The 115343-nt window shown below is 67.9% G+C and carries 89 protein-coding genes, 1 other RNA gene and 9 pseudogenes (2 of these 99 running past the window's edge); 43 read left to right on the forward strand and 56 right to left on the reverse strand.

Going from position 1 to position 115343, the window contains the following annotated elements; genetic code table 11:
* Window positions 1–450, forward strand: partial view of an ATP-binding protein gene (locus BN4346_RS38380; protein WP_067973896.1) — the end only. The gene continues 807 nt to the left of window position 1, outside the view; the window shows 450 of its 1257 coding nt (coding positions 808–1257); its start codon lies off the left edge, out of view; its stop codon occupies window positions 448–450.
* Window positions 451–782: 332 nt separating this feature from the next.
* On the opposite strand, the gene BN4346_RS38385 is transcribed toward BN4346_RS38380, so the two are convergent.
* Window positions 783–1415: a GntR family transcriptional regulator gene (locus tag BN4346_RS38385; protein WP_167666221.1), complete on the reverse strand. Its 633-nt coding sequence runs from the start codon at window positions 1413–1415 to the stop codon at window positions 783–785.
* Window positions 1416–1636: 221 nt separating this feature from the next.
* Here BN4346_RS38385 and car point away from each other — a divergent pair, with 221 nt between their 5' ends.
* Both car and BN4346_RS38395 read left to right on the forward strand, forming a co-directional pair.
* Window positions 1637–5158 (forward strand): carboxylic acid reductase, encoded by a 3522-nt coding sequence (gene car / locus BN4346_RS38390; protein ID WP_067973901.1) that lies wholly within the window; start codon window positions 1637–1639, stop codon window positions 5156–5158.
* A 42-nt stretch (window positions 5159–5200) separates the two neighbouring features.
* A complete protein-coding gene (locus BN4346_RS38395; protein ID WP_067973903.1) occupies window positions 5201–5890 on the forward strand; it encodes a phosphoribosyltransferase in 690 nt (229 codons plus the stop codon).
* Here the strand turns inward: BN4346_RS38395 and BN4346_RS38400 are convergent.
* A complete protein-coding gene (locus BN4346_RS38400) occupies window positions 5887–6222 on the reverse strand; it encodes a hypothetical protein (protein WP_067973906.1) in 336 nt (111 codons plus the stop codon). The genes BN4346_RS38395 and BN4346_RS38400 overlap by 4 nt on opposite strands.
* Window positions 6223–6266: 44 nt before the next feature.
* The gene (wag31, locus tag BN4346_RS38405) at window positions 6267–7073 is read right to left on the reverse strand and encodes a DivIVA-like cell division protein Wag31 (RefSeq protein ID WP_067973908.1); all 807 of its coding nucleotides are present in this window, start codon (window positions 7071–7073) and stop codon (window positions 6267–6269) included.
* A gap of 518 nt (window positions 7074–7591) precedes the next feature.
* Between wag31 and BN4346_RS38410 the strand changes: the two genes are divergently transcribed.
* Window positions 7592–8371 (forward strand): DUF2249 domain-containing protein, encoded by a 780-nt coding sequence (locus BN4346_RS38410; protein WP_067973911.1) that lies wholly within the window; start codon window positions 7592–7594, stop codon window positions 8369–8371.
* A gap of 19 nt (window positions 8372–8390) precedes the next feature.
* Here the strand turns inward: BN4346_RS38410 and BN4346_RS38415 are convergent, their stop codons facing one another.
* The 17 genes from BN4346_RS38415 to BN4346_RS38495 all read right to left on the reverse strand — a co-directional run bounded on the left by BN4346_RS38415 (window position 8391) and on the right by BN4346_RS38495 (window position 28277).
* Window positions 8391–8681, reverse strand: a complete 291-nt coding sequence (locus BN4346_RS38415) for a YggT family protein (RefSeq protein ID WP_067973913.1) — start codon at window positions 8679–8681, stop codon at window positions 8391–8393.
* A gap of 71 nt (window positions 8682–8752) precedes the next feature.
* Window positions 8753–9421: a cell division protein SepF gene (locus tag BN4346_RS38420; RefSeq protein WP_067973915.1), complete on the reverse strand. Its 669-nt coding sequence runs from the start codon at window positions 9419–9421 to the stop codon at window positions 8753–8755.
* Between the two features lie 155 nt (window positions 9422–9576).
* Window positions 9577–10284, reverse strand: coding sequence for a peptidoglycan editing factor PgeF (gene pgeF / locus BN4346_RS38425; protein ID WP_067973917.1), 708 nt, complete (start codon window positions 10282–10284; stop codon window positions 9577–9579).
* A gap of 65 nt (window positions 10285–10349) precedes the next feature.
* Window positions 10350–11513: a cell division protein FtsZ gene (ftsZ, locus tag BN4346_RS38430; protein WP_067973921.1), complete on the reverse strand. Its 1164-nt coding sequence runs from the start codon at window positions 11511–11513 to the stop codon at window positions 10350–10352.
* 335 nt (window positions 11514–11848) lie between these two features.
* On the reverse strand, window positions 11849–12847 hold the full coding sequence (locus BN4346_RS38435; RefSeq protein WP_067973923.1) for a cell division protein FtsQ/DivIB: 999 nt from the start codon (window positions 12845–12847) through the stop codon (window positions 11849–11851).
* On the reverse strand, window positions 12844–14328 hold the full coding sequence (murC, locus tag BN4346_RS38440) for a UDP-N-acetylmuramate--L-alanine ligase (protein ID WP_067973925.1): 1485 nt from the start codon (window positions 14326–14328) through the stop codon (window positions 12844–12846). Before murC ends, BN4346_RS38435 begins: the two co-directional genes overlap by 4 nt.
* A 52-nt stretch (window positions 14329–14380) precedes the next feature.
* Window positions 14381–15526 carry an undecaprenyldiphospho-muramoylpentapeptide beta-N-acetylglucosaminyltransferase gene (gene murG, locus BN4346_RS38445; protein ID WP_067973927.1) on the reverse strand — a complete coding sequence of 382 codons (1146 nt, stop codon included), beginning with the start codon at window positions 15524–15526 and terminating at the stop codon, window positions 14381–14383.
* A 4-nt stretch (window positions 15527–15530) separates the two neighbouring features.
* Window positions 15531–17069, reverse strand: coding sequence for a putative lipid II flippase FtsW (ftsW, locus tag BN4346_RS38450; RefSeq protein ID WP_067973929.1), 1539 nt, complete (start codon window positions 17067–17069; stop codon window positions 15531–15533).
* On the reverse strand, window positions 17066–18592 hold the full coding sequence (gene murD, locus BN4346_RS38455) for a UDP-N-acetylmuramoyl-L-alanine--D-glutamate ligase (protein ID WP_235653659.1): 1527 nt from the start codon (window positions 18590–18592) through the stop codon (window positions 17066–17068). The genes ftsW and murD overlap by 4 nt, the downstream gene beginning before the upstream one ends.
* A gap of 1 nt (window position 18593) precedes the next feature.
* A complete protein-coding gene (mraY, locus tag BN4346_RS38460) occupies window positions 18594–19673 on the reverse strand; it encodes a phospho-N-acetylmuramoyl-pentapeptide-transferase (RefSeq protein ID WP_067973931.1) in 1080 nt (359 codons plus the stop codon).
* Window positions 19670–21169, reverse strand: coding sequence for a UDP-N-acetylmuramoyl-tripeptide--D-alanyl-D-alanine ligase (locus tag BN4346_RS38465; protein ID WP_067973934.1), 1500 nt, complete (start codon window positions 21167–21169; stop codon window positions 19670–19672). Before BN4346_RS38465 ends, mraY begins: the two co-directional genes overlap by 4 nt.
* The gene (locus BN4346_RS38470) at window positions 21166–22719 is read right to left on the reverse strand and encodes a UDP-N-acetylmuramoyl-L-alanyl-D-glutamate--2,6-diaminopimelate ligase (protein ID WP_067974423.1); all 1554 of its coding nucleotides are present in this window, start codon (window positions 22717–22719) and stop codon (window positions 21166–21168) included. The genes BN4346_RS38465 and BN4346_RS38470 overlap by 4 nt, the downstream gene beginning before the upstream one ends.
* A 173-nt stretch (window positions 22720–22892) precedes the next feature.
* The gene (locus tag BN4346_RS38475) at window positions 22893–24899 is read right to left on the reverse strand and encodes a peptidoglycan D,D-transpeptidase FtsI family protein (protein WP_067973937.1); all 2007 of its coding nucleotides are present in this window, start codon (window positions 24897–24899) and stop codon (window positions 22893–22895) included.
* The gene (locus BN4346_RS38480) at window positions 24896–25954 is read right to left on the reverse strand and encodes a hypothetical protein (RefSeq protein WP_235653660.1); all 1059 of its coding nucleotides are present in this window, start codon (window positions 25952–25954) and stop codon (window positions 24896–24898) included. The genes BN4346_RS38475 and BN4346_RS38480 overlap by 4 nt, the downstream gene beginning before the upstream one ends.
* Complete coding sequence (gene rsmH / locus BN4346_RS38485; RefSeq protein WP_078058704.1) at window positions 25954–27150, reverse strand: 16S rRNA (cytosine(1402)-N(4))-methyltransferase RsmH; 1197 nt, start codon at window positions 27148–27150, stop codon at window positions 25954–25956. The genes BN4346_RS38480 and rsmH overlap by 1 nt, the downstream gene beginning before the upstream one ends.
* Entirely contained in the window at window positions 27125–27556 is a 432-nt protein-coding gene (gene mraZ / locus BN4346_RS38490; RefSeq protein WP_024440488.1) for a division/cell wall cluster transcriptional repressor MraZ, read from the reverse strand. The genes rsmH and mraZ overlap by 26 nt, the downstream gene beginning before the upstream one ends.
* 316 nt (window positions 27557–27872) lie before the next feature.
* A complete protein-coding gene (locus BN4346_RS38495) occupies window positions 27873–28277 on the reverse strand; it encodes a DUF3040 domain-containing protein (RefSeq protein WP_067973940.1) in 405 nt (134 codons plus the stop codon).
* 240 nt (window positions 28278–28517) lie between these two features.
* Between BN4346_RS38495 and BN4346_RS38500 the strand changes: the two genes are divergently transcribed.
* Together BN4346_RS38500 and BN4346_RS38505 are read left to right on the forward strand one after the other, a co-directional pair.
* A complete protein-coding gene (locus BN4346_RS38500) occupies window positions 28518–29135 on the forward strand; it encodes a GNAT family N-acetyltransferase (RefSeq protein WP_067973943.1) in 618 nt (205 codons plus the stop codon).
* Between the two features lie 138 nt (window positions 29136–29273).
* Window positions 29274–29930, forward strand: coding sequence for an LppM family (lipo)protein (locus BN4346_RS38505; protein ID WP_167666250.1), 657 nt, complete (start codon window positions 29274–29276; stop codon window positions 29928–29930).
* Between the two features lie 15 nt (window positions 29931–29945).
* Here the strand turns inward: BN4346_RS38505 and BN4346_RS38510 are convergent, their stop codons facing one another.
* A complete protein-coding gene (locus tag BN4346_RS38510; RefSeq protein ID WP_067973946.1) occupies window positions 29946–30839 on the reverse strand; it encodes a mycobacterial-type methylenetetrahydrofolate reductase in 894 nt (297 codons plus the stop codon).
* Window positions 30840–31003: 164 nt separating this feature from the next.
* On the opposite strand from BN4346_RS38510, the gene idsA2 reads away from it, so the two are divergent.
* Window positions 31004–32098: a bifunctional (2E,6E)-farnesyl/geranyl diphosphate synthase gene (gene idsA2, locus BN4346_RS38515; RefSeq protein ID WP_067974433.1), complete on the forward strand. Its 1095-nt coding sequence runs from the start codon at window positions 31004–31006 to the stop codon at window positions 32096–32098.
* A gap of 15 nt (window positions 32099–32113) precedes the next feature.
* Entirely contained in the window at window positions 32114–33751 is a 1638-nt protein-coding gene (locus BN4346_RS38520; RefSeq protein ID WP_067973948.1) for an alpha-(1->6)-mannopyranosyltransferase A, read from the forward strand.
* A 16-nt stretch (window positions 33752–33767) separates the two neighbouring features.
* On the opposite strand, the gene BN4346_RS38525 is transcribed toward BN4346_RS38520, so the two are convergent.
* Window positions 33768–34172 carry an Rv2175c family DNA-binding protein gene (locus tag BN4346_RS38525; protein ID WP_067973951.1) on the reverse strand — a complete coding sequence of 135 codons (405 nt, stop codon included), beginning with the start codon at window positions 34170–34172 and terminating at the stop codon, window positions 33768–33770.
* A 52-nt stretch (window positions 34173–34224) separates the two neighbouring features.
* Between BN4346_RS38525 and BN4346_RS38530 the strand changes: the two genes are divergently transcribed.
* Complete coding sequence (locus tag BN4346_RS38530; protein ID WP_078058706.1) at window positions 34225–35424, forward strand: protein kinase domain-containing protein; 1200 nt, start codon at window positions 34225–34227, stop codon at window positions 35422–35424.
* 22 nt (window positions 35425–35446) lie between these two features.
* Here BN4346_RS38530 and BN4346_RS38535 read toward each other — a convergent pair whose 3' ends face one another.
* The 3 genes from BN4346_RS38535 to BN4346_RS38545 are packed head-to-tail and all read right to left on the reverse strand — an operon-like array spanning window position 35447 to window position 38365.
* Window positions 35447–36832 carry a class II 3-deoxy-7-phosphoheptulonate synthase gene (locus BN4346_RS38535; RefSeq protein ID WP_067973954.1) on the reverse strand — a complete coding sequence of 462 codons (1386 nt, stop codon included), beginning with the start codon at window positions 36830–36832 and terminating at the stop codon, window positions 35447–35449.
* 34 nt (window positions 36833–36866) lie between these two features.
* The gene (locus BN4346_RS38540; RefSeq protein ID WP_067973957.1) at window positions 36867–37355 is read right to left on the reverse strand and encodes a polyadenylate-specific 3'-exoribonuclease AS; all 489 of its coding nucleotides are present in this window, start codon (window positions 37353–37355) and stop codon (window positions 36867–36869) included.
* Window positions 37352–38365: a hypothetical protein gene (locus BN4346_RS38545; RefSeq protein ID WP_067973961.1), complete on the reverse strand. Its 1014-nt coding sequence runs from the start codon at window positions 38363–38365 to the stop codon at window positions 37352–37354. The genes BN4346_RS38540 and BN4346_RS38545 overlap by 4 nt, the downstream gene beginning before the upstream one ends.
* A 103-nt stretch (window positions 38366–38468) precedes the next feature.
* Here BN4346_RS38545 and BN4346_RS38550 point away from each other — a divergent pair, with 103 nt between their 5' ends.
* Window positions 38469–39764, forward strand: coding sequence for a glycosyltransferase 87 family protein (locus BN4346_RS38550; RefSeq protein ID WP_067973963.1), 1296 nt, complete (start codon window positions 38469–38471; stop codon window positions 39762–39764).
* On the opposite strand, the gene BN4346_RS38555 is transcribed toward BN4346_RS38550, so the two are convergent.
* From BN4346_RS38555 to BN4346_RS38575, 5 genes and pseudogenes are all read right to left on the reverse strand, one after another.
* A complete protein-coding gene (locus BN4346_RS38555) occupies window positions 39725–40459 on the reverse strand; it encodes a lysophospholipid acyltransferase family protein (RefSeq protein ID WP_067973966.1) in 735 nt (244 codons plus the stop codon). The two genes, BN4346_RS38550 and BN4346_RS38555, sit on opposite strands and share 40 nt — an antisense overlap.
* Before the next feature lie 94 nt (window positions 40460–40553).
* Window positions 40554–40802, reverse strand: a pseudogene (locus BN4346_RS38560) (hypothetical protein); the annotation flags it as partial.
* Window positions 40799–42088 (reverse strand): ArsA family ATPase, encoded by a 1290-nt coding sequence (locus BN4346_RS38565; RefSeq protein ID WP_067973969.1) that lies wholly within the window; start codon window positions 42086–42088, stop codon window positions 40799–40801. The gene BN4346_RS38565 and the pseudogene BN4346_RS38560, both read right to left, overlap by 4 nt.
* Window positions 42085–42522 (reverse strand): SRPBCC family protein, encoded by a 438-nt coding sequence (locus BN4346_RS38570; protein ID WP_067973971.1) that lies wholly within the window; start codon window positions 42520–42522, stop codon window positions 42085–42087. The genes BN4346_RS38565 and BN4346_RS38570 overlap by 4 nt, the downstream gene beginning before the upstream one ends.
* A gap of 80 nt (window positions 42523–42602) precedes the next feature.
* On the reverse strand, window positions 42603–42998 hold the full coding sequence (locus tag BN4346_RS38575; protein ID WP_067973974.1) for a polyketide cyclase / dehydrase and lipid transport: 396 nt from the start codon (window positions 42996–42998) through the stop codon (window positions 42603–42605).
* Between the two features lie 154 nt (window positions 42999–43152).
* Here BN4346_RS38575 and BN4346_RS38580 point away from each other — a divergent pair, with 154 nt between their 5' ends.
* The gene (locus BN4346_RS38580; RefSeq protein WP_067973976.1) at window positions 43153–44955 is read left to right on the forward strand and encodes an AMP-dependent synthetase/ligase; all 1803 of its coding nucleotides are present in this window, start codon (window positions 43153–43155) and stop codon (window positions 44953–44955) included.
* Window positions 44956–44987: 32 nt separating this feature from the next.
* On the opposite strand, the gene BN4346_RS38585 is transcribed toward BN4346_RS38580, so the two are convergent.
* Window positions 44988–46130 carry a glycosyltransferase family 4 protein gene (locus tag BN4346_RS38585; protein ID WP_067973978.1) on the reverse strand — a complete coding sequence of 381 codons (1143 nt, stop codon included), beginning with the start codon at window positions 46128–46130 and terminating at the stop codon, window positions 44988–44990.
* Between the two features lie 125 nt (window positions 46131–46255).
* Between BN4346_RS38585 and BN4346_RS38590 the strand changes: the two genes are divergently transcribed.
* Together BN4346_RS38590 and BN4346_RS38595 are read left to right on the forward strand one after the other, a co-directional pair.
* A complete protein-coding gene (locus BN4346_RS38590; RefSeq protein WP_067973981.1) occupies window positions 46256–47563 on the forward strand; it encodes an MFS transporter in 1308 nt (435 codons plus the stop codon).
* 3 nt (window positions 47564–47566) lie between these two features.
* On the forward strand, window positions 47567–48214 hold the full coding sequence (locus tag BN4346_RS38595) for a GAP family protein (protein WP_067973984.1): 648 nt from the start codon (window positions 47567–47569) through the stop codon (window positions 48212–48214).
* Here the strand turns inward: BN4346_RS38595 and BN4346_RS38600 are convergent.
* Window positions 48134–59203, reverse strand: a complete 11070-nt coding sequence (locus BN4346_RS38600; RefSeq protein ID WP_078058707.1) for a type I polyketide synthase — start codon at window positions 59201–59203, stop codon at window positions 48134–48136. The two genes, BN4346_RS38595 and BN4346_RS38600, sit on opposite strands and share 81 nt — an antisense overlap.
* Window positions 59204–59471: 268 nt before the next feature.
* Between BN4346_RS38600 and BN4346_RS38605 the strand changes: the two genes are divergently transcribed.
* From BN4346_RS38605 to BN4346_RS38620, 4 genes are all read left to right on the forward strand, one after another.
* A complete protein-coding gene (locus BN4346_RS38605; protein ID WP_067973988.1) occupies window positions 59472–60893 on the forward strand; it encodes a condensation domain-containing protein in 1422 nt (473 codons plus the stop codon).
* A gap of 17 nt (window positions 60894–60910) precedes the next feature.
* Complete coding sequence (locus tag BN4346_RS38610; RefSeq protein WP_067973992.1) at window positions 60911–63910, forward strand: MMPL/RND family transporter; 3000 nt, start codon at window positions 60911–60913, stop codon at window positions 63908–63910.
* A 69-nt stretch (window positions 63911–63979) separates the two neighbouring features.
* On the forward strand, window positions 63980–65110 hold the full coding sequence (pe, locus tag BN4346_RS38615; protein ID WP_067973996.1) for an acyltransferase PE: 1131 nt from the start codon (window positions 63980–63982) through the stop codon (window positions 65108–65110).
* A gap of 56 nt (window positions 65111–65166) precedes the next feature.
* Window positions 65167–66903, forward strand: coding sequence for an AMP-binding protein (locus tag BN4346_RS38620; protein ID WP_078058708.1), 1737 nt, complete (start codon window positions 65167–65169; stop codon window positions 66901–66903).
* On the opposite strand, the gene BN4346_RS38625 is transcribed toward BN4346_RS38620, so the two are convergent.
* The 3 genes from BN4346_RS38625 to BN4346_RS38635 all read right to left on the reverse strand — a co-directional run bounded on the left by BN4346_RS38625 (window position 66884) and on the right by BN4346_RS38635 (window position 69311).
* Window positions 66884–67657 (reverse strand): eCIS core domain-containing protein, encoded by a 774-nt coding sequence (locus tag BN4346_RS38625; RefSeq protein ID WP_235653661.1) that lies wholly within the window; start codon window positions 67655–67657, stop codon window positions 66884–66886. The two genes, BN4346_RS38620 and BN4346_RS38625, sit on opposite strands and share 20 nt — an antisense overlap.
* A 67-nt stretch (window positions 67658–67724) precedes the next feature.
* Window positions 67725–68861, reverse strand: a complete 1137-nt coding sequence (gene ripC / locus BN4346_RS38630; protein WP_096867549.1) for a peptidoglycan hydrolase RipC — start codon at window positions 68859–68861, stop codon at window positions 67725–67727.
* A gap of 183 nt (window positions 68862–69044) precedes the next feature.
* Window positions 69045–69311 carry a hypothetical protein gene (locus BN4346_RS38635; protein ID WP_235653662.1) on the reverse strand — a complete coding sequence of 89 codons (267 nt, stop codon included), beginning with the start codon at window positions 69309–69311 and terminating at the stop codon, window positions 69045–69047.
* Between the two features lie 101 nt (window positions 69312–69412).
* On the opposite strand from BN4346_RS38635, the pseudogene BN4346_RS38640 reads away from it, so the two are divergent.
* Window positions 69413–70864, forward strand: a pseudogene (locus BN4346_RS38640) (DEDD exonuclease domain-containing protein); the annotation flags it as partial.
* Between the two features lie 274 nt (window positions 70865–71138).
* Here the strand turns inward: BN4346_RS38640 and trpD are convergent.
* Window positions 71139–72221: an anthranilate phosphoribosyltransferase gene (gene trpD, locus BN4346_RS38645; protein ID WP_067974438.1), complete on the reverse strand. Its 1083-nt coding sequence runs from the start codon at window positions 72219–72221 to the stop codon at window positions 71139–71141.
* A 171-nt stretch (window positions 72222–72392) separates the two neighbouring features.
* Between trpD and ctaE the strand changes: the two genes are divergently transcribed.
* From ctaE to BN4346_RS38670, 5 genes are read left to right on the forward strand one after another with little or no spacing between them, the layout of a single operon-like run.
* On the forward strand, window positions 72393–73004 hold the full coding sequence (gene ctaE / locus BN4346_RS38650; protein ID WP_067974006.1) for an aa3-type cytochrome oxidase subunit III: 612 nt from the start codon (window positions 72393–72395) through the stop codon (window positions 73002–73004).
* Entirely contained in the window at window positions 73001–73876 is an 876-nt protein-coding gene (gene qcrC, locus BN4346_RS38655; protein WP_235653663.1) for a cytochrome bc1 complex diheme cytochrome c subunit, read from the forward strand. The genes ctaE and qcrC overlap by 4 nt, the downstream gene beginning before the upstream one ends.
* Entirely contained in the window at window positions 73873–75042 is a 1170-nt protein-coding gene (gene qcrA, locus BN4346_RS38660) for a cytochrome bc1 complex Rieske iron-sulfur subunit (RefSeq protein WP_067974443.1), read from the forward strand. Before qcrC ends, qcrA begins: the two co-directional genes overlap by 4 nt.
* On the forward strand, window positions 75039–76664 hold the full coding sequence (gene qcrB / locus BN4346_RS38665; protein ID WP_067974010.1) for a cytochrome bc1 complex cytochrome b subunit: 1626 nt from the start codon (window positions 75039–75041) through the stop codon (window positions 76662–76664). Before qcrA ends, qcrB begins: the two co-directional genes overlap by 4 nt.
* Before the next feature lie 58 nt (window positions 76665–76722).
* On the forward strand, window positions 76723–77349 hold the full coding sequence (locus BN4346_RS38670) for a pyridoxine/pyridoxamine 5'-phosphate oxidase (RefSeq protein WP_078058709.1): 627 nt from the start codon (window positions 76723–76725) through the stop codon (window positions 77347–77349).
* Window positions 77350–77362: 13 nt separating this feature from the next.
* Here BN4346_RS38670 and BN4346_RS38675 read toward each other — a convergent pair whose 3' ends face one another.
* The 4 genes and pseudogenes from BN4346_RS38675 to ctaC all read right to left on the reverse strand — a co-directional run bounded on the left by BN4346_RS38675 (window position 77363) and on the right by ctaC (window position 80469).
* Window positions 77363–78004, reverse strand: a complete 642-nt coding sequence (locus BN4346_RS38675; RefSeq protein WP_067974014.1) for a DUF2561 family protein — start codon at window positions 78002–78004, stop codon at window positions 77363–77365.
* Window positions 78001–78829, reverse strand: a pseudogene (locus BN4346_RS38680) (MmpS family transport accessory protein). Before BN4346_RS38680 ends, BN4346_RS38675 begins: the two are co-directional and overlap by 4 nt.
* 130 nt (window positions 78830–78959) lie before the next feature.
* Window positions 78960–79379: a cytochrome c oxidase subunit 4 gene (locus BN4346_RS38685; RefSeq protein WP_067974017.1), complete on the reverse strand. Its 420-nt coding sequence runs from the start codon at window positions 79377–79379 to the stop codon at window positions 78960–78962.
* A 10-nt stretch (window positions 79380–79389) separates the two neighbouring features.
* On the reverse strand, window positions 79390–80469 hold the full coding sequence (ctaC, locus tag BN4346_RS38690) for an aa3-type cytochrome oxidase subunit II (protein ID WP_067974020.1): 1080 nt from the start codon (window positions 80467–80469) through the stop codon (window positions 79390–79392).
* Window positions 80470–80653: 184 nt separating this feature from the next.
* Between ctaC and asnB the strand changes: the two genes are divergently transcribed.
* Complete coding sequence (gene asnB, locus BN4346_RS38695) at window positions 80654–82600, forward strand: asparagine synthase (glutamine-hydrolyzing) (RefSeq protein WP_067974022.1); 1947 nt, start codon at window positions 80654–80656, stop codon at window positions 82598–82600.
* Window positions 82601–82684: 84 nt separating this feature from the next.
* Here asnB and BN4346_RS38700 read toward each other — a convergent pair whose 3' ends face one another.
* The 3 genes from BN4346_RS38700 to BN4346_RS38710 all read right to left on the reverse strand — a co-directional run bounded on the left by BN4346_RS38700 (window position 82685) and on the right by BN4346_RS38710 (window position 85434).
* The gene (locus BN4346_RS38700; RefSeq protein ID WP_067974025.1) at window positions 82685–83659 is read right to left on the reverse strand and encodes a carbohydrate kinase family protein; all 975 of its coding nucleotides are present in this window, start codon (window positions 83657–83659) and stop codon (window positions 82685–82687) included.
* 122 nt (window positions 83660–83781) lie between these two features.
* The gene (gene erpA, locus BN4346_RS38705) at window positions 83782–84141 is read right to left on the reverse strand and encodes an iron-sulfur cluster insertion protein ErpA (protein WP_067974028.1); all 360 of its coding nucleotides are present in this window, start codon (window positions 84139–84141) and stop codon (window positions 83782–83784) included.
* Between the two features lie 165 nt (window positions 84142–84306).
* A complete protein-coding gene (locus BN4346_RS38710) occupies window positions 84307–85434 on the reverse strand; it encodes a glycerate kinase family protein (protein ID WP_067974032.1) in 1128 nt (375 codons plus the stop codon).
* Between the two features lie 69 nt (window positions 85435–85503).
* Here BN4346_RS38710 and BN4346_RS38715 point away from each other — a divergent pair, with 69 nt between their 5' ends.
* The 4 genes and pseudogenes from BN4346_RS38715 to BN4346_RS49520 all read left to right on the forward strand — a co-directional run bounded on the left by BN4346_RS38715 (window position 85504) and on the right by BN4346_RS49520 (window position 87401).
* Window positions 85504–86178 (forward strand): DUF3043 domain-containing protein, encoded by a 675-nt coding sequence (locus BN4346_RS38715; protein WP_067974034.1) that lies wholly within the window; start codon window positions 85504–85506, stop codon window positions 86176–86178.
* Between the two features lie 31 nt (window positions 86179–86209).
* Window positions 86210–86554, forward strand: a pseudogene (locus BN4346_RS38720) (nicotinate-nucleotide--dimethylbenzimidazole phosphoribosyltransferase); the annotation flags it as partial.
* Window positions 86555–86574: 20 nt separating this feature from the next.
* A pseudogene (locus BN4346_RS38725) lies at window positions 86575–87090 on the forward strand (adenosylcobinamide-GDP ribazoletransferase); the annotation flags it as partial.
* Window positions 87091–87275: 185 nt separating this feature from the next.
* Complete coding sequence (locus tag BN4346_RS49520; RefSeq protein WP_268811484.1) at window positions 87276–87401, forward strand: hypothetical protein; 126 nt, start codon at window positions 87276–87278, stop codon at window positions 87399–87401.
* 8 nt (window positions 87402–87409) lie between these two features.
* Here BN4346_RS49520 and BN4346_RS38730 read toward each other — a convergent pair whose 3' ends face one another.
* On the reverse strand, window positions 87410–88516 hold the full coding sequence (locus BN4346_RS38730) for a branched-chain amino acid aminotransferase (RefSeq protein WP_067974037.1): 1107 nt from the start codon (window positions 88514–88516) through the stop codon (window positions 87410–87412).
* 23 nt (window positions 88517–88539) lie between these two features.
* Complete coding sequence (gene gcvT / locus BN4346_RS38735; protein ID WP_067974039.1) at window positions 88540–89634, reverse strand: glycine cleavage system aminomethyltransferase GcvT; 1095 nt, start codon at window positions 89632–89634, stop codon at window positions 88540–88542.
* Window positions 89635–89666: 32 nt separating this feature from the next.
* On the opposite strand from gcvT, the gene BN4346_RS38740 reads away from it, so the two are divergent.
* Window positions 89667–90755, forward strand: coding sequence for an adenylate/guanylate cyclase domain-containing protein (locus BN4346_RS38740; RefSeq protein WP_067974041.1), 1089 nt, complete (start codon window positions 89667–89669; stop codon window positions 90753–90755).
* 20 nt (window positions 90756–90775) lie between these two features.
* Window positions 90776–91609 (forward strand): annotated as a pseudogene (locus BN4346_RS38745) (leucyl aminopeptidase); the annotation flags it as partial.
* Window positions 91610–91620: 11 nt separating this feature from the next.
* Here BN4346_RS38745 and BN4346_RS38750 read toward each other — a convergent pair.
* Window positions 91621–92439 carry a hypothetical protein gene (locus BN4346_RS38750; RefSeq protein ID WP_235653665.1) on the reverse strand — a complete coding sequence of 273 codons (819 nt, stop codon included), beginning with the start codon at window positions 92437–92439 and terminating at the stop codon, window positions 91621–91623.
* Window positions 92440–92761: 322 nt separating this feature from the next.
* Between BN4346_RS38750 and BN4346_RS49090 the strand changes: the two are divergent.
* The 6 genes and pseudogenes from BN4346_RS49090 to BN4346_RS38775 form a co-directional block, all read left to right on the forward strand.
* A pseudogene (locus tag BN4346_RS49090) lies at window positions 92762–93016 on the forward strand (biotin/lipoyl-containing protein); the annotation flags it as partial.
* Between the two features lie 15 nt (window positions 93017–93031).
* Complete coding sequence (locus tag BN4346_RS49095) at window positions 93032–93163, forward strand: 2-oxo acid dehydrogenase subunit E2 (protein WP_235653755.1); 132 nt, start codon at window positions 93032–93034, stop codon at window positions 93161–93163.
* 44 nt (window positions 93164–93207) lie between these two features.
* Window positions 93208–94116: a TIGR01777 family oxidoreductase gene (locus BN4346_RS38760; protein WP_067974049.1), complete on the forward strand. Its 909-nt coding sequence runs from the start codon at window positions 93208–93210 to the stop codon at window positions 94114–94116.
* A 27-nt stretch (window positions 94117–94143) separates the two neighbouring features.
* Complete coding sequence (lipB, locus tag BN4346_RS38765; RefSeq protein WP_067974053.1) at window positions 94144–94839, forward strand: lipoyl(octanoyl) transferase LipB; 696 nt, start codon at window positions 94144–94146, stop codon at window positions 94837–94839.
* On the forward strand, window positions 94836–95792 hold the full coding sequence (locus BN4346_RS38770; protein ID WP_067974056.1) for a lipoyl synthase: 957 nt from the start codon (window positions 94836–94838) through the stop codon (window positions 95790–95792). The genes lipB and BN4346_RS38770 overlap by 4 nt, the downstream gene beginning before the upstream one ends.
* Before the next feature lie 47 nt (window positions 95793–95839).
* Window positions 95840–96592: a DUF4191 domain-containing protein gene (locus tag BN4346_RS38775; protein ID WP_067974058.1), complete on the forward strand. Its 753-nt coding sequence runs from the start codon at window positions 95840–95842 to the stop codon at window positions 96590–96592.
* A gap of 88 nt (window positions 96593–96680) precedes the next feature.
* Here BN4346_RS38775 and BN4346_RS38780 read toward each other — a convergent pair whose 3' ends face one another.
* Complete coding sequence (locus BN4346_RS38780; protein ID WP_078058710.1) at window positions 96681–97151, reverse strand: RDD family protein; 471 nt, start codon at window positions 97149–97151, stop codon at window positions 96681–96683.
* Between the two features lie 123 nt (window positions 97152–97274).
* On the opposite strand from BN4346_RS38780, the gene glnA (BN4346_RS38785) reads away from it, so the two are divergent.
* Window positions 97275–98711 (forward strand): type I glutamate--ammonia ligase, encoded by a 1437-nt coding sequence (gene glnA, locus BN4346_RS38785; RefSeq protein WP_067974063.1) that lies wholly within the window; start codon window positions 97275–97277, stop codon window positions 98709–98711.
* A 38-nt stretch (window positions 98712–98749) separates the two neighbouring features.
* On the opposite strand, the gene BN4346_RS49965 is transcribed toward glnA (BN4346_RS38785), so the two are convergent.
* Window positions 98750–99061 (reverse strand): CopG family ribbon-helix-helix protein, encoded by a 312-nt coding sequence (locus BN4346_RS49965; protein ID WP_407695095.1) that lies wholly within the window; start codon window positions 99059–99061, stop codon window positions 98750–98752.
* A gap of 424 nt (window positions 99062–99485) precedes the next feature.
* Between BN4346_RS49965 and BN4346_RS38790 the strand changes: the two genes are divergently transcribed.
* Window positions 99486–100883 carry a PE-PPE domain-containing protein gene (locus tag BN4346_RS38790; RefSeq protein ID WP_067974067.1) on the forward strand — a complete coding sequence of 466 codons (1398 nt, stop codon included), beginning with the start codon at window positions 99486–99488 and terminating at the stop codon, window positions 100881–100883.
* 17 nt (window positions 100884–100900) lie between these two features.
* On the opposite strand, the gene BN4346_RS38795 is transcribed toward BN4346_RS38790, so the two are convergent.
* From BN4346_RS38795 to BN4346_RS38810, 4 genes and pseudogenes are all read right to left on the reverse strand, one after another.
* Window positions 100901–101548 (reverse strand): PaaI family thioesterase, encoded by a 648-nt coding sequence (locus BN4346_RS38795; protein ID WP_067974071.1) that lies wholly within the window; start codon window positions 101546–101548, stop codon window positions 100901–100903.
* A 12-nt stretch (window positions 101549–101560) separates the two neighbouring features.
* Window positions 101561–104546 (reverse strand): annotated as a pseudogene (locus BN4346_RS38800) (bifunctional [glutamine synthetase] adenylyltransferase/[glutamine synthetase]-adenylyl-L-tyrosine phosphorylase).
* Entirely contained in the window at window positions 104537–105877 is a 1341-nt protein-coding gene (glnA, locus tag BN4346_RS38805; RefSeq protein ID WP_067974074.1) for a type I glutamate--ammonia ligase, read from the reverse strand. The pseudogene BN4346_RS38800 and the gene glnA (BN4346_RS38805) overlap by 10 nt, the downstream one beginning before the upstream one ends.
* Window positions 105878–105897: 20 nt before the next feature.
* Complete coding sequence (locus BN4346_RS38810; protein ID WP_067974076.1) at window positions 105898–107439, reverse strand: alpha/beta hydrolase; 1542 nt, start codon at window positions 107437–107439, stop codon at window positions 105898–105900.
* A 192-nt stretch (window positions 107440–107631) separates the two neighbouring features.
* On the opposite strand from BN4346_RS38810, the gene panB reads away from it, so the two are divergent.
* From panB to BN4346_RS49100, 4 genes and pseudogenes are all read left to right on the forward strand, one after another.
* Window positions 107632–108471, forward strand: coding sequence for a 3-methyl-2-oxobutanoate hydroxymethyltransferase (gene panB, locus BN4346_RS38815; protein ID WP_067974079.1), 840 nt, complete (start codon window positions 107632–107634; stop codon window positions 108469–108471).
* A 42-nt stretch (window positions 108472–108513) separates the two neighbouring features.
* Window positions 108514–109920, forward strand: coding sequence for a CYTH and CHAD domain-containing protein (locus BN4346_RS38820; protein ID WP_067974082.1), 1407 nt, complete (start codon window positions 108514–108516; stop codon window positions 109918–109920).
* Window positions 109921–110090: 170 nt separating this feature from the next.
* Window positions 110091–111503: pseudogene (locus BN4346_RS49970) on the forward strand (zinc-ribbon domain-containing protein); the annotation flags it as partial.
* Window positions 111504–111530: 27 nt separating this feature from the next.
* On the forward strand, window positions 111531–112187 hold the full coding sequence (locus tag BN4346_RS49100; protein ID WP_235653666.1) for a zinc-ribbon domain-containing protein: 657 nt from the start codon (window positions 111531–111533) through the stop codon (window positions 112185–112187).
* Window positions 112188–112596: 409 nt separating this feature from the next.
* On the opposite strand, the gene BN4346_RS38830 is transcribed toward BN4346_RS49100, so the two are convergent.
* Together BN4346_RS38830 and rnpB are read right to left on the reverse strand one after the other, a co-directional pair.
* Window positions 112597–113058, reverse strand: coding sequence for a hypothetical protein (locus BN4346_RS38830; protein WP_067974085.1), 462 nt, complete (start codon window positions 113056–113058; stop codon window positions 112597–112599).
* Window positions 113059–113112: 54 nt separating this feature from the next.
* Window positions 113113–113500, reverse strand: an RNA gene (gene rnpB / locus BN4346_RS38835) — RNase P RNA component class A.
* 79 nt (window positions 113501–113579) lie between these two features.
* Between rnpB and BN4346_RS38840 the strand changes: the two genes are divergently transcribed.
* Window positions 113580–114308 (forward strand): 2OG-Fe(II) oxygenase, encoded by a 729-nt coding sequence (locus tag BN4346_RS38840; protein ID WP_096867550.1) that lies wholly within the window; start codon window positions 113580–113582, stop codon window positions 114306–114308.
* Here BN4346_RS38840 and BN4346_RS38845 read toward each other — a convergent pair.
* Both BN4346_RS38845 and BN4346_RS38850 read right to left on the reverse strand, forming a co-directional pair.
* Window positions 114293–114946 (reverse strand): class I SAM-dependent methyltransferase, encoded by a 654-nt coding sequence (locus BN4346_RS38845; protein WP_208863252.1) that lies wholly within the window; start codon window positions 114944–114946, stop codon window positions 114293–114295. The genes BN4346_RS38840 and BN4346_RS38845 overlap by 16 nt on opposite strands.
* Window positions 114943–115343: the final stretch of an NAD(P)/FAD-dependent oxidoreductase gene (locus BN4346_RS38850; protein WP_067974087.1), read on the reverse strand. 559 nt of this gene lie beyond the right edge of the window; only the last 401 of its 960 coding nucleotides appear in the window; the start codon falls outside the window, past its right edge — the gene reads right to left on this strand; its stop codon occupies window positions 114943–114945. The genes BN4346_RS38845 and BN4346_RS38850 overlap by 4 nt, the downstream gene beginning before the upstream one ends.

The raw sequence follows: 115343 nt of genomic DNA on the forward strand, positions 1-115343 counted from the left end.
ACGCACCTGCGATCCAGGGCGACGCTGCGACAAGAACCCAAACGCCACTTCATCGATCCTTCACTTGCCGTCGCCGCACTTGCCAGCACCCCCAAACGGCTGCTCGACGATCTCGGTTTCGTCGGATTCCTGTTCGAGTCCCTCGTCGTACGGGACCTGCGAGTACTGTCGTCGCCCCTTCGCGGAACCGTTGCGCACTATCGGGACAGCAACGGCGTCGAAGCTGATGTCATCCTTCAGATTCCCGACGGGACATGGGGAGCCTTCGAAGTGAAACTCGGCCCCGGCCGCATCGACGACGCCGCCGCGTCCCTGCTGAAGTTCGCTTCCACTATCGATACGGCCAAAGCCGGTGAACCCGCCGTCCTCGGCGTCATCACCACGGCAACCTACGGCTACACCCGCAAAGACGGCATCCAGGTGATCCCCATCGCCGCCTTACGTCCATGAAATATACGAACCACAATTGACGAGACCAACGACCCAACTCAAAGACTGCATCAGGCTGACTCTCCGAGCGAGGTGCTGCGCGGTAGGTATCCGCGGTGGCGGGCTGACCTGCGACGTGCCGGCGGGCAGCATCTGCGTACCCCCGAACCCGCCGACAAACGGAGGCGCTGGTTCAGCCACTACGTTCATTTCGACTACGACTCGATTCAAAACGGCGTGGCAGCCCACCTGCCCAGGGTCTACGGTGGCCACCGACGCGCTCGGGGCTCACACCACACCACAGCGCGCGTCCCGATTGGTCGCTCGGCTACCCATGCCAAGGCGCGTTGACGTCAACCGAACGCGGTGGCGGGCAACGCCAGCGCCCGCTCTTTTGCGCCGCGGAGATGGTCCCGCATAGCGCTTTCGGCCCGTTGCGGGTCGGCATCTCTGATCGCGTCGACCACTGCGAGATGTTCGGCCAGCGAGGTTTCGCCGAGGCCTTCCGAACCGCAGAGCTGGGCGTGGCGCAGCTGGAAGCTGAAGGTCAGGATATGTAAGTTGGCAACCAATTCCGTCAGCCGTGGGTTGTCGGCGATGGCCAGGATCACCTCGTGTAGTCGTACGGCTTCATCGATCCGCTGGTTGTCACTGCCGCCAGAAGCGGCCTCGTGTTCGCGATCGATGGCCGCTGACAGCGATTCGGAATTGCCGGGTCCGGCGATGTTGAGCGCTGCCAGGCGAGCCGCAAGTCCTTCGAGGACCTCGCTGAGGTCATAGAGCTCAGCTATTTCCGCACGGGTTCGGCGGCGGATCGACGCGCCGCGATGCGGCTCAATGTGCAGCAGTCCCTCGCTGGCCAGATGGGCGAATGCCTCCCGTAGCGAGTTGCGGCTGACGCCGATCTCTGCGACCAGGTCGGCCTCCACCAGCCGCTGACCAGGGACATAGCGGCCGACACGAATGCCTTCGCGCAGCACGGCCACGGCCTTTTGCGTGCCGGTAAGCCGAATGCCGGAGTTACCTGCGCGCCGGCCTTCGACCGGACCGGCCTGGCCCGTGGGTCCCATCAGTTGGCCTCCTCCACCTGGTTGGTCCGCGTCGGTGGGCCACCGCAATCACTGTACGAGAGGTTGATTGTCCTACAAAATCGTCCTATGATTTTATCCATCCATTGAACGTCAACTCCCATGAGAGGAGCGCGGCCATGCCGACCGATACCAGAGAAGAGCAGCAGGTGCGCCGGGTAGCCGAGCTCTACGCCACTGATCAGCAGTTCGCCGATGCCCGGCCAGACGCCACGATCAGCGATCTGGTCAAGCGGGCGGGATCACGGCTCCCGGAGATCGTTCGAACGGTGATGGAGGGGTACGCAGAACGCCCCGCGCTGGGGCAACGTGCGGTGCGCTTCGTCGAGAACCCGGCCACCGGACGGACCTCAACGGAACTGCTGCCCCGGTTCGAGACCCTCACCTATCGCCAGATGGCCGACCGCGTCGGCGCGGTGGCTGCCGCCTGGGCCGGTGATCCGATAAAGCCCGGCGACCGGGTGTGCATGGTGGGTTTCGCCAGCGTCGACTACGCGACCGTTGATCTGGCGCTGGTTTTGCTGAACGCGGTACCGGTTCCGCTGCAGGCCAACGCGGCGGTAGCCCAGCTGCGGCCGGTTGTGGCCGAAACTGAGCCGACCGTGATCGCGGCAAGCGTGGATTACCTGTCGGTGGCTGTTGGTCTGGTGTCAACCGAGCACGCGCCGGCGCGGCTGGTCGTTTTCGACTACCACTCCCAGGTCGACGACCACCGCGAAGCGGTGGACGCGGCGCGGGCACGGTTGGCCGAGATGGGCAGCCCCGTGGTCGTCGAGCTGTTGGCTGATCTGGTGGAACGCGGCACGATGCTGCCGTCGCCGGAGATCGAGTGCGGAGACGACGACTCGCTGGCGTTGTTGATCTACACCTCGGGTAGCACCGGGACCCCCAAAGGCGCGATGTATCAACGGGACCTGGTCGCCCTCACCTGGCTCAGTTCCAGCTGGCCGGCCACGCATGAGGAGCACGTCGCGCCCTCCATCACCTTGAACTTCAGGCCGTTGAGCCACGTTGTCGGACGGGCGATGCTCTACGGCACACTCGGCGTCGGCGGCACCGCTTACTTTGCGGCCTCACGCGATCTTTCAACTTTTTTGGAAGACCTCGCGCTGGTGCGGCCCACGCAGTTGGATTTCGTGCCGCGAGTCTGGGAGATGCTGTTCGAAGAGTTCCGCCGCGAGGTGGACGCGCGGTCTGGCCCACACCGCGACCGTGCGACCGTCGAAGCGCAGGTGATGGCCGAGCAACGCCAGAACGTGCTCGGCGGACGGTACGTAGCGGCATCGACAGGCTCGGCGCCGATGTCGGCGGACCTGAGAGCCTGGGCCGAGTCGTTCACCGGCATGCATCTCACCGACATCTTCGGGTTGACCGAGTCGGTTTTGCTGCTGATCGACGGCCGCGTACAACGCCCACCGGTGATCGACTACAAGCTGGTCGACGTCCCCGAACTGGGCTATTTCGGCAGCGACCGGCCCTTTCCGCGCGGTGAGCTGGCCGTCAAGTCGACAACTCAGTTCGCCGGCTACTACAAGCGACCAGAACTGACCGCCGCGGCGTTCGATTCGGACGGCTACTACCTGACTGGCGACATCATGGCCGAAAGAGGCCCCGATCAACTCACCTACGTCGATCGCCGTAACAACGTCCTGAAACTCTCCCAGGGCGAATTCATCACCGTCTCGAAGCTGGAGACACTATTCAGCGGCAGCGCGCTGGTGCGCCAGATCTACATCTATGCCAACAGCGCGCGCTCGTATTCACTCGCCGTCGTCGTCCCCACCGAAGATGCGCTGAAGCAGCATGACGTGCAATCGCTCAAGCCCGCGATAACCGAGGCGCTACGCGATATCGCCAAGGCCGCCGACCTGCAGTCCTACGAACTTCCTCGCGACATCGTCGTCGAGACAACACCATTCACCGCGGCCAACGGGCTTTTGACCGACCTGGGCAAGCCGGCGCGGAAAAAAATCCAGCAGCACTATGGCGAGCGGCTGGAGCGGTTGTACGCCGATCTGGCCGAAGATCAAACCAAGAAGCTGCGCGCGCTGCGTGATGGCGCAGCCGACCGGCCATTGTCGGACACCATCAGCCAAGCCGCGGCCGCTGTGCTGGGCACGGTGGATGTGGCTCTGCAGCCCGACGCGCATTTCACCGATCTGGGTGGAGATTCGTTGTCGGCGTTGACATTCGGAAACTTGCTGCGCGACATCTTCGGCATCGACGTGCCGGTGGGCGTGATCGTCAGCCCGGCCAACGACCTGGCCGCCATCGCCGACTACATCGATGCCGAACGCAACGGCTCCAAGCGGCCCACCTTCGCCGCCGTGCACGGACGCGGCGCCACCGAGGTGCGCGCCCGCGACCTCACCCTGGATAAGTTCCTCGACGAGACAACCCTGCACGCCGCGCCAAGCTTGCCCACGCCGGCGACCGAGGTGCGCACGGTGCTGTTGACCGGCGCGACCGGCTTCCTGGGCCGCTACCTGATGCTGGAGTGGCTACAGCGGATGGAAATGGTCGGCGGCACGGTGATCGCCCTGGTAAGGGCCAAAACTGACGCAGAAGCGCGGGCGCGCCTAGACCGCACCTTCGACAGTGGCGACCCGAAACTGCTGGCGCACTACCGCAAGCTCGCCGCCGACCACCTGGAGGTCATCGCCGGCGACAAGGGCGAGGCCGACCTCGGCCTGGACCCGCAGACCTGGCGGCGGCTGGCCGACACGGTCGATGTGATCGTCGACTCCGCCGCGCTGGTCAACCACATACTGCCCTACAGCGAGCTTTTCGGCCCCAACGCGCTGGGCACCGCGGAGCTGATCCGGATTGCGTTGACGTCCAAGCTGAAGCCCTACACCTACGTGTCGACCATCGGCGTAGGTGACCAGATCGATCCCGGCAGGTTCGTCGAGGACGCCGACATCCGGCAAATCAGCGCCACCCGCGCGATCAACGACAACTACGCCAACGGCTACGGCAACAGCAAGTGGGCCGGCGAGGTGTTACTACGCGAGGCGAACGGCCGGTGCGGTCTTCCGGTCTCGGTATTCCGCTGCGACATGATCCTGGCCGACACCAGCTACGCGGGGCAGCTCAACCTGCCCGACATGTTCACCCGGCTGATGCTGAGCCTGGTGGCCACCGGCATCGCACCCGAATCGTTCTACGAACTCGACGCCGACGGCAACCGTCAACGTGCGCACTACGGCGGCCTGCCAGTCGAGTTCATCGCCGCGGCGATCTCCACGCTGGGAACGCAGATCCTGGACAGCGACAACGGCTTCCAGACCTACCACGTGACGAACCCACACGATGACGGCATCGGGCTCGACGAGTACGTCGACTGGTTGATCGACGCCGGCTACCAGATCGCGCGAGTCGCCGACTACGGCGATTGGGTACAACGCATCGAAACCGCGCTCCGGGCGCTGCCGGAGAAGCAACGCCAGGCTTCGCTGTTGCCGCTGCTGCACTACTACCAGAAGCCACAGCCGCCGATCCCCGGGTCGATGGCACCGGCCGACCGGTTCCGTGACGCGGTGCACGAAGCAAAAGTGGGCCCGGACAATGACATCCCGCACATCGGGCAGTCAACCATCGTCAAGTACGCCACCGACCTGCAACTGCTGGGACTGCTGTGACGATGCCATCGATCGCGTCGCCGTCGTAGGCTGGATGGCGAGATGACCCGACCAGGTGCCTTCCTACGTCATCCGGCGTCGCGCACCTTCCGAGACCGCCGCGACGCCGGCCGGGTGCTGGCGGGCTATCTGTCCACTGTGCGAGGCGCCCCGGGCCTGGTGGTCCTCGGGATGGCCCGGGGCGGGGTTCCGGTCGCCTGGGAGGTAGCGGCCGCCCTAGACGCGCCGCTGGACGTCTTCGTGGTCCGCAAGCTCGGTGCGCCGCGACAGCCCGAACTGGCGATGGGCGCGCTGGCGGGCGGACAGGTGGTGATGAACGACCAGGTGGTCACCAGCCTCGGCATCAGCAGCGAAGCGGTGCAGTCGGTGATCGAACTCGAAGCGGCCGAGCTGCGTCGGCGGGAACGCGCGTATCGCGGGGGCCGGCAACCCACAGATCTGCACGGCCGGGTGGTGATCTTGGTCGACGACGGCATCGCGACCGGGGCGAGTGTGCTGGCGGCCGTGCGGGCCGTTCAATCGGCAGAACCGGCCTCGATCATCGTGGCGGTTCCGGTGGGTCCGCTCTCGGCATGCCGCAAGATCGCCCAAGAGGCCGACGACGTCGTGTGCGCGGCTATGCCGACCGCGTTCGATGCCGTGGGGCAGGCTTATCTCGATTTTCACCAGGTCGACGACGACGAAGTCCGCGACCTGCTGGCCGCACCGACTACCAGCCGAGCAGCGGGCTAATCGGCCGGGTGTGCGGCGGGCTCGTCGGCGGGCTCGTCGGCCGCTTCGGCCGCTTCGGCGTCGAAGTCCGCCACGTCAGCGACGTTGGAGTTCTCGATGTCAACATCGTCGTCATCGTCGTCGATGTCCTCGGACTCCTCGACGGCGTCCACCGCAGCCTCGACCGCAGGAGTGTTCGCGCGCCGCTCCCGCAACGCGTCCACGATCAGCAGCAGCACGCCCAGCGCGCTCGCACCGATGCAGACCCACGCCACCAGCGCATTGCTGGTAACGACGGCGAATACCAATGCAGCAAGGCCGATTACCGCCAATACCAATGCAATGACCAGCATCGAATCACCTCCAGTCCGACCGGCGAGCTACTTGACTCCGACGGTCAGTTGGTGCCGCGGTTGAAATGGTTGAACCCGCCACCGTCGCCGGAGGCGCTGCTGTCGACCGGCGCCGCCGAGCCGCGCTGGCCCAACTCCTCAAGCTGAGATTCCAGATAGGTCTTGAGCCGGGTGCGGTACTCGCGCTCGAAGGTGCGCAGTTGTTCGAGGCGACCTTCCAGCACAGTGCGCTGTTGGTTGATCGTGCCCATGATCTCCGAGTGCTTGCGCTCCGCGTCGGCCTGCAGGGCGTCGGCCTTCTCCTGAGCCTGACGCAGCTGGGTCTCCGAACGGGTCTGCGCGTCGGACAGCATGGCGTCGGCCCGCTGGCGGGCTTCAGTGACCGTGGTCTCGGCGGTCTGCCGTGCCTCGGTGAGGATCTGGTCGGCGTTGGCGCGGGCGTCGGCCATCAGTTTCTCCGACTCGGCCCGGGCGGTACCGGTCAACCGGTCGGCGGTGTCCTGGGCCAGACTCAGCACGCGCGCTGCCTTGAGGTGCTGCTCCTCGGCAGACACTTCCGAGGTCGCCGGCGCCGCGACCACAGGCTGCGGCGGCGCCACGGGCTCCGGGGTGGGCTCGTAGACCGGGATCGAGGGAATGGACTGGGCGGCGCCACCGGCACGGGCGGCGACCAGGTCCTGGTCGAGCTCGCTGACCCGCTGACGCAGGTCGGCGTTCTCCTCGATGAGACGAGTCAGCTCGGTCTCCACCAAGTCAAGGAAGGCGTCGACCTCGTCCTCGTTGTAGCCGCGCTTCCCAATCGGCGGTTTGCTGAACGCGACGTTATGTACGTCGGCCGGTGTTAGTGGCATCGTCTGCCCCCTCGAGTCAGGTAGTTGGTAGCGCCGATCGGGCACGGTTAGGTCGACCGGGAAAACGCTCGCCGTGTGTAACTGCCGTCCATCCTGTCACATCCGCCGCTGTGCTCGGCAATGTGAATGATATTAAGAGTGAATTTCAAATTGCTGCCACAGAAATCACGCTTTGGCAAACGAAAGCCCTGAGAGCGATCGGCGATCCCGGCCGCCGAGCGGCGCCGGCCGACCGCCGCGGTGAGACCAAAAGTCCCGGGAACTGGACCGCGGGCCGCCGCCAGCCGTGGGCGGTTCCGTCCTTCTGGCCGCAGGCAGCAAAGTGCTTAGGCGTCCAGCCAGCGAAATGTGATCTTTTTCGCTGCGCGCCCAAACGTGTCGCTAGCCGATCCCGACGGCCGCGCGCGGTCCACGGGGGTACCGGTCCGGCCGACCCCGCCGTATTATTCACAATCGAGACCCGTAAATATTCATGACGGGGTCGAACCGCGCGGCACCGACCGGAGGGACACTCGGAAATGACAACCAATGACGTGGTGATGGCGACCAGTGCAGCGGACTCGGCGGCCGTCGACGACATTCGATCTCGCTACGCCGAACTCCTCGGCCGCCAGGCCGCCCTGGGTGCCGCGGTGTTCGCCGCGGTCGGCGCGGGCGATCCGGCGTTCGATGGGGCGCACCGCGCGGTCCAGCAGTTCATCGACCAGGCCGTACGACCGCAGTTGCAGGCCGCGGTGGCACTGATCTTCCCTGCCTCGGCCGCCGTCGAGCGCGCCCGGCTGCTGGTCGAAGGCCTGCTCGGCGACACCCAGCTGATCGAACAGGCGGCGGCGCGCATCACCCACGGCGCCGACCGGGTTCAGGTGGTCGCGCACGTGGAGGCGCTGCGCGTGCTCCTGGAGGCACTGCTGGGCAAAGTCGCCGACCTGCTGTTGCCCGCGCTCGCCCAGGCCAACGGGGTCTCGCTGTCCGCACTGGCCGCCCAACTGCCCGACCTGAATGACGCGACATCCGGCCCCGCGGCTCACGCACACGAGGGCCACACCGGGTGCGGCTGCGGCGAGGAAGACGACGAGATACCCGAACTCGATGTGCGAGAGATTCCGCACGCCATCAGGCATGCGACGGTGTTCGGTGCCTTCGACGCGGTTCCGGTGGGCGGATCAATGCTGCTGGTGGCCCCGCACGACCCGCTACCGCTGCTGCGTCAGCTCGCTGAGCGCAGCGGTGGCCGGCTGGCGGTCGGCTACGAGGAGCGTGGACCACAGGCGTGGCGGTTGCGGCTGACCCGGGTCTGAGTTCTGCGGGAAACCGCCGTCACGCGGCGTGCTGCAGGGCCAGTTTCATCCCGACGAACGCGATCAGCAGCAGCACCATGATCGAGAGGTCGATGCGCACCGCCCCGATGGTCAGCTGCGGGATGAGCCGTCGCAGCAGCTTCACCGGCGGATCGGTGATGCTCATGATCAGCTCCAGGATCACCACCGTGGTCCCCCGCGGGTGCCAGTCACGGCTGAACGAGCGGATGAATTCGATGACGATTCGGGCGATCAGCAACAGCCAGAAGACAAATAGCGCGATACCGAGAATCGTGAAGAACAGCGCCAACGGAATGCGACCTTACTGACGAGGGTTGGGCCCGCATCAGCAGTGCTGACCGGCTCGACTGCCGTTCCAGCCTACCGATAGGCGTAGAAGCCGGTCTCGGCGATGCGGCGACGCTCCTCCGGAGACACGTCGACGTCGGCCGGGGACAGCAGAAACACCTTGGTCGCGACCTTGTCGAAGGAGCCACGCAGGGCAAAGGCAAGACCTGCCGCGAAGTCGACCAGCCGCTTGGCGTCGGCGTTGTCCATCGACACCAGATCCATGATGACAGGGGTGCCGTCGCGGAACCGCTCGCCGATGGTGCGGGCTTCGCTGTAGTCCTTGGGCCGCAGTGTGGTGATCTTCGACAGCGGGCTGCTGTCGTCGAACATCTGCGCCATCCGGCGCGGTTCCATCGCCAGGGCGCCGCGGGTCGAGCCCCGCAGCGAGGAGAACCGCCGCTCGAAGTCACGGGGACGCTCGAACTCACGTGCTCGGTAGCGGGGGTCGCGGGCATCGTCGTCGTAGCCGCCCCGGTAGCCGGCGGGCGCGTCGTCATAGTCGCGGTCCTCGAAGCGGTCGTCGTAGCGGCTCTCCGAACGGCCGCCTACGCGGTCGAAAACGTCCTCGCCGAACCGGTCCGCCCGAGGTGCGTAGTCACGCGACCCGGCGCGGTCATCGCCGTCGTCGTAGTAGTCGTCGTCGTAGTCCTCCATTGGAGCCATCCCGAAGTAGGCCTTGACCTTGTGGAGTGTGCTCATCCTTGGACCCTTCTAGGCTGATGACTGTGATGAAGGTGTGACTGAAGTGACTAATAACGGTGACGGTAACGGCAGCGAGCGCGTTGGCGCGGCACCGACACGCGGACAGCTCCCACCGGTTTCACCCACCCCCTCCAGCGACCTCTACCGCGGACTCATTCCAGCCAGACCAGGGACGCCAGCCGGCCGGTGAGTCCGTCGCGACGGTGACTGAACAGTTTCGGGTCCGCTGCCGTACAACGCGGGTCGGCGTCGATGGCCTGCACGCCCAATCCCCTTAGTTGACGGGCGATTCCGGCCCGCAGGTCCAGCCCGACAGTGCCCGCCGACGTAACGGTGCGGCTGCCCGGCAGGGCGGCCTCGACCTCGTCGGCCATCTCGGCGGGCACCTCGTAGTGCAGTCCACTGACCGCGGGGCCCAGCAAAACCGAAACGTCGCCGGGTCGTGCCCCTGCCGCCAGCATGGATTCCAGCGCACGAGCGACCACACCGTGCTGCGCGCCGACCCGACCAGCGTGGACCGCGGCGACCACCCCCGCCCGGGCGTCGGCCATCAGCACCGGAACGCAGTCGGCGGTCACCACCACCATCGCCAGCCGGGGCACGGTGGTGACCAGAGCATCGGTGGCGTCGATCGGGGTGTCGTGCGGCCCGTCGACGACCACCACATGATCGCCGTGGACCTGGTTCATCCACACCAGGCGGTCGGGGCCGAGGCCGGTGGCCTTGGCCAGCCGCGCGCGGTTGGTCGCCACCGCGGCGGGGTCATCGCCGACGTGGTCACCGAGGTTGAAGCTGTCGAAGGGGGCCGCCGACACGCCACCGGAGCGGGTGGTCGTCACCCGCCGGATGCGAAAAGTCATGCCGTCGAGGCTAGTGGTGGTCGCAAGCGCGGCGAAGCCGGGCGAAGCGGGCCAGCACCATCAACTCAGTGCCGCATGAACGGCGGGACGTCGACGTCGTCGTCATCGACGCCGTCATCGCCGTTGCGCCCGCCGACGCTGACCGTCGCTCCGTTGGTGGGAGTCGGCACACTGACCGCATCGACCGGGTCGAACAGCGACGTGGTGACTTTGCCGGCCTGTCCGGACGCCATGGCGTGCCGGGCCTGACCGGGCGTGCCGGTCACCGGCTTGCGGCCGGAGCCCGCCGAGTCGAAGCCAGCCGCGATCACCGTCACCCGCACCTCGTCGCCGAGGGAGTCGTCGATCACGGTGCCGAAGATGATGTTGGCTTCGGGATGCGCGGCGTCCTGAACCAGCGATGCCGCCTCGTTGATCTCGAACAACCCCAGGTCGCTGCCGCCGGCAACCGACATCAGCACGCCCTGGGCGCCTTCCATCGAGGCTTCCAGCAGCGGCGAGTTGATCGCGATCTCGGCGGCCTTGAGCGCCCGGCCGTCGCCGCGGGCCGATCCGATGCCCATCAGCGCAGTCCCGGCGCCGCTCATGATGCCCTTGACGTCGGCGAAGTCGACGTTGATCAGGCCGGGGGTGGTGATCAGGTCGGTGATGCCCTGCACACCGTTGAGCAACACCTCGTCGGCGCTGCGGAACGCGTCCATCAGCGAGACCTGGGCATCGCCCATCTGCAGCAGTCGGTCGTTGGGGATCACGATCAAGGTGTCGCAGCTCTCCCGCAGTGCGCCAATGCCGTTCTCGGCCTGGTTGCTGCGCCGCTTGCCCTCGAAGGAGAACGGCCGGGTGACCACGCCGACGGTCAGTGCGCCGAGCTTGCGCGCGATGGTCGCGACCACCGGGGCACCGCCGGTGCCGGTGCCGCCGCCCTCCCCGGCGGTGACGAACACCATGTCGGCGCCGCGCAGCAGCTCCTCGATCTCGTCCTTGGCGTCTTCGGCGGCCCGACGACCCACTTCGGGGTCGGCACCGGCACCGAGGCCGCGGGTGGAGTCACGGCCGACGTCGAGCTTGACGTCGGCGTCGCTCATCAGCAATGCCTGCGCGTCGGTGTTGATCGCGATGAACTCAACGCCCTTGAGGCCCTGCTCGATCATCCGGTTGACGGCGTTGACGCCGCCACCACCGATACCCACGACTTTGATGACGGCCAGATAGTTGTGCGGTGGGGTCATCGTTCGTCTTCCTCCCTGGTGGGATTGGAGTCCTCTCTCGGGCCGGGCCTGCCGCGGAACTCCCCGATATCTGTCTTCAACAAACCCTCAACCTCAACCAAAGGCTTAGAGTTATGTCAAGTTGTTCCGCGCAACCGCCACAGTAGGGCCGCCCCGGCCGTCATCCGCGCCGACGCGCCGAGACACACCGCGCGAATTTTCCTGTAGGGCGGGACGTTCCCGGCCCACCAATCCCCACCGAGGGGGAATCTCACGACGCGCGTGCCGCGCGTCGCGCAGCGGAATTCCCACTCGCGGCCGCGGATCGGCGCGGCCGCTATCGGATCGCGACGGCGCTAGCGGACGGTGGGCAGGTCCGGACTCGACACGTCGTAGGTATGACCGGGCTGGGTCAGCAAGGCCGCCAGCTTCTGCGCTTTCTCCGCGGTGCGGTCGGTATTGCCCCAGACCACCACCCGGCCGTCGGCCAGCGTCAGGGTGATCGACGCCACCGACGGGGCGGCCACCCGGCTGATCTGCCCGGCCACCTCGGGCGCCAGCGAGGTCATCACCTGCAGGGCGGCCCGGGTGCATGGGTCGGCCGGGCCGGGATTTTCCACATCGAAGAACGGCAACATCCTCGGCGGCGCTCCGGTCGCGAAGTCGACGCCGTCCCGGTCGAACAGGTGCGGGCCGTCCGGAAAGTCCTTGTAGACCACCGGGACCCGCTCGACCACCGCGATCCCCAGCACCGAGGGGTACTGCCGCTGTACCCGAGTGCTGGCCACCCGTCGGATCGCCGCGACCCGATCGGCCACACTGCCGGTGTCGATCTGCAGCAACGGTGTTCCCAGCTGCACCCGCGCCACGTCCAGCACTTCCTCACGGGTCACCGTCGCGATCCCGGTGACCTCGATCTCGCGCACCGACATCAGCGGGGTGAAGTACAAGATGAGCCCGAGCCCGACGACGAGCACCGCCGTCAGGAAGACCGCCAGCGCCATCTTCAGGCCCCGAATCGTTCCGCGGGGAACGCCTTTGGGCGCGTCGGCGGAACCGGCGCGCAGTCGCCGCTTGGCCTCCCGGCGGGCCTGTTCGATCGCCTCGGCGCGTGCCTGCGCGGCGCGCCGCTCCGCGCGTTCGCGGCGAGCCCGGCGTCGCGGTCCCTCCACCTCGGCAGAGTCGTCTGCGGCTTCAGCCTCTGAGCCGTCCGCAGCATCGGGCTCGGGGGCCTCGGGGGCCTCCGCATCCGGTTCGGCGGCGTCGACACCGTCAGGTGCTTCGCTTTCCGGGGCGTCCGCGGCGTTCTCCGGCTCATCCGGTGGAACGGCCGGGTTTTCGGGCGGCACGCTCACAGCGCGCCCGGGTGGCCGGGAGGGGTCCGATCGCTGCGCGCCCGCAACGCGGTGACGATCTCCGGGCCCAGCATGGTGACGTCGCCGGCGCCCATGGTGATGATTACGTCACCGGGACCGGCGGCCGCGGCCACCGCCTCGGGCACCGCCGAGAAGTCCGGCAGGTAATGCACTGGCACACTGACATGTTCGGCAACGCTGGCGCCGCTCACCCCGGGCAGCGGCTGCTCACGAGCACCGTAAACGTCGAGGACGAAAACCTCATCGGCGCCATCCAGCGACCGGCCGAACTCGCCTGCGAATTCCTTTGTCCGCGAATACAGATGCGGTTGGAACACCACCAGGCTGCGCCCGGTTCCCTGCTCGTTCAGCACGGCGCGGACCGCGGTCAACGTCGCAGCGATCTCGGTGGGATGGTGCGCGTAGTCGTCGAAGACCCGTACCGAGCCTGCGGCGCCTGCGGACCCGACCAGCTCGAATCGGCGGCGTACCCCGTCGAACCCGGCCAGGCCGTCGAGCACCGCATCCAGCGGCGCGCCGACCTCGACCGCCGCCAGCACCGCGCCAAGGGCATTGAGCGCCATGTGTCGTCCGGGCACCGACAACCGCATCGCCCTGCGCTCGCCCGTTCCGGCCAGCCTGATCTCGGCGACCGCTCCGGTCCCCTGCTGTTCCCACGTGACCAGCTCGCCGGCCAGCGCCGCCGTCCCGGTGCCTTCGCTGCCGTAGCGCAGTACCCGGATGCCCTGTGCCGCAGTACGATCGGCCAGTTCGGCGCCGCCGGGGTCATCGACGCACACCACCGCTGCCCCACCCGGCGCGATGCGCTCGACGAACGCGTCGAACACCTGCGTGTAGGCCTCGGCACTGCCGAAGAAGTCGAGGTGATCCGCCTCGACGTTGGTCACCACCGCGACGTTGGGGGTGTACTCCAACAGCGAGCCATCGCTCTCGTCGGCCTCGGCGACGAACAGCGGCCCGCTGCCGTGATGGGCGTTGGTGCCGGCCTCTGAACCGGCAGAACCCAGTTCGCCGCCGACCGCGAACGAGGGATCGAGCCCACAGTGCTGCAACGCGACCACCAGCATCGACGTAGTGGTTGTCTTGCCGTGGGTGCCGGTGACCATCAGCGTGGTGCGCCCAGCCATCAGCTTCGCCAGCACCGCCGGTCGCAACACCACCGGGATGCCGCGTCGACGGGCCTCCACCAGCTCGGGGTTGGTCTTGGGGATCGCCGCGTGGGTGGTGACCACCGTGGTGACCCCACCGGGCAGCAGATCCAGGGCCGACGCGTCGTGACCGATACGCACCTGCGCGCCCCGGGCCCGCAGCGCGTGGATCCCGCGGGACTCCTTGGCATCCGAGCCCGAGACGAGGCCCCCGCGGTCCAGCAGAATGCGGGCGATGCCGGACATGCCCGCACCCCCGATGCCGACCATATGTACCCGGCTCAGTTCCGGCGGCAGTTGCGAGCCGCTCACTGGCCGCCCCTCGCTGCGCTCGCGACTTCCAGCGCGACCCTGCTCATGCCGCTCACTGGCCGTCCCTCGCTGCGCTCGCGACTTCCAGCGCGACGGAAGCCACCCGCCGCGCCGCCTCCGGGTGCCCGGCCTGGACCGCCGCGCTGGTCATCGCGGCCAGTCGCGCGGTGTCGGTGAGCAACCCGGCGACGGTGTCGGCCACAAAATCCGGGGTCAGCGACGCATCGTCGACCAAGATTCCGCCCCCGGCGTTGACCACCGGAAGCGCGTTGAGTCGCTGTTCACCGTTGCCGATCGGCAGCGGGACGTACACCGCGGGCAGCCCGACTGCCGACACCTCGGCAACGGTCATCGCACCGGAGCGGCAGATCGCCAGGTCCGCGGCCGCATACGCCAGGTCCATCCGGTCCAGATAGGGCACCGCGACATACGGCGGATCGCCCGCCCCGGCTTCCGGCAATTCCAGGGTGTTCTTCGGTCCGTGTGCGTGTAGCACCGAAACACCAGCGGCGGCAAGATGTTTGGCTGCCCCGGCCACTGCCTGGTTGATCGAGCGGGCGCCCTGGGAGCCACCGAAGACCAGCAGGACCCGAGCGTCGTCGGCGAAGCCGAACTCGGCGCGGGCCGCCGCACGCAGCGCAGCCCGGTCCAACGTGGTGATCGCCGCCCGGACCGGTACCCCGACCACCTCGGGGTGGGCCAGACCGCAGTCCGGGACCGCCGACAGCACCCGCTGCGCGCCCCGGGCGCCAATCCGGTTGGCTAGGCCGGCGCGGGCATTGGCCTCGTGGATCACCACCGGTACCCGCTTGCCGCCGAGACCGCGCGCGGCCAGATACGCCGGCAGCGAGACATAGCCCCCGAAACCGATCACCACGTCGGCCTGCACGTCGCGCAGCACCGCCCGGGTCTCCCGGACAGCCCGCAGCACCCGCAGCGGCAGCCGGGCGAGGTCGGCGTTGATCTTGCGGGGCAACGGCACCGGGGTGATCAACTCCAGGTCGTACCCGCGGGCCGGCACCAGGCGAGTCTCCAGACCGCGGGCGGTGCCCAGCGCGGTGATCCGGACGTCGGCGTCCAGGGCGCGGAGCGCGTCGGCGACCGCCATCGCAGGCTCGACGTGGCCGGCAGTGCCCCCGCCGGCAAGGACCACCGATAACGACGCACCGCGGTCCGATGAGCTGACCGAGTCGTTCACTCCCCTATCGCTGACCTTCCAATGCGCGTACGCGTCCGCCAGTCGGGCGCGCCCCGGCGTGACGCCGGCCGCCTCCATTTTGCCCTGCGCGCCCGGCACCTCGACTGGCTGCCCGGGTCGGCGCCTGCGCGGCCGCGCGCTGCCGGCCCGACCGGGCCGGAGGCTGTCCGGTCGTCTGGGCTGTTCGTGGCCGTGCGGCCGGCTGCGGACGCGACCGGAGCCGGTCGCGCAGCGCCTCAAGACGAGTCGGCGAGTATGGCTCGGGCAGCGGCAGCCGCAGGATCCGGTTCATCCGGTCATCCTGGCCGGCCCGCAGCGCGGCCACCGCCTCCGGTTCGTGCCGGGCCGCGTTGGCCATGATGCCGATCATGAACAACGTTGTCGCCGTCGAGGTTCCGCCCGCCGATATCAGCGGTAGCTGAATTCCGGTGACGGGCAGCAGCCCGATCACGTAGCCGACGTTGATGAACGACTGCCCGATCACCCACATCGTGGTGGCGGCGGTCAGCAGTCGCAGGAACGGGTCTGCGGAGCGCTTCGCGATCCGCATGCCGGTGTAGGCGAACAGCCCGAACAGCGCCAGCAGCCCGAAGCCGCCGATGAAGCCGAGCTCCTCGCCGATGATCGCGAAGATGAAGTCGTTGTGCGCGTTGGGCAGGTAGTTCCATTTCGCGGTGCCCTGGCCCAGACCGTCGCCGAAGATCCCGCCGTTAGCCAGCGCGAATTTCGCCTGGCGCGCCTGATATCCGGCGTTCTGCGGGTCCGCGTCGGGGTCGAGCCAGGACCGCACCCGGTCGGAGCGGTAGCCCTCGGAGATGGCCAGGATCGCCGCGGCCGACACGACCGCGAACAGCGAGCTGGTGAACACCTTCAGCGGCAGGCCGGCGTACCACAGCAACGCCAGCAAGATGATGCCCAGCGAGACCGTCTGCCCCAGGTCGGGCTGGGCGACGATCAGCGCCAGCGCCACCACCGCGGCCGGCACCAGCGGGACCAGCATCTCGCGCAGCGTCGCGCGCTCCATACGGCGGCTCGCCAGCAGGTGCGCGCCCCAGATGGCGAAGGCGATCTTGGCCAGCTCGGAGGGCTGCATGGAAAAGCCGGCGATGACGAACCAGCCGCGGGAGCCGTTGGACAGCGTGCCGATACCCGGGATCAGCACCAGCACCAACAGCACGATGGTGAAGGCGAAGCCGGGAAAAGCCATCCGGCGCATGAACCGGACCGGCATCCGCAAGGCCACATAGCAGCCGAACAGCCCGATGATGGTCCACAGCACCTGCTTGCCGAAAATCCGCCACGCGGACCCGTCGAGGCCATAGGACTCCACCCCGGAGGCCGACAGCACCATGATCAGGCCAAGCGTGGTCAATAGCGCGGCCACGGCCACGATCAGATGAAACGACGTCATCGGCCGGCTCAGCCAGGCGCCGAACCGGGTGCGTGGCTCGGCCTTGACAGCCTTGTCCGCTGTTTCGGCGGAGGAGGCGGCAGCGTCTGGGGCCCCGGCATCGCGCCGCAGCCGGGCCAGGATCCCGATCACACCGATCCCGCCGCAGATCGCGCAGCGGCGGCGAACGCGTCGCCCCGGGCGCCGTAGCCGGAGAACTGGTCGAAGGATGCCCCCGCCGGAGCCAGCAGCACCGTGTCACCGGGCCGGGCCAGGTCGCGGGCGGCGGCCACCACCGCTGTCATCACCCGAGATCCCAGCGTCTCATCAGACCCATCAGCCACTCGCTTCACATGAGTAACTGGAGACACAGCCGTATCACCCATATCACTATCCTCGCCCGTCACAACGTGGACGACGGGGACATCCGGTGCGTGTCGTGATAACGCCTTGGCAACCTCGCCGCGATCTCGGCCGATCAACACGGCCCCGGCCAGGCGGGGAGCGATTCGGGCGACGGTCGGCCCAATCGCGGCGCCCTTGAGCAGTCCGCCGGCCACCCAGATCACCCGCGGGTGGGCCAGCACCGATGCCTCGGCCGCGTGCGGGTTGGTGGCCTTGGAATCGTCGACGTAGCTGATCCCGCCGTCGACCAGGACCAGTTCGCCGCGATGCCGCCCGACCCGAAACGACGCCAACGCCGCCGCGATCGCCTCCGGGGGCACGTCGACACTGCGGGCCAGCGCGGCCGCGGCCAGCGCGTCCAGGATCCCGACCGGGCCGGGCACCGGTATCGACGCCACCGGGGCCAGCACCACCTCGTCAACGAAGGCGCGATCGACCAGCATGCCGTCGATCACGCCGAGCTCACCGGGCGCCGGTTCGCCGAGCCGGAAACCGACCTTGACACCGGCGGGAGCGAACTCGCGCAGCGCAGCAGCACGCGCGTCGTCCATCCCGACCACCGCCACCCGGCCGGCCAGCGCGCGGGCCTTGTCGGCGGTGTAGGCGGCCATGCTGCCATGCCAGTCCAGGTGGTCCTCGGCGATGTTGAGCACCGCGCCGGCCTCGGGACGCAGCGACGGGGCCCAGTGCAGCTGGAAGCTGGACAGCTCGACGGCCAGCAGTTCGGATTCATGCGGCGGTCCCAGCTTCCGCTCTCCTCCGTCGAGCCTCGCTGAACCGCCGGCGGGCTCCCCCAGCACGTCCAGCACGGGACTGCCGATGTTGCCGCACAATTGGGCGCTGCGGCCCGCGGCCGACAGCATGGCGTACAGCATCGAGGTGGTCGTGGTCTTGCCGTTGGTGCCGGTCACCACCAGCCAGCGCCGCGGCGGCCCGTAGTGGCCCGCGGCGTCGAGCCGCCAGGCCAGCTCCACGTCACCCCAGATCGGCACCCCGGCCGCTGCGGCAGCGGCCAGTACCGGTGTGTCCGGGCCGAATCCGGGGCTGGTGACCACCAGCGCGTAGCCGCCGATCTGCGCGGCGGCCTCGGCCGGGCTGCAGGTCGTGACCTCGGGATGGGCCTGCAGTGCGGCCGCGTTGTCGTCGCACAGCGTCACGTCCAGCCCGAACGGCGCCAACGCATGCAGGATGGCCCGGCCGGTGACCCCGGCCCCGGCGACGAGCACCCGCGCGCCGCCGGACAGCACGCTGCGCCCCGATTCGAACGTCACCTCAGCCGCCTACGGCGGTGAACCACTCGCCGTAGAACATGGAGACGCCCAATCCGCAGGCGATGGCGGTAAGCAGCCAGAACCGGATGATCACGGTGGTTTCGGCCCAGCCGGCCAACTCGAAGTGGTGGTGGAACGGCGCCATCCGGAACACCCGGCGGCCGGTGCTGCGGAACGCCAGGATCTGGACGACCACCGAGGTGATCTCGGCGACGAAGAGTCCGCCGAGCACCACCGCGAGGATCTCGGTGCGGGTGGTGATGGACATGCCGGCGATCACGCCGCCCAGCGCCAGCGACCCGGTGTCGCCCATGAAGATCTTCGCCGGGGCGGCGTTCCACCACAGGAACCCGATGCAGGCGCCGGCGGTCGCGGCGGCGATCAGCGCCAGGTCCAGCGGGTCGCGCACGTTGTAGCAGCCCAGTCCGGGTGCGATCGCACAGGCGTTGCGGTGCTGCATCACGGTGATCAGCACGTAGGCGGCGCTGACCATCGCCATGGATCCGGCGGCCAGGCCGTCCAGGCCGTCGGTGAAATTGACCGCGTTCGACCAGGCGCTGACGATCAGGATCACGAACAGCACGAACACCGCCGCGGGCAGCGTCACGGTGGCGATATCGCGTACATAGGACAGTTGCAGGCTGCCCGGGGTCAGGCCGGAGCTGTTGCGGAAGCACAGCACCAGCAGACCGAACAGGGTTGCCGCGGTGACCTGCCCGACGGTCTTGGCGGTCTTGTTCAGACCGAGGTTGCGCGACCGGCGGATCTTGATCAGGTCGTCGAGGAAGCCGACGGCGCCCAGCGCGGTGGCCAGCCCCAGGACCAGCAGCCCCGACGCCGTCGGACCGGTGCCGTAGAACACCAGGCCGGCCAGTTCGGCGGCCAGGTACCCCGCCCAGATCCCGGCCACGATGGCCACACCGCCCATCGACGGGGTGCCGCGTTTGCTCTGGTGGCTGGCCGGCCCGTCCTCGCGGATCTCCTGCCCGAAGCCCTGCGTGGTGAACACCCGGATCAGCACCGGGGTCAGCAGGATCGCGACCAGCAGCGCGACACCGGCCGCGATGAGAATCATTATCATCGGCGATCTCCTGGGTCTTCGCTGCTCAGCGCCTGCGCCAACGCGGTCAGGCCCGCAGAGTTCGACGCCTTGACCAGTACCACGTCGCCCGCCTGCAGTTCGGCGCGCAACAGGGCCAGGGCGGCATCGACGTCGGGAACCGCGGTGGCCTCGGCGCCCCAGGATCCCTCCATCACTGCGCCGTGCAGCATCGCGCCCATCGATCTCCCTACGCCGACGACAATGAGACGAGACACATCTAAGCGCACCGCGAGCCGTCCGATGCGGTCATGCTCAGATATCGCGTCCTCACCGAGCTCGGCCATCTCCCCCAGCACCGCCCAGCTGCGGCGCTTTGCCCCCGGATTCTCACCGCGGGCGATCCAGGCCAGCGCCTGCAGCGCCGCCCGCATGGAGTCGGGGTTGGCATTGTAGGAGTCGTCGATCACGGTCACGCCGTCCGCGCGGGTGCGAACCTGCATCCGGTGCCCGGAGGCCGGTCCGGCGCCGGCCAGGGCGTCGGCCACCTGTTGCGGCGTGGCACCGCATTCCAAGGCAACGGCCGCGGCGCACAGCGCGTTGCCGACTTGGTGGTCGCCGGACACTCCGAGCCGTACCTCGGATTCGCCTGTGCCGGAGTGCAGGGTGAACCGCGGGCGGGCCAGCTCGTCGAGCACCACCGGCCCGGCCCACACGTCGGCGGGAGCGGAGCGGCTGACCCGCACCACCCGTGCGACGGTCTTGTCGGCCATCGCGGCCACCGCCGAGTCATCGACGTTGAGGATCACCACGCCGGACTCCGGAACAGCTTGCGCCAGCTCGGCTTTGGTCTCGGCGATCGCCGCACGCGAACCGAACTCGCCCAAGTGGGCGGTCCCGACGTTGAGGACCACCGCGATCTGCGGCGGGGCAATCGCCGCCAGCGCGGCGATGTTGCCGCGATGCCGCGCAGACAGCTCGAGGACCAGATAGTCGGTGTTCTCGTCGGCCCGCAACACCGTCCACGGGTGGCCCAGCTCGTTGTTGAAGGATCCGGGCGGGGCGATCACCTTCCCCAGCGGCGCCAGCACCGCGGCGATCAGGTCCTTGGTGGAGGTCTTGCCCGACGAACCGGTGACGCCGATGATCGTCAGCCCCTTGGCCACCAGGGTGGCGGCCACCGCACCGGCCAGTTTGGCCAGTGCGGCCAGCACCGCAGCACCGGATCCGGCCGCGTCGTCATGCTCCAGGGCACCGGACTGACTGTCGGATGCGACTGGTTCGACAACGATTGCCGGGACCCCGACCGGCCGGGCCGCCAGCACCGCCACCGCGCCGGCGTTCACCGCCGACGCCGCGTGGTCGTGGCCGTCGGCGCGTGCGCCGGGCAGCGCCAGGAACAGTGCGCCCGGGGTGATCCGGCGGGAATCGAATTCCACGGTGCCGGTGACGACGGTGCGCTGCGCCTGCTGCGGGGTGATGTCGGCCAGCCGGCCGCCGACGATCTCGGCGATCTGCGCGAGGGTCAGCGCGATCACCGGTGCTGCTCCCGCGCTTCTAGCGCCTGGGCCAGCTCCACCCGGTCGTCGAACGGCTGGGTGTGCCCGGCGGCGGTCTGCCCGGTCTCGTGTCCCTTGCCCGCAATGAGCACCACATCGCCGGGCTGGGCCCATGCCACCGCGTGCTCGATCGCGGCCCGCCGGTCACCGATCTCGACCACCCGCGCGCTGCCCGCACCGGCACCGGCGAGGACGGCGCGCCGGATGTCGGCGGGGTCTTCCCCCCGCGGGTTGTCGTCGGTGACCACGACCAGGTCGGCGGCCTGCGCGGCGATCCGTCCCATCGGTTCGCGCTTGCCGTGGTCACGGTCGCCGCCGGCGCCGAACACCACCGCTAGGCGCCCGCTGGTGTCGCGCAGCTCCTGGCGCAGGGTCCCCAGCACCGCCGCCAGCGCCCCGGGCTTGTGCGCGTAGTCGACCAGGGCCAGGAAGCCCTGACCCCGATCGATCGATTCCATCCGTCCCGGCACCCGCGCCACTCGCAGGCCGGGGGCCGCCTGCTCAGGCGACACTCCGACCGCGTCCAGAATAGCCAGCGCCACAAGGCAATTGGCTACGTTGTAGTCGCCGGGCAGCCCGATGCCGATCGGGTGGTGCACACCGGCGGGGTCGACGGCGATGAATTCTCGCCCCCGAGATCCTCCGACGCTGACGTGTTCCACACCCCAGTCCGCGGGGCGGCCGGTCGCGCTGACGGTGACCGGCGCGGCCGCACGCGCCGCCATCGCCGCGCCAGCATCGTCGTCGACGCAGATCACCGAGCGGGCGGCGTGCAGCGGCGACGCCGGATCGAACAATCGGGCCTTGGCCTCGAAGTAGTCCGCCATGGTCGGGTGGAAGTCGAGATGGTCGCGGGACAGGTTGGTGAAGGCGCCAACCGCGAACCGGGTGCCGTCGACCCGGCCCAACGTCAGGGCGTGACTGGACACCTCCATGACCGCGGTGTCCACCCCGCGCTGCGCCATCGCGGCCAGCAGCGCCTGCAGCGCGGGCGCCTCGGGGGTGGTCAAGGCGCTGGGCAGGTCGACGCCGTCGATGCGGACACCGACCGTGCCGATCAGACCGGCGGTGCGGCCCGCGGCCCGTAGCCCGGCCTCGACCAGATAGGTGGTGGTGGTCTTGCCGGAAGTCCCGGTGATGCCGATGACGGCGAGCCGATCGCAGGGATGTCCGTAGACCTGCGCCGCGAGTTCGCCCAGCACGGCGCGAGGTGCCGGATGAACCAGGACAGGTATGCCGGGTAGCGCTGCGCCGGCGGTGATCTCGGCAACACCGACCCCGTCGGAGAGCACCGCGACCGCGCCTCGAGCGACCGCGTCGGCCGCGAATCGTGCGCCGTGGGTGGTCGCGCCGGGCAGCGCCGCGAACAGGTCACCGGGTCGCACGTCCTGGGCGCGCAGAGTCAACCCGGTGATCGGCAGCTCCGGAATCACCTCTCCGGCTGCCGCGACCGCCCCGATCTGGTTCGCGAGCACCCGCAGCGACATGCCTGCACCGACGTCAGGGCGCAGAGCAGCAGGCACCGACATCACCTCCATCCGCTGCGGCCGGGTCGTCCGGATCGGCCCTGAGACTACCTAGGTGGGCGGTGTCCGCAGCGCAGGCGATCCGGCTAGCGCCGATGGCGAGTCACGACGGCGGCGTTTACCGCATGGACCCGGCGGACGCGAGACAACGGATCGGTCGAGAAGAGCGCGGGTGACTACATCGCCTGCAGGACCAGCGGCGGTCCTGGGTCCGGTGACAACGGCACGTTGTGGCGCTGCAACAACCACCCGGCAATGTTGTGGAACAACGGTGCCGCCGACGTGCCCGGCGATCCGTCCGCGGCGCGGTGGGGGTTGTTCATCATCAGGCCGATGACATAACGCGGATTGTCTGCCGGCGCCATCCCGGCGAAGGTGATCCAGTAGACGTCGTCGTAGTAGCAACCGCAGGCCGGGTTGATCTGCTGGGCGGTACCGGTCTTCCCGGCGATCTGGTAGCCGTCGACCGCGGCCTGCCATCCGGTGCCCTGCTGAACACCGGTGGGATCGCGCTGCACCACCGAGCGCAGCATGTTGCGCACGGTGCGTGCGGTCTGCTCCGAGACCACCCGAACGCCTTCGGGCCGGGGCTCCTCGGTGCGGCTGCCGTCGGCCGCAATGGTCGCCTTGATGATTCGCGGCGGAACCCGTAGCCCGTCATTGGCGATGGCCTGGTACATCCCGGTCATCTGCAGCAGCGTCATCGAAAGGCCCTGGCCGATCGGCAGGTTGGCGAAGGAGCTGCCGGACCATTGATCCACCGGCGGGACCAGCCCGGCGCTCTCACCGGGTAGCGCCACGCCGGTGCGCTGTCCCAGCCCGAACTTCTCGGCCATATCGAACCAGCGCTCGGGGCCCACCCGCTGCGCCAGCATCAGGGTGCCCACGTTGGACGACTTACCGAATACCCCGGTCGTGGTGTAGGGCGCGACGCCGTGCACCCAGGCGTCGCTGACGGTGACGTCGGCGATGTTGATCGATCCGGGTACCTGCAGGACCTCGTCGGGGTTGGACAGGCCGTACTCGATGACCGAGGAGGCGGTGATGATCTTGTTCACCGAGCCCGGCTCGAACGGCGACGACACCGCCAGGTTGCCTAGCTGACGATCCTCCTGGCGCCCGACGTCTTGGGAGGGGTCGAACGTGTTGTCGCCGGCCATGGCCAGCACCTCACCGCTCTTGGCGTCCAGCACCACGGCCGTGACGTCGTGTGCGCCGGTGACGTTCTTGGCCTGCTGCACCTGCTGCTGGACGTAGAACTGAATGTCGTCGTCGAGGGTGAGCTGGATGGTCGTCCCATTGACGGCCTTGTGCCGGTTGCGGTAGCTGCCCGGGATCACCACGCCGTCCGAACCGCGGTCGTAGGTGACCGACCCATCCGTGCCGGCCAATACGGCGTCCATTGAGTCCTCCAGACCCAACAGGCCGTGTCCGTCCCAGTCGATGCCGCCGATGATGTTGGCCGCCAGCGACCCGCCCGGATACTGCCGCAGGTCCTGACGCTCGCTACCGACCTCCGGGCACTTCTCGGTGATCACCTCGGCCACCGCAGGGTCGACAGCACGGGCGAGATAAACGAAGGTCTCGTTGCTGCGCAACTTCTTCAGCAGTGCCGCTGAGTCCGGCTTGTTGCCGAGGCGCGTGGAGATCTCCTTGGCGATCTGCTGCAGCCTAAGCTGCGGATCGGGGGCCGACGGGTCCTTCTTCTTGGCATCGGCGAGCTGCTTGCCGATCTTGACCGGCTGGAAGGACAGCGCCCTGGCCTCGATGGTGAACGCGAGCTTGTCACCGGTGCGGTCGATGATGTCGCCGCGCATCGCCTGTTGGACGTCGGTGACCTTGAGTTGTCCGGCGGCTTCGGCCCGCAATCCGGAGGCCCGAGGGACCTGCAGGTAGAACAGCTGAGCCGCCGACAATGCCAGCACCAGGAAGATGACCGCGTTGCCGGTGCGGTGCCGGAAGACGAAGGAAGCGCTGCGCAGGCCCACCTCGGTGGCTTGGCGGGTACGACGCTCGCGGGCCGAATGTCCGGTTGTGGTAGTCGCTTTCGGCGCCTTGCCGGGCTTGGCGGATTTGGCCGGCTTGGCCGGCGGGGTGACGGTCCGGCGGGTCTTTCGCTTGGCAGCCGCGGCCGAGCCGTCGCCGCGACGTGCCGGTCCGGTCCCCCGCGCGGTCCGTCTCATCGCGCGGCTCCTCCGGCCACCGGCGTCGCCAGAGCTTCCGGCGGAAGCTGGGGTTGCGGCGGCAGGTCGGCCGCCGGCGGAAGCGTTCCGCCGACCGGCAGCACCGTCTCGGGCGGCAAAGCGGCAGGCGGCAAGGCGTCAGACGGGATGACTGGCGGTGTCACCAGGGGCGGGATGTCTTGCGCGCCAGGACCAGGCAACGGCCCGGCCAGGGGCAGGCCGGGAACTCCGGGCAGGCCCGGAATGGTCAGCGGCGCACCGGGCACCGCCGGAACCGGAGGGACTGGGGCGGGCAGGTGGTGGCTGTCGAGTTTCGGCCCGGTCGGGGGCACCCGAACCGGAACCTCGGCCGGTGGCGCCACATCGTCGGGCAACTTGGTGTTCAGCGGCGGCGGTGGCGCTCCCTCGGCGGGCTTCGGGACCCCGACGACCATCCAGTTGCCGATCGGGTCCTGAACCAGGTGCGCGGTGTCGCGGCTCGGGATCATGCCCAGTTCGCGGGCCGCTTCGGCAAGCGCCGGTGCGGATTCGGCGGTGAGCACGTCACGCTCGAGTGCTTCCTTCTGCTGCATCAGAACCCGGTTCCGCTCCCGGATGTTGCCCAGCTGGTAGGACCGCTCGGCGGCGTCCGTCGACAGCCACAGGGTGATTCCCAGCCCGATGCCGAGCGCGCCGATGATCAGCACGACGAACGGAACCTTGGCTGCCAGCGTGCGCGGTCGCAGGTCGACCGAGGCCAGTCGAGTGATCAGGCGTTCGCGCAGCGGGACGCGTACTACCTTGGGCGCCTTAGCCTTTCGAGCCTTTGCCCGCGCCTTGGCCTGCTTGGTGTTCTTCGGCGGCACCGGCCGGGGGTCGGGGCGCAGCGACGCCGCCTTCTGCGGACCGGTGCGCGGCCGCGACTGGAGACCCGCCGCGGGCGCGGTTCCGCGCTGCCGCCGCGGGCCCCGGGCCTGCGTCTGCTCGTTGACGCGTCGCGGGCCGGTGCGGGTTGCGCTCTCAGGGCTACGGCGACGGTCGCCCTGCCGTACCACGGGCTTGCGCTTGGGCGCCATCACTTCCCCCTCGATACCACGATCGGCCCGGCCTGGACCCGCTCAACAGCACGTAGCCGGACCGAGCCCGCTCGTGGGTTGCGCTCCACCTCATCCGCCTCGGCCCGTTCGGCGCCCCGCGTCAACGCCCGGAACCTCGGTTCGTCGCCGGGCAATTCGACCGGTAGACCTACCGGAGTGCGCGACGCGGTGGCCGCGGCGAACAGCTGCTTGACGATGCGGTCCTCCAACGACTGGTAGGACATCACTGCCACGCGTCCACCCACCGCCAGCGCATTCAGCGCCGCCGGCAACGCGTCCCGCAGGGAGTCCAGCTCGCCGTTGACCGCGATGCGCAACGCCTGGAATGTCCGCTTGGCCGGGTGTCCCCCGGTGCGCCGCGCCGGTGCCGGAATCGCCTCGTAGAGCAGTTCTGTCAGTTCCCCGGTCGAGGTGAACGGGGTCTGAGCCCGGCGGCGCACGATGTACGAGGCGATCCGCGATGCGAAACGCTCCTCGCCGAAGCGACGCAGAATGTCGGTCAGGGCCGCTGCGTCGTAGGTGTTCACGATGTCTGCGGCGGTGAGCTCGGCCTGCGGGTCCATCCGCATGTCCAGCGGCGCGTCCTGCGCGTAGGAGAATCCCCGCTCCACCCGGTCAAGCTGCATTGAGGACACGCCGAGGTCGAACAACACCGCGTCAACCGATCCGGTTGCGGCCAAGCCTGATTCGGCCAGCGCCGCGGCCATCCCGTCGTATCGGGTGCGGATCGTCTGGAGACGATCGGCAAAGCGGGCCAACCGGGCTCCGGCGATGTCGAGGGCGGTGGTGTCGCGGTCCAAACCGATGACCCGCAGGCCGGGGAACTCGCTCAGAAATCGCTCCGTGTGCCCGCCGGCGCCAAGGGTGGCGTCCACCAGGGTCGCGCCCGCACCGTCGGGCGACTGCCTGGTCAGCGCCGGAGTCAGCAGCTCCACGCAACGGTCCAGCAGAACCGGCACATGTCCGAATTCGCCCTGTTCGGCCACGGCAGCACCTCCCCGTCGGTTCTGGCAGCAGATTTCGCGGGCGACCCGCCCAGTGCGGGCGAGCGCTCCTGCCTCGAGGTCCCTGCCCGACGGCACGAACCTGACGTTGGGGAAGTACGTCAGGGTCGGTTCGGACAGAGGCCACGAGGCACGGGCGTGCGCCTCAGATGATGTCGCTGAGTGCTTCATCGCTGGCCGCGGAGAAGTTCTCTTCGTGCGTCTGCTGGTAGTCGCTCCAGGCCTGTGCGTCCCAGATCTCCAGGTAGTCGACCGACCCGATGACCACGCATTCCTTGGACAGGTTGGCGTAGCGACGGTGGTCGGGAGACAAGGTGATCCGGCCCTGGGCGTCGGGGTGCTGTTCGTCCGTGGCGGCGGCCAGGTTCCGCAGGAATGCTCGCGCGTCCGGGTTGCTGCGCGAAGCCTTGGCCGCCCGGCGGGCCAACTGCTCGAACTCCGCGCGGGGATACACGGCCAGGCTGTGGTCCTGACTCTTGGTGACCATCAACCCTCCTGCCAGCGCATCACGAAACTTGGCGGGCAGTGTCAGCCGCCCCTTGTCGTCGAGCTTGGGCGTATAGGTGCCGAGGAACATCGGCCACCTCCCGCCATGTCGACATCGTCAGCCCACGATACCCCACAATCCCCCACTACGCACCATTTGATGGGTTATATCCACCCCCACTCCCCACTCGATCGACCATCTTGCCGTCCAGGCATGCAAAAAAGGGCCCGCCGAGGCAGCAAAGGACCAGGTCAGCGCCGATAGAAGCAAAGTGGGGCGGGGTGGGGCGCCCGCCCCTGAACGCTCCCCCCGAGACACGCCACCGAGGGCTGCCGCGCCAGAAATGCGCAGAAAAAAGGGCAGCCGATCGGCTGCCCTTTCACATCACACGTGCCGCTGGATCGGCCTAAGGCTCGAACCGGCGGCGAAAACGGTCTTCCATGCGGCTGGCGAACGTACCGCCACCACCCTTGACGCGCCGCTGCGAACTCCCGCCCGGCTTGGCCGCACCGTCGCGACCGGCGGCCGCGTGGTTACCGGTGATGGCGAACACCACCCCACCGAACATCACCACGAACCCCAGCACGCTCAGAATCAGAAACGCCGGATTGACGGTGGTCGCATAGAACGGGATACCGGAGACCAGCATCACCAGACCGACCACCAACAAGGTCATACCCTGCACCCGCCGGCGGGTGGTCGGGGTACGCAAGGCGCCGCCGCGAACGCTGGAAGCGAACTTGGGGTCCTCGGCGTAGAGCGCGCTCTCGATCTCGTCGAGCATGCGCTGTTCATGATCGGAGAGTGGCATTCGTCCCTCCTTGCCGACGGCCGCTTACGTCACTGCCCACGGCGCGATACGGACTGTTGCGGGCAACTAACACTGATAATACGAGGTAGGCCTGCGCCGTACCACAGGCTTCACCAGCCGATTGTAGCGGCGGTCCGGCGTTGTCGAACCACAACGGCCGTCGCGGCAGGACCGAATCGCCGATAATGGGACTCTGGGCGTCGGGCACGCTGCCACATCTCCGGGAAAGGAACCTGCAGGTTGGTGACCTTCCTCCTCGACATGTCGCCGCGTGAGATGGCGGATCACCTCGGTGCGGCTCTGCGCGTCTACGTCACGGCGATGGGCTATCCGCCGGGCACTGAGAGCCAACGCGCCGCGATGTGGCTCGATCACACCCGCCGAAGCGGCTGGCGGGCGGTGGCCGCCTTCGCAGACAAGGAACCCGGCGACGTCGGCGAGATTCGTCAGCCGGGCGCCACCCCGGCAGGATTGGACGGCGCCGAGCTGCTGGGAGTGGCCTACGGCTACTGCGGCGCCCCCGACCAGTGGTGGCAGCAGCAGGTGGTGCTGGGTTTACAGCGCCGCGGGCTGACCCACCCCGACATCGCCCGGCTGATGGCCAGTTACTTCGAGCTGACCGAGCTGCATGTCGCGCCACGCGCGCAGGGCAGCGGCCTGGGTGAGGCCTTGGCGCGCCGTCTGCTGGCCGGGCGGCCCGAAGCCAACGTGCTGCTGTCCACACCGGAGACCAATGGCGATGGCAACCGCGCCTGGCGGTTGTACCGCCGGCTGGGGTTCACCGATGTCATCCGGGGTCATCACTTCGCCGGCGATCCCCGGCCCTTCGCCATCCTGGGCCGGCCACTGCCGCTGTAGCAGCCGCGTCATCACCGGACCCGCCGCCGGGTCTGGCACGATGACGTCGTGCATGTTCGGCGTTCACTACTGTTCACTCGGGAACCCGTTCCAGCGCCCGCTCAGCCCCGGTTTCGACGATTCAGCAGCTACCGTCGCCTGGCGGCCCTGGTCGCGCTGCTGTTGATCGCGGTGCCGCTGGCCGGATGCGTGCGTATTCGGGCCAACATCACCGTCTCCCCCAATGATCAGGTCTCCGGCCAGATCGTCGTCGCGGCCAAGCCGCGCAACGACAACGACACCGGCCCCAAGCTCAGCGCCGACCTGCCGTTCCCCCAGAAGATCGCGATCTCCAACTACAGCAGGGACGGCTACGTCGGCTCCCAGGCGGTGTTCTCGGATCTGACCTTCGCCGAACTGCCGCAACTGGCCCAAATGCACCGCGACGCGGCCGGGGTGGACCTGTCGCTGCGCCGCGCCGGAAACCTGGTGATCCTGGAAGGCCGGGTAGACCTCACCTCACTGAGCGACCCGGAGGCCGACGTCGAATTGAGCGTCGCGTTCCCCGGCGAGGTGACGTCCACCAACGGCGAACGCATCGGCGGCGACACGGTGCAGTGGCGGCTCAAACCTGGCGTGGTGAGCACCATGAGCGCCCAAGCCCGCTACACCGATCCCAGCACTCGATCCTTCGCCCACGCCGCCCTGTGGCTGATCCTGTCCACGTTCGCCGCGGCGGGCGCGGTTGCGGCAATCGCCTGGTACGGCCGGGACCGCGCACCGCGCTTGCGTTCCCCCGAGGACAGCGCCGGCTGAGCTAACCGACCGGGGTCAGCGGGTCTCCGGCGACCAGTACTCGAGCATCTGCGCGAAGGTCCGAAACGCCGCCGCGGACACCCCGTAAGTGGCTTCGAAATGGATGCTCAGCGGGAAGCCCAGGTCCGCGACACCGTCGATCACGCGCTTGTACAGGTCGAGCATCAGCTTGCATCGCCGGTCGGGCTCGCTGTCGGAGAGCGCCTTGACGAAGTCCTGTTCGGCGGCCACCGCCGCGTTGCCCGGATCCTGAATCAGCCAGTTGATCAGACCGATCCGGTTCTCGAACGACGGCACGAAGCCGAACGACAGCAAGAGCTCCGGGCGCGCATCGCTGTGCTTGGCGAACTCGGTCAAGAACGGCACGATCGCGTCGGAGTACAGCAGCTGGGTCAGCCCGAACGTCGCCCCGCGGTCGCATTTGAAGTTGAACCGGCCGATCTCGTCGGCCCGGGTGGGAATCAAGATGACACCCCGGTTGGCCACGTCGGCCCGGAAGGTCGCCAGCGCGTCGGTCGGCGGCACACCCGCGCCCTCGCCGTCGGCCATGGTGCGCGGCACGCCGACGAAGACCACACCCTCGATCCCCGCGCCGGTCAGCTCACCCAGCCGGCTCCGCAGTGCCGCCTCGTCGGAGAACGACGTCACCTGGGTGCACAACCCGGACATGCCCGGCAGCTCGGGCCGAATCGCGTTCCAGAAGTCCAGCACGTCGAGCTTGGGCTTCATCTCGATCGGGCGGTCATCGTCCTCGACGATCATCCCCGGCATCAGGATGTGACGGATCCGCCCTTGCAGGCCGGTCTCGGCGGCGAACCGCAGGACCTTGTGCGCCTCCTCGATCGTGTGCTCGGGCCCCCGCTCCACGTTCGGTGGGACCAGCTCGAGTGCGACGGTGTTCAAGCTCACGAACCAGCTCCTCATGAAAGACAGTCGACGGACGGTCAACGGTGCCACCGGGCAGGAACGGGCAGCGTCGGCCGCCTCCGGAGTCCCCCCGGGTGTGGTGGCACACTCTACGCTGGACCCACGCTGGGGGTCCCCGGCCGGGCAACACAGAAAGGGGCGCCGAGCTGAGTTCCAAGGCAACCGCAGCGACTACTCCGTCGGCCGCCGATCTGGCCGCGGCCGTCACCGAAACGCTGCGCTCCCACCTGCGCACCCGCCGCACCGAGACCGGCTATATCGGCGACGACTACGAGGCGTTGATTACCGGCCTGGAAGAATTCGTGCTGGTCGGCGGCAAACGGCTGCGTCCGGCGTTCGCCTACTGGGGCTGGCGAGCCATCACCGGCCGAGACGCCGACGACGGCGAGCTGCTGCTGTTCTCCGCGCTGGAATTGCTGCACGCCTGTGCCCTGGTGCACGACGACGTGATCGACGCCTCAGCCACCCGCCGCGGCAACCCGACCACCCATCGCAAGTTCGCCGAGTTGCACCGTGCCCGCGGGTGGCGGGGCTCGGCCGACCAGTTCGGGATGTCGGCCGCGATTCTGCTGGGCGACCTGGCGCTGGTGTGGGCTGACGACATCGTCGCCGGTGCCGATCTGCCGGCCGATGCCCGGCGCCGCGTGCGCGGCGTCTGGTCGGACATCCGCACCGAGGTGTTGGGCGGCCAGTACCTCGACATCGTCGCCGAATCCAGCGGCGTGGACTCGATCGCCTCGGCGATGCGCGTCAACACCTACAAGACCGCCTCCTACACGGTGGTGCGCCCGCTGCAGCTGGGCGTCGCCGCCGCGGCCGACCGGCCCGACATCCAGGCGCTGTTCCACGAGCTCGGCACCGACCTGGGCGTGGCGTTCCAGCTGCGCGACGACGTGCTGGGGGTGTTCGGCGATCCGGCGGTGACCGGCAAACCCTCCGGCGACGACCTGCGTTCGGGCAAGCGCACCGTGCTGCTGGCCGAGGCCGTTGAGCTGGCCGACAAGTCGGATCCGGTGGCGGCCAATCGGTTACGCAATGCGATCGGCACCGCGCTGACCGAGGCGCAGGTCCGCGAGCTGTGCGAGATGATCGAAGCGGTCGGCGCGCTGGCAGCCGTCGAGGACCGCATCGATCTGCTGACCCGCCGCGCCATGGCCGCGCTGGCGGCCGCACCCATCGACGAGGTTGCCAAAGCCGGACTGACCGACCTGGCCCGCCGGGTCGCCGACCGGTCCGCCTGATCGCCCGGAGCGCCGATGTCGAACCCCACCACCCCCGCGGTCTCCAGCGCGTCCAGCGACACCGCCAGCGGCCTGTCCCGACTGCGGCAGTTCGCGGCCGGCGAGCAGGCCGGGGCTGCCTGGCTCGGCTGCCTGGGCGCGTTGCTGATCACCCTGGGCGGCTTAGGTGCCGGCAGCACCCGCATCCAGGACCCGGTGCTGGATTCCCTGCACCTGTCCTGGCTGCGCTTCGGCCATGGTCTAGTGCTGTCGTCGGTGCTGCTGTGGGTTGGGGTTGCGGTGATGCTGGCAGCCTGGCTCGGCTTGGGCCGGCGGGTGATCGAGGGCACCGTGAGCACCTACACGTTGATCACCACCACCGGCTTCTGGCTGGCACCGCTGCTGCTGTCGGTGCCCGTGTTCAGCCGCGACACCTACTCCTACCTGGCCCAGGGCGCCCTACTGCGCGATGGATTCGACCCGTACCAGGTCGGACCGGTCGATAATCCCAATCCCCTGCTCGACGATGTCAGCCCGATCTGGGCAGCGACGACGGCACCCTACGGCCCGGCGTTCATCCTGGTCGCCAAGCTCGTCACGATGCTGGTGGGCAACAACGTGGTGGCCGGCACCATGGTGCTGCGGCTGTGCATGCTGCCCGGCCTAGCCCTGCTGATCTGGGCCGCACCCCGGGTGGCCGCCCGAGTCGGTGGCAGTGCGCCCGCGGCGCTGTATCTGGCCGTGCTCAACCCGCTGGTGATCATCCACCTGATGGGCGGGGTGCACAACGAGATGCTGATGGTCGGCCTGGTGATCGCCGGGATCGCGTTGACCCTGGAACGCCGCCACCTGGCGGGGATAACGCTGGTGGCGCTGGCGGCGGCGGTAAAGGCCACCGCCGCAATCGCATTGCCGTTCCTGGTGTGGGTGTGGATGCGTCGCCTGCGGGAACCCCGCGGTTCAGCGAGGCTCGACGAAGGAGAGCCGAAGCTGGAACCGCGGCATGAACCCCGCGGTTCAGCGAGGCTCGACGAAGGAGAGCCGAAGCTGGAACCGCGGCATGAACGCCGCGGCTATCCGACGGTGATCGCATTCGCTGCGGCGGCAGCGGTGTCCACCGCGATCGTTGTCGTGGTGTTCGCCGTGCTGTCGGCCCTGGCCGGAGTGGGCCTGGGCTGGTTGACCGCACTGCTGGCCGGCAACGTCAAAATCATCAACTGGCTCACCGTGCCGACCGCGGCCGCCAACCTGATCCACGCGGTCGGCGGGTTGTTCGCCCCGGTCAACTTCTACGCCGTCCTGCACATCACCCGGATCAGCGGAGTCGCGGTGATCGGGTTGCTACTGCCGGTGCTGTGGTGGCGGTCGCGGCGCGACGATCGCGCGGCGGTCGCCGGGATCGCCTGGGCCATGCTGGTGGTGGTGCTGTTCGTGCCGGCCGCCTTGCCCTGGTACTACACCTGGCCACTGGCGGTGGCGGCCACCCTGGTCCGTTCACCGCACGCGATCGCCGCGATCGCCGCGGCGTCGACCTGGATCATGGTGATCTTCAAACCCGACGGCTCGCACGGCATGTACACCTGGCTGCATGTGATCGGTGCGACGGGATGCGCGGTGTACGCCTGGTACCGGCTGTCGCGGGCACAGCCGGCGCCTGCGCTCGACGCCGCTTGAACGACGCCGCTTGAACTCAGTACGCCATGGCTTGCGCCCGGCGCATCACCTCACGGGCCTGATGCGCGTGCAGCGCATCGATCGGGCGGGCGTTGGCGATCGACTCCCGCGTACCGTCGCGAGTCAACGATAGCGACGAATCCGGGGTGAAGAGCCACCGCACGATATCGGTCTGCTGATAGCCGCCGTCGTGTAGCAGGGCCAGTAGCCCAGCCAGGCTCTTGACGACGTCCCCCTCGGCGGTGAAGAACGCCTGCGGGACCATCAGTACGCCGGCCCGCCGCACCGCGACCAGATGGTTGTCGCGCAGGTACTGGTGCACTTTGGTGACTGGTACCCCGAGCATTTCGGCGACCGTCGGCAAGTCAAAAGTAGGTTCGTCGGGCTCAAGCACGTCTTCGGAGGCCGGAATGCTGCTCACGACACAAGTCTAGAACCGTCGGACCGGCCCTCTGCACACATACCATGACCGGGTGACTGCAGCGTGGGGCGGCGACGCACTTCAGGGCGCCCTGCTCGACGGCCGGTACCGGGTGGGCACCCGGATCGCCACCGGCGGCACCTCCACGGTGTACCGCGGTCTGGACGAGCGCCTGGACCGCCCGGTGGCGGTCAAGGTGATGGATCTGCGCTACGCCGGTGACCAGCAATTCCTGACCCGCTTCCAGCTCGAGGCGCGAGCGGTCGCCCGGCTCAAAGACCCGGGGCTGGTGGCGGTGTACGACCAGGGTTTCGGCACCCCGCACGACCCCGGACAGCCGTTTCTGGTGATGGAACTCGTCGAGGGCGGGACGCTGCGCGAGTTGCTCAACGAACGTGGCCCGATGCCGCCGCATGCCGTCGCCGCGGTGCTACGGCCGGTGCTGGGGGCGCTGGGGATCGCGCATCGGGCCGGGCTGGTACACCGTGACGTCAAACCGGAGAACATCCTGATCTCCGACGACGGTGACGTGAAGGTGGTCGACTTCGGGCTGGTGCGCGCGATCGCGGCAGCCGGAATCACCTCCACCAATGTGATTTTGGGCACCGCGGCCTATCTGTCCCCGGAGCAGGTCCGGGACGGCAACGCCGGCCCCGCCAGCGACGTGTACGGGGTCGGCGTGCTCACCTACGAGCTCTTGACCGGACACCCGCCGTTCTCCGGTGATTCGGCGTTGACGGTGGCCTACCAGCGGCTGGATCACGATGTCCCCCCGCCGAGTTCCGCCATCGACGGCGTCCCAGGCGAATTCGACGATCTGGTTGCCCGGGCGACCGCCCGCGAGCCGGCGGACCGCTATGCCGACGGGCTCGACATGGCACACGCGGTTGACGTGATCACCCAGCGGCTGGCGCTGCCGGAGTTCCGGGTGCCGGCCCCCCGCAACTCCGCCCAGCACAACGCCGTTCCGGCCCGCCGCGCCCCGGAGCGCCCGGCACCGCCGCACCACCAGACACCGCGACATCAGACACTGCACATGACCCGCGGCCCGGCAGACTGGGTGGACGACACCGATACCCACTATGACTTGGTGACAGGGCAATTCGGCGGCGTCGAACTGAGCCGGTTCGTGTTGGAGCGCCAGCACGCGCGCCGGATGGTGGTCATCTGGCTGGCCGTGTTGTTCGCGGTCACCACTCTGGTCGCCGCGCTGGCGTGGACGCTGGGCAACAACGTCGGCGCGCTGCTGTAACCCGGCGTACGCCCCAAAAGCGTCAGCCGCGCAGCATCTCCGCGACCAGGAAGGCCAACTCCAGGCTCTGCTGGGTGTTGAGCCGCGGGTCACAGGCCGTCTCGTAACGGCCGCCCAGGTCCGCATCCGAAATGTCCTGCGCGCCACCGAGACACTCGGTGACGTTCTCGCCGGTGAACTCCAGGTGGATGCCGCCGGGGTGGGTGCCCAGCGCGTGATGGACCTCGAAGAAGCCCTGCACCTCGTCGACGATCCGGTCGAAGTGCCGGGTCTTGTAGCCGGTGGAGGCCTCATGGGTGTTGCCGTGCATCGGGTCGCACTGCCAGATCACCTGGTGGCCGGTGGCCTGCACTTTCTCGATGATGCCCGGCAGCAGGTCACGCACCTTGGCGTTGCCCATCCGGCTGACCAGGGTCAGGCGGCCGGGCACATTGTGCGGGTCGAGCCGCTCGACGTATTCGACGGCCAGCTCCGGTGAGGTGGTGGGGCCGAGCTTGATCCCGATCGGGTTGGCGATCACCTCGGCCAGGCCGACGTGCGCGCCGTCGAGCTGGCGGGTGCGCTCCCCGATCCAGACGTAGTGCGCCGAGAGATCGTAGAGCTGCGGGGCGCCCTCGACGTCAGCCATCCGCAGCATGGCCCGCTCGTAGTCGAGCACCAGCGCCTCGTGGCTGGCGTAGATCTCGGCGGTCTGCAGCTCCCGGTCGGCGACGCCGCACGCGCTCATGAACTTCAGGCCGCGGTCGATCTCGCCGGCCAGCGCCTCATAGCGGGCGCCCGCCGGCGAGGTGCGGACGAACTCCCGGTTCCAGTCGTGCACCAACTCCAGAGATGCCAGGCCGGACGAGGTCAGCGCCCGCACCAGGTTCATCGCGGCGCTGGCGTTGGCGTAGGCCCGCACCAGCCGGGACGGGTCGTGCTCACGCACGTCGGCGTCCGGGGCGAACCCGTTGATCATGTCGCCGCGGTAGGACTTCAGGCCCAGCGCGTCGATGTCGGCCGAGCGGGGCTTGGCGTACTGTCCGGCGATCCGAGCCACCTTGACCACCGGCATGGACGCGCCGTAGGTCAGCACCACCGCCATCTGCAGCAGCGTGCGGATGTTGCCCTTGATGTGGGGCTCGGTGTTGTCGGTGAAGGTCTCGGCGCAGTCGCCGCCCTGCAGCAGGAAGGCCTCCCCGCGAGCGACCTGAGCCAGCAGGCCCTTGAGCCGGACGATCTCGGCGGCCACGGTGATGGGAGGCACCGCCTCCAGCAGCGTCCGCATCGGCTTCACCTGGTCAGCGGGCCAGCTCGGTTGCTGAACGGCCGGCCGGGCCAGCGCGGCGTCGAGGCGCTCGCGCAGATCCGCGGGCAGCGGCGGCAACGCCGGCAGCTGGTCGATGGGTACGTCAACGGTCCAGTTCACCCGACCATGGTAGCCGGGCGCCGACCCTGTCTGATCAGGCCAGTTCGCTGCCGGTTATCACCCGGAAACGGCGCAGCTGGTCGCGGGCGTCCACCAGCGCATCGTGACTGCCCGCCGACCGCGGTGGCAGCCGTGGCCGGTCCCGGTCTTCCCACAATTGTCGAAGCTCGTGGGTGAAGCGCGGGATCGGCGCCGGCAGATCGGGCATGGTGCCCCACAACTGGCAGAGCACCACATGGTCATAGGCGCCCACCCAGGCCCACAACTCGATCGGTTCACCGTGAGCTACCCCGAAGAACTCCTCCAGATCCGCACGGATCCGGCTGCGCGAGCGCCACGTCTGGGAAGCCGGTGGCGGCAGCTTCGGCAGTACATGGGTGCGAACCCACGGCCCGGCCCGGCCCGGGTCGAACTCGGTGGAGACCGCATAGTATTCGCGCCCGTCCTCGGCGACCACGCCGATCGAGATCAACTCGATGGTGCGGCCGTCCTCAATGAATTCGGTGTCGTAGAAGTACCTCACTGCCACGGCCCGCCCGGGCGGTGTATCCGCGGAATCGCTATCGGGATAGTCGGCGCCGACGCCTCCGACACTGCCCGGCTCGACCCCGCCCGCCCCGGCGATCCTGCGGCGGGCGCCGAACTGGCCGGTGGTCTGCCGACGGGCACCTGCTGGCGGGGGATCATGAACTGCACCGTCGGTGCCGACGCGGCCCGCACCTCACGGTCGAGCTCGGCGTCGACGGCCCGATCAGAAGGCACCTGGGGCCGGCCCGCAACCGCATCCTGCAACCAGAGCTTGGCCGCAATCGCCGGTCGGCGCAGCCGGCGCTCCCGCTCCAGCGCCCGGTGCATGCGCTCCCGATCAGGCAGGTAGCGCCACCGCGCCCACGGTGCATGCGGCCGGGACAGTCGCACCGCGCCCACCACCAGCAGCGGAAAGAAGAACATCCCGATCAATCCGGTCCACACCTTGCCCTTCAACAACACCATCACGCCCAGCGGCAACGCCGTCACCAGGCCCACGAACACCCCGGCACGAATCAGCGGGGACGACGTATCGTGCCACGTTCCCACCAGAAACGTCAGCGGGTGAAAGCCCAGTACCAGCAGCCCTGCGACCGCGGCGGCGGCGAACACGGCGTCCACCGACGCACGTCCGTCCTCCTCCCAGTACACGTCGGACAGGTGCAGGATCAGCGCGTACTCGTCGAGCACCAGCGCCGCCCCGATCCCGAACGCTATCGCAGCCAGGCTGAACGCCGGCTCGTGCGCGTTCGGTCCGGCAGCCACCAGCGTCACCCCGGCGACCATCACCAGCACGACCCCGAAGACCACATGGTGGATGTGTTTGGAGCCGAAGTGCAGATTGCGTGGCTGCCACCACCGGGGCGGAGCGGGGTTCGCGGCTTGACTGCGGATGTAGCGCACCACGGAACGGGTCACCAGAAACGTCACCAGGAAGGCCAGCAAACAGCCCAGCAACGGCAGCCTGCCGCGGCCAACGATGTCGTCGCGGAACCATTCCAGCACCTAATGCAACGTACGCCCCCGCAGCACACCACGCCGGGATCGCCACAAGTATGCGTCGGTAGAACTCAACAAATCCCAGCCACCCGATAGGCTGTGCTGCGACATGACTACATCGCGGCCGCCCGACCCGGGCCGTCGGCACGGGGGCATCAGCGGTTGGGCCGCTTGGTGGATCTTCACGTTGCTGGCGATTGCAGCCCTGGGCTACACGACGTGGCGGGCGCTGGGCAGCACGCCGTACCACATCGACGTCGACGTCTACCGGATGGCGGCGCAGGCCTGGCGTGCGGGCCAGCCGCTTTACGGCGAGGACTGGTTCCAAACCCAGATCGACGGGACGGTGCTGCCGTTCACCTATCCCCCGATCGCCGCGGTGATGTTCGCCCCCCTCACCTGGGTGTCGCTGGGCACCGCGACTGCCGCACTGACCGTCCTGTCGACGCTGCTGCTGGTGGTGTCGATCACCATCTTGCTCACCGGTCTGGGGGTCCGCTTCGACGCCCGCCCGGGCAGCGGGCCGGCCTGGTGGCACCGCGCTGTGGTGGCGGCGGCGATCGTGGCGGCGTCCATCTGGTTCGACGCCGAACCGATCTGGGCCAACTTCGACTTCGGCCAGGTCAATGCGGTGCTGATGACGCTGGTGATCGCCGACTGTGTGCCGCGGCGCACCTACTGGCCGCGCGGTGCGCTGCTGGGTGTGGCGATAGCGCTGAAGCTGACCCCGGCGGTGTTCCTGCTGTACTTCCTGCTACGTCGCGACATGCGCGCCGCGGTCACCAGCGTGGTGTCGTTCCTGGCGGCGACCTTGGTGGGCTTCATGATGGCCTGGAGCGACTCCTGGCAGTACTGGACGCACACCGTCAGCGACACCGACCGCATCGGCGGGGCCAGCCTGAACACCAACCAGAACTTGGCCGGCGCGCTTGCCCGGCTGCCGCTGGACGACCAGGTGCGCTCGGTGCTGTGGCTCGCGGGGTGCCTGTTGGTGCTGGCGGCGATGGTGTGGGCGGCCCGCCGGGTGCTCGCCGCCAGTGAGCCGATCATGGCGCTGGTCTGCGTGGCACTGTTCGGGCTGGTGGTGTCGCCGGTGTCGTGGTCACACCATTGGGTGTGGATGCTGCCCGCCGTGGTGGTCACGGCGGTGGCGGCCTACCGGCATCGCGCGGTTGCCCTGGGCGTGCTCAGTGTGGCCGGGGTGGCGCTGATGATGCGCAGTCCGATCGAGTTGTTGCCCGAACACCACGAGGCCGGCGCGGCATGGTGGCGCCAACTGGCCGGGACGTCCTATGTGTGGTGGGCGCTGGCGGTGATCATCACGGCCGGCGTCGCGCTGCGGCCCGGCCCCCGGACGACTCCGGATCAGCCCGCCGCGGTCTCCGGAAACCGGGCGACCGGCTGACCTGTTGCCCCGTCCTGTTGCGGGACACCGTTTTTGACGCTGGCCGCGTAGATGTCGACGTATTCCTGACCGGACAGCCGCATCAATTCGTAGATCACCTCGTCGGTGACGGCCCGCTCGATGAAACGGTTGTCGGCCATCCCGTCGAAGCGGGAGAAATCCATCGGCTCGCCGAAGCGGACCGTGACCCGGCCGAAGCGCAGCATCTTGGTGCCGGGCGGGTTGACGACGTTGGTACCGACCATGACGACCGGGATCACCGGGACGCCGGTGTGCAGCGCGAGCCGGGCGATTCCGGTCTTGCCCTTGTAGAGCCGGCCGTCGGGTGACCGGGTGCCCTCGGGGTAGATACCGAGTAGCTTGCCCTGCGCCAGGATCCGCTGAGCGGTGGTCAGCGCGGCCTGGGCGGAGTCAGAGTCGTTGCGGTCGATGGGAACCTGCCCGACGGCGGTGTAGAACGAGCGGGTGAGCCAGCCCTTGATGCCGGTGCCGGTGAAGTATTCCGACTTGGCCAGGAAGGTGATCCGCCGGCGCACCACCAGTGGCAGGTAGAAGCTGTCCATGACGGCCAGGTGATTGCTGGCCAGGATGGCCGCACCGTCGTCGGGGATGTTCTCCAGGCCCTCGACTTTCGGCCGCCCGATCAGGGCCAGCAGGGGCCCGAAGAATACGTACTTGACCAGCCAGTACCACATGGCCCCTCCCTCCTGCCCCGACTAGGCGGCCGTGTTCGCGCCAACTTTACCGACCGGGCGTGGCTAGGGCCACACGGTGATTCGTCACAGCGCGGACCTCATACAGCGCGACGCTGTGCTCGGCGACGATCGTGAGCAGCGGATGTTCTTCCCCGGTTGCCAGCGCCGCCAGCGCGCACACCGGGCACCACACCTGTTGGCATTTGCCCGGGCCGTCGCCGGAGGAAGCGGCCAGCAGCGCCGCGGCGCGCACCGCCGGGTCGAGCCGATCCAGGATCGCCTGGGCCAGCTTGCGTAGCTCGGGTCCAAGCTCACCCAGGTCGGGGTGCGAGCCAGCGTTCAACGTCGCACCTCCTCATCGCCGGTCACCGGCCACAGTTGCGGATCCGGCCGGAAGCGCACCGTCAGTTCGCTGCCGCGCAGCGTTGCGTCGACGACCGTGCACCGCCGCAGCACCGACGCCAACCGAACCCGACGTCGGGTGCCACCTGCACCGATGATCAGATCGTCTCCCGATCGCCCCAGGCTCAGCGCGCCGGAATCGACCTGGGGTAACTCTAGCCGCAGTCGATACACCGCCCCCAGCCCGGAACCGGACTCCCGGTCGACCACCGGCCGCACCGGACCGGGTGGCGCCGATCCGTCGCGCCGGCGGCTGTTCGCAAGCAGATCACCCAGTGCTTTGGGGCCGATCGGCTCCCCCGCCAGGTGCGGGACCAGCACCATCGCCACATCACCGATGGCACGGTCGACCTCTTCGAGCACCGTGCGCTGCTCACCGATCCGTTCGGCGTACCAGTCGAACGCCGGGTGAGCCGGCAGGTTGGTGTAGACGTACGAATCGTCCTGCAACAAAATCTGATTGACGATCAGCTCGGCCACCCGAACGCCGGTCAGCGACAGCGCCCCCAGGGTCCGGATGGCTTCGGCGGCCACCACACGCTCGGCGGTCAGCACCAGGTGCGCGGCGACCGTCGTCTCATCGGTCAGCCGCTCGGCAAGCCGCTCGGCGGCGCTGCTGATCCGCTCGATCAGCTCGACCAGTGCGGTCGATCGGGGATCCTCGGTTCCGCTGAGCCGACGGTGCCGTGGCCAGGACCGCTCGGCGTAGAGCGCCACCGTCGCCGGCAGGGTCAGCATCCGCATCGCATCGGCGGTGGACGCACAGTCGACCACGACTCGGTCCCATTGCCCACTGTCTGCGAGTTCGCCGACCTCGTGCAGACCCAGCACCTCCTGGACACCGGGAACCGCCGAAAGTTCTTCGGGCGCAACACTGCCCAGATCAGACTCCGGGAACCGCGCGGCCAGGACGTCGACCACGCCCGCCCAGTGCCGCTCAAGCAGCGCCAGCGTATCCAGGGCCAGTACGTCCAGGCGGCCGCCGCCCGCCCCGGCGTCGTCGACGTCCACCGGGATGGGGTCCCGGCCGCCGCTGGGGGGAACCTGCAGTCCGAGCACATCCCCGACCGAATGGGCCTGGTCGGTGGAGATCAGCAACACCCGGTCTCCAGCGCAGGCCAGCGAGACCGCGGTCGCCGCCGCACACGTGGACTTGCCTACGCCGCCCTTGCCGACGAACAGACTGATCGCAGCCGCAGCCGATGTCGCAGGTTCAGGCGGGCTCACTCAGCCTCTGCTCGCTTCTTCAGATCCTTCAGCGCGGTGTCGGTCAGCCGCCGCTCCGCCTTGCGCTTGAGCAGGCCGATCATCGGAATCATCAGATCCACCGACAACTCGTAAAGGACCTCGGTGCCGGATCCCTTAGGTGTCAAGCGATAGTCGCCGTCGAGGGCCTTCAGGAGCGAACTGGACGCCAACGACCAGCGCACCGAGCGGCGGTCCGCCGACCAGTCGTAGTCCAGCACCATGGTGTCCTTGAGCACGGTCGCGTCGAGCACAATCCGCGCCACCTTCGGGTAACCGTCGGCATCGGTTTCGAGCACTTCGGCTTCGGTGTACTCCGAGACCCAGTCGGGGTAGGCGCCGATGTCGGCGATCACCTTCATCACCGTGTCCGGATCCGCCGCGATGTAGATCGTCTGAGCTGTCTTATCCGCCACGTGTTTGCTTCCCTAACTCGCTCGCGCCTGCCAGGAGGCCCTCGGCACAGACGGTACCGTCCTTTTCCGGTGAAGCGGGGTCAACCTACGGCGATCGGAGGGACCCCCACCGGCCGGGAACGCTCCAGGCGGTCCTTGATCTCGAAGGCCATCCGCTTACCGGCCACCCGGCGGCGGTGATTGAGCTTCGCCAAGTTCAACCGGGCCAGCTGCCGGCCGGTCACACCGGTGGGTTCGGCATGCAGGAAGTAGTGCAGCAGCACACCGTCGAGCATCGGCTCCAGCCAGATCTCCATGGTGCCGGTCAGCGGCCCGCCCACCGTCCACCGCATGCCCTTGTCGGCACGGTCCTCGACCACCTGGAGCTGCAGATCGGGCCACCATCGCTGCCAACTCGAACGATCGGCGACCGCCGCCCCGACCTGCTCGCCGGATGCCGCGACGAACGTCTCGTCGGCAACCTGGATACTGTTCATCGCCCCAGCTTCACATATGCCCCGTCCCGGGGAGGGAACGCCCCGGGTGCGTAGGGGCCGTCGGCGGCCTCGGCAGTGAACACCGTCACACCCGTGTGAGGGCGCCGACTAGGCTGGGCGGGATTACAGCAGGCTGGCAAGAGAGGTCATCGCAATGCGTGAGTTCAGTGTTCCCGCGCCGTTCACCGTCGAGGAGCACGACAACGTCGCCGCGGTCGTCTTCGAGCACGAGCGCAACAGTCCCGACTTCGTCATCTATCAGCGGTTGGTCGAGGGGGCCTGGACGGACGTCACCTGTGCGGAAGCCGCCGCCCAGATCCGTTCGGCCGCACTGGGGCTGATCGGCCAGGGTGTAGCGGCCGGTGACCGGGTGGTCATCTTCTCGGCGACCCGCTACGAGTGGGCCATCTTGGACTACGCGATCCTGTCCATCGGCGCGGTGACGGTACCGATCTACGAAACGTCGTCGGCCGAGCAGGTGCGGTGGGTCATGCAGGACTCCAACGCGGTGGTGGCGTTCGCCGAAACCGACGCCCACGCCCAGATCGTCAACGAGCTCGCCGGCGACCTGCCCTCGCTGCGGCGGGTGCTGACCATCGACGGCTCGGACACCCCGGCCCTTGATGAGCTCGCCCAGGCCGGCGCCGGCCAGGACCCGGCGCAGCTCACCGCGCGCCTCGGCGCGCTGCGGGCCACCGACCCGGCGACGCTGATCTACACCTCGGGCACCACCGGCCGCCCCAAGGGCTGCGAGCTCACTCACTCCAACCTCATCCACGAGGTGCGTGGCACCCAGGCCGCGCTGCCGACCCTGCTGGTTGCCGGCCAGCGGCTGCTGGTCTTTCTCCCGCTGGCCCACGTGTTGGCCCGCGCCCTGAGCATCGCGGGCTTCGCCAACAAGGTCACGGTCGGATTCACCAGCGACATCAAGAACCTGGTGCCGATGCTCGCGGTCTTCAAGCCGACCGTGGTGGTGTCGGTGCCGCGGGTGTTCGAGAAGGTGTACAACACCGCCGCCCAGAACGCCGCCAACGACGGCAAGGGCCGCATCTTCGAGATGGCGGCCCAGACCGCGGTGGACTGGAGCGAGGCCATCGATCGCGGCGGCCCCGGCCTGTTGCTGCGCGCCAAGCACGCCCTGTTCGACAAGCTGGTCTACCACAAGCTGCGCACCGCGCTGGGCGGCAACTGCCGCGCCTCGGTCTCCGGCGGGGCGCCGCTGGGCGAACGGCTGGGCCACTTCTACCGTGGCGTCGGCCTGTCTATCTACGAGGGCTACGGGCTGACCGAGACCACCGCCGCCATCACCGTCAACCCGGTCGGCGGCATGAAGGTCGGGACCGTCGGAAAGCTGGTGCCCGGCAACAGCATGCGGATCGCCGAGGACGGCGAGCTGCTGGTCCGCGGCGGCGTGGTGTTCACCGGCTACTGGCAGAACGAGCAGGCCACCGCCGACGCGTTCACCGACGGTTGGTTCCGAACCGGTGACCTGGCCGCCATCGACGCCGAGGGCTACCTCAAGATCACCGGCCGCAAGAAGGAGATCATCGTCACCGCCGGCGGCAAGAACGTCGCCCCCGCGGTGCTTGAGGACCAGCTGCGGTCGCACCCGCTGATCAGCCAGGCGATGGTCGTCGGAGACGCCAAGCCGTTCATCGGCGCGCTGATCACCATCGACCCCGAGGCCATCGAGGGCTGGAAGCAGCGCAACGGCAAGTCCAGCACTGCAACCCCGGCAGACCTGGCGACCGACCCGGATCTGCTCGCCGAGGTGGACGCGGCGGTCAAGCAGGCCAATCTGGCTGTCTCGCATGCCGAGTCGATCCGCAAATTCCAGATCCTGCCGGTCGACTTCACCGAGGCCACCGGCGAGCTGACCCCCACGTTGAAGGTCAAGCGCAACGTGGTCGCGGAGAAGTTTGCCGACGCGATCGAGGCGATCTACGCCAAGGGTTAAGCCGGCGGGGACCGACGCATGAGCAGGGCACCTCAGGCTTTCAGTAGGTCGGCCATCCGTCCGGCCAGCGTGTCCCAGCACCAGTGCCCCATCGCCCATTCGCGCCCGGCCGCGCCCATCGCGGCGGCCCGGTCGGGGTCGGCGAGCAATCCTGCGACGGCGTCGCCGATCTGCTCGACGGCCCGGCCCTCGACCACCAGCCCGGTCCGGTTGTGCAGGACGGTTTCGGGTGCGCCGCCCGAGTCGCCCGCGACCACCGGGACTCCGGCCGCCGACGCCTCCAGGAACACGATGCCCAGCCCCTCCACGTCCAGCCCGGCGCCCCGGGTGCGGCACGGCATCGCGAACACGTCGCCAAGTGAGTAGTAGGCCGGCAGCTCGGCGGCTGGCACGCCGCCGGTGAAGGTCACCGCATCGGCAACCCCGCACTCGTCGGCCAGCTTGTGCAGCGTCTCGGCGTAGGGGCCGCCGCCGACGATCACCAGTGCGGTCCCGGGCACGCGTTGCCGGATCGCCGGCAGCGCCCGGATCAACATGTCCTGGCCCTTGCGCGGCACCAAGCGCGATACGCACACCACGGTGGGGCGCTCCCCCAGCCCGTGCCGGGCCCGGAGTTCGGCGCGGGCACCGGGGTCGGGACGGAACCGGTCGGTGTCCACTCCCGGCGGCAGGTGCTCCAGCGCGGCATCGGGGCCGAATGCCGAGGCGAACCGGCCGCGGGTGTAGTGGCTGACGAAGGTGACGGTGTCGCAGCAGTCGCCGATGCGGCGCAGCACCGAGCGTGCCCCCGGCAGCATCGACCAGCCCACCTCGTGGCCGTGCGTGCTGGCCAGCACCCGGGTGGCACCGGCCGAGCGCGCCCGCTGCGCCAGCAACGCCAGCGGGGCCGCCGCACCGAACCACACGGTCTCGGCGCCCACCTCGGCGATCAGCCGGCGCATCCGGGAGTCGACGGTCGGACCCGGCAACATCAGCGTCCCGGGATGGCGCACCACCCGGTAGCCGGCCGATTTCGCGGCGTCGTCGAAGGCCTCGGCGCCCTTCCACCGCGGCGCGTACACCGTCACGTCGTGGCGCCCGCTCCCGGCGATCCGACGCACCAGCTCCTCCAGGTAGCACTGGATGCCGCCGGGACGCGGCGGAAAATCATTGGTTACCAGCAGGACCCGGCTCACCCGTGGGATGCTAGCGCGGTGACGATGCGGGCCGCCCGCGGCCCGAGGCGAAATCGCGCCATCGAAGCTCACGGCCGGCGCCGACCGGCACCGAATTCTGCGCCAGCAACAAAAGGGGGACGGCCATGGGCAGCCGCGTGGTCGATGCTCGAACAACCGCGCGATCGCGGGTGGTGGCCTGGGCGCTGTGGGACTGCGGCGCGACGGGCGTCAACGCCGTGGTCGGCACGTTCGTGTTCTCGGTCTATCTCACCGCGCAGGTCGGTGCGGGCCTGCCCGGTACCACGACACCGGCGAGCTGGCTGGGCAAGGCGCTGACGTTCGCCGGGCTGTCCGTCGCGCTACTGGCACCGGCGATCGGGGTCTGGGTCGACGCACCACATCGCCGACGTGCCGTCCTGTCGACCTTCACCGGCCTGGTTGTCGTCATGACGGCCGCGATGAGCCTCATCGATGACGATTACCGGTACCTGGCGCCCGGGCTGATCCTGCTGGCGTGCACCGCGGCGTGCAGCGACCTCGCGACGGTGCCCTACAACGCCGTGCTGGGCCAGCTCTCCACACCGGCGAACACCGGCCGGATCTCGGGAATCGGCTCGGCTTCAGGTTTTTTCGGCAGTGTGCTGTTGCTCCTGGTCCTCTATGTCGGGTTCATCGCCGGTGACGGCGAAACCAGGGGCCTCTTCGGTCTCGCGGTGGCCCACGGCCAGTACATCCGAGTGGCGATGCTGGTGGCTGCGGCGTGGCTGGTGGTGTTCGCCTGCCCGCTCTTGTTCCTGTTGCCCACTGCGCCGCCCACCGGCCCGCTGCCGGTGGTCCGGCTCGCCGGGACCTACCGCACGCTGTGGCAGGAAGTGAAGAGCGAGTGGCGGCGCGATCACAACGTCGTCTACTACCTGCTGGCCAGTGCGGTCTTTCGCGATGGACTCACCGGTATCTTCGCGTTCGGCGCCGTGCTCGGTGTCAGCGTGTACGGGATATCGCAAGCCGACGTGCTCATCTTTGGGGTGTGCGTCAGCATCGTCGCCGCCGTCGGGGCCGCGGGGGGCGGTCTACTCGCCGACCGCATCGGACCCAAACCCGTCATCATCGGCTCACTCACCATTATGTTGGCGATCGGCTTGGCCCTGCTGGCCGCGTCAGGGCCGGTGGCTTTCTGGATCTGCGGGCTGCTGCTCTGCCTGTTCGTCGGACCGATCCTTGCCTCCGCGAGGGCGCTGATGCTGCGGATGTCCGCACCGGGCAAGGAAGGGGTGGCCTTCGGCCTGTACACCACGGCCGGGCGCACCGCGTCATTTCTGGCGCCCTGGATGTTCTTCACCTTTGTCGATCTGTTCGGCACCGACCGGGCCGGTATGGGTGGATTGTGCGTGGTCCTGGCGGCAGGCCTGGTCGCAATGCTCGCAGTTAAGACACCCGGGAAAATGCCTTAGCCCATGTGGATGACCGTCCTGGTGATGGCTTTTGCAGTCAGCCTCGAACCGTTCCGGATCGGCATGACGGTGCTGATGCTGAACAGGCCGCGTCCGGTGCTGCAACTCTCGGCGTTTCTGTGCGGCGGCTTCGCGATGGGGATGGCGGTGGGTCTGCTGGTGCTGTTCGTGCTGCGACGCCGATTGCTCGGTTCGACCTATGTCACGTTGCCGCACGCTCAAATTCTGATCGGCTCGCTGGCGCTGCTGGCCGCCGCCGCAGTGTTCACCAAGGACCGGTGGCTCAACCCGCGCCGGTCGACGCCGGCACTGCCCGCCCAACGTCTGTTGCAGGGCAGTTCGCTCTGGCTCGCAGCCGCCGCCGGCTTGGGGATCGCGTTGCCGTCGGTGGATTACCTGGCCGCTCTCACCGTCATCCTGGCCTCTGGTTCAGCGGCCAGCGCGCAGGTCGGGGCGTTGACGATGTTCCACGTCGTGGCATTCACACCCATCGAGATTCCGCTGTTGGCATATGCTTTCGCGCCCGAGGCCACTGGGGCCGCGATCACCGCGGTCAACGACTGGATTCGATCACGTCGCCGCGTCGAGGTCGCCACCGTGCTCGCCATCCTCGGCATTCTTCTGCTCGCCGCCGGCATCATCAGTCGCTGACGGTGCCTGGGCCGCGCCTGCCGGCGATTCCGATTCCGGCAACTGCGCGGCCAGGTACTCACCGAGCCCCCCGATCGTCGGATAGTCGAATACCGCCGTCGCGTTGATGGTGAACGCGCCACCGAATTGACTGTGCAGCCGGTTGCGCAGTTCGACGGCCATCAGCGAGTCCGTGCCCAGGTCCAGGAACCGACTGGTCGCCGCCGGCGGCTGCGCGAGGCGCAGGAACCCCTGAACCTCACGCTGCAGGAATTCGGTGATGAAATCGGCCCGCTGCGCCACGGGTATCTCCTGCAATTGCCGGAGCAGCTCGGCGTCACCGGCGCTCTCCCCCGCGCCGCTCGGCAGCACCAGATCCAGAATCGGTGGGCGGGAACTGCCCAACACCTTCGCCGCACGTTGCCAGTTGGCCTTGAGGACCGTCGCCTGAGCGCATCCGCTGGCGACGACGGCGACGAGCGCACCAAGAGCGGCCGAGGGTTCCAACGGAACCAGCCCTTGCGCACCGATATTGGCACGGGCGGCCTCCGACGAGGCCATCCCGCCCTGTGCCCAGGGACCGAAGTTGACCCCGGTCGCCGGCAGACCCCGCGCCTGGCGCTGCGCCATCAACCCGTCCAGGAATGCATTGGCGGTGGAATAGTTGGCCTGCCCCGGCGATCCGAGCAGGCTCGACACCGACGAGGACACGATGAAGAAGTCCAAAGCGTCGTCTCTGGTCAAACGATCCAGGTGCAAGGCACCGAAGGCCTTGGGCGCCAATGCTGTCCGGAATCGCTCCCAACTCTGCTGAGTAAGCAGGGCATCGTCGAGAACACCCGCCAGGTGCGCGACGCCGGCCAGCGGAGGCAACGCCGTGCGGATTCGGTCCAGCAGCCGTGCCACCTCGGATTCGTCGGCGACGTCCGCGGCGACGGTGTGAATACGGCACTTGTAGCGGTCGGTGATCTCCTCGATCACCCGTTGCGTGTCGGCATCGGCCGCACGCCGACTGCTCAGCACGATATCTCCGGCGCCGAGTTGGGCCAGATACGACGCCAAGTGCAGGCCGATCGCACCCAGCCCCCCGGTGATCAGATAGGTCCGGTCGCCGCGCGGTTGTAGCGGCTCGGGCATTTGCACCACGATCTTGCCGATGTGTCGCGCCTGCTGCATGCGGCGGAACGCCGTCTTGGCCTCGGTCAGCGGGTAGATCTCGGCGGGCAGCGGTGTCCATTCGCCTCGGCCCAGCCCGGCCGACACCTCGCCGAGCAGGCCACGAATACGCTCCGGGTCGCCCAGGGTGACCGTATCGAGCGCCACGATCTCGTAGGCGATATCGGGACGGGCCTCGGCCATCTGCTCGGCGGTCCAGATATCCCGCTTGGCGATCTCGGCGAAACGGCCGCCCCGGGCGGTGGCCCGCACGGTCGCTTCGATGAATCCTTCGTTGGTCAGGCTATTGAGCACCACATCGACGCCGGCACCGTCGGTGTCGGCGAGGATTTGGTCAGCGAAATCCGTACTGCGCGAATCGTAGACATACTTCACACCGAGTTTGCGCAGTGCCGCCCGCTTGTAGGCGCTCGCGGTGGCGAAGACTTCCGCGCCCTGTTGCCGCGCCAGCTGTATGGCGGCCAGTCCGACACCACCGCTGGCGGCGTGAATGAGCACCCGATCACCCGGCTGCAGCTGAGCCCAGTCAAATGCGAGCCGGGCGGTAAGTGCCGCGGCGGGAATCGTCGCCGCCTCCACCGCACTCACCCGAGCGGGGATCGGCGCCAACAACTGGGCCGGCACATTGAACCGGCTGGCGAATGCGCCCTGCATAAAGCCGTAGACCCGCTGGCCAACATCGACCCCGGTCACACCATCGCCCAGCGCGGTGACGACACCGGCGAAGTCCCCGCCGATCGGTCCCGGATCGCCCGGATATAGGCCCAACACGTTGAGCACATCCCGGAAGTTCAACCCGGCGGCCTCCACCCGGACCTGTACATAGCCGGCGTCGGGCGGCGGTACCTCGGCCTCGGTCAGTCGCAGGTTGTCGATTGCGCCGCGTTCGGTCGGCGCCAGCGCGTAATCGGTGCCTCGCGGTACCGCAAGATGTCCGCTGCGCGACCACTGCAGCAACCGAGGGGCCAAGTACTTTCCTTGCCGCAGCGCTATTTCCGATTCAGCCGTCGGTGCCGCGAGCAGTCCCGCCAGCGCCGCCACGGCCTGTGCGGATCCGTCGTGGTCGACCAGCTTGCAGTGCAGGGCAGGTTCCTCGTTGACGATGGTGCGCCCGAGGCCCCACAGCGCAGCCTGCACCGGGTCGACCGGCTCGCCGGATTCGGTCGCCACCGCTCGCTCAGTGACGATCCACAGTCCGCCGGGAAGCTTGATCGCGCCCTCCCCCTGCAGGGCGTGTACGGCGCCGAGCAGGTCGCCGATCTCGCTCTGCAGCCGAGCGGCGGACTGGGCGCCGGGCTCATCGGCCGCCGGCCCGGCAGCACGCCAGACGATGCCCGCGAACGGCATCCCGCGTTGGTGGGCTTGTATCACGTGGTGCCCCAACGGCTCCGGGTCGATCTGCCGATCACAGGGCACGCAGCCCGGCAGTTGCGCCGCCAGCTCGTCGAATCCGGCGATCAGCCAGGTTCCGCCGACTTCTGCGGCCTCGTCCGCCGATGGCGGTGCCGGCACCTCGTGCCAGCCGAGGCTGTAGAGCTGGCGGGTGGCGTCGCCACCGAGCCCACGCAGCAACGCCTCACGGGGCGCACGTTTGACCGTGAACTCTCGGATCCCGCCCAGACGGCGGTTGTCTCGATCCACGAAGTCCAGGTCGAAGACCTGAGTTTCACTGTCCAGGGCGCTGACGTGCCAGCGCGCGCGGCAATAGAACCGCCGCGGCATCTTCTCCTCGATCATTACCTGCCCGTATCGCAGCGGCAGGAAGAGGTCGTGCACGCCCTGTTCGGCTGCCAGCAGCGCCGGGAAGGCCGGAAAGGCCACGCCGGTGCACAGGTCGAGCAGCACCGGATGCATGGGCTCCGCGCCCAGGTGTTCGGCAAGTTCCTCGCCGACGGTGATATCGCCGATCGCCTCGCCTTCGCCGAGCCACAGCGACTTCAGGCAGCCGGACCAGTTCGGGCCCCAAGCCAGTTCCATGTCAGCGAAGGTCTCGAACAGTTCCTGGGGCCGCATGCGTTCCAGTCGTTCGATGGCCACGTCGACGGGGTCCGCCGGCTCAGCGTCCGGTTCGGCGGCGGCGATACCGGCGACCACCACGCCGTCGGCGTTCAGCGCCCACTCGGCGTCCCGCACGCCGTAGGGACGGCTGTGCACCTGGAAGTTCCAGGACTCCCCTGCGTCAGGGCCGTCGTCCCGCGGATGCAGCGTCAGTTGAACTTCCCGAGAGCTTTTCTCCGGCAGGATGATCGGCTCGTAGAAGAACACTTCCTGCGCCCGCGCCGGCGGGCCGACCGCCGCCAACGCCATCGCGGCATACGTTGCGCCCGGAACGACGACGGTGCCATAGATCACGTGATCGGCGAGCCAGGGCTGCGACTTGACCGACAGCCTGCTGGTGTAGACCGAGTCACCGGACGCAAGATCCTTGGCGCTGCCGAGGATTCCCGAAACCATGGGACCGTCCACGGTGACGCCGGACGACCTGGGCCAGAAGCGCCGGCGCTGGAACGGGTAGGTGGGCAGCTCAAGCCGGCGCTCCGGTCGATGGTGCAGCGCCTCGAACTTCGGCCGATGGCCGCTGACGTAGGCTGCGGCCAGCGCCTCCGCGATCTGCCGCTTATCACCCACCCCCTTGCGCAGCGACACGATCGCACGGGGCGTGGCGAGGTGCTCGGGCCAGACCTGCACCGCGTTGCCGGTCAGCACCGGTTGCGGTCCGATCTCCATCAACACCGAACAGCCCAGTCCCGCCACGGTCCGCACGCTTTCGGCGAACTGCACAGGCTGACGGGAATGCCGACGCCAATACTGTGCATCCAGCGGTGTATCGGCCATCAGCACGGCGCCGGTGCGGTTGCAGACCAACGGCAACGTGGGCACGGTGAACTGGAATTGCCTTGCATAGTCTTCGAATTCGCCCAGCACCGGCTCCAACAACACCGAGTGGAACGCGTGACTGGTCTGCAGCCAGCTGCAGCGGACGCCGTCCTCACCGAATGCGGCGACGATCTGCTCCAAGTCTTCGCCGGGGCCCGAGAGCACGGTGTTGGGGCCGTTGTACGCCGCAACCGACACCCGCGGAAATTCCTTCGCGGCGTCTTCGACGCGCCGGGCTTCGGAGAACACCGCCACCATCCGCCCGCCGTCGGGCAGGCTCCCGAACAGCCTGCCGCGCTCGGCCATCAGCCGCGCCCCGTCCTCGATGCGCAAGACTCCGGCCACGCAGGCCGCCGCGTATTGGCCGACGCTGTGCCCCAGCACGACATCGGGTTCCACGCCCCACGACTGCCACAGCCGGGCCAGACCCATCTCGACTGCGAACAGTGCGGGCTGGGCATAGGACGTGTGCTGCAAAAGCTCCGCGGTGTCCCGGTCGGTCGAGAACAGCACATCGAGCAGGGGGCGCGGCAGCATCGGATCGACCGCCTCGGCACACTGTGTCACGGCGTCCGCGAAAACCGGCTCAGCGCCGAACAACTCGCGCGCCATTCCCGGATGCTGACTGCCCTGGCCGGTGAACAGCCATGCCGTCGTAGGACGGTCGGCGCACTGCCCGCGTACCACACCGGGACGCAACCGATTCTCGGCCAAGTCGGCCAGGCCGTCACCGGCACTGCGGGCTGAGTCCACGACCAGCGCTGCCCGGTGCTCGAAATGCGAACGCCCCGTTCCGGCTGTGCGGCAGACATCGGCGATGTCGGTATCGGGGTGGGTGTCCAGCCAGGACCGATAGCGCTGCGCCAGCGTCGCCAGCGCCTCCGGTGAGCGTGCCGACAGCGGCAGCACATTCACCGGCTCTCCGGGGCCGTCCGGTGTTGGTACCACCGCGGCTGGGTCGCCGGAGTTCGCCGGCGGGGACGGTGCCTCTTCGATCAGCACGTGCGCGTTCGTGCCGGTGAATCCGAAGGAACTCACGCCCGCGCGTCGCGGTCTGCCGTTGGCCTGCCACGGCATCGGTGCGTCCACGACCCGAATCGGCAATGAATCCCAAGGGATATGCGGCGACGGATTGTCGAAGTGCAGGCTCTGCGGCAGCACTCCATGCTGCAACGACAGTACGACCTTGATCAGGCCCGCGGCCCCCGACGCCGACTCCAGGTGACCGATGTTGGTCTTCACCGAACCCATCAACAGCGGCCGATCCGCGTCACGGCCGGCGCCGTAAACGGCTCCGGCCGCCTGGACCTCGATCGGATCACCCAGCGGGGTGCCCGTGCCGTGTGCTTCGAGGTAGTCAACGTCGGCACCGATCAGGCCGGCGCGGGCCAGCGCCGTGCCGATCAGCCGCTGCTGCGCACCGCCGTTGGGAACCGTCAGACCGCTGGAAGCACCGTCCTGATTGGTCGCGCTGCTCGGGATGACCGCGGCAATCCGGTCACCGTCGCGCACCGCGTCACTCAACCGCTTGAGCACCAGAATGCCGCAGCCTTCGCTGCGCACATAGCCGTCCGCGGAGGCATCGAAGGTCTTGCATCGCCCGACCGGGGACAGCATCCGGGCACGTGACGCGGCGATCACAGTGACCGGGCTCAACAGCACGTTCACGCCACCGGCCACCGCCAGATCGCAGTCGCCGGAACGCAACGCCAGGCAGGCCTGATGGACGGCCACTAACGACGAACTGCAGGCGGTGTCGACCGCCACGGCCGGGCCTTCCAGCCCGAGCGCGAAAGCGACCCGGCCCGAGATGGCGTTCAGCGCATTGCCGGTGATGAAGTAGGGCTCGATCTTGTCGACCGGCTCCGCGGACAACAGGTGCGCGTATTCATTGGCGGCCACCCCGACGAAGACACCGGTTCGGCTGCCGCGCAACGTCGCCGGTGCGTACCCCGCCCGCTCGAAGCCCTCCCAGACAGTTTCCAGCATCAGCCGCTGTTGCGGCTCGATCCAGACCGCCTCACGCGGGGAGATACCGAAGAATTCGGGATCGAACTCGTCTATCCCGTCGATGAATCCACCGAACCGGCTGTAGATCTTGCCTGGGGCCTCGGGGTCGGGGTCATAGAACTCGTCGATGTCAAACCGGTCTTCGGGGACTTCCCGAATCGCATCAACGCCCCCGGACAGCACCTCCCAGAAGGCTTCCGGATCGGGTGCTCCGGGGAACCGGCACGACACCGCGACGATCGCGATCGGCTCGTCGGTGGCTGTCGAGGGCACCGAAGCCAGCGGGGTCCGTGACTTGGCCGAGGCCTGTTCGCTGAGCTCGAGGACATCGCCGAGCAGGTATTCCACCACGTCGGAAAGCCGTGGGTAGTCCATGGCCAGGGTGGCCGGGATCTCCCGGCCAACTCCCAGTTCAATGCGCTGCCGCAGTTCGACGGCCATCAACGAGTCCATCCCGAGATCAAAAAATCCCGCGTCCTCGCGGATCTCGGCCGGATCGACTCGAGTGACTTCGGCTACCGCGCCACGAAGGTAGTCCGAGAGGAGCTTTCTGCGCTGCTGCACCGGCGCGGTGGCGAGCCGCTCGACCAGTTCGGTCTTGCCCGATGCTGTCGGGGCCGGTATCGCATCCGGCACCTCGCGCTCGAGTTCCGCCAGGAACGGGCGCCGGCCGGCCTGCTGGTAGAGCGGCAGAAATCTGGCCCAGTCGACCCGCGCCACGATGCCCTGCGCAGAGTCTGGCGCCGCGATCACGTCGGCCATCCCGGCAAGGGCGTCGGCGACAGACAGGGCCCGGATGCCGCGCTTGCCCAGCCGGGCGCGGGCCTCTTCGTCGGCCATGCCCACCGACCACGGCCCGAAGTTGACACTGCTCCCCCGAATGCCCCGCTCGCGCAGCCGCCAGGCCAGTCCGTCCAGGAAGGCGTTGGCCGCTCCGTACGCGGTCTGACCGAAGCCGCCCCAGACGGAGGCGATCGATGAGGTGCAGACAAAGAAGTCCAGCCCGAGATCCACCGCCGCTTCACCCAGATGCCATGCTCCCCAGACTTTTCCGGAAAAAACACGGTCTACTTCGGCTTGCTGGGATTCGTAGTCCAGCGCGCTGAGCGGGTTGGTGGCGATCTCGCCTGCGGCGTGGACGATGCCGGCCAACGGGGGCAGTTCGGCCTGCACGGTGGCCAACAGGCTTGCGACGCCCTGCGCGTCGGCGACGTCTGCGGCGATCACCCGGACTGCGCAGCCGTGCTGTTCACCGATCGCATCGATGCGCTGTTGGGCGGCTTCGCCGGGCGCGCGTCTGCTGGTCAGCACCAGGTGCCGCGCGCCGTGCGCCGCCAGGAACGCCGCGATCTCCAATCCGATCGAACCCAGTCCGCCGGTCACCAGATACGTTGCGTCGTCGCGCACCATCAGCGGTGTCGGGCTCGGCTCCCCTGCCCGTCGGACCAACCGGGGCACATAGACAGTCGCATCACGCAGCGCGATCTGGTCTTCTCGGCGGCCGGACGCTCCCGGCCGCACTATCTGATCGATCAACCTCGACCACTGGTCGGGGCCGGTCGAGCTCAGATCCGCCAGCCCGCCCCACAAGTGTGGATATTCGAGTGACGCGGCCCGCCAGAAGCCCCACAGGCTGCTCTGCTCCGGTGCCACGGCGTCGGTCTCGGTGACCCGGTGGGCACCGCGGGTCACCACCCAGATGGGGCGGCGCAGTTCGGCCGCGGCCGCCGCACGAACGAGCCGCCGGGTGCCACCGAGCACCCGGTGCTGAATGCGCGCCAGCGAGCGCGTCGACGTGGACGCAGCCGAATCCAGGGCAGCGATATGCAAGATCCGCAGTTCCGGTTGGTCAGCCGCCTCGCGCAGCACCGCCGCGAGTGCTTCTTCGTCACCATCAGATCCCGGTAACCCGAGCACCTGATGCCGGTATCCGCCCTTGGCCAGCGCAGCCACCAGGGGCTCGACCGCGCCGGGATCATCGCCGACGATCAGCCAGCTGGATTCGTCGGGCTCGTCGGTGGCTAATTCCGGCATCGGGTACTGCTGCCAGTGGATCTCGTAGCGCGCATCCGAGATCGACTCGGCCTTGCGCTGCTGGTTATGTTGCGCGGCAAGCTTTGTCAGTACCTTCAGGGTCTGTTGATCATCACCCGAATCGCCGAGCAGATCCGCGAGCTCCTGGATCCGACCGTCCTCAAGGAGGCGGACGGCTTGAGTGCTGGTGGCGAGGTGCTGTTGCTGGCTCGGCCGCTCCCGCTGGTCCCGGAACCAGTATTCGCGGTGCTCGAACGGATAGGTGGGTAGGTCGACCTTGCGCGCCTGCGACGGCCGAACGGCTCCGAAGTCCGGCACATGGCCCGCAGCGTAGGCGTCGGCGAGGGCTTCGGTGATCTGTCGCTGGTCGGCGGTGTTGCGGCGCAATGACGCGATGGCCCGCGGCGCACTGGCCGATTCCGGCCATGCCCGTAGCGCTGCGGCGCTGAGCACCGGTTGCGGGCCGATCTCCAACAGCACTTTGCAGCCCAGATCAGCAAGAGTTCGTACGCTTTTGGCGAATTCCACCGGCTGCCGTGCGTGCCGTCGCCAGTAGTTGCCATCCAGCCTGACGCTTTGCCCGATCGCCGAACCGGTGCGGTTACAGACCAGAATCCGTTGGGGCGGGCGGTAGTCGAACTGATCGGCGTAGGACTCGAATTCGTCCAGGATCGGGTCCAGCAACGCAGAGTGGAACGCATGACTGGTCTCCAGCCAGTCGCACCGGACACCGTCGGCGCTCAGGGCGGCCACCGCTTGTTCCAGATCCTGGGCAGGACCGGACAGCACCGTGTTGGCGCCGTTGTAGGCGGCAATGGACAGCGTCGGGAACTCGTCGGTCAGGCTCTCCACGCGCTCGGCCGCGGTGAACACCGCCACCATCCGGCCGCCCGCAGGCAGGCTCCCGAACAGCCGGCCGCGTTCGGCCATCAGCCGCGCCCCGTCCTCGAGGCTCAAGACACCCGCGACGCACGCCGCGGCGTACTGACCGACGCTGTGGCCTAGCACCACATCCGGCTCGAACCCCCACGACTGCCAGAGCCGGGCCAGACCCATCTCGACCGCGAACAGAGCCGGCTGAGCGTAGCTGGTCTGCCGCAGAGTTTCTTCGCCGTGCGGACCATCCACATCGAAAATGACGTCCAGTAAAGGCTTTTCGAGTATTCCGGACAACACTTCAGCGCAGCGGCCCAGTGTCTCGGCGAACACCGGCTCGGTGTCGAACAACTGACGCGCCATGCCCGGGTACTGACTGCCCTGGCCAGTGAACAACCAGGCCGTTTTCGGGGTGTCGCCGGATACTCCGCGCACCAGGCCGGTGGCCGGGCGATCATCTGCGAGCGCGGCGAGCAACTCGGCGGCGGACTCCCTGGAGTCGACGACCAGCGCCGCTCGGTGCTCGAAATGTGCGCGCCCCACACCGGCGGTGAAGCAGACGTCCGCCAGCGCGGTCTGCGGGTGCGCGCTCAACCAGTTGCGGTAGTCCTCGGCGAGCTTCACCAAGGCGGTGGGCGTGCGCGCGGACAGCGGAAGAATCCGCAACGTGTGCTTGGTCTCGCCAGAACTCGGTGTGGCCGCCGTGTCCTCGGCTGGCGCTGGAGCTTCTTCGATGATGACGTGGGCATTGGTGCCGGCGAACCCGAATGAGCTGACGCCCGCAATGCGGGGTTGCCCGTTGCGTTCCCAGGAAGCGGCCTGCCCAACGACCTGGACGGCAAGCCGGTCCCAGGGTATGTGCGGCGACGGATTTCGGAAATGCAGGTGTTGTGGCAGCAGCTCGTTCTCAAGAGACAGGATGACCTTGATGACACCCGCGATTCCGGCTGCCGCCTCCAGATGGCCGATGTTCGTCTTCGCCGATCCCATCAACAGCGGCCGGTTCGGATCGCGTCCTTCACCGAGCACGGCGCCGGCGGCCTGCGCCTCGATCGGGTCGCCCAGCGATGTGCCGGTCCCATGCGCCTCCAAGTAGCCGACATCAGCGGCGGCAACACCGGCACGCTGCAATGCATCAGCAATAACCCGTTGTTGGGCAACACCATTCGGCACAGTCAGGCCGCCCGATGCGCCGTCCTGGTTGATCGCGCTGCCCCGGATGACAGCCCGAATCCGGTCGCCGTCGGCGACCGCGTCCGCCAGCCGCTTGATAACGATGACGCCGCAGCCCTCACCGCGCACGTAACCGTCCGCGGCCGCGTCGAACGTCTTGCACCTACCGTCGGGAGCAAGCATGTGCGCGTGCGAGAACGTGACCATGGTCGCGGGAGTGAGCAGGACGTTTGCACCACCGGCCAGCGCGAGGTCACATTCCCCCAGGCGCAGCGCCTGACACGCCTGATGGATCGCCACCAATGACGAGCTGCACGCTGTGTCGACGGCGACCGACGGGCCCTGTAACCCCAGCCGGTAACTGATCCGTCCGGCTGCGGCGGCGTTGGACGTCCCGATCGCCATGTACGCCTCGATCTCCGGGTAGGCCAGCTCCGCGGATGCCATACCGAGGTAATCATGGGTCGCCAGACCGACGAATACACCGGTATTAGTGTTCGCCAAAGCCGTTGGCGCAGTACCCGAATGCTCCACCGCCCGCCAGGCCGTCTCCAGCAGCAGGCGATGCTGCGGGTCGAGCAGCCTGGCCTCACGTGTCGAGATACCGAAGAACGAGGCGTCGAATCCCGTCACATCATCGACGAAACCTGCTCGCCGGGTCACCACCTTGCCGGGCGCGCCGGGCTCCGAGTCGAAGAATTCGTCTACGTCCCAACGGTCAGCGGGCACCTCCGACACCGCGTCACGCCCCTCGCGCAACACCTGCCAGAACTCATCTGCGCTCTCCGCACCGGGAAAGCGGGCCGCGTAGCCGACTATCGCGAACCCTGGTGACGACTCTCTCCACTCCCCGACCGATGCCATACCCTGCCTTCTCCTGCCATGTCGGCCACGATTCGCTCCCCCCGCAGCCGGCCCGAATTGCCCAACCAGACTCCCCCGCCATCGGTCGGTATTGCAATAGCTGTTGGCGGATCCCTGGCGAACTCGGCGTACTTCACTCAGGTAGCAGCGACGACTACCCGCAGTCCGCGTCGGAGCGCGCTGACCCGTCACGTATCGGAGATCAGCCGGGCAAGCTATCCTGGCTTCGCCGCAGCATGGCCGGGGGGTCCAAGCGAGGAGGGGCAGTTTGCGCATCGGCAAGATCACCGTCGGATCGCTCGATGAATGGACCCTGAGCCCCGGCGCGGTCACCTCCTGGCATCCCACGGCAGCGGCCACCGAAAAGGCCCGGCAGGCTCCGGTCAGCTCGGTGCCGGTCAGCTACATGCAGGCTCAGCATCTGCGAAATTATTGTGAGCGCACAGCGGCCGGTTTGAGCTTCTCACGTCAGATCATCGCGAGCTGTGAACTGCCGGGTCAGTGCGATGTCTCCGCGATGGATCAGGCGCTCAACGCCTACCTGCGCAGGCACGACACCTTCCGCAGCTGGTTCGAGGAATCGGGTGACGGCGAGTTCATCAGACATGCCCTCAGCGATCCGGCCGATATCGAATTTGGGCCCGTCGACCACGGCAGGATGACGGCTGACGAAATACGCGCCCATGTCGTGGCAATCCCCGCACCGCTGGAGTGGGGTTGTTTCACCTTCGGGATCATTCAATGCGAACACAACTTCACGTTCTTTGCTGCGATGGATCATGTCCACGGCGATGCCACGCTGATCGGCACCACCATGCTGGAGGCCAACGGCATGTACTCGGCGTTGAGTGGCGGCGGCAGCGCACTGGCACTTCCCGATGCCGGCAGCTACGGCGATTTCTGCGTTCGGGAGCGGGAATACACCTCGGCGCTGACCGCGGATTCACCCGGCGTGCGGGCCTGGTTGGACTTCGCCGAGAACAACGGCGATGGCTTTCCGGAATTTCCGCTCCCCTTGGGCGACCCGTCGGATTCAACCCGTAGCGATATGTCCTCTGAGCTGTTGATGGACACCGGCCAGACTGATCGATTCGAGACAGCCTGCAATGCGGTCGGCGCGCGCTTCGTCGGAGGATTGTTCGCCTGCCTGGCCCTGGTGGAGCATGAGTTCACCGGTGCACTCACCTACTACGGACTCACTCCCCGGGATTCCCGAACTGCGGCTGACAATTTCATGACTCAGGGCTGGTTCACCGGGCTGATCCCGATCACCGTGCCCATCGCGGCGGCCTCCTTTTCGGATGCGGCCTGGGCCGCACAGACGTCGTTCGATTCCGGTCTGGATATGGCCAGGGTGCCGTATTACCGGGTGCTGGAATTGGCGCCGTGGCTGAACTGGCCACGGCCGAACTTCCCGGTGTCGAACTTCCTGCACGGCGGAGCCGCGCCGCTCAACGCCATTCTCGCCGCTGGCGATATGGGGCTTGCGAACAATATCGGCATCTACCCCGACGGCCGCTATTCCTATCAATTGACCATCTATATCTTCCGGTACGGCGAGGGGACGGTCATGGCGATCATGCATCCCGACAACCCGATCGCCCAGAAATCAGCTACGCGCTACATGGAGGCGATGAGGTCCGTGTGCGTACGGGTCGCGGACAGCGGGCACTGGGGTCGCGTCGCATAACAGGGGGGCAGGGCAGTATGCGGCGATTGGCAGAGCTGGTGGTGCGATGGCCCTTGGCGGTCATCGGGATCTGGATCGCGATCGCGGCAGCACTGCCTCTGGCCTTCCCCTCTCTCGGCGAGATGGCCCAGCAGCATCCGCTCGCGATCCTGCCCAGCGATGCGCCCTCAAGCGTCACCGCACAGAAGATGGCCGAGGCGTTTCAGGAATCGGGATCCGAAGACCTACTGCTGGTGGTCCTGACGGATGACAACGGGCTCAATCACGCCGACGAGTCCGTGTACCGCAAGCTGGTCGATGCGCTGCGCCGCGACACCGAAAACGTGGTGATGCTCCAGGATTTCATCACCACGCCACCGCTGCGTCCGATCGTGACCAGCAAGGACGAGAAAGCGTGGGTGGTGCCGGTCGGAGTCGCCGGCGAACTGGGGACGCCCCAGTCATTCGCCGCATTCAACCGGATCGGCGCGCTGGTCGATCACGCGTTGGAGCAGGCCCCGGAGGGGTCGGCGCTGACCGCACATCTGACCGGTCCGGCGGCAACCGTTGCCGACCTGACGGTCGCCGGCGAGCACGACCGGCTTCCCATTGAACTGGCGATCGCGGTGCTGGTGCTCCTGGTTCTGCTGGTGGTGTACCGCAGCCCGATCACGATGCTGCTGCCACTGATATCCATCGGGATATCTCTGGTGATCGCCCAAGCGCTGGTGGCCGGATACTCCCAGTTGACGGACTCGGGCGTCTCCAACCAGTCCGTCGTCTTTCTGAGCGCGATCATGGCCGGTGCCGGAACGGATTACGCGGTCTTCCTGATCAGCCGCTACCACGACCAGTTGCGGTCGGGAGCGGATTCAGATCAAGCGGTCAAGGGCGCGATGATGTCGATCGGCAAGGTGATTGCCGCCTCCGCCGCAACCGTCGGAATCACTTTTCTGGTGATCAGCTTCGCCCGGATGGGCGTCTTCAAGACGGTCGGTTCGTCGGCGGCGATCGGCATCGGCGTGGCATTCCTTGCCGCGCTAACGTTACTGCCGGCGATTCTGGTGCTGGCCGGGGCACGGGGCTGGGTCAAACCGCGTCGCGAGTTGACCGCTCGATTGTGGCGCAAGTCGGGTATTCGCATTGTGCGCAGGCCGAAGGCCCACCTGCTGGCCAGTCTGCTCGTGTTGGCCGCGCTGGCCGGCTGCGCAGCCTTCGTGCGCTACAACTACGACGATCGCAAGGCCCTGCGGCCGTCGGCTCCTAGTTCCCTCGGATATGCGGCGCTGGAGCAACACTTCCCGGTGAACCAGTCGATTCCGGAATACATCCTGGTCCAGTCGCCGAACGACCTGCGCACTCCGGAGGCGCTCGCTGACCTGGAGCAGATGGCCCAACGCGTCAGCCAAGTTCCGCACGTCGCCGCGGTCACTGGCATCACCCGCCCCACCGGAGCCGTACCGGAAGAATTCCGGGCTACCTATCAGGCCGGCGCCATCGGCGGCTTCCTAGCCGACGGGTCCGCCGAGATCAGCGGCCGATCCAGCGACCTCAACCGGCTGGCCGCCGGAGCCGAGACGCTGGCCACCAACCTGCGCGATGTGCGCGGCCAGGTCAAACGCCTGTCGGCCAGCGTCCAGGAGGTGGTCAACTCCTTCTCCTCGATGAAGAACCAGTACGGCGGCGACACCCTGGTCAAGGAGGTCGACACCGCGGCCAAACTCGTCGACCACGTCAACGCCATCAGCAATTCCATGGGCTGGAATTTCTCCGCCGGCAAGAACATGTTCGGCTGGATAGGCCCGGTGTTGGCAGCGCTGCAGGGCAACCCGATCTGCGATCTGGATACGTCCTGCAGCGCCACCCGCGGGGCGTTCGAACAGCTGCTCGGCGGCCGCAACCGGGAAGACCTCGACGCGATCAGCGATCTCGCGCAGCAAATGCAGTCGATCCCGGACCAGCAGTCCCTGAACGCTTCGATCAACCGCGTGCGCACCGCGCTTGCCAACCTCACCACCGCGATGCAATCCATGGGAATGGACAAACCCGGCGGCCTGCAGACCAACCTGAGGTCCATGCAAGACGGAGCGGACCGCGTCGCCGGCGGCAGCCGGCAAATCGCGGACGGCGTGGCCGAACTGGTCAAGCAGGTCAAACAGATGGGCGCCGAGTTGGATGCTGCCGCGACGTTCCTGCTGACGCTGAAAACCGGTGCGGCGCAACCAGCCCAGGCCGGCTTCAATATCCCGCCGCAACTGCTGCAGTTGAACGAATTCACCGAGGCCGCCAAGATATTCATGTCGCCGGACGGCCACTCGGTGCGGTACCTGGTGCAAACCGAACTGAATCCGTTCAGCACCGCGGCGATGGACCAGATCGACGCCATCGGTGATGCCGCTCGCAGCGCCCAGCCCAACACCGCATTGGCCGATGCCACGGTATCGATGACCGGCTACACCGCGAGCCTGCGGGACACCCGCGACTACTACCAGCACGACATCCGGTTCATCATCATCGCCACCCTCCTGGTTGTGCTGCTGACGTTGATCGCGCTGCTGCGTGCTGTCGTCGCACCGCTCTACCTGGTGGCCTCCGTGGTGATCTCTTATCTGTCTGCGCTGGGTATCGGTGTGCTGTTAATCCAGTTCATCGGCGGACAGCAACTGCATTGGACCGTGCCCCCGCTGGCGTTCGTGGTGCTGATCGCGGTCGGAGCCGACTACAACATGCTGCTCGTATCACGGATGCGCGACGAATCGCCGCACAGCGTCCGCTACGGGGTGATCCGCACCCTGAGTTCGACCGGCGGGGTGATCACCGCGGCGGGCGTGATCTTCGCCGCCTCGATGTGCGGCCTGTTGTTCTCCAGCATCAGTACCGTGGTTCAGGGGGGTCTCGTCATCGGTGTCGGGATCTTGCTGGACACCTTCCTGGTCCGCACCATCACGGTGCCCGCCATTGCCGCACTGGCCGGGCGGGCCAACTGGTGGCCGTCCCAGCTATCACGGCCATCACAGCGGGGGCGCAACGAGGCGTAAGGAGGGGTGACCCGTGCGAGCGATCTGTGTGAGACTACAAGGCGAGCCGAGCCGTCGGGGGTGGCAAGGATGAAGAAGCTCATAGCAGGATGTACGGCGCTGGTGACCCTGGGCGCCACCTGCTTCAGTGCCGGGACCAGCGCGGCCGACGACACGCCCGGCAGCGACACGCCCGGCGGGACGGCGAATAATTCGGGCCATCGGAACGCATATGCGCTCGGCGGCGCCCACGTGCTGGGTATCCCCTACGACGAGTACATCCGCCGCGAAGGGGCTGAATGGTTCCCGGGTCTGAAACGACAGATCGTGCACTATCCCGCCGGCCAGGTGCAGGGGCACGTGCTGGAGCGCCTCTTCCCGGGCATCGGCAAGCTCGACGAATCCTTCCCCGGTCTGGGGGCGGACGGCCCCAGCATCGGCGAGTCGGTCGACGAGGGCGAAGGCAACCTGTACGCGGCGATCCGCAACGGCGGTCCCGGCACCGCGATCGGGCTGTCGGAGGGCTCGCTGGTGCTCGACGCCGTGCAGGCCCGGCTGGCAACCGACCCAACCGCTCCCCCGCCGGACAAGCTGAACTTCGCCACATTCGGCGACCCCATTGCGCGGCACGCCTTCGGCCAGAGCTTCCTGACCGCCATGTTCCCGGTCGGATCCGTCGTTCCGGCGATGGACTACCGCGTCCCGGCTCCGGTGGAGAGCCAATACGACACCAAGATGTTCGTCTCCGCCTACGACTCGATCGCCGACTTTCCGGACCGGCCGGACAACCTGTTGGCCCTCGCCAACACCCTCATGGGCCTGGCAACCGGCCACACCGCGGTGGCCTTCACCAACCCGAGCATGGTGCCGCCGCAGAACATCAGGACAACGGTGAACTCCAGAGGCGCGACGACAACGACCTATCTCATCCCCGAAAAGCACCTCCCCCTCGTTATGCCGTTGTCGTACATCGGGATTGACGAAGATACGCTCAATAAGCTGGACGCGATACTGCTGCCCCGGGTGAACGCAGCCTATTCACGCAACGACGATCCGGCGACCGCTCCGGTCCAGGTAGACCCGATCAATGGTTTCGACCCGGCAGCCGTCACCGCACCGGCCACCCAGGCCACCTTCGGCGGCGGGGCCGACCCGGTCTCGCAGATCCTGAACGGCGCAATGTCGGTGTTGTCCGGAATGTCCACGGGCACCAAGGGCTGATCGGCCCGCTGGCCTACACCTTTTCCATGAACTAGTACGGACGTAATGTGACGCCTATGCCTCAGCCATCCATTCTGTCGATGCTGCATGGGCGTGCCAGCCTGCGACCCCACGACGTCGCGTTCACCTTCACGAACTACGAACAAGACTGGGAAGGAATCCGCGAGAGCCTCACCTGGTCACAGCTGTCCCGCCGGACATTCAACGTGGCGCGCGAGCTCAGCTCCCACGGATCCGTGGGCGACCGGGCGGTGATCCTGGCCCCGCAGTCGCTGGATTACATCGCGGCGTTTCTGGGATCCATGCAGGCCGGGCTGGTCGCGGTCCCGCTCCCGTTGCCACACCGCGGCTCAGGTCACGAGCGGGTCAGTGCGGTCTTGGCCGATACCTCGCCTGCGGTGGTCCTGACCACGTCCGCGGTCACCCAAGACGTCGCCGAGTACATTGATGCGGCCCGCCTGGACATCGTGCCGAAGATCGTCGAAATCGACTCGATGCACTTAGACGCTAACGGCGAATCAGGCTCCCGGATAACCGATTTGCCGAGTATCGCGTATTTGCAGTACAGCTCGGGATCAACCCGGCAGCCGACCGGGGTGATGATCTCGCATGGCAATCTACAAACCAATTTCGAGCAGTTGATGCGCAGCTATTTCGCCGGAACCACCGTCCCGTCAGATCTCACCATGGTGTCGTGGCTGCCCTTCTACCACGACATGGGTTTGGTACTGGGCGTCTGCGCGCCGATCCTGGGCGGCTTCCGCGGCGAGCTGACCAGCCCGGTTTCGTTCCTGGAACGACCGGCCCGATGGATCCAGGCACTGGCGCGAAGTCCGCACACCTGGTCGGCGGCCCCGAACTTCGCTTTCGATCTGGCCGCCCGCAAGACGACCGACGGCGATCTGAGCGGACTGGACCTCGGCGCGGTGCTGGGGATCATCAGCGGCGCCGAGCGTGTCGAGGCAGCCACTCTGCACAGATTCGTGGATCGATTCGCGCACTTCAATTTACGGGACGAAATGATGCGCCCGTCGTACGGTTTGGCGGAGGCGACCGTCTTCGTAGCCGCCGGCACCTGGAGCGAAGCAGCACCGGCGGTGCACTTCGATGTCGTTGACTTGGGCGCAGGCCGCGCTCAGCGGTGCGCACCGGGCAAGGGCACTGCGTTGGTCCCCTACCGTGTGCCGCCGTCACCCACGCTGCGGATCGTCGACGACAACGACATCGGCCGTGAGTGCCCGCCGGGCGTGGTCGGCGAGATCTGGGTGCATGGCGCCAATGTCTCCGACGGCTACTGGCGCAAACCGCCCGAGGAGCAGACCTGTTTCGGCGCCACACTTGCCGAACCATCACCGGGCACACCCGACGGCCCCTGGCTGCGCACCGGCGACCAGGGATTTCTCTACGAGGGTGAGCTGTTCATCGTCGGACGCATCAAGGATCTGCTGATCATCCGCGGACGCAACTACTACCCCGAGGACATTGAGACCACGGTCCAACAGATCACCGGGGGTCGAGTCGCGGCGATAGCCGTCCGAGCCGGGGATACCGAGAAGCTGGTCACCATCATCGAGATCAAGCGGCGCGATGCTGCCGGCGACGAGGCAGTGCAGCAGCTCGCCCGCATCGCCAACGAGGTCACCGCGGCAATCGCCACGGAACACGGCTTGACCGTCGGAGACCTCGTGCTGGTGGCGCCCGGCGAGATCCCCACCACGACGAGCGGCAAGATCCGGCGCGCCGCCTGTGCCGAGCAGCACCGCCGGGACGAGTTCACCCGGTTGGACGCCTAAGAGCGTCCGCCCAGCGCTGCCACCCGGCGAGCAGCTCGGGCAGGTCGACACCGAGCACCAGCGGCACGGCCACCGCCGGCTCGAGATGCCCGGGACCGCAAACCGTCAGATAGAGCTCACGCAGCTTGGCCGTCCCGAAGCGCTCGGCCACGAAACGAGCGAACTCCCACGCCCGGTCATAGGCCTGCGCCCGTCGCGGTCCGGGAGCATCCAGGTCGGCATCCGAGGGCAACGCCAGCACCGGTCCGGTCGGCCCGCTCGCCCGATCCCCGGTGGGTCGTGCAACGAAATCGGCTACCCCCTCGATGAGCCAGCGCGGCGCATCGAGCGCGGTGTCGGTGCGGGCGGCGTAGTGAAAAAGCTCATGGGTCAACACGATTCGTAGCGCTGGGGTGCTCATCGCGTCTGCGCCGGGCGCGAAGACGATCCGCTGACCACTCGCGGTCCGACGCTCCGGATCCACCCGGTCGGCGACCGCGACCGCCGCAACATCCGACCACTGCGCAACATCGGCGCTGTCATGTCCGGCAAGTTCGACGAACTGCCGATCCGAGCCGGTGGCCGTCACCTGGATGCGATGCGACCAGTCGGTCCCCCAGAACGCTTCGACCGCGTCGACGGCAGGCCCGATCTCTGCGGCCACCCGCGCCAGCAGTTCCGCGCCGGGCCGGCCACCAAGGTTCTCCAGAATGACGCTGCGATCATCGCCCACGATCAGCGGCACCGCCGCCGGCCGGCGAACGGCTGTGCCCAAAAAGGCGACACCGCTGATCAACTCGACAACCAGCAGCGCCGCCAGCAGGCGGCGGATTCCCCGGCGCTCAGTAACGGCGGGCGTTGTGGATCGGGCCGGACGAGTTCATCGGGACCACCCGGACCGGCTGACCGTAGGTGGACGAGTGGATCATCATGCCGTCGCCGACGTAGATGCCCGAGTGCGACGCGTCCGAATAGAAGGTCAGCACGTCACCGGGCTGCAGGTCGGACAGCGACACCGCCTGCCCGCCGTTGGCCTGCGCCTGGCTGGAGTGCGGCAGGTTGATGCCGGCCTGATGGAACGCCCACATCACCAGTCCGGAGCAGTCGAAGCCGCCCGGCGCGGCCCCGCCCCAGACGTAAGGCGTGCCGACCTGGGTCAACGCCGCCTGCACGGCGGTCGCGGCAGACCCGCCACCGGGCGCGGCCATCGCCATGTCCATCGGGGGCGGCGCGTCGGATCCGGGCATCGGGAATCCCGGGAAACCGGGTGCCGGCGGCATGCCCTCGGGGGCGGGCTCGCCCGGTACGGCTTCGGGCCCTGCGCCAGGCGCGGCCATCGCCGTGCGCTGCTGCGGCGTCAGTGCGTAGTACTGCGATTTCACCACCGAGATCTGCAGCTGCAGTCGGCTTTGGCGGGACTGCAGCTCGGCGCGCACCGCGGCGGCCTGCTCGGCTGCCGTCCGGGCGTCATCAGCCGATTTGGCGGAGGCCTGTTCAGCCTGATTGGCCTGCTCGCTGGCGGTACGAAAACGGTCCAGTTGCACGGCGAGGTCGCCGGAGACCACCCGCTGCACACCGAGCTTGTCGATCAGTTGTTGCGGCGACTCGGCGGTCAGGATGGCGTCCGCGCCGCCGACCCGGCCACCCATGTAGGTGGTGGCGGCGAATCGATTGACGGCCGCTCGGTAGGTGGACAGCTGATCCCGGGCCGCATCCAGGGCAGCTTGATCGGCGGTGTGCGCGTTGTCCGCGGCCTGCTGCGCGGCGAGCTTCTCATCGAGATTGAGCTGCGCGGTGTGCATGGCCTCGGTGGTCTGCTCGGCCTGCCGGGACAGTTCGCTGAGCTTCGCCAGGGCGTCGTCCGCCGGGTCTGCGTGGACGTTTCCGACCAACACGCTGCTCAAAGTCGTGACACCGGCCACCAAGCCGGCCGCGGCGCCGAGGGCAGGGCGCCTCAAAGCACGCAGACGCCACTGCATACGTTCGAGCTCCAAGATTGCATCCTTAACACTGCCCAGGGCGGTACAGGGGGTATACCGCCGCCGAAACGTAAGGTCTCGAATAGGTTACGGAATGGCAACGTCGTTGTCCATCACGAATTGCTGACAGTAACAGTCAGGATTGTGAAAGTTCTAAGGCCGCTCGTCTGGGCCCAGCCCTGGTCAGGCTACGCCCGAGCGGCGCGCCGGCCCGCGCTCGCCCCGGATCGGGACCAGCCGCAATCGGGGCGCCATCCCGGCCTCGGCGAGCACATCCAGCGCTGCCCGCTCGTCTTCGAGTAGTTCGTTGGGCACACCCAGCAACACGCTGACCACACAATCCCGGCACGCCGGTCCGCGCACCGCACAGTCATCGCAGTCGATCACCATCGGATCCGAATCCGCCCGGCGAGCGCCGCGGTCATCCGAGTGTCCCGAGATCTGTCCCATGACGATTCCTCTCGTTCAGTTGCCGGCACGCTAACTCCGGGCACCGACACCCTGGCTTTGCTGAACCGCCGGTGTCAGTGGACCGGCCTACGGTTCGGTACATGACCACCGGCTCGGACACAGGGCAGCTGAGCTTCCCCCATTTCGAAGCCGAATTCGACGCCACCCCGGCCACCCTGCGCGACACCACGTTCGTGGTGGTGGACCTCGAGACCACCGGCGGCCGGGCCTCGCCTCGCGGGGACGACGAAGCGGACGCCATCACCGAGATCGGCGCGGTCAAGGTGCGTGGTGGGGTGGTCGAGGGCGAGTTCGCCACGCTGATCAACCCGCAGCGCGGCATTCCGCCGCAGATCGTCCGGCTGACCGGGATCACCACCGCCATGGTCCATGAGGCCCCCACGATCGACGCCGTGCTGCCGTCCTTCCTCGAGTTCGCCGGATTCGACCGCGGTTCGGTGCTGGTAGCCCACAACGCCGGGTTTGACGTCGGATTCCTGACCGCCGCCGCACGACGTTGTGATCTGGCCTGGCCGCGGCCGCCGGTGCTGTGCACGGTGCGACTGGCACGCCGGGTGCTCAGCCGGGACGAGGCACCCAGTGTCCGCCTTGCCGAGTTGTCTCGGCTCTTCGCGGTGAGCACCACCCCCACCCACCGGGCACTCGACGATGCCCGCGCCACCGTCGATGTCCTGCACGCGCTGATCGCGCGGCTCGGCAACCAGCAAGTCAACACCTACGTCGACCTGCGCGCCTACCTGTCGCACACCACACCCGCCCAGCGCCGCAAGCGCAGCCTGGCCGTCGGGCTGCCGCACCGGCCCGGGGTCTACCTGTTCCGCGGCCCGTCCGACGAAGTGCTCTACATCGGCACCTCCACCAACCTGCGCCGCCGGGTCGCGCAGTACTTCAACGGCTCCGAACGCCGCAGCCGCATCGCCGAGATGGTGGCGCTGGCCACCCGGATCGATCACGTCGAATGCGCACATCCACTGGAGGCCGGGGTGCGCGAACTGCGGATGCTGGCCACCCACGCGCCGCCCTACAACCGACGATCGAAGTTTCCCCGGCGATGGTGGTGGATCACGTTGACGGCCGAGGCTTTCCCGCGCCTGACCGTCGCGCGCACTCCGCGGCACGACCGTGCCATCGGCCCGTTCCGCTCTCGGGCCGAGGCCGCCGAGACCGCCGCCCTGCTATCGCGGTACACCGGAATACGAACCTGCACAACGCGATTGAGCCGGAACAGTCGGCACTGTTGTCCGCCAGCCGAAGTCAGCCCCTGCCCAGCGACGGCGAACACCACCGCAGACGAGTACGCCGAAGCGGTCGGACGTGCGGCCGCGTTGCTCGACGGTGCCGACAACACCGCCCTGGGCATCGCCGTGCAGCAGGTGAACGCGCTGGCTGATCGCGGCCACTACGAAAGTGCCGCGCGGCTGCGCGACCGCACCGCGGCAGCCATTGATGCGCTGTGGCGCAGCCAGCGCGCCCGCGCCCTGGTGGCCCTGCCCGAGCTGGTGGCCGCGGCGCCGGATGGCACCGGTGGGTGGCAGCTGGCGGTGATCCGCCACGGCCGGCTGGCTGCGGGGGGTCCCGCCGATGCCGGTCGTCGATGCGATCACGTTGGGGGCCGAGACGGTGCTACCCGAGCCGGCGCCGTTGGCCGGCGCTCTGGTCGAGGAGACCATGCTTATCGCTCGTTGGCTGGCAGCGCCCGGAGTGCGCATCGTGCGGGTCGACGGTGCCCTCGGGTGGGTGTCCCCGCTGGCTTCGGCCGGACCGTGGACCTCGTGGGCGGCGCTGGCCCGCTCGGCGCGGCTGGCCTCAGAGCTGGGCGCCGAAGCGGACCCAGCGAGCCAACAGCTGTTCGGCCGCGCCGCTGTCGATCGCCTCGGCCGCGCGCGCCAACCCGTCCTCCCAGGCCGGCAACCACTCAGCGCTGCTGGATAGGCCCGCGTGGGCCACCATCGCGCCGGCCGCGTTGAGCACCACGGCGTCGCGCACCGCGCCCTTGGTTCCGGCCAGCACCGAGCGGGCCTCCTCGGCGTTGGCCTGCGCATCGCCGCCGAGCAGCTCGCTCACCTCGGCGCGGGCGAACCCGAAACCGGCCGGGTCGAACGTCAGCCGATCGATGGTGCCGGCCTGCACTCGCCAGATCGTGCTGGTCGTGGTGGTGGTCAGTTCGTCAAGGCCGTCGTCGCCGTGCACCACCAGCACGCTGGACCGCCGCGCCGCGAACACACCGGCCATCACCTCGGCCAACTCGCCGAACGCGCACCCGATCAGCCCGGCCCGCGGTCGCGCCGGGTTGGTCAGCGGTCCCAGCAGGTTGAACACCGTCGGGACGCCGATCTCGCGCCGCGCCACCGAGGCATTGCGATACGACGGCTGAAATTGCGGGGCGAAGCAGAATCCGATGCCGACCTCGGCGACACTGCGCGCCACCTCGTCGGGCCCCAGGTCGATGCGGACCCCCAGCGCCTCCAGGGTGTCGGCGCCCCCGGACAGCGAGCCCGCCGACCGGTTGCCGTGTTTGACCACCGGCACGCCTGCGGCGGCCACCACGATCGCTGCCATGGTGGACAGATTCACCGTGTTGGCACCGTCCCCGCCGGTGCCCACCACGTCGACGGTGTCGGTGCCGATGTTGTCGGTCGGCACCTTGCGGCCGTAGGCCAGCATGACATCGGCCAGCTCGCCCACCTCGGCGGCGGTCGGGCCCTTCATCTGCATCGCCACCCCGAACGCCGCGATCTGAGCAGACGTGGCGGCGCCGGCCATGATCTGCTCCATCGCCCAGGCCGCCTGGCCCCGCGGCAGATCGCTACCGGACGTCAGACCGCCCAGGACCTGTCGCCACTGCCCTATCTGCGCTTTCGGCTGCGTCGCACTACCTGGCTCGACCACGCGCCGATCGTCGCATGCGGCCGCCGGGACACCAAAGCCAACCGGAAACAGGGCCGCAAACAAGTGGAGGACAGAGCGCTAACGAGCGCGTAACGACCCAGACAAGACCAGTTCCAACGAATTGCCAGCCCCGGGTGGAGATCTACAACTACATAGCGTCATACTTGCGGGGTGACGAGCGCTGTGGGGTCCTCGGGTACTGCCATTACTTCTCGTGTGCATTCGCTGAACCGGCCCAACATGGTCAGCGTCGGCACCATCGTGTGGCTGTCCAGTGAGTTGATGTTCTTTGCCGGTTTGTTCGCGATGTACTTCACGGCACGCGCGCAGTCCGGTGGTGCCTGGCCGCCGCCGCCGACGGAGCTGAATCTGTGGCTGGCGGTCCCGGTGACGCTGGTGCTGATCGCGTCATCGTTCACCTGCCAGATGGGCGTGTTCGCCGCCGAGCGCGGCGACGTGTTCGGGCTGCGCCGGTGGTACTTCCTGACCTTCCTGATGGGACTGTTCTTCGTCTGCGGTCAGGGCTACGAGTACTCCCACCTGGTCGCGCACGGCACCACCATCCCGTCGAGCGCCTACGGCACCGTGTTCTATCTGACCACCGGGTTCCACGGCCTGCACGTCATCGGTGGGTTGGTCGCCTTCATCTTCCTGATGCTGCGCACCACGATGAGCAAGTTCACCCCGGCTCAGGCCACCGCCTCGATCGTCGTGTCCTACTACTGGCACTTCGTCGACATCGTGTGGATCGCACTGTTCGCCACGATCTACTTCATCCGATGAGCAACCGCCCGATGAACAGGAGTGTCCGGTTGAAGACACTGAAGAAGTGGGCCCGACCTGGCAACAACGACACCGTCGCCCGCCGGCGCCTGCGCCGTCGGGTCTCCGGCGGACTGCTGCTGCTGGTCGCCCTGGCCCTGGCCGGTGGGATGGCCGCGCTGCTGACCCCGACCCCACAGGTCGCGGTGGCCGACGAATCGGCGTCGGCCCTGCTGCGGACCGGTAAGCAGCTCTTCGACACCTCATGTGTCAGCTGCCACGGCGCCAACCTGCAGGGTGAGGTGGGCCGCGGGCCGAGCTTGATCGGCGTCGGCGAGGCCGCCGTCTACTTCCAGGTCTCTAGTGGCCGGATGCCCGCGGTCCGCGGTGAGGCGCAGGCCCCCCGCTCCTTCCCGATCTTCGACGACAAGCAGACCGACGCCCTGGGCGCCTACGTGCAGGCCAATGGCGGCGGCCCCACCGTGGTGCGCAACGCCGACGGCAGCATCGCGCAGGCGTCGCTGCGCGGTGACGACCTGGGCCGCGGCGGCGACCTCTTCCGCCTCAACTGCGCGTCCTGCCACAACTTCACCGGCCGGGGCGGCGCGCTGTCCTCGGGTAAGTACGCTCCCGACCTGGAGCCGGCCAGCGAGCAGCAGATCCTTACCGCCATGCTGACCGGCCCGCAGAACATGCCGCGCTTCTCCGACCGGCAGATCTCCATGGAGGAGAAGAAGGACATCATCGCCTACGTGAAATCCGTTACCGAGGAACGTTCTCCGGGCGGTTACGGGCTCGGCGGGTTCGGCCCGGCGCCCGAGGGCATGGTGATTTGGATTATCGGCATGGTCGCAGCCATCGCCGCGGCAATGTGGATCGGGGCACGTTCATGAGCAGCAACGACAAGACCGGACTTCCTGACGACGCGGCACTGGCGACGATGTCCAACGACGAGCTACTGGCTCTCGGCGGCAGCATCGACGGTGTCAACACCGTCTTCAAGGAGCCGCGCTGGCCGGTCGAGGGCACGCGGGCCGAGAAGCGCGCCGAGCGCCGCGTGGCGGCCTGGTTCCTGGCCGGTGGCGGCTTCGGGCTGGCCCTGCTGCTGGTCTTCCTGTTCTGGCCGTGGGAGTACGCGCCGTCGGAGTCCCCGGACGGCTTGGCCTACTCGCTGGCAACTCCGCTGTACGGCTTGACCTTCGGGCTCTCGGTGCTGTGCATCGCGATCGGCGCGGTGCTGTTCGTCAAGAAGTTCATCCCCGAAGAGATCACCATCCAGGACCGGCACGACGGCAGCTCCCCCGAGATCGACCGTAAGACCGTGGCGGCCCAGCTGACCGACGCGTTCGAGGGCTCGACGATCGGGCGACGCAAGCTGCTGGGCGCCTCGCTGGGTGTCGGGTTCGGCGCGTTCGGTCTGGGCACCCTGGTGGCCGGCGCCGGCGGCCTGATCAAGAACCCGTGGAAGCCGGTCGTCGACACCGCCGAAGGCAAGAAGGCCGCGCTGTGGACTTCGGGGTGGACCCCGCGCTACCCCGGCGAGACGATCTACCTGGCCCGCGCGACCGGTCAGAGCACCAACTCTCCGTTCGTCAAGATGCGGCCCGAGGACCTGGACGCCGGCGGCATGGAGACGGTGTTCCCGTGGCGGGAGTCCGACGGCGACGGGACCACCGAGGAATCGAACGAGAAGCTCACCGCGATCATGATGGGCGTCCGTAACCCGGTGATGCTGATCCGTATCCGGCCCGACGACATGCCCAAGGTGGTCAAGCGCCAAGGCCAGGAGAGCTTCAACTACGGCGACTTCTTCGCCTACACCAAGATCTGCTCGCACCTGGGCTGTCCGTCTTCGCTGTTCGAGCAGCAGACCTACCGGATCCTGTGCCCGTGCCACCAGTCGCAGTTCGACGCGCTGCACTTCGCCAAGCCGGTCTTCGGCCCGGCGGCTCGCGCGCTGGCACAGTTGCCGATCACCATTGACGCCAATGGGCATCTGGTCGCCAACGGCGACTTCATCGAACCTGTCGGACCGGCCTTCTGGGAGCGCACCTCATGAGCCCTGCAATCGGCGATCTGCTCGCACGCCAAGCAGACGACATCGACACCCGCTACCACCCGGCGGCCGCGCTGCGCCGCCAGTTCAACAAGGTCTTCCCGACGCACTGGTCGTTCCTGCTCGGTGAGATCGCGTTGTACAGCTTCATCATCTTGCTGCTGTCCGGTGTCTACCTGACGCTGTTCTTCGACCCGTCGATGGCCGAGGTCATCTACCACGGCGTCTACCAGCCGCTCAACGGCGTGCAGATGTCGCGGGCTTACGAGTCCGCCCTGGACATCTCCTTCGAGGTCCGCGGCGGCCTGTTCGTCCGCCAGCTGCACCACTGGGCCGCGCTGATGTTCGCGGCGTCGATCATGGTGCACCTGGCGCGCATCTTCTTCACCGGCGCGTTCCGCCGGCCGCGTGAGGCGAACTGGGTGATCGGGTCGCTGCTGCTGATCCTGGCGATGTTCGAGGGCTACTTCGGCTACTCACTGCCCGACGATCTGCTGTCCGGTATCGGTCTACGCGCCGCGCTGTCCTCGATCACGCTGGGCATGCCGGTGATCGGCACCTGGCTGCACTGGGCGCTGTTCGGCGGCGACTTCCCGGGCACCATCTTGATCCCCCGGCTCTACGCCCTGCACATCCTGCTGATCCCGGGCATCATTTTGGCCTTGATCGGCGTACACATGGCACTGGTGTGGTTCCAGAAGCACACCCAGTTCCCCGGCCCGGGCCGCACCGAGACCAACGTCGTGGGCGTGCGGGTGCTGCCGGTCTTCGCGATCAAGTCGGGCGCGTTCTTCGCGATGATCACCGGCATCCTCGGTCTGATGGGTGGTCTGCTGCAGATCAACGCGATCTGGAACCTGGGCCCCTACCGGCCATCTCAGGTGTCGGCGGGTAGCCAACCGGACTTCTACATGATGTGGACTGAAGGCCTTGCCCGGTTGTGGCCGGCGTGGGAGTTCTACCCCTTCGGTCACACCATTCCCGGTCCGGTCGGCGTTGCGCTGATCATGGGTGCGGTCTTCATCCTGCTGATGGTCTACCCGTTCCTGGAGAAGAAGTTCACCGGCGACTACGCCCACCACAACCTGCTGCAGCGTCCCCGGGACGCACCGGTCCGTACCGCGATCGGAGCCATGGCGATCAGCTTCTACATGGTGCTGACCCTGGCTGCGATGAACGACATCATTGCGTGGAAGTTCCACATCTCGCTGAACGCGACAACGTGGATCGGCCGCATCGGGATGGTGGTGCTGCCGCCGCTGATCTTCTTCGCCACCTACCGGTGGTGCATCGGGCTGCAGCGCAGTGACCGTGACGTGCTGGAGCACGGTATCGAGACCGGCATCATCAAGCGGCTGCCGCACGGTGCCTACATCGAACTGCACCAGCCGCTGGGCCCGGTCGACGACCACGGCCACCCGATTCCGCTGGAATACGCCGGCGCGGCGCTGCCGAAGAAGATGAACAAGCTGGGTTCCGCCGGTACTCCCGGCCGGGGCAGCTTCTTGACGGCCGACCCGGTCGACGAGGACGCCGCGCTCAACGAGGCGGCACACGCCAGCGAACGGCGTGCGCTGACCGCGCTGGCCGAGCACCAAGGCGGTAACACCAACGGTCACCATTAGGCCCACTGGGTCCGAACAATCGGGCAGCCTGCGCAATCTCCTGCGCGGGCTGCCCGTTTTGGTTGGTGCGGCACCGGAATTCGACCCGGCGCAGGCACCGGCCGATCCTGTCGCACTGTTCATCCAATGGTTGCTGCACGCTGTCGACAGCGGTGTGGTGGAACCCCATGCGATGACGTTGTCGACGGTCGAAGCCGCCGGCACGGGCGGCGCGCGGCCGTCTGCGCGGGTGCTGATACTCAAGGACATCGACGCCGCCGGCTGGCATTTCGGAGTCAGTTCGGCCAGTCGCAAGGGCGCCGAACTGGCCCGCAATCCGGCTGTCTCACTGACGTTTTACTGGCCCACATTGGGTCGTCAGGTCAGGGTCGACGGCACGGCCCTCCCCGATCCGCCACCGGTGACCGCCGACGATTTCCTGGCCCGCTCCGACGGCGCCCGAGCGATGGTGCTCACCGGCCGGCAGAGCGAGCCCTATACCGATCCGGCCGAGCTCACCGAGGCGCTTGCCAAGGCGCGGCTGGAACTTGAGCGCTCCCCCGCCCTAGTGCCCGTCGAGTGGGTGTCGTATGCGGTACGGGCCGACGCCGTCGAATTCTGGCAGGCCGACCCCACCCGCCGGCACCGCAGGCTGCGTTATGAGCGAGACGGGACGAGCTGGTCAACGACGCTGCTCTGGCCGTAGCCGGTCAGGTGGCTCAGCCGAAACGCGACGGCAGTTCCAGCACGTCACCCAGGCGACGCAGGTACAGCCACGGAATCACCGGCATGGCCGCAGCGCCGACCCCGGCCAGCCCGTAGCAGACCCACGAGCCGGTGTCCTTGCCGACGGCCATCAGATAGGTGGCCAACGCGACCAAGGTCAACGCACCACCCAACGCGGCGGCCAGCACCGTGATACCCCGCAGCAGCACCCGGTCCACCTGAGCCTGGTTGGGCAGCACCTGGCGGGTACCGGTCGCCCGCCGGCCCGGAGCGTCGAAGCCGGGCTGCTGAAGCGGGGCGTTCTGGGCGTTCGGGCGCGGCGGCTTGGCCGGCGTCTGGGACGGGAAGCCGGGGGCCCGCGGCGGGCCGGGCTGGCGTGCCCGCAACAGCACCGGAATGGCCGCGAGAATGACCAACGCCGAGGCGCCGATCACGATGTAGAGCAGGCCGCTATGAGAACTCCTGGTCGGCTCGTGAAAGCCCCGCCCGAGATCCACCAGTGCCACCGTGGCCGCCACACTCATACCGAGCAGCGTCAACCAGATCGCGGCACACGCGCCCAGCAGGATGCGGTCGGTCATCTCCGGGGACTGCCCCGGTCGAATGAATCGATCTACCATGTTCCCGCCGGTCATCCGCAGCTCGTCGCCGGTGCGTCATTGCTGTTGGAGAACAACACCCTACCGTCACTGCTGGTAATCGAGCAGTTGAGTTTGCTCAACCGCAGCATGCTGGTCGCCTCCACCGAACCGATCTCCGACTGGGAGATCGGGGTCAGGGTCAGCGACCACGGGATGTAGGCGTTGCGCTGGGTACGACGTTGCCCGGAGGCATCCACGTAGGTGATCGTGATCTGGTCGAACGGCGCCTTGGTGCCCGTCACCGAGTAGGTCACCTGCAGCGGTTTCGCCTGCGTGGTCGTGGTGGTCTCCTGCGTCGTGGTCGATGGCACGGGTGCCGCTGCTGGGCGGGGGGGGCGGCGGCACCGTGGTGCTGGTGCTGGTCCGGGTGATCTCGTCCTGTACCGGCGGCACCGAGACCGTGCTGCTCGTGGTGGCGGGCGTCGCCAGCTCGTGGGTCTCGGTGCGGGCGAACAGCAATGCCACCGACACCACCAGGGAGACCGCGGCGATGATCACGGTGACACCGACCACCCACGGCCACCGGGGCGTCTTGGCGCCTGGCTCCGGTTCCTCGGGCACGTCGTAGTTGTCGTAGTCGTAGAGCCGCGGGTCCACCGGAACGTAGGGGCCGCTCAGAAACTGCTCGGATTCGGGCGCCGAGTAGGCCTGCGAGTACGCGGTATTGTCTGCCGGCACGGATGCCGGGGTGGCAGCCACATCGTCCAGCGGCTGAATCTCCCCGCCCGCACCTGCGTCGGGAGCCATGTCAGAAGCCGGCTGACCTTTGCCGGAGCCCTCGTCTCCAGAGCCCGTCTCTGGGGGATTCGGCCCGCTCATTCCCGCCTATCCTGTTCAAACCGCCGCGCCGCGACCTGACCGGTTGCGGTCGACATCAACCACCGTTGGTCATTGTGCCTCGGCAACCCTACCCAAGCGGGTCGACACGGCGGCCGCGGCGCAGATGTGGTCAGTGTTTCTCGGGGCCGATGTAGTACTCGAAGACCAGTCCGGCCACGCTCGACAACACGAACACCACTCCGGCGGCGATCAGCCACGGGAGCCACAGTGCGATCCCGACGGCCGCCACCGAGCCAGACAACGCGATCAGAATCGGCCACCAGCTGTGCGGGCTGAAGAAGCCCAACTCGCCGGCGCCGTCACTGACTTCGGCCGCCTCGTAGTCCTCGGGCCGGGTGTCCAGCCGGCGCGCCACGAACCGGAAGAAGGTGGCCACGATCATGGCCATCATGCCGGTCAGGAACAGCGCGGTAGTGCCGGCCCATTCCACACCGCCGGTGGCGAACTTCCCGGTCAGCACCGCGTAGATCACCCCGACCACCAGGAAGAAGGTGGCGACGAACTCGAACAGCCTGGATTCGATGCGCATGCGGTTGTCCCTACTTGTTGCTGGCTTGCGGGGCTAGCAGGCCACGGCGGCTGTCGAACGGGAACGTGGTGGTCGCCAACGGGTCCTGTTTGATCGCCTCCAGCGCCTCGGCGTTGGTCTTTCCGGCGATGCGCTGATCCAGATAGGCCTTGAAGTCATTGGGCGAGACCACCCGGACTTCGAAGTTCATCATCGCGTGGTAGGTGCCGCACATCTCGGCGCAGTGGCCGACGAACGCGCCCTCCTTGGTGATCTCGGCGACCTGGAAGGTGTTCACCTGGTTGTTGCGCTCGGGCCAGGCGATGACGTCGCGCTTGAACAGGAACTCGGGCACCCAGAAGGAGTGGATGACGTCGGCCGAGTTGAGCACGAACTCGATGCGCTTACCGCTCGGCAGCACCAGCACCGGGATCTCGCCGGTGGTGCCGACCGTCTCGATCTTGTCGAAGTTCAGGTAGGTGCGGTCCTCGGTGTTCAGACCCTGGACCGGTCCGACCCGCTCTTCGCCGTGCGCGTCCACGCCCTCGGGCTTGGAGGTCATGGCGTCCTTGCGGGGCTGGTCCACGCCGTCGTAGCTGAGCGTGTGGTCGTGGAAGTCGACCTTCTGGTAACCGAACTTCCAGTTCCACTGGAAGGCGGTGACGTCGACGACCACCTCGGGGTTCGGCTCGTGGTGCAGCATCTTCTCCTGCACGACAACGGTGAAGTAGAAGATCACCGCGACGGCCAGGAACGGCACGACGGTCAGGCCGAGTTCCAGCGGCATGTTGTAGCCGAACTGGCGCGGCAGTTCGGTGTCGGTCGCCTTCTTGCGGTGGAAGATCATCGACCAGAAGATCATTCCCCAGACGAGCCCACCGATCACCACCGAAGCGATGACCATGCCGATCCACAGCTGGTAGTTGGCCTGCGCCTCTGGCGTGATGCCCTTGGGCCAGCCGAAGCCGACCACATCGGTCCAGTCGACGCTGCAACCGCTGAGCGTCACCGCCAGCAGTCCGAGCACGCTGACCGCGGTCAGCGGTCGAAGCAGACGGCGATGTGCAACGCCCTGCCCGCGACGTGTCACGTTGGTGCCTCCTCGAGTCACAGAACGGGCCGACTGACCCGGCGGAGCAGTCGAATACTACGCAGCGTAGACCACCCGGATCACCGAGGTTTGATGTACCTGCCGGTTTGTCGCCGCACTGTGTTGACCGCCTCATCCGACTCCCCCGGTCCGCACCGGCCCTGCGCAGGCAGGGGCCGATACCGGTGCGGCATACTGGGACCCGATGTGTGGACTGCTGGCCTTCGTATGTGCCCCGGCCGGCACGACACCCGGCCCTGATGTGGCCGAAGTCGCCGGCGCGGTGTCGCGCGCGACCCACCTGATGCGCCACCGCGGTCCGGACGAGCCAGGCGGCATCTGGGCCGGCGACCGCGTGGTGTTCGGGTTCAACCGGCTGTCGTTCATCGACATCGCCCATTCGCACCAGCCCATGCGGTGGGGTCCGCCAGAGGCCCCGGAGCGCTACGAACTGGTGTTCAACGGTGAGATCTACAACTACCTGGAACTGCGCGAAGAGCTGGCCGCCGAGCACGGCGCAGTGTTTGCCACCGACGGTGACGGCGAGGCGATCGTCGCGGCCTACCACTACTGGGGCGCCGAGGTCCTGACCAGGCTGCGGGGCATGTTCGCCTTCGCAGTGTGGGACACCGTGGCCGGCGAGCTGTTCTGCGCCCGCGACCCGTTCGGAATCAAGCCGCTGTTCATGGCGTCCGGTCCGGGCGGCACGGTGGTGGGCAGCGAGAAGAAATGCCTGCTGGACCTGGCCGAGCAGGTGGGGTTCGACACCGAAATCGACACTCGCGCCGTCCAGCACTACACGGTGCTGCAGTACGTGCCGGAACCGGAGACGCTGCACCTGGGCATTCGCCGGCTGGAATCGGGCTGTTACGCCCGGATTCGGCCCGGCGGTACGCCGGAGACCACCCGCTACTTCCGGCCGCGGTTCGACGCCACCCCGATCACCCGCGACACCGAACAGGCGCGCTACGACGAGATCACCGCGGTACTCGAGGATTCGGTCGCCAAGCACATGCGGGCCGACGTCACCGTGGGCGCGTTCCTGTCCGGAGGAATCGACTCCACCGCGATCGCGGCGCTGGCGATGCGCCACAACCCGAAGCTGATCACCTTCACCACTGGGTTCGAGCGCGAAGGCTTCTCCGAGGTCGACGTCGCCGCTGCGTCCGCCGAGGCGATCGGCGCCCGGCACGTGGTCAAGGTGGTCAGCCCGGCCGAGTTCGTCGCCGCGCTGCCGGAGATCGTCTGGTACCTCGACGACCCGGTCGCCGACCCGGCACTGGTCCCGCTGTACTTCATCGCCGCCGAAGCCCGTAAGCACGTCAAGGTGGTGCTCTCCGGCGAGGGCGCCGACGAGTTGTTCGGCGGCTACACGATCTATCGAGAGCCGCTGTCGCTGCGTCCGTTCGACTACCTGCCGGCACCGGTGCGCCGATCGCTGGGCAAGGCGTCGCGGCCGTTGCCCGAGGGAATGCGCGGCAAGAGCCTGCTGCACCGCGGGTCGCTCACGCTGCAGGAGCGCTACTACGGCAACGCACGCAGCTTCTCCGACGAACAACTGCGTGCGGTGCTGCCCGGCTTCTCCCCCGACTGGACCCACACCGACGTCACCGCCCCGGTGTATGCCGAATCCGCCGGCTGGGATCCGGTGGCCCGGATGCAGCACATCGATCTGTTCACCTGGCTGCGCGGCGACATCCTGGTCAAGGCCGACAAGATGACGATGGCCAATTCGCTGGAGCTGCGGGTGCCGTTCTTGGACCCCGAGGTGTTCGCGGTGGCGTCGCGCCTTCCGGTGTCGGCCAAGATCACCCGCACCACCACCAAGTACGCGCTGCGCCGCGCACTGGAGCCGATCATTCCCGCGCATGTGCTGCACCGCCCCAAGCTCGGCTTCCCGGTGCCGTTGCGGCACTGGCTGCGCGCCGGTGAGCTGTTGGAGTGGGCGTACGCGATGGTGGACGCCACCGGTGCCGATCACCTGATCGATGTCGCCGCGGTGCGCACGATGCTCGACGAGCACCGCGTCGGCACCGCCGATCACAGCCGTCGACTGTGGACGGTGCTGATCTTCATGCTGTGGCACGCGATCTTCGTCGAGCACAGCGTGGTACCGGTCATCAGGGAGCCGGACTACCCCGTGCGGCTTTGAGCCCCTGGGCTTTCACCCCCGCGAGCAGACGCAGAATCGCATCCGGCAAACCGCTGCGAGGCGATTCTGCGTCTGCTCGGCAGGTTACTTGAGCGCGGCGTCGATCTCGGCGGCGGCGGCATCGCCGTAGGCATCGGCCAATCGGCTCACCGCCGCGGCACGGTCCCACACCCATTCCTGGGTTCCGGTGGATTCCAGCACCAGCACCGCCACCAGCGAACCGAGCTGCGCGGAGCGCTCCAGGCTCAACCCGGCGCTGCGTCCGGTGAGGAAGCCGGCGCGGAAGGCGTCGCCGACCCCGGTCGGGTCGGTCTGGGACTTCTCCGGAACCACGCCGACGTGGACGCGGGAGCCGTCCGGGGAGACGATGTCGACGCCGTCGCCGCCCAGGGTGGTCACCCGCAGCCCGACCTGCTTCATGACGTCGGCCTCGGTCCAGCCGGTCTTGGACAGCAGCAGGTCCCACTCGTAGTCATTGGTGAACAGGTAGGCGGCACCGTCGATGAGCTTGCGGATCTCATCCCCGGTCAGCCGGGCCAGCTGCTGCGACGGGTCGGCGGCGAACGCCAGCCCCAGCTTGCGGCACTCCTCGGTGTGCAAGAACATCGCCTCGGGGTCGTTGGCCCCGACGATCACCAGCTCCGGCTTCCCGGTGGCCTCGACCAGCTTGGCCAGCGAGATGTTGCGGGCCTCCGACATCGCGCCCGGGTAGAACGACGCGATCTGGGCCATGTCCTGGTCAGTGGTGCAGACAAAGCGGGCCGTGTGCGCGGTCGTCGAGGTCAGCACGTGGTCGCAGTTGACACCGTTGGACACCAGCCACTGCCGGTAGTCGGCGAAGTCAGCGCCGGCGGCGCCGACCAGGGCCGCATCACCACCGAGCACACCGATGGCGAAGGCGATGTTGCCCGCTACGCCACCGCGGTGCACCACCAGGTCATCGACCAGGAAGCTCAGCGAAACTTTCTGCAGGTGATCGGCCAGCAGCTGTTCGGAGAACCGACCCGGAAAGCGCATCAGATGGTCGGTCGCGATCGAACCGGTCACCGCAATCGTCACTGAACAATCCCCCTCGTAGTGTCACCATGGGCCTGGATGTGGGTACCCACGGTAGCGGTCCGGTACTGCCGGTCCGCCGCCGGGCAGCACAAAACGCCCGGCTTGCAGGTGATATCAGGTGCTCAGTTGAACGAGTCGCCGCACGAGCACGAGCCGCCGGCGTTGGGGTTCTCGATGGTGAAGCCCTGCTTGTCGATCTGGTCGGCGTAGCCGATCTCGGCACCCTGCAGGTACGGCGCGCTCATCCGGTCGACGGTCAGCGTGACGCCGTTGAACTCCGTGACCACGTCACCGTCGAGGCTGCGGTCGTCGAAGAACAGGTTGTAGCGCAGGCCGGCGCAGCCCCCCGGCTGGACCGAGATCCGCAGGGTCAGGTCGTCACGACCCTCCTGTTCCAGCAGCGCTTTCACCTTGGCCGCGGCCTCATCGGTCAAGACGACGTTGCCCTGAGACTCGGTGGTCGACTGATCCTGAACAGTCATTGCGTCTCCCTATTGCGGTTGATCATGGGGGCGGGCCCGGCCTCGACTCAAGGCGTTCGAGCCCACCTCAACAACGATACCCTGCGCCAACGTGTTCCCTATCGACGCGACGAGCCCGGCGGTCAGCGAGGCTCGACGCAGGAGAGGCGAAGCTGGACCGCCGAATCACCCGGGCGAACGCGCCGCGCGGCCGCCGATCTGCGCCGCGGTGACGGCGGTCAGCCCGATCAGCTGGTTGGCGGCATCGATCAGCGCCAGCCCTACCGAGCCGGCGTAGTCGGCGATTGCCCGGGCGGCCACCACCCCGGCCGACTGCAATGCGGGCTCGTCCAGGCTGATCTGTCCGGCCAGCACCAGCAGCGGGATCGCCCGCGCCCGGGCCGCAGCCGCCAGCGAACCGACCACTTTTCCGTGCAGCGACTGCTGATCGAAGTGGCCCTCGCCGGTGACCAGGACGTCGGCGTCGGCGAGCGCGGCGTCCAGACCGGTGTGGCGGGCCACGATCTCCGCCCCGGATTCGACGGTGCCGCCCAGGGCCAGCACGGCTGCTCCGATTCCCCCGGCCGCCCCGGCGCCCGACGCGGCGCTGGCCGCCCATCCGGCGGCGGCGTCCAGTTCGGTTGCCCAGGCGGCCAGCCGGCTCTCGAGTACCGCGACCGTGGCCGCGTCGGCGCCCTTCTGCGGCCCGAACACGCGGGCCGAGCCCCACGGGCCCAGTAGCGGGTATTCCACGTCGCAGGCGGCGACCAATTCGACCCCGGCGAGCCGCCGGCGTCCGGCGGCCAGGCCGCCCAGTTCATCGACCATGCCGCGGCCGCCGTCGGTGCAGGCGCTGCCGCCGAGTCCCAGCACGATTCGCTGCGCCCCGGCCGCCAGCGCCGCGGCGACGAGCTGGCCCACGCCGGTGCTGTGGGCGGCCAGCGCGGTCCGCGGCGATGGGGGTCCGCCGAGCAGTCCCAAGCCACATGCCTGGGCGCATTCCAGGTAAGCCGTGTTGGCTGCGGCGTCCCAAACCCACTCGGCGTCGACCGGGTCGTCGAGCGGTCCGCTGACCCGGGACTGCTGCACCGCGCCCAGCGCGGTGGCCAGCACCGCGACGAAGCCCGGGCCGCCGTCAGATTGCGGTGCGATGGCCAGCCGGTCGTGGGGCCGGCTGCGATGCCAGCCCGTCGAGATGGCGGCGGCGGCCTGTACTGCGGTCAGGCTCTCGCCGAAACAGTCCGGCGCGATCAGGACCCGAAGCGCCCGTGCGCCGGAACCGGCGGAGCCGCCGGCACCCGGGTGATCAGCCATCTCTGCAGGGTATCGAGCCGCGCGGACGGCGACGCAGGCCGGGCGGGGCGGGCAAGTAATCTGGCGGGCGTGAAGTTGCCGGGGCGCCGAAAAGGCGAGACTCAGTCCGCTGAGTCCGTGGTCTCCGCCGTCTCTGTCGACGGCGCCGAGTCCGAGGACTCCGCGCGTGGCGGCGTCACCGCTCCCAAAGGCCGGCCCACCCCCAAGCGCGGCGACGGCAAGCGCCGCGGCCCGGTGGCGCCGGCTCCGATGACCTCCGCGGAAGCCCGGGCCCGGCGCAAGTCGCTGGCCGGCCCGAAGCTGAGCAAGGAGGAACGCCGGATCGCCAAGGCGGAGCGCCGTGAGCGAATGGCCGACCGCCGGGCACGGATGCTGTCCGGCGACGAGGCGGCCTTGTTGGAACGCGACCGCGGCCCGGTGCGCCGGTACGTTCGCGACATCGTCGACGCCCGATACAACCTGCTGGGCCTGTTCATGCCGGTCGCGCTGGGGCTGATGTTCATCATGATGGCGGTCCCGCAGATTCAGTTCTACATTTCGCCGGCGATGATGCTGCTGATGGTCTTGATGGCCGTCGACGGGGTGCTGGTGGCCCGCAAGGCCGGCCGGATGGTTGACGCCAAGTTCCCGGACAGTGTCGAAAGCCGTTGGAAGCTGGGACTTTACGCCGCCAGCCGCGCATCCACCCTGCGCCGCATGCGGGCACCGCGCCCGCAGGTGCGGCGCGGCGAACGTCTCGACTGAGCCCGAATCGGGGCCGACTACCTTGGATTTCGTGGATTTCCCACCGGTCAGCCCACCCGATTCCGCGGTGGCAGCGGCCGCCCGGGCCAGGCAAGATTCGCTGACCAAACCGGCGGGTTCCCTGGGCCGCCTGGAGGCCCTTTCGGTGTGGGCGGCGGCCTGCCAGGGGCACTGTCCGCCGAGACAGTTCGAACGTGTTCGCATTGTGGTGTTCGCCGGCGATCACGGCGTAACCCGGGGGCGGGTGTCCGCCTACCCCGCGGAGGTGACGGCGCAGATGGTCGCCAACATCGACCGCGGCGGGGCGGCCATTAACGCGCTGGCCACCATCGGCGGGGCCGGGGTGCGGGTGGTGGACATGGCCGTCAATGACGATGCGACCCACTCCCCCGGGACGTCGAGAGAGTCCAGCGTCTACAAGGTGNGGCCGACACCGCCGATGGATTGGGGTGCGCCCGGCCCGCTCCGCAGGCGCTGCAGGTGATGCGCGAGGGATCGACCGGCCCGTTCGGTGTCGTCGCGGTGGTGCTGGTGATCGGCCTGCAGGCAACGACCTTCCCCATGCTGGGCGCCGGGCAGATCGTGCTCGCGGTCTGCGCGGGCCGGGTGGCCGCGGTGTTGGCCTGCCGGCGCTCGGTGCCGGCCGCGGCCGGAAGCATGCTGGGCGCCACGGTGGCCGGCAGTCAGCCACTGCCGGTCGCGGCCGCCTGGGTGGTGGCAGTGCTGGTCGCGGCGATACCCGCCGGCTCGGCGCCGTGGCAGGGTCCGGTTGCCGTCGCCCTGGCCCTGGGTTGTACCGCCTTGCTGGTAAAACGCTGTGTGCGGCGCCTCGGTGGTATCACCGGCGATGTTCTGGGAGCCGTTATCGAGTGGACGACAACACTGGTCGCGGTGACGCTCGCCGCGCTCTGACCACCGAGACCACTCAGGCAACTGACATATTTCTCCGAGCTGATACACATTTCTACCCCCTAATTTCTTACCTTCAGGGTAGTTTTGTAAAAATTTGGTCGGCATTAACATCTCGTCCACGGGGAGGCGCGTCGATGGTTCGCCATCAGAACTACAGCAAGCGCAGTCGGGAGTCACGAAAAGCGATGACAGATGACACCGCCGATGACGACGAAGGTGACGTTGACTACCCCGACTGTTGCGACCGCATAGCCCTGGAGTGGTCGCCGGTGGTCGACGACGTCAGCCTGCCGCCGGATCCGGTGGGCTGAGCTGCGACTCAGTCGAGCCGGGCCATCCATCCGTGGGTGTCGGCGAAGGTACCGCGCTGGATGCCGGTCAGAGTGTCGCGCAGCGCCATGGTGACCTCACCGGGCTGGCCGTCGGCGATGGTGAACTCGCCGTCCGCGGATTTGACCAGCGATACCGGGGTGATGACAGCGGCCGTCCCGCAGGCGAAGACCTCGGTGATCTCGCCCGAAGCGGCCTTCTTCTGCCATTCACTGACATCGATCTTGCGTTCTTCGACACTAAACCCAGCATCAGTTGCCAACTGCAGCAACGAATCCCGCGTGATACCGGGCAACAGTGAGCCAGAAAGCTCCGGGGTGACCAGACGTGCCGAGCCACCGGTGCCGAACACGAAGAACAGGTTCATCCCGCCCATCTCTTCGACGTAGCGCCGCTCGGCCGCATCCAGCCACACCACCTGGTCGCAGCCGTTGTCGGCAGCCTGCGCCTGGGCGACCAGCGACGCAGCGTAGTTGCCGCCGAACTTGGCGGCGCCGGTACCGCCGGGGCAGGCCCGCACGTACTCCGTCGACAGCCACACGCTCACCGGCTTGATTCCACCCTTGAAGTACGCCCCGGCCGGTGAGCCCATCACCAGGCAGCGGTACTCGTTGGCCGGGCGCACCCCCAGTCCCGGCTCGGTGGCGAAGACGAACGGGCGCAGGTACAGCGATTCCTCACCGCCGGGCGCCGGGACCCAGGCGCCGTCCACGGCGATCAACTGCCGCAACGACTCGATGAACAGATCATCAGGCAGCTCCGGGATGGCCAGCCGCCGCGACGAGGCCCGCATCCGGGCAGCATTTGCCTCGGGCCGGAACGAGACGATCGATCCGTCCGTCCACCGGTAGGCCTTGAGCCCTTCGAACACTTCCTGCGCGTAGTGCAGGACGATGGCCGAGGGGTCCAGTTCGATGGGCCCGTAAGGGATGACCCGCGCATTGTGCCAACCCGCATCCACGGTGTAGTCGATCGACACCATGTGGTCGGTGTGGTACTTACCGAAACCCGGGTCCGCCAAAATGGATTCGCGCACCTCGTCGGGCGTCGGGTTTGCGGTAACCGACACATGGAACTCGAGGAGGCTGCGCGTCATGCAGCGATTGTATAACCGGTGCGCTAGCGGGTTTTTGCCGTGACGAACGGCGGCGTCACCACCTCGCATTCGACGGCGCGGCCGCGCACGTCGACATCCAGCCGTCCACCATCTTCTATGCCCGCATCGGTGTCGATCAATGCCAGCGCAATGCCGGCCTTCAGCGTCGGGGAGAACGTGCCCGACGTGGTGACCCCGACCCGGCGGTCACCGTCGAGCACGGCCAGGTCGGCACGCAACACTCCCCGACCCGTGGCGCGCAGGCCGCGCAGCAGTCGCGCGGGGCCGGCGGCCTTCTCCGCCAGCAGCGCGTCGCGGCCGAAGAACGATTCCTTTTTCCAGCCGATCGCCCAGCCGCAGCGGGCCTGTAGCGGCGAGATGGTCGGCGACAGTTCGTGACCGTGCAGCGCGTAGCCCATCTCGGTGCGCAGGGTGTCGCGGGCGCCCAGGCCGGCCGGCTCACCGCCGATCCGCCGCACGGCCTCCACCAATGCGTCGAACACCACCCCCGCGGACTCCCACGCCGGCAGCAGCTCGTAGCCGTGTTCACCGGTGTAGCCGGACCGGCACACCCGTACCGGTACGCCGGCGAACCCAGCATCGGCGAACGCCATGTAGTCCATCTCGGTCGGCAGCCCGAGGCCGGCCAGCACCTCTGCCGATCGTGGCCCCTGCACCGCCAGCACCGCGCGCGAGCGGTGTTCGTCGGTGATCGTCACCCCGGCCGGCGCCACCTCCTGCAGCACGGCCACCACGGCCGCGGTGTTGGCGGCGTTGGGCACCAGAAAGATCTCGTCGTCGGAGACGTAGTAGGCAATCAGGTCATCGATCACGCCACCGGATTCGTTGCAGCACAACGTGTACTGGGCCTGCCCCGGCGCGATCCTGGCCATGTCGTTGGTCAGCGTCGCGTTGACGAAGGCCGCGGCACCCGGTCCGCGAACGGTCGCCTTACCCAGGTGGCTGACGTCGAACAGACCCACGGTGTCGCGGGTGGCAGTGTGCTCGGCGACGGTGCCGGCATAGGACACCGGCATCAGCCACCCGCCGAACTCGGCGAAGCTGGCGCCCAAGGCGCGATGGCGGTCTTCCAGGGGTCCGTGTTGCAGTTCGCTCACGTCGAGCCACCCTAATCGGCACACTTGTGTGAATGGTGGATTGGGATGCGCTCGAAGCTGCCGGTATCGCCGACGCCAGGAGCCGTGCGGGCCTGGTCGAGTACCTCGACGGCCTGGGTTTTAGCGCCGAAGAGATGGCCGATGCCGAGCGCCGGGGCCGGTTGTTCGGCCTGGCCGGTGACGCGGTGGGGCGTTCGGGTGCGCCCACCTACACGTTCCGCACCGCCGCCGAGGCGTTGGGCATCGGGCTCGACGCCGTCCAGCAGGCCTGGCGGATGCTCGGGCTCGGTGTCCCCAGCCCCGACGCGCCCGCGCTGAGCCAGGCCGACGTGGACGGGTTGGCCACCTGGGTCCAGATGCGATCGCAGCTCGGAGAGCCCGTCGACGGTTTCCTGCGGGTGCTGGGTGCGACGATGGCGCGGTTGGCCGAGGCCGAGTCGTCGATGATCCGGCTTACCCAACCGGACATGTGGCTGGGACACACCGGAGACGAACTGACCACCGCCCGGGCCTGGCGAGCGGTCGCGGCGTACATCCCGCGTATCGGCGCCATGATCGACGCCGTCCACCGCCAGCACCAGGTCAGCCACCGGACCTTCCTCGAAGGGCTGGCCGGCGGGCCGTCGGCCAGCATCGTGTGCGGCGTCGGGTTCGCCGACCTGACCGGTTTCACCGCCCTGACCCGGGTGCTCACCGCTGCGGAGCTGTCTACGCTGCTCAGCGAGTTCGGCGGCACCGTCGCCGACGTGGTGCACGCCGACGGCGGCCGGGTGGTCAAGTTCATCGGCGACGCCGTGATGTGGGTGAGCTCGACACCGAAGCTGCTCGTCAAGGCGGCGGTCGACCTCGTCAATCATCCGAAAGCCCGCGAAGCCGGCCTGCAGGTGCGCGCCGGCCTCGGTCACGGCGAAGTGGTGACGCTGGTCGGTGACTATTTCGGCACCCCGGTGAACCTGGCGGCGCGCCTGGTGGATGCCGCCGCCCCCCGCCAGGTGCTGGCCTCGGCGAGCGTGGTCGCAGCACTGCCCGACTGGCCCGCTACCGGGCAGGAACCGTTGATGCTCAAGGGCTTCGACGAGGCGGTTCCGGCATACGAACTGCAGCTGGACCCAGATCGTTAGGGTGAGTGCTTGTGAGCACCGGCGGGGTGGTGGGGGTGGGACTGGGTTCCTCGGGCCCGCCGCGTCTGGTGCGGTTGGTCCACCGTGGATCACGCCTGCTCGATGACCCGGACGGTGCCAAGAAGGTGGCGCTGGTCGGCAAGGGCATCACCTTCGACACCGGTGGCATCTCGATCAAGCCGGCCGCCTCGATGCACCACATGACCTCCGACATGGGTGGGGCGGCCGCGGTGATCGCGACGGTGGTGCTGGCCGCCCGTCGGGGGCTGCCGATCGACGTGACCGCGACCGTGCCGATGGCCGAGAACATGCCGTCGTCCACCGCGCAGCGCCCGGGCGATGTGCTCACCCAGTACGGCGGCACCACCGTCGAGGTGCTCAACACCGACGCCGAGGGCCGGTTGATCCTGGCCGACGCGATCGTGCGAGCCTGCGAGGACAACCCGGACTATCTGATCGAGACCTCGACGCTGACCGGTGCGCAGACGGTGGCGCTGGGCGCGCGCATCCCCGGGGTGATGGGTTCGGACGAGTTCCGCGACCGGGTGGCGTCGATCTCGCAGGCCGTCGGCGAGAACGGCTGGCCGATGCCGCTGCCCGACGAGCTCAAAGAGGACCTGAAGTCGACGGTGGCCGACCTGGCCAACGTCAGTGGTCAGCGTTTCGCCGGGATGCTGGTCGCCGGGGTGTACCTGCGTGAGTTCGTGGCCGACGGAGTCGACTGGGTCCACATCGACGTCGCGGGACCGGCCTATAACTCCGGCGGCGCCTGGGGCTACACCGGCAAGGGTGGCACCGGGGTGCCGACCCGCACCATGTTCGCGGTGCTGGAGGACATCGCCGCGAACGGATAAGCCCCCCGCCGTCAGGCTTGGATTTCCGCGGCTTCCACGCTCTCGGGCGTCGGCGCGGAACGAGGCGGCCTTTCCACGCCTTGTTGAAAGGACAGCGCCGTACTCAGCACCAACATCAGCACGGCGAACACGGCAACCCAGAACCAGGATTCCGTCGCGTCCAGATGGGACGCGACATCGGTTTTCGGCAGCGCCGCCATCGAGCGAACGATCGCCGCGATGATCACGACGGTGCTCAAGTACGGGAACGCGGCCCGCATGCGCCCGGCCATGGGCCCGATCGGCGATTCGCTACGCCGTCGCGCTCGTCCGAGGAACCAGCCGATCGCACACGCGACGGTAATGACGACCGTGATGGGCACGGACAGTCGGTTGGCGTCGTCCCACAGCGGCTGCAACGGCCGATGCGTCTGCGGGTCGCCGAGCGAGACCGCAAGGTCCGCCAGCGTCGCCTCCACGAAGAACACCGCAATCGGCGGGACCAGGACCGCCACGATGAACACGCAATGTTTGATCAGTGTCCCGGCGCTGCCCGACACGAATTGCACGATGGCGTACAGCAGAATGTAGAGCGAGGCCACAAATGATATGCCGCCCAACAGTTCTGCGGATGCGGCCCGGCCGCTACTGACCGCACATCCCTGCTCGCCGGCGAGCAGACTGTATTGCACCGCCGTCAGGAACAGCCCCAGAAATGCGTTCATCAGCGCGACCCCGGTCAGGGTCTCGTGCTCGACTTCGCGCGGGTCCGGCGAATGACCGTCGCTGCGACGCCGATACGCACGATCGAGCACCAGATTGATGACGACGAACGCGAAACCGGCCAGCAAACCGGCTAGTTGGGCATAGTTGCGGGCCACGATGGATACGTCGAAGCCGGTCCACAGCTCACAGGCTGCGGCGATCTGCTCAGCGGGCACCCGCGAGATAGTAGTGACGCTGCAGCGGCCGCGGTAGCGCTTTGGCGGACTGCGCAGTCCGCCATACCCGACGGCCTCGCGAGCCGTTCGACCGCCACCTCGATGTGTGCCGGCGAGACCGCAATGACAGGATGGTTTTCGACAGTCCACCTGGGCACCGCCCTCGCCCCACCACTGACGTGGTATCCAGGAAACGACGTGCAGCGACCGATCGAGCGAGGAGTCAACAACGATGGCCTTCTCAGTCCAGATGCCCGCCCTCGGTGAGAGCGTCACCGAGGGAACGGTGACCCGCTGGCTCAAGCAGGAAGGCGACACCGTCGAGGTCGACGAGCCGCTCCTGGAGGTCTCCACCGACAAGGTCGACACCGAGATCCCGTCGCCGGTGGCCGGTGTGCTGACCAAGATCATCGCCGGCGAGGACACCACGGTCGAGGTCGGCGGTGAGCTGGCCTTGATCGGCGAGGCAGGTGACAGCGCCGGGGCCCCGTCGTCGATCGGCGTGCGTTCGATCTCCTACCTGCCGCTGACCTACGACCACCGTTTGATCGACGGTGCCGACGCGGGGCGGTTCGTGACCACGATCAAGAACCGGCTGGAAGAAGGTGCGTTCGAGGCAGACCTGGGCCTCTAACGGACGCCGGGGGATTTTCCGAAGAGCTGCAAGAGGATTCAGCTGTGAGCAATCCCATCGTCGCAATCGCCGGCTCGTCCGGGCTGATCGGCTCGGCTCTGGTCTCGGCGTTGCGCGCCGACGATCACCAGGTGCTGCGGATTGTGCGGCGGACGCCGGCCAACGCCGGCGAGCTGCAATGGGATCCCGAGGCCGGTGACATCGACGTCGGCGCACTGGCCGGGGTCGACGCAGTGGTCAACCTGTGCGGCGTCAGCCTCGGCGACCGCCGCTGGTCGGGAGCGTTCAAGCAGAGCCTGCGCGACAGCCGGATCACCCCGACCGAGGTGTTGTCGGCCGCGGTCGCCCAGGCCGGCGTGCCGGTGCTGGTCAATGCCAGCGGGGTGGGCTATTACGGTGACACCGGCAACCGCACGGTCGACGAGTCCGCTTCGGCAGGAGCAGGTTTCCTGGCTCAACTCGCCGAGGACTGGGAGGCGGCAACCGCATCCGCCCAAGCCTCGGGCGCCCGTGTGGTGCTGGCCCGCACCGGTATCGTGCTGTCGCGGTCCGGCGGCGCCGTTGGCCGGTTGCGTCCGCTGTTCTCCCTGGGACTCGGCGCCCGGATCGGCAACGGCCGCCAGTACATGTCGTGGATCAGCCTGGAGGACGAGGTGCGAGCACTGCTGTTCGCGATCTCCCATGACACGTTGTCCGGCCCGGTGAATCTGACCGGGCCGGCACCGGTGACCAACGCCGAGTTCACCGCCGCACTGGGACGCGCCGTCAACCGCCCGACCCCGATGCTGCTTCCCGCTTTCGCGTTCCGTGCCGGGCTCGGCGAGTTCGCCGACAGCCTCCTCACCGGCCAACGAGCCATTCCCGCCGTGTTGGAGCAGGCCGGCTTCCGGTTTCAACACCACACCGTCGGCGAGGCCCTGGCCTACGCCACCTCCCGGCCGACCCCGCTGTAGCCACACCGCGCCGAGTAGCCTGCGAACATGGTGTCCATCCGCTCCAGCACCACTCCGATCGAGGTGCGCCAGCTGGGCACCGTCGACTATGGCGACGCCTGGCAACTGCAACGCGAGCTGGCCGAGGCCAGGGCGGCCGGCGGCCCGGACACTCTGCTGATGTTGGAGCATCCCCCGGTCTATACCGCCGGACGTCGCACCGAGCCGCAGGAGCGTCCGATGGACGGCACCCCGGTGGTCGACACCGACCGAGGCGGCAAGATCACCTGGCACGGTCCCGGCCAACTGGTGGGCTATCCGGTGATCGGCCTCGCCGAACCCTTGGACGTCGTGAATTACGTTCGACGCCTTGAAGAATCCCTTATCGAGGTGTGTAACACGTTGGGCCTCAATACGGTTCGGATAGATGGCAGATCCGGGGTATGGCTGCCGCCGGGCGGCGGCCGGCCCGCCCGCAAGGTCGCCGCGATCGGCGTCCGCGTGGCCCGCGCTACCACATTGCATGGGTTCGCGCTCAATTGTGATTGTGATCTCAGTGCGTTCGGCTCGATTGTGCCGTGCGGGATCACCGACGCGGGAGTGACATCACTGTCGGCGGAGCTGGGCTTTGCGACCGGCGTCGAGGATGTCCGGCAGGCCGTGGCCAATGCAGTCGTCGATGCTCTCGACGGGGTGCTGCCGGTGCGCGAGCATTCCGGCCCGCGCGTAACATCGACCAGGTGAGCGCCGCCCCGGAAGGCCGTAGGTTAAGCCGTGCCGAAGCACGCAACGCCGAAACTCCGATCGAACGCAAACCCCCGTGGATCAAGACCCGCGCCCGGATGGGGCCCAGCTACACCCAGCTCAAGGTTTTGGTGAAGCAGGAAAAGCTCCACACGGTGTGCGAGGAGGCCGGCTGCCCCAACATCTACGAGTGTTGGGAAGACCGGGAGGCCACCTTCCTGATCGGCGGCGAGGTCTGTACCCGCAACTGTTCGTTCTGTCTCATCAAGTCGGGCAAGCCCCCCGAGCTGGACCGCGACGAGCCGCGCCGCGTCGCCGAGAGCGTGCAAACCATGGGCCTGCGGTATTCGACGGTCACCGGTGTCGCCCGCGACGATCTGCCCGATCAGGGATCCTGGCTCTACGCCGAGACGGTGCGTGCCATCAAGGCCCTCAACCCATCCACGGGTGTCGAACTGTTGATCCCCGACTTCGGCGGACGGCCCGACCTCTTGGGCGAAGTGTTCGAATCTCGCCCGGAAGTGCTGGCGCACAACGTCGAAACCGTGCCGCGCATCTTCAAGTTGATCCGGCCCGGATTCAGCTACCAGCGCAGCCTTGACGTGCTGACCCAGGCCCGTGATGCCGGGTTGGTGGCCAAGAGCAACCTCATCCTGGGTATGGGCGAGACGCCCGAAGAGATCCGGGCGGCACTGTCGGACTTGTATGACGCCGGCGCCGAACTGGTCACCATCACCCAGTATCTGCGCCCCACCGAGCGGCACCACCCGATCGACCGATGGGTCAAGCCCGAGGAGTTCGTCGAGCACGCCCGCTATGCCGAGGAGCTGGGCTTCGCCGGAGTGATGTCCGGGCCGCTGGTGCGCTCCTCGTATCGGGCCGGGCGGCTCTACCAGCAGGCGCTGGAGAACCGGGCGCGCCGCGAACAGGCCCCCGCCGCCGCCCACGGCTGACTGACGCCCCGGCTGGCGGTAAGCCCCGCTGGGTATCCTTGGTAGCTATGCCCAGATCGCGCACCACCACCGAGAACAAGGCTGCTCGGGCGGAAGCGAAAGCCGCCCGCAAGGCCGCCAGCAGGCAGCGCCGCACGCAGCTGTGGCAGGCCTTCCAGCTGCAGCGCAAGGAAGACAAGCGGCTGGTGCCGTACATGGTCGGCGCCTTCGTGCTGGTCGCTGGGGTGACGACGGCCCTGGCACTCAATGGCGGCACGTTCGCCAAGGTGACGACGATTCCGCTCGGCCTGGTGCTCGGTGCCCTGGTGGCGTTCGTGATCTTCGGCCGGCGAGCTCAACGGTCGGTCTACCTCAAGGCCGAGGGGCAGGCCGGGGCTGCGGCGTGGGCGCTGGACAACCTGCGCGGCAAGTGGCGGGTGACCCCGGGGGTGTCCGCCACCGGCCAGCTCGACGCCGTGCATCGGGTGATCGGGCGTCCGGGCATCATCTTCGTCGCCGAAGGTTCGCCCGCCCGGCTCAAGCCACTGCTGGCTCAGGAGAAGAAGCGCACGGCCCGGCTCGTCGGTGACGTACCGATCTATGACGTGGTGGTGGGCGCCGGCGACGGTGAGGTTCCGCTGGCCAAGCTGGAGCGTTACCTGACCAAACTGCCGGCCAACATCACCACGAAGCAGATGGATTCGCTGGAGTCGAAACTGGCCGCGCTCGGTTCGCGGACCGGAACCGCAGCCATGCCCAAGGGCCCGTTGCCCGGCGGCGCGAAGGTGCGTGGCGTTCAACGCGCGGTGCGCCGGCGCTAGCTGCAAACAGCCCGTTGACCTGCGCTGAGGGCGGGGGCTACTCGCACTTTTGCGCCGTACACGCAGACTCAATGCGGCGGCTCAAGGTTCAGCGACTGCGCACCACGGCGGTCGCAGTGGCCCGGTCCTGCAGGCCACGGCCGTCGGCGTCGGCGAACAAGGCCGGGACCACCAGCGCGATCAACAATCCGCGGATCGCGGCGCGACCGACGCCCACGCCCAGGCCGGGGCCGTCGACGGGGACCACCCGCAGCCCGCAGGCGTACTGGCCCGGCGTGAATCCGAACAGCCGCACCGCGGCCACCCCGAGGACCAGCCAGATCCCCAGCACCACGGTCGCCAGGTATTCCGGGGTCACCAGGCCCGCGGCCACGCCCAAGCCGGCCAGTCCATAGCCCACCATCCAGTCGAGGGCCAGGGCCACCATGCGGCGGCCCATCGGAGCCAGGGAACCAGGTCCGCTGGACGGCAAACCCAGACCCTGTCCCGGGGCGTTGTCGGGGTGACTGGGTCCGGCAGATTCCGGCCCGGACAGCCACGAGGAGAACGTGCGGCTCATGGCCCCTACGATAGGCGGGCGGCGAATCCGACCCGGCGTCGCCGGGTGCAGCCGCGGTTGCGTAACGTCAGCACCGGCCACCTCAGCGTCCGACCGGGGCTACCAGCGGAGGAGAACACTTCTGTGACCGACAAGACGGCCGACGACATTCTCAAGCTCGTCGCCGATGAGAACGTGGAGTACGTCGACATCCAGTTCTGCGACTTGCCCGGTCAGATGCAACATCTGTCGATCCCCGCGTCCACGCTGGATGCGAGCGTGTTCGAAGACGGGCTGGCCTTCGACGGATCCTCGATCCGCGGCTTCCAGTCCATCCACGAGTCGGACATGATGCTGCTCCCCGACTTCTCCACGGCCCAGATCGATCCGTTCCGGGCCGCCAAGACGTTGAACCTCAACTTCTTCGTCCACGACCCCTTCACCCGCGAGCCCTATTCGCGCGACCCGCGCAACATCGCACGCAAGGCCGAGAACTACCTCACCAGCACCGGCATTGCCGACACCGCCTACTTCGGCGCCGAAGCCGAGTTCTACATCTTCGACTCGGTGCGCTTCGACTCGCAGATGAACGGCACCTTCTACGAGGTCGACTCGGACTCGGGTTGGTGGAACACCGGTTCGCCGACCGAGGCCGGCGGACGGGCCAACCGCGGATACAAGACCCGCCCCAAGGGCGGCTACTTCCCCGTCGCCCCCAACGACCAGTACGTCGACCTGCGCGACACCATGACCACCAACCTGGCCAACGCCGGCTTCACCTTGGAGCGCGGCCACCACGAATGCGGCTCCGGTGGGCAGGCGGAGATCAACTACAAGTTCAACACCCTGCTGCATGCCGCCGACGACGTCATGTTGTTCAAATACATCATCAAGAACACCGCCTGGGCCAACGGCAAGACCGTCACGTTCATGCCCAAGCCACTATTCGGCGACAACGGCTCAGGCATGCATGTCCACCTGTCTCTGTGGAAGGCCGGCCAGCCACTGTTCTACGACGAGGCCGGCTACGCCGGACTGTCTGACACCGCACGCCACTGCATCGGCGGCATCCTGCACCACGCGCCGTCGCTGCTGGCGTTCACCAACCCCACCATCAACTCCTTCAAGCGCCTGGTGCCGCACTACGAGGCCCCGATCAACCTGGTCTACAGCCAGCGCAACCGTTCGGCCTGTGTACGGATCCCGATCACCGGCACCAACCCCAAGGCCAAGCGGCTGGAGTTCCGTTGCCCGGACTCCTCCAGCAACCCCTATCTGGCATTTGCGGCGATGTTGATGGCCGGCATCGACGGCATCAAGAACAAGATCGAGCCGGCCGCTCCGGTGGACAAGGACCTCTACGAGCTGCCGCCGGATGAGGCCGCCGACATCCCGCAGGCCCCGACCACGCTGGCCGAAGTGATGGACAACCTCGAGGCCGATCACGAATACCTCACCGAGGGCGGCGTATTCACCCCGGACCTGATCGAGAACTGGATCCGTTACAAGCGTGACAACGAGATCACCCCGATCAGCGTCCGGCCGCACCCGTACGAATTCGCGCTGTACTACGACTGCTGAGTCGGGCTGACCGGCTTGATCGGCTACAACCCGATCCGTCACGCCCCGATGCGTCCGAGGTACTCATCGAGAGCGCGGCGCATGACCTCGCTGGGTGTGGTGTGTTCGGCGGAGGTATAGGCGTCCAACCGCCTGCTCAACTCAGCGGGCAGTCGTACGGTGCGTGCCGGGCTGGAACCCCGGCGTCCCTTGGCAAAGTAAGCACAAACCTTCGGTTCGCCGCGCGGGGTCCATACGTCCCGATTCGTCAAACGTATCCAGACCGCGACCCCATAGGGTCGATCAAGGGCCCGCACGTCAACCACGATGCTGAACGCCTTCGCGGTTCGTACTGGACCGGCGGCCCGCACCGACCACCCCGAAGAACTCCTCCGAACCGACCCCGACCCACCCGACGACGAAGTCGCCTGACGGCGAATTACCCACGTGATTCTGTGTGTTTGCCGGGAGTCGAAGAAACGGCACTAGCCATCCCCGACACAACCGGGGAAACCTGGACGCTGAATTCGAGACCTTCCGAAACATGTTTGTGGACAGGCTATTTGATTCTCCGATGGGCCACAACGCCGGGTCACGCGCTCGTTCACCACAGTCGCACCGAATGCGCCGCAGACGTTTGCCGACGGGGCTCCACATACCAAAATCAGCGCGCCGGTAACGAGCGTTACCACAACCTCAAAATATGTGATTGAACTTAGAAAATATTCGATGTAACTTATCGCCGGATCAGTATTTCTCCAGCTAAAGGGTCTGCTTTTCACGAAAGGGACGCCCATGACCGATCGCAGGTTGCTTCCCCTGGCCGTTGCACCGCTGCTGATTGGCGCAATCTTCCCACCCGCAAGCATCGCGGCCCAGGGCTCGAAGTCGGTCTCCGCGCAGGTGGTCCTGCTCGACTCCGAGGGCTGGGGCATGGGTGGCAGCGGTACTCCGATTCCCTCCCAAGCGCTCATCGACGCCATCAGCGCGCGCTACATCATGCCGGCCTCACCGATCTTCCCCGGCCAGCCGATATTCCCGGTCGACTCGGTGCACCCCCTGTTCACCCCGGAGGGCCTGTACCCGATGACCGGCGTCAAGTCGCTGGTCCTCGACCAGTCTGTGGCCCAGGGCGTACAGATTCTGGACGCCACCATCAAGGACCGGCTCGCCTTGGGCCACGATCTCGTCGTGGTGGGCGGCTCGCAGAGTTCCACTATCGCCTCGCTGGAGATGCGCAATCTGCTTGCGCTGCCGGCTGATCAGATCCCGACAGCCGACCAGCTGTCATTCGTCCTGCTGGTCGACCCCAGCAACCCCAACGGGGGTCTGCTGTCCCGCTTCGGTGACCCGAGCCTGCCACCGTTGAGCTTCCCGAGCATGGGCGTCACGTTCAGCGGTGCCACCCCCTCGGACACCCCGTGGCACACCGCCATCTACAACATGGAATACGACGGCTTCTCGGACTTCCCGCGCTATCCGCTCAACTTCCTGGCCGATCTCAACGCCGTGTTGGGCATCGCCTTCGTGCACGGCAGTATCACCGGCCTTTCCGACGAGCAGATCGCCCAATCCGTTCTGCTACCGGTGTCCGACGGTTACGCCGGCAACACCGACTACTTCATGATTCCCACCGAGAACCTGCCGTTGCTGGAGTTGCTGCGAGCCGTTCCCATCCTGGGCGATCCGCTGGCAGATCTGATGCAGCCGGCGCTGCGGGTGCTGATCAACCTGGGTTACGGCAATATCGAACACGGTTGGGACCAGGGACCCGCGGACCTGTCCACCCCGTTCGGGTTGTTCCCGAATGTGGGTCTGGGCGACGTCTTCACGGCGCTGGGCAACGGGGTTCAGCAGGGCTGGCAGGACTTCATCCACGATCTGGGCTCGCTGCCGAGCCTGCCCGACGCCCTGGCCAACAGCGCGGCGGTTCTGGGCGACTTCACCGATGGGGTGAACGCGTTCTCCGCCGACCTATCGACCCTCTACTCGACCCTGCTGCCGATCACCGACCTGGTCAACGCCCTGTTCACCACCCTGCCGGCCTATGACGTCAGTCTGTTCGCGCAGGAGCTGGCCTCCGGTGACCTGCTCAACGCCGCCCTGATGCCGATCGCCGCCGACATGGGGCTGGCCACCGCGGGCATCGGGATCGGTGTGCTGAGCGTGCTGTCGGCCTTGATGTCGTTGTAGCGGGCGCGCCGCGGCCGTCACTCGAGCCCGTCGCGGGCCCAGGACGGCGTGATGAAGACCCCGTCGGCCTCCACGGTGACCCCGTTGGCGTCCGAGATATGGCCGCGGGCGTAGGTTTTCACGCCTTCCTTGCGGTAGATCGAGGCTTCGGCGTGCAACGGCCCCAGCGGTGTTCCGCGCAGATACTTCACCGTGATCGTGCCGGTGTAGAGCGGCTTGGTCAGGCCATCGCTGGCCGCCTCACCGAGCACATGGTCGAGGACCAGCGCGCTGACCCCGCCGTGGACCAGCGACGGGGGGCCCTCGTAGGCGGCGCCCAGGTGAAAGTCGCTCCAGCAGTGGCCGTTCTCCCCGTGCTGGATCACCAGCGGCGGGGCGATCGGGTTGCGCAGCCCCACCACGGCGTTGCCCCACGCCAGCGGCCGACCGTCGACGACGTAGCGCAGTCCCGGTGACTCGCTGAGGGTTCCGCCACGAAGCCGCTCGGTCAGCTCCTGTACCTGGGCGGTCACCTCGCGGGCCGTGGCGTCGTCGGCCTGGGTGCGGATGGTGGCGTCGATCAGGTCGCGGACCGCCTGGGCGAGCGGTCCGTAGCGCTCCACCAGCTGCCCGCTCTCGTCGGCGCTGATCGTCGGCACGTTCGAGCGAGCCCTGAAATCCACCACAGAGGTCCTCCTTCAGTCTCCGAACACGTTGCGCGCGACGACCTTCGCGCGCCGTGTCACCCGGAGGTAGTTGTCCAGGAACTCACCGCCGTCGCCGCCGGGCCAGCCGGCGGCCACCGCGACCGCGTTCAGCGCGCGGCCCGGCCCGGGCAGTTGGTCCGTGGGTTTGCCACGAACCAGCACCAGCGCGTTGCGAGCACGGGTGGCGATCAGCCAGGCCTGCCGGAGCCGGTCCACTTCGTCTTCTTCGAGTAGCCCAGCAGCGGCGATGGCGTCCAGGGTTTCCAGCGTAGAGGTGTTGTGCAGCGCCGGTACACGGTGGGCGTGGCGCAGCTGCAGCAGCTGCACGGTCCACTCGACGTCGGCTAGTCCGCCCCGGCCCAGTTTGGTGTGCGTATTGGGGTCCGCCCCGCGCGGCAGTCGCTCGGCATCGACGCGCGCCTTGATCCGGCGAATCTCACGCACCGCGTCGGCGGAAACCCCGCCGGGCGGATAGCGGGTGGCGTCGACCATCCGCAGGAACCGGCTGCCCAGACCCGTATCGCCGGCGACGCAGTGCGCCCGCAGCAGTGCCTGGATCTCCCATGGCTGGGCCCACTGGTCGTAGTAGGCCGCGTAGGACGCCAGTGTGCGCACCGGCGGGCCGTTGCGGCCCTCGGGACGCAGGTTGATGTCGACCTGCAGCGGCGGATCGACGCTGGCGGTGCCCAACAGCGCCCGGACCGCCCACGCCGGTCGCCTTCTCGTTGACCTCGCACACGAACATGACGTCGGCGTCCGAGCCGTAGCCGAGTTCGCCGCCGCCGAGTCGGCCCATGCCGATCACCGCGATCCGCGCCGGCGCTTCGCGGGGCTCTGTGTCGGGCGAGCCGGGCAGATTGACCCGGACGATCGCGTCCAGGGCGGCCTGTAAGACGGCCGCCCACACCGCGGTCAGTGCCCGGCAGACATCGATGACGTCAAGCATGCCCAGCAGGTCCGCCGAGGCGATGCGGGCCAACTCGTGGCGACGCAGGCTGCGGGCTGAAGCGATCGCGCGCACCGGGTCGGGATGGCGGCCCGCCGACGCGATCAGCGCCCGCGACACCGCGTCCGAATCGGTGTTGAGCAGCTTGGGTCCGGTCGGTCCGTCGCCATAGGCCTGGATGACATCGGGTGAGCGCATCAGCAGTTCCGGGATGTAGGCCGAGGTGCCCAGCACTCGCATCAGCCGTTTGGCCACCGCGCTGCTGTCGCGCAGGGTGCTCAGATACCAGCGCTGCTGGGCCATCGCCTCGCTCAGCCGCCGGTAGGCCAGCAGCCCCGCGTCGGGGTTGGGGGTGTCCGACAGCCAGTACAGCAGCTTGGGCAGCAGCACTGCCTGCACCCGGCCTCGGCGACCGCTCTGGTTGATCAGCGCGCCTAGGTGGGTCAGAGCGTTGTGCGGCGCTTCGTAACCGAGTGCTGCCAGTTGCCGTTCCGCGGCTCCGGGGGTCAGTCCCCCGACCAGCTCCAGTCCCGCCGGGCCGACCGCCTCCAGCAGCGGCTGGTAGAAGAGCTTGGCGTGCAGCCGCGACACCCGCCGGTTCTGGGCTTTGAGCTCTTCGCGAAGTACGCCCAGGGCGTCGTGCCGGCCGTCCGGGCGGACATGGGCGGCGCGGGCCAGCCAGCGCAGTGCCTCGTCGTCGTCTGGCGGCGGGAGCAGATGGGTGCGTTTGAGCCGTTGCAGCTGCAGCCGGTGTTCCAGTAGTCGCAGGAACTCGTAAGACGCGGTCAGGTCGGCCGAATCCTCCCGGCCGATGTAGCCGCCGGCACCCAAGGCCGCCAGTGCATCGACCGTGGATGCCACATGCAATGACTCGTCACTGCGGCCGTGCACCAGCTGCAGCAGCTGCACCGCGAACTCCACGTCACGCAGTCCTCCAGAGCCCAGCTTGATTTCGCGAGACCGATACTCCGCGGGCACCTGTTGGGCCACCCGGCGGCGCATCGCCTGTACGTCGACGACGAAATCCTCACGCTCGCATGCGGTCCAGACCATCGGCAGCAGCGCGTCGATGTAGGCCCGGCCCAATTCGGCGTCACCGACCGCCGCGCGCGCCTTGAGCAGCGCCTGAAACTCCCACGTCTTGGCCCACCGCTGGTAGTAGGCGATGTGCGATTCCAGGGTGCGCACCAGCGCGCCGTGCCGGCCCTCGGGCCGCAACCCGGCGTCTACCTCGAAGAACGCCTCGCCGGCCACCCGCATCAGCTCACCGGCCACCCGGGTGCTGACCGCATCGGCCTCCTCGGCGACGAAGATGACGTCGACGTCGCTGACGTAATTCAGTTCCCGCGCACCGCATTTGCCCATCGCGATCACGGCAATCCGGGGCGGGGTCACATCGCTGCCGGCGACGCATATTTCGGCCACCCGCAGCGCGGCCGCCAGCGCGGCATCGGCCAGGTCGGCCAGATGGGGTAGGGCCGGCAGGTTCTCGACGGTGGGCGCCAGGTCCATCGATGCCAGCACCAGCATCCGGTCGCGGTACAGCGACCGCAGCCGATCGATGTAGGTGCCGTCGGCGGTGGCGGCAACGCAGTCGGTGAACATCGCGCGCAGCTCGGCCGCGGACGGCAGCGTGATCGTGTAGTCGTCGGAATCGGCCGGACTGGCCAACAGCTTCCAGGAGTCCGGGTGGGTGATCAGGTGATCGCCCAGCGTCAGTGAGGATCCCAGTACCGCGAACAGTCGTCCGCGCAGTCCGCGGTCGGCCATGAGTGCTGCGCTCAGTTCGGCCCAGTCGATACCCGGAGTTTCGGACAGCCGGACCAGGGTGCGCAGTGCGACGTCGGCGTCGGGAGCGCGTGACAGCGCCCAGAGCACGTCGACGTGCGGTTGGGTGTACGCGCTGTACCAGCCCAGTGCGGTCAGGTCTGCTGCGGCATACCGGTCGACCAGGCCGAGGCGCCCGACGCTGGGCAGCTTGCGGCGCTGCGCTCCGGGATAGGCCACGACCGTCGGAGGCTTTACAGCGATAGGTAGTTCTGCAGCTCGTAGGGGGTCACGTGGCTGCGGTAGTTCGCCCACTCCTGGCGCTTGTTACGCAGGAAGAAATCGAAGACCTGCTCCCCCAACGCTTCCGCGACCAGCTCGGAGTTCTCCATCTCGCTCAGCGCGCGCTCCAGGGTGCCGGGCAGTTCGCGGTAGCCCATCGCCCGGCGCTCCTCGGGAGTCAGCGCCCAGACGTTGTCCTCGGCCTCCGGGCCGAGCTCGTAACCCTGCTCCACCCCGCGCAGCCCGGCGGCCAACAGCACCGCGAACGCCAGGTAGGGGTTGCATGCCGAGTCCGGGCTGCGGACCTCGATGCGCCGCGACGACGTCTTGTGCGGGCTGTACATCGGCACCCGCACCAACGCCGAGCGGTTGGAGGCGCCCCAGGACGCCGCGGTGGGTGCTTCCCCGCCGTGGATCAGCCGCTTGTAGGAGTTGACCCATTGGTTGGTGACGGCGCTGATCTCGTTGGCGTGCTCGAGGATCCCGGCGATGAACGACTTGGCGGTGGCGGACAGCTGCAGCGGGTCGTCCGGGCTGTGGAAGGCGTTGACCTCACCCTCGAACAGGCTCATGTGGGTGTGCATGGCCGAACCGGCGTGCTCGCGGAACGGCTTGGGCATGAACGACGCCCGGACGCCTTCCTTGAGCGCGATCTCTTTGATCAGGTAGCGGAACGTCATCACGTTGTCGGCCATCGACAGCGCGTCGGCGTAGCGCAGGTCGATCTCCTGCTGGCCCGGTGCGTTCTCGTGGTGGCTGTACTCCACCGAGATGCCCATCGATTCCAGCGCGTCGATCGCGTGCCGGCGGAAGTTGGCGGCCGAACCGTGGATCGACTGGTCGAAGTAGCCCGCGTCATCGGCCGGAACCGGGGTGCTCCCGTCGTACGGTCCGGGCTCCAGCAGGAAGAACTCGATCTCGGGGTGCACGTAGCAGGCGAAACCCAGTTCCCCGGCCTTGGCCAGCTGGCGGCGCAACACGTGGCGCGACGACGCCCAGGCCGGCGACCCGTCCGGCATGGTGATGTCGCAGAACATCCGCGCCGAGTACTGCCGGCCGGAATCCGACGTCCACGGCAGCAGCTGGAAGGTGGACGGATCGGGATGGGCGACCATGTCGGATTCGAAGACCCGGGCGAAGCCCTCTATGGCCGAACCGTCGAAGCCGACGCCCTCGTCGAAGGCGCCCTCGAGCTCCGCCGGGGCGATCGCAACAGACTTCAGATAACCGAGTACATCGGTGAACCAGAGCCGGACGAAACGGATGTCGCGTTCCTCCAGTGTGCGGAGCACAAACTCCTTCTGACGGTCCATACCGCGAAGCGTATCAGCGCTCAGCACTTCGCATCGGTCGGCGGCAACGTGCCGTCGACCAGGTATCGCGCGGCGAATCGGTCCACGCATTCGTTGCCCTGAAACACCACCGTGTGCTGGGTTCCGTTGAACGTCAGCAGACCCCCGCCCAGCTGCTTGGCCAAGTCCACACCGGCTTGGTACGGGGTGGCCGGGTCGCGGGTCGTGGAGACCACCATCGTCGGCGGCAGGTCCGGCACCGAGATGGCATGCGGCTCGGTCGTCGGCGGCACCGGCCAGAAGGCGCAGGTGCCCAGCGGGGCGTCGCCGGTGAACTTTCCGTAGCTCATGAACGGTGCCATTTCGCGCGAACGCCGGTCTTCCTCGATCACCTTGGCGCGGTCGGTGACCGGCGGCTGATCGACGCAGTTCACTGCGACCCGGGCATCGGTGGCGTTGGTGTAGTGACCGTTGGCGTCACGGCGCATGTACAGGTCGGCCAGGCTCAGCATGATGTCGCCGCGGCCGCCAGCCAGATCAGACAGGCCGTCGTTGAGGTGCGTCCAGAACGTCGGTGAATACAGCGCCATGATGGTGCCGACGATCGCGTCGCTGTAGCTCAGCCCGCGCGGGTCCTTAGTCTTGGCGGGCTTGTCCACCAGCGGGTCGACCAGGCTGTGGTAGACGTCGACGGCTTTGGCCGGGTCGGTGCCCAACGGGCAGTCGGCTTCTTTGGCACAGTCGGCCGCGAAGTCGTCGAACGCGCCCTGGAAGGCCTGCGCTTGGCGCAGGTCCTCTTCGATCGGGTCGGCATTGGGGTCCACCGCGCCGTCCAAGATCATCGCGCGCACGTTCTTCGGGTAGGCCTCGGCGTAGGCCGCGCCGATCCGGGTGCCGTAGGAGTAGCCGAGATAGGTCAACTTGTCGTCGCCCAACGCGGCACGCATCGCGTCGAGGTCGCGGGCGACGTTGACGGTGCCGACGTTGGCCAGGAATTCCTTGCCGGTCTTGTCCAGGCAGCGCGCGACGTATTCCTTGGTCTCGCTCTCGATGCGCGCCACGCCCTCGGGGCTGTAGTCGACCTGGTTCAAGGCCCGCAGCCGGTCGTTTTCCTTGTCGGAGTTGCACCAGACCGCCGGCCGCGACGATGCCACTCCGCGCGGGTCGAACCCGACCAGATCGAATTGCTCCCGGACCTGACGCGGCAGCGAGCTGACCAAACCCACCGCGGTTTCGATTCCGGACTCCCCCGGCCCGCCGGGGTTGATCACCAGCGAGCCGATCTTCTCCTTGGTGGCCGGGAATCGGATCATGGCCAGCCGGGCCACGGCGCCCTGCGGCTTGGAGTAGTCCACCGGAACCCCGATGAACCCGCACTGGGCGTCGGTGGGCACTTTGATGTTGGTGTCGGCGGTGAACCGGCACTTGTCCCATTGCACGGGTTGACCGACCCGCGGCACGGCCAGCACCGCGTGGCCCGGCGTCATCCGGGTGCAGCTGCCGACGGTGAAAGCCACCATCGCTATCGCGAGGCAGGTCAGGGCGGTGCGCGTCATCCTGTCGCGGCGCGTCGGCGAGCTCATGACACCACATGCTGCCATGCACGCCTGCGCAAGCCCGGTCACCCGCTGCGCTGCGCGCGTGGCGGTGTGAGGAAATCCACTGCACCGGGAGGTTCAGCTGCACCCTGGCAGGTGGCACACTGGGCATGTCAGACGACCCGGGGACCCGGTTTAGGGCTTCGAGGATCGACCCGACCAATTCGAGGGACAACGATGTCTGAGCACATTTATGGCTCTTCGCCCGACCCTGTCCGCATCGCACCGCAGACCCGCGTCCATCATCTGCTGCAGATGAAGAACGAGGGCCGCAAATGGGGGATGCTGACGGCCTACGACTACTCCTCCGCCCGGATCTTCGACGACGCCGGTATTCCGGTGCTGCTGGTCGGCGACTCGGCGGCCAATGTGGTCTACGGCTACGACAGCACCGTTGCGATCACGATCGACGAGCTGCTTCCGCTGGTCCGCGCCGTGGTGCGCGGCGCCCCACATGCGCTGGTGGTCGCCGACCTGCCGTTCGGCTCCTATGAAGCCGGGCCGGGCGCCGCGCTGGCCACCGCCACCCGATTCATGAAGGAGGGCGGCGCGCACGCGGTCAAGCTGGAGGGCGGCGAGCGGGTGGCCGACCAGATCGCCACGTTGTCCGCAGCCGGCATCCCGGTAATGGCGCACATCGGGTTCACCCCGCAGAGCGTCAATACCCTCGGTGGCTACCGGGTGCAGGGACGCGGTGACGCCGCCGAGCAGACCATTCACGACGCGATCGCGGTAGCCGAAGCCGGTGCATTCGCGGTGGTGATGGAGATGGTGCCCGCCGAGCTGGCCACCCAGATCACCGGAAAGCTGACCATTCCCACGGTCGGGATCGGCGCCGGGCCCAACTGCGACGCCCAAGTTCTGGTGTGGCAGGACATGGCCGGGATGACCACCGGTAAAACCGCCCGATTCGTCAAGCGCTTCGGCAACGTGGGCGCTGAATTGCGCCGCGCCGCAGAGCAGTACGCCACCGAGGTGGCGGCGGGAACGTTCCCCGCTGAGGAGCACTGCTTCTAGAACCCACTGTCCGGGCGGCCTGGATGTGACAGGCTGGACGCCGTGTCGGCAACCGATCCGAAAACCTCTCGGTTTCGCGAGGTGGAACGCAAGTTCGACGTTGACGCGTCGGCGATCTGGCCGTCCTTCGACGGCATCGCCGGGGTCGCCCGCGTTGAGCAGTTGCCGGCACAGGATCTTGCGGCCGTGTACTTCGATACACCCGGGCACGACCTGGCGGCCCACCGGATCACCTTGCGCCGACGCACCGGCGGTCCCGACGCCGGCTGGCACCTGAAACTTCCTGCCGGGCCGGAGACTCGCACCGAGGTGCGCGCACCCCTGGGCCCGGAGCTTCCGGACGAACTGCTCGACGTGGTGAGGGCGATCGTGCGGGATCGGGCGCTGGCACCGGTTGCACAGATCCGTACCGCCCGCGGCGTGGTGGTGCTGCGCGACGATCGGGGTGAGGTGCTGGCCGAGTTCTGCGACGACCAGGTCACCGCGTCGGCCGACAATGACGCCGAACAGCACTGGCGGGAATGGGAACTGGAGCTGGGCTGCGGGGACCTCGAGCTGCTGGACCGGCTGAGCAACCGGCTGCTCGACACCGGCGCGGCGCCGGCGGGCTACGGCTCCAAACTGGCCAGGGTGCTCGGCGCGCCGGCGGTGCCCCCGCACCCGACCGATCGCCTGCATCGGGCACTGGCCGAGCAGATCGAGCAGCTGCTGCTCGCCGATCGCGCGGTGCGCGCCGACGCCGACGACGCGGTTCACCAGATGCGGGTGACGATCCGACGGATTCGCAGCCTGTTGCACGGCCAGGAAGCGGCCCACGCCCCGCTGCTCGGCGAACTGCAGGAATTGGGTGCGATGCTGGGTGTCGCCCGCGACGCCGAGGTCCTGGCCCAGCGCTATCAGCAGGCGCTCGACGAGCTGGCGCCGGAGCTGGTCCGCGGGCCGGTGCGCGAACGGCTGGTCGACGGTTCGCTGCGCCGCTACCAGTCGGGGCGACGGCGCAGCCTGGCCGCGATGCGCTCCCCGCGGTACTTCCGGCTGCTCGACGGCCTCGACGATCTGGTCAGCGCGCCGGCCGCCGAGCGGTACGCCACCGTAGAGATCGCCTACCGGCGGCTGCGCAAGGCGGTCAAGGCCGCCACGACGGCCGCCGACCGCGACGCGGCGTTGCACCGGATCCGCAAGGCCGCCAAGCGGCTGCGCTACGCCGCCGCAGCAGCGAACAAGAAGAAGATCGCCCAGCGGGCGAAGACGATTCAGACCCTGCTGGGCGAGCACCAGGACAGCGTGGTCAGCCGGGCGCATCTGCTGCAACAGGCCGACGTCGCGGCGGCCGCCGGCCAGGACACCTTCACCTACGGTCTGCTGTATGCCCGTGAGGTCGACCTCGCCGCGCGCAGCCGCGCGGCGTTGCGGCCCGCGCTGCGCGAGCTTGACCGGGCCGTTCAGTGAGGCTCGAGTTTGCCCGTAAGTCGGAAAAATCCCCCGCACGTTCTGTTCTTGCAAATTGTGCTCTGCACTGTGGAAGATTCGGTCGAATCACCGTATGGCCGTGATGTGATCGGGCCTGCAGGTCTACAGACGAGAACCACCCGAACTCCCGCAGCGAAGTCGGATTGCCCATGACAACCAAGCCAACGAGCGGCGCAGGCTCGCTTGCGGCCTTGTATCCCGAAGTCGCCAGCGAGTGGGACCAAGAGGCGAACGAGCCGCTGACAGCGGCAATGATCACTCCAGGTAGCCGGTGGCGGGCCGCCTGGATCTGCGCAAAGTGTGAGCACAGGTGGCAGGCCCGGGTCAACAGTCGCACCCGCAGTGGCCACGGCTGTCCCGCGTGCGGGCGCATCGCCGCAGGAAAGGCGAAGGGCGCCCCAAGCCCAGGTGAGTCCTTGGCCGAGAAGTTCCCCGGGATAGCTGCCGAGTGGCATCCAACATTGAACGGCGAGCTGATACCAGTCAACGTCGGCTACGCAAGCAATAAGCGGGTGTGGTGGCTATGTCGCACCTGCCACAACGAGTGGCAGGTAGCAATCTCGAACCGCGCTGCCGGGTCGGCGTGCAAGAAATGCGCAAACCGAGCCATGGCTGTACCAAAGCCGGGCAACTCGCTTGCCGATAGAAATCCTTCGGTTGCCGCGGAGTGGCATCCGACGCGTAATGGCGACCTGACACCGGCAGATGTCGCATTCTCAAGGAAAGACAAAGCCTGGTGGTTGTGCCCGGACTGCGGGAATGAATGGGCGGCTTCTGTCGGCAACCGGGCAAAAGGGGCGAGGTGTCCGCCATGCGCCTACGCGGCGCGGGGCCAAGCGCTCCGAGGCCGCTCCTACCCCTCCGGCGCCGTGAAACCCCAGTCGGCGTCAACCAAGGTGACGAGGGGATCGCCGCAGCCCGGCGATTCCTTCGCTGAGCGATTTCCCGATGCTGCCGCCGAATGGCACCCGACACGCAACGGCGGGATATCTCCCGAAAAGGTTGCCCGAGCAAGCAATCGCCGAGCCTGGTGGCTATGCCGCGCGTGCGGACACGAATGGGATGCGATCATCCAGAGTCGCGGCAGCGGCGGTGCCGGTTGCCCACGATGCGGTCGGCATCGAGCCGGGCGCGCGAATGCCACACCTAGACCCGAAGGCTCACTCGCCGAAAAGTTCCCCTCCCTAGCTGCGGAATGGCACTCGACACGCAACGCACCATTGGCACCCGATCAGGTCGCAGCGAAAAGCCGTCACAAAGCGTGGTGGCAATGCTCGGCGTGCGGCAACGAGTGGAAAGCGGCCATTTACAGCCGTTCAGCCGGTCACGGATGCCGCTCTTGCGCCGATCGACAGCGAGCTGTTGACTTCGGAACCGCGGAACCGCGACAGTCCCTCGCCGAGCTAGATCCTGAGTTGGCCGCACAGTGGCATCCCAGCCGGAATGGCGCTCTAACTGCTTCGGCCGTCTCGGCCAATAGCGGTCAGACGGTTTGGTGGCTCTGCGACAGACGTCACGAGTGGCAGGCCATGATCAACAATCGGCGCAAAGCTCGGGGGTGCCCAAAGTGCACGCTCTGGGGAACAAGCGTGGAGGAGATACGGCTGCGACATGAACTTCTCGCCGCCGGTGTACCTATCGACCCAAATTACGAAGTTCTTCACGAAGCATCCGGCCGGGTGCTGCAGTGCGACATGGTGTGTTCGGCTTGGAACGTGATAATCGAGTTTGACGGAAACAGATTTCACAAGATGCCGGACAGTTTTGAGAAGGACGGTCGCAAGACGAGACTCCTTGAGGAGCAAGGCTGGACCGTGATCCGCGTGCGCGAAGACTTGCCTGCGATCAGCCAACACGACGTCGTAGTAGCGCTCCATTCGAGTGAAGTCGCGCGGGCGAAGGCTGTCCTCACGAAACTAAGAAGTCTCGGCTTCAACCCGCCCGAATATGACAGCTACCTCACGACAGACGGACCGTGGGACAACAGCGACGTGTCCGCGTACATCAAGCGGCGACGGATCGACAAGTCACTCGCGACCCTTCACCCTGACCTTGCGGCGCAATGGGATCCGCAGAAGAACGGCGCACTGACACCGGAAGATGTGACGGCAGGTAGCGGCGCGCGACCCTGGTGGATCTGTCCCGACTGCGGACATAGCTGGGCTGCAAACGTCTACAGCAGGGCGAGCGGAGGGCACGGATGCCCAAAATGCCGTCGAAGAAAATCCTCGAAGCACTGCAAATAGAGTCCAAAGCGCCACTCCTTCAACTGAGCTTCTGCTGCGTGAACCCTACGCCAAGTGCGGGTTCGCAATTCAGTCCTGCGACGACCCCAGTTCCTCCTAGCGTTGGCCGACGCGCTAAACCAGGCCGGCCTCGCCCTGGCCGAAGCGCAGTGGCGGGCCCGTAAGTGACCAATTGGCTACCCGACTGACCTTGGGTGCAGCCTTTGCGGCGACGGCCGCACTGCCGGCGCCTCCCCCAGCACCGCCGCACCCACCTGTACGACAGCCGATCTGTACCCGCCAGGGGGCTATGGCTGCTCGACCACTCCGGGCGCCGGAGTCTCACTCCGGGCCACCAATTCGGGCCCTGGGACATGCACCAGTGGCCCGTTCCAGGTCGGTACGCGCTGCCGAGGCGCCTATTACCCCCTCACTCCCCGGCGGGTCTGCCCACCAGTGCGTCCAGTACCCGATCGATGAAACGGTCGGCGTGACCACGAAGGCTGTCGTTCGCGTGTTGGGTCGTGTCGACCTCGATCGCAGGCCCCGATGTGAAGCGCACCGCCACGGCACGCCGGTACGTCCGCTCCCCGAAAGCGTCCACCGAACCCCAGGCGTTGACCTCGACCCCAGCGACCTGGCTCAGCGGCCGGATCACCGCAGCCAGATTCTGTTCCTCCGCGGCGTCCGCGATGTAGTCCAGCTGCCCGATCGCGTGCCCGTCGATCCATACAAGACGGCCCTGCTGATCTGGCAGCTTCTCGCGGGCGAAGCCTTCAACCGGCCATCGCCTGACCAGCTCGCCGATCTGCTCGACCACGATCCGCGGCGGTCGCGACCAGTCCGGGAATACGTCCCTGGCTATCTGCCGGAGTCGGTCTTCGTTCGCCATGGACGTCAAGGTAACCCGAATCGGTTACCTGCTCGAAAGCAGCGGGTTACGGGGCGGACGAGTTGGCCTGTAAGCCGGATTCTGTCCCGCACCACTGATGCGGTGCGGCGGCGACCATCCATCTGGGCACACCGTCGCCGGGTACCTCAAGCGGCCTACCCGCAGATTCGGGCGAGCAGCCCTCAAACACCTGCGCGACCGCACCGAGATGCGGTCTTCTTGGCCTTGCTTCGGGTGGGGTTTACCAAGCCGTCCCGGTCACCCGGAACGCTGGTGCGCTCTTACCGCACCGTTTCACCCTTACCACCTTGCGGTGGCGGTCTGTTTTCTGTGGCACTGTCCCGCGAGTCACCTCGGATTGCTGTTAGCAATCACCCTGCTCTGTGAAGTCCGGACTTTCCTCGACCCGCTGTACGCGAGCCGCGGCCGCCCGGCCAACTCGTCCGCGCTGAACACCGTACCGGCAAGCTTCCGCGCAGACCAGCCGGCGCAATGCTGCAGCGCTGGCGCACACTCTTGTAATGACGACGACCACGACGCTGACGCGCTGGGAGCGGCGGGTGGATGCCGGCGACTGGGACGCCGTCGCCGCCGAACTCGACGAGTGCGGCGGCGCCCTGCTGCCGCGGCTGCTGACGGTTGCCGAGGCCGCGCGGTTGCGGCGTTGCTACGGCGACGACGAGCGCTTCCGCGCCACCGTCGACATGCAGCGTCATCGCTACGGGTCCGGGCAATACCGCTATTTCGCGACACCGGCACCCGATCCCGTCGATGCGCTCAAGCGGGCGCTGTACCCGCGCCTGTTGCCGATCGCCCGGGACTGGGCGACCCGGCTGGGCCGTGAGGCGCCGTGGCCCGACGACTTCGACGAGTGGCTGGAACAGTGCCACCGGGCCGGTCAGACCAAACCCACCGCCCTGATGTTGCACTACGGCCCCGGCGACTGGAACGCATTGCACCGGGACCTGTACGGCGACTTGGTGTTTCCCCTCCAGGTGGTGATCAACCTCAGCGACCCGGCCGCCGATTACACCGGGGGTGAGTTCCTGCTCGTCGAGCAGCGCCCGCGTGCACAGTCTCGGGGCGTGGCCGTGCAGTTGCCGCAGGGGCACGGTTATGTGTTCACCACCCGCGATCGCCCGGTGCGCTCCACCCGCGGCTGGTCGACGGCGCCGGTGCGCCACGGTGTCTCACCGATCCGCTCGGGTGAGCGCTTCACCCTGGGGCTGATCTTTCACGACGCCGCTTGACTCGTGCCCCCGGTCCGCCGCAACAGGATCACGTTGTCGGTCAGCACTCCGGTCTGGCCGTCGGGCCCGACGGCGTCGCGCTCGGCGGTCCCGAGCCGCAACAGCTCCCACTGCGCGTCATCGACGCCCAGCCCGGCCAGTACCTCGTCGGCAGTGGCGAAGTGATGCTCGTGGACGTGCTCGCCGGCCCACGGCGGCGCGGCGCCGTGGTCGACGATCAGCAGGCATCCCCCCACCGCCACGGCGTCGGCCGCGCGGCGTAGCGCCGCCTCGCGGTCCAGTGGCACCGGCGAGTGCAGGAATTGCGCCGACACCAGGTCGAATCGGCCGGCGGGGAAACTGGTGGACAGATCGTGGCGCTCGAAGCGGATACGCGAGATCACCTGGCGCTCTTGGGCGGCGGCGCGGGCCCGCTCCAGCGCGTTGGCCGAGACATCGACCGCCACCACCTGCCAGCCGTCCTCGGCCAGCCAGATCGCGTCGGCGCCCTCACCGCAGCCCAGATCCAATGCCCGGCCCGGGGCCAGGTCGGCGGTGATCTCGGCGAGCTGAATGTTGACTCGCCCACTCCACACCGGATCATCGCCACCGTAGAACTCGTCCCAGAATTCGCGCGGGTCGCGCACTGCGTCCGTCATCGGCCCATGTTCCCTTCGTTCATTCGGGGCGGCAGCGGTAATCCGTAATCGTCGGCGGCCAGGCTCTGCACCACCGCCGCCGCGGCGCGGGAGCCCGCCGCGATCGCGGCGGCCACCTGCGGCATCTCCCCCGTCAGGTCCCCCGCGGCAAAGATCCCGGGAATCGAGGTGCGGCACAACGGATCGACGTCGACCGGGTCGTGGGCCACCCGACCGGGTGCCGCGATTGCCACGCCGAGGCGCTCGGCCAATTGATTGCCCTGCTGCAGGGCCGTCGCGACCAGCAGTCCACGCCTGGGCAACCGCTCCCCGTCGGCGAACACCACCGCCGACAGCTCTCCGTCGTGCGCGTCCAGCGCCGCCACCGGCCGCTCGTCTACCCGGATGCCGGCGCCGG

The sequence above is a fragment of the Mycolicibacter icosiumassiliensis genome (genome assembly GCF_900078685.2).
Lineage (GTDB): Bacteria > Actinomycetota > Actinomycetes > Mycobacteriales > Mycobacteriaceae > Mycobacterium > Mycobacterium icosiumassiliensis.

Bases quoted from the DNA above. Each gene is read 5' to 3' on its own strand.
- BN4346_RS38675 (WP_067974014.1), bottom strand. From the start codon at position 78,004: ATGACCGGCGGGAACATGGTAGATCGATTCATTCGACCGGGGCAGTCC.
- BN4346_RS38420 (WP_067973915.1), bottom strand. From the start codon at position 9,421: ATGAGCACACTCCACAAGGTCAAGGCCTACTTCGGGATGGCTCCAATG.
- BN4346_RS38830 (WP_067974085.1), bottom strand. From the start codon at position 113,058: ATGGCGAACGAAGACCGACTCCGGCAGATAGCCAGGGACGTATTCCCG.
- ripC (WP_096867549.1), bottom strand. From the start codon at position 68,861: ATGCAGTGGCGTCTGCGTGCTTTGAGGCGCCCTGCCCTCGGCGCCGCG.
- BN4346_RS38495 (WP_067973940.1), bottom strand. From the start codon at position 28,277: ATGCCACTCTCCGATCATGAACAGCGCATGCTCGACGAGATCGAGAGC.
- BN4346_RS38775 (WP_067974058.1), top strand. From the start codon at position 95,840: ATGCCCAGATCGCGCACCACCACCGAGAACAAGGCTGCTCGGGCGGAA.
- wag31 (WP_067973908.1), bottom strand. From the start codon at position 7,073: ATGCCACTAACACCGGCCGACGTACATAACGTCGCGTTCAGCAAACCG.
- pe (WP_067973996.1), top strand. From the start codon at position 63,980: ATGAAGAAGCTCATAGCAGGATGTACGGCGCTGGTGACCCTGGGCGCC.
- BN4346_RS38575 (WP_067973974.1), bottom strand. From the start codon at position 42,998: ATGAACAGTATCCAGGTTGCCGACGAGACGTTCGTCGCGGCATCCGGC.
- BN4346_RS38395 (WP_067973903.1), top strand. From the start codon at position 5,201: ATGACCCGACCAGGTGCCTTCCTACGTCATCCGGCGTCGCGCACCTTC.
- BN4346_RS38730 (WP_067974037.1), bottom strand. From the start codon at position 88,516: ATGACGCGCAGCCTCCTCGAGTTCCATGTGTCGGTTACCGCAAACCCG.
- asnB (WP_067974022.1), top strand. From the start codon at position 80,654: ATGTGTGGACTGCTGGCCTTCGTATGTGCCCCGGCCGGCACGACACCC.
- erpA (WP_067974028.1), bottom strand. From the start codon at position 84,141: ATGACTGTTCAGGATCAGTCGACCACCGAGTCTCAGGGCAACGTCGTC.
- BN4346_RS38810 (WP_067974076.1), bottom strand. From the start codon at position 107,439: ATGAGCTCGCCGACGCGCCGCGACAGGATGACGCGCACCGCCCTGACC.
- BN4346_RS38400 (WP_067973906.1), bottom strand. From the start codon at position 6,222: ATGCTGGTCATTGCATTGGTATTGGCGGTAATCGGCCTTGCTGCATTG.
- BN4346_RS38590 (WP_067973981.1), top strand. From the start codon at position 46,256: ATGGGCAGCCGCGTGGTCGATGCTCGAACAACCGCGCGATCGCGGGTG.
- car (WP_067973901.1), top strand. From the start codon at position 1,637: ATGCCGACCGATACCAGAGAAGAGCAGCAGGTGCGCCGGGTAGCCGAG.
- BN4346_RS38635 (WP_235653662.1), bottom strand. From the start codon at position 69,311: ATGGGACAGATCTCGGGACACTCGGATGACCGCGGCGCTCGCCGGGCG.
- pgeF (WP_067973917.1), bottom strand. From the start codon at position 10,284: ATGACTTTTCGCATCCGGCGGGTGACGACCACCCGCTCCGGTGGCGTG.
- BN4346_RS38840 (WP_096867550.1), top strand. From the start codon at position 113,580: ATGACGACGACCACGACGCTGACGCGCTGGGAGCGGCGGGTGGATGCC.
- BN4346_RS38480 (WP_235653660.1), bottom strand. From the start codon at position 25,954: ATGGCGCCCAAGCGCAAGCCCGTGGTACGGCAGGGCGACCGTCGCCGT.
- BN4346_RS38620 (WP_078058708.1), top strand. From the start codon at position 65,167: ATGCCTCAGCCATCCATTCTGTCGATGCTGCATGGGCGTGCCAGCCTG.
- BN4346_RS38710 (WP_067974032.1), bottom strand. From the start codon at position 85,434: ATGGCTGATCACCCGGGTGCCGGCGGCTCCGCCGGTTCCGGCGCACGG.
- BN4346_RS38550 (WP_067973963.1), top strand. From the start codon at position 38,469: ATGACTACATCGCGGCCGCCCGACCCGGGCCGTCGGCACGGGGGCATC.
- BN4346_RS38410 (WP_067973911.1), top strand. From the start codon at position 7,592: ATGACAACCAATGACGTGGTGATGGCGACCAGTGCAGCGGACTCGGCG.
- BN4346_RS38780 (WP_078058710.1), bottom strand. From the start codon at position 97,151: ATGAGCCGCACGTTCTCCTCGTGGCTGTCCGGGCCGGAATCTGCCGGA.
- panB (WP_067974079.1), top strand. From the start codon at position 107,632: ATGTCTGAGCACATTTATGGCTCTTCGCCCGACCCTGTCCGCATCGCA.
- BN4346_RS38555 (WP_067973966.1), bottom strand. From the start codon at position 40,459: ATGTGGTACTGGCTGGTCAAGTACGTATTCTTCGGGCCCCTGCTGGCC.
- BN4346_RS38520 (WP_067973948.1), top strand. From the start codon at position 32,114: ATGTCGAACCCCACCACCCCCGCGGTCTCCAGCGCGTCCAGCGACACC.
- BN4346_RS49520 (WP_268811484.1), top strand. From the start codon at position 87,276: ATGACAGATGACACCGCCGATGACGACGAAGGTGACGTTGACTACCCC.
- qcrC (WP_235653663.1), top strand. From the start codon at position 73,001: ATGAGCAACCGCCCGATGAACAGGAGTGTCCGGTTGAAGACACTGAAG.
- BN4346_RS38610 (WP_067973992.1), top strand. From the start codon at position 60,911: ATGCGGCGATTGGCAGAGCTGGTGGTGCGATGGCCCTTGGCGGTCATC.
- BN4346_RS38740 (WP_067974041.1), top strand. From the start codon at position 89,667: ATGGTGGATTGGGATGCGCTCGAAGCTGCCGGTATCGCCGACGCCAGG.
- ftsZ (WP_067973921.1), bottom strand. From the start codon at position 11,513: ATGACCCCACCGCACAACTATCTGGCCGTCATCAAAGTCGTGGGTATC.
- mraZ (WP_024440488.1), bottom strand. From the start codon at position 27,556: ATGTTCCTCGGCACCTATACGCCCAAGCTCGACGACAAGGGGCGGCTG.
- BN4346_RS38470 (WP_067974423.1), bottom strand. From the start codon at position 22,719: ATGTCGGTGCCTGCTGCTCTGCGCCCTGACGTCGGTGCAGGCATGTCG.
- BN4346_RS38685 (WP_067974017.1), bottom strand. From the start codon at position 79,379: ATGCGCATCGAATCCAGGCTGTTCGAGTTCGTCGCCACCTTCTTCCTG.
- mraY (WP_067973931.1), bottom strand. From the start codon at position 19,673: ATGATAATGATTCTCATCGCGGCCGGTGTCGCGCTGCTGGTCGCGATC.
- BN4346_RS38595 (WP_067973984.1), top strand. From the start codon at position 47,567: ATGTGGATGACCGTCCTGGTGATGGCTTTTGCAGTCAGCCTCGAACCG.
- BN4346_RS38845 (WP_208863252.1), bottom strand. From the start codon at position 114,946: ATGACGGACGCAGTGCGCGACCCGCGCGAATTCTGGGACGAGTTCTAC.
- qcrA (WP_067974443.1), top strand. From the start codon at position 73,873: ATGAGCAGCAACGACAAGACCGGACTTCCTGACGACGCGGCACTGGCG.
- BN4346_RS38600 (WP_078058707.1), bottom strand. From the start codon at position 59,203: ATGGCATCGGTCGGGGAGTGGAGAGAGTCGTCACCAGGGTTCGCGATA.
- BN4346_RS38475 (WP_067973937.1), bottom strand. From the start codon at position 24,899: ATGAGACGGACCGCGCGGGGGACCGGACCGGCACGTCGCGGCGACGGC.
- BN4346_RS38790 (WP_067974067.1), top strand. From the start codon at position 99,486: ATGACCGATCGCAGGTTGCTTCCCCTGGCCGTTGCACCGCTGCTGATT.
- BN4346_RS38580 (WP_067973976.1), top strand. From the start codon at position 43,153: ATGCGTGAGTTCAGTGTTCCCGCGCCGTTCACCGTCGAGGAGCACGAC.
- qcrB (WP_067974010.1), top strand. From the start codon at position 75,039: ATGAGCCCTGCAATCGGCGATCTGCTCGCACGCCAAGCAGACGACATC.
- glnA (WP_067974074.1), bottom strand. From the start codon at position 105,877: ATGGACCGTCAGAAGGAGTTTGTGCTCCGCACACTGGAGGAACGCGAC.
- rsmH (WP_078058704.1), bottom strand. From the start codon at position 27,150: ATGAAGCACTCAGCGACATCATCTGAGGCGCACGCCCGTGCCTCGTGG.
- lipB (WP_067974053.1), top strand. From the start codon at position 94,144: ATGGTGTCCATCCGCTCCAGCACCACTCCGATCGAGGTGCGCCAGCTG.